Here is a 113,957-nt window from a genome sequence, read left to right as displayed (position 1 = left end):
CGCGGGCCCGGAAGTAGGCGAGCCCGTCCGGCGCGATCCAGGGGTAGTGGCGCTCGAACGCCTCGATGCGCAGGCGCATCAGGTCCGGAGCGGTCAGCTCGGTGAGCGAGGCGGCGACGGCCTCCAAGGTGGAGCGCAGACGGCAGAAGTTGACGTAACCCTCCACGGCCAGCCGGACGCCCGGCAGCACGGTCCCGCCCGACAGCAGGGTCTCGCGGTCGACGCCGGCCGCCTCGCCGAGCCGCAGCCAGCGCTCGATGCCGCCCTCGCCCTCGCCGCGTCCGTCGTGGTCCTCGATCCGCCGCAGCCACATGCGCCGCAGCCGCGACGAGTCCAGCTTCGCGATGATCAGCGCGTCCTTGACCGGGATGTGGCGCTGGTAGTGGAAGCGGTTGGTGATCCAGCAGCGCACCTCCTTGGGACTGAGGTCGCCCTCGTGCATACGGACGTTGAAGGGATGGCGGTCGTGGTAGCGGTCCTGGCCCACCGCGCGCAGGCGGTCCTCGAACTCGGCGCGGCTCCAGGGCTTCAGCGGCGGGGGGAGTGTCGTGGTCACAGCTCGATCACCATTCCGTCGTCGGCCACGTCGAGGCCCAGCCGGGCGAGCCGCTTGTGCTGCGGCGCGGCGGGGTCGACGAGGGGGTTCGTGTTGTTGAGGTGGGTGTAGAGACAGCGGGCGGACAGCCCGGCGAGGATGGCGGCGGTGCCGCCGGGTCCGTCGATGGGCAGGTGCCCCATGCCCGTGGCGGTACGGGGGGAGATACCGGTGCGGCGGGGCTCCTCGTCGTCCCAGAAGGTGCCGTCGACGATGACGCAGTCGGCCTCGGCGGCGGCGCGGTGCAGCGCGTCGGACCAGGCGGCCACGGCAGGGGCGTACAGGACGGTCCCGCCGGTGGCGGGGTCGTACAGGCGCAGCGCGACGACCCAGGCGTCGTCACCGGGTGCGTCGGCGGCGTAGCGCGGGCGCTTGCCGGAGACGGGTACGGCGCTGATCCGCACGCCGGATCCGGCCGGCACGGCCGCGTCGGCGTGCAGCGGCTGTGTCCCCCCGCACCGCAGCTCCCGCCAGGTCAGTTCGGTGTACGGGGCGAGGACCGCGCCGAGGCGCAGCCGGCCGTCGACCGCCTCGCGGACCGGGGCGGTGGCGAGGATCTCCACGCCGTCCGCCTCGCGCAGCCGCCCGATCCCCAGCGTGTGGTCGAGTTCGGCGTCGGTGAGCACGACCCCGGCGACCGGTGTCTGCCGGGGCCCGGGCCCGGGGTGGAGGACCGGGTGGGCCTCGATCTGGTCGCCGATGTCGGGAGTGGCGTTGACGAGGTACCAGCGGCCCTCGTCGGCACGGACGGCCAGCGAGGCGTGTCTGCGGCGCCGCCCGGGGTGGGCGCGTGCCCCGGAGCACCCGGGGCACGCGCAGTTCCACTGGGGGATGCCGCCGCCGGCCGCGGTACCGAGAACCTGCAGCAGCATGACGGCGGTTAGCGGACGCTGAGGGAGTAGGCGGTGACCTCCAGCGCGGTGTCGACGACCACGTATCCGGGGGCCTGCCAGGCGGTCCGGTCGATCTCCTCGGTCGTGCGGCTGGGCTGCTCGACCTGCTCGACGGCGTCGGTCATGGGCCGTACCTTCCTTTCTGCGAGGGGGTGTTGCCCTCCCCGGGCGGGAGGGAGCCTTCGGTCGACCGTCGTCACTTGATGGTCACCTTGAGGAGCAGGTCCTTGTCGATGCCGCGGTCACTCGTGCCCAGCCACAGCTGGTCCGCGCCGGGGACCTTGACCAGTGCCCGCAACCGGCCGTAGGCGCCGTTGTAGTAGGCCGTCGCCCGTCCGACGTCCTGGCCGGTGGAGTCGATCGGCACCCGCCACAGCCGGTGGCCGCTCAGCGTGGAGGCGTAGATCACGTCGTTGACGATCGCGATCTGGGCGGGCACGCCTCCCTCGTTCGGGTCCCAGACCATCTTCGGATCGGTCATCCCCCCGGTGCGGCAGGCACCCTCGCAGGTGGGCCAGCCGTAGTTCCGGCCCGGCTTGACGAGGTTGAGCTCGTCCCAGGTGTCCAGGCCGATCTCGGTCGACCACAGCCGTCCGGCGCGGTCCCAGGCCAGCCCCTGGGGATTGCGGTGGCCGTAGCTGTAGACGCGTGTCCCGAACGGGTTCCCGGGGGCCGCGGCACCGTTCTTGGTGATCCGCAGGATCTTTCCGTTGAGTGACTTCTTGTCCTGGGCCAGACGGCCCTTCTGGGCGTCACCGGTGGCGACGTACAGATATCCGTCGGGCCCGAAGGCGATCTGTCCGCCGTTGTGCTGGGTGTCCCGGACGATTCCGGTCAGGATGGGGGTGTAGTTGCTCAGCCTGGTCCCGTCGAACTTCATCTTGACCACACGGTTGTCCTTGGCCGTGGTCTCCATGAAGAACACGTCCTTGTCGGTGGTCCCGTTCCAGGTCGGTGACGTGGCGACACCCAGCAGACCGCCCTTGTCCTGCGTCTGCTCGCTCCACACCGCGTTCGGCACCGTGCCGACCTTCTTCTTGGCGCCGTCCAGGGCGACCTTCCAGACCACGGCGGTGTCGCGTTCCGTCACCAGCGCCGCGTTGCGGCCCCGGAGGAACGAGATCCCCCAGGGGGTCGTCAGACCGCCCGTGAGCTTGCTGATCCCTGACGGTGCGCCACCCGCGCGGAAGGGGGAGGTTCCGGCGGCCGTCGCGGGCTGCCCGGACACGCCGAGTGCGGTGACGGCGGCGACGGCGGTGAGCGCGGCCATGCCCGGACGGACCCGATGCAGCGCCGCATGCGCCAAGCGTGACATCCTGATGCCTTTCATGTCGTGGCGCGACCGCGTGATTCCGGACGGAACGACGCGGCCGACTGCGATACGAGGGGGGTGCTCACTGCTGCGCCGCACCGTGGCGAACCCGGTGAGAAGAGCGGGGTCCGGAGCGTGGCGATGACTCCTTTCCGGAGTGTCAGCGCCCCCTGAAGCAATGGCCACCGGGGTCGGTCCGTGTCGCTGACGGACCGTTTCCCGGCGTCGGGACTGCGGATATCAGTGAGCTTGCGCGCCGACGCGTCCGCCGCCGGTGATCGGCGCCGGGAAGTCCCTCCCACGGGTGACCCGCCGCTGCGCGGATGGGCGCGCGGGGAGTACACCGGATCAGGGGGGCTTCTGCTGCGCGGAGGAGCAGCCCGCCTGGCCGGTGTCGAGCGGCGTCGGGGTGTCCGGGGCGGCGGGAGTCGTCGCGGGGCTCGGCTCGGGGGGCGTCGCCGGCTGCGGCGCGGGGATCGTGGCGGGACTCGGTTCGGGTGCCGACGCCGGGCTCGGGCTCGGACTCGGACTCGGGCTCGGCGCGAGGCACGGGGGCGGGGCGGGCGGGGTGGACGGGGTGGACACGGGCGAGTCGGCCGGGCCGTAGGTGTCGACGCAGTTGACGAACCGCACGAAGGGCACCTGCCCCGTGCCCGCGGTGACCGCGAAGTCATGTGCCGTGTGGCTGCGGAGCAGGCACATGTCGTAGCGGGCGAGGACCGGGAGGGGGTCCGGCGCGGAGGCCGGCCGGTACTCGTGGCGGCCCACCAGCTGACAGGAGTCGTAGCGGATCAGCGGCCCGCGCGGGCCCACGTCGTAGCGGTGCGGGCGGACCTCGGCGGAGAAGTCCTTGAAGGCGAGGCCGGTGTCGTCGCAGTCGCTGAAGTGGACCGTGCCGCCGTTCCACACGCAGTCGATGACGACCACGTCGGGGTTGCGCACCTCGAACCGGATGTCCTGGGCGTGGAACCGCTGCACCGAGTCGTGGTGCCGGGCCCCGGGGAAGCGGAAGAACGTGCTGGTGGTGCCGTACTCCGGGGTGCTCTGCGGACGTCTGCCCGTGATGATGTACGAGCCGCCCCGGCAGGCGATGGAGCCGCCGTAGGGGAACTCAAGGAAGTTGCCCCACTCGTATTCGACCTTCATGTCGGTGAACCAGTAGTTGAGGAACTGGTCCTGGTCGTTCGGCTCCTGCTGCCCGTCCCGCGTCAGCCCGGAGTACAGGAACGCCCGCCGGTAGCGGCCACCGACCCGGCACGCCTCCCACCGCATCTCCGAGTTGGTGTCGGTGCCGCTCAGGACGAGCCCGTACTCCCATTCCCCCATCCACTCGCACTCGGAGAACCGGTAGTCCTGCGCCTGTCCGGTCGAGTACGAGTCGAAGAAGGAGGCGCCCGGTGTGGCCGAGCGGAACTGCATGCGTTCGAAGGAGAGGTTGGACCAGACGTCCTCGTTGCGGCAGAGGAAGGAGCCGGGGCCGGTGCCGGGACGGAAGACGAGACTGGTCATGCGCCTGCCCGCACCGGAGAACCGGAGCCCGCTCGCGGGCCGCGGCGGAGCGACACCGTTCAGCAGTGCGTGCGGACGGGTGATCAGGAACTCACCGGCGGGGATCTCGACCACCACGCGGCCGACTCCCCCGGAGACCCGTGCGGCGGCGAACGTGTAGGCGATCTCGAAGGCTTCGGTGTCGTCGGTGCGCCCGTCACCCACCGCCCCCAGATCGGCCACGTTGACCACGGTGTCCGGATCGGTGGAGGGGCGCGGAACGGCGGACGCGTCGCGGGTCGACAGGGCCGTCGCGGCCAGCGCCGAGACGCCGCCACGCAGAACCCGCCGACGGCTGAGACGGGAGCTGGATACATCCCGTTCTGTCATAATCCCCTTCTTTCCAGCCGATAGGGAGCCAAATGACCGGGTTCATCGAGATGCTCAGGCACATGTCGGCCGCACAGAAGCCGGCGAAGGGCGTGTCGGTCTACACCCTGTTCGTCAACCGTCCGGCCGGCCGCGTCCTGGCGGCCCTGGCCTACCGCGTCGGTGCGACCCCCAATCAGCTCACGGTGCTCGGCGCCCTGTTCACCTTTCCCGCCCTGGCCGCCGTGGCCCTGGTGCGGCCCGGTCCGGGGCTGTCGGTGGGCGTCTGCGCGGCCCTGGCCGTGGGGTTCGCCCTCGACGCGGCGGACGGACAGCTCGCCCGCACGCAGCGCTCGGGAAGTCCGTCCGGCGAGTGGCTGGACCATGTGCTGGACTGCGTCAAACTGGTCACGGTGCACCTGGTCGTCCTGGTGTCGTTCTACCGGTTCTTCTCCCTGCCCGACCCGCTCTTCCTGCTGGCTCCGTTGCTGTTCGAGCTGGCGGCCGTGGTGATCTTCTTCGCCGGCATCCTGACCGAACAGCTCAAGCGGCGGACGCAGGCCCCGGCGCCGGCGGCGCCCGCACCCGCGCTGCGGTCCCTGCTGCTCCTGCCGGTGGACTACGGAGTCACCTGCCTCAGCTTCCTATTCCTGGGCAGCCAGCACGTCTTCCTTTCCGTGTACTGCGCATTGCTGCTGGCCCACCTCCTGTTCATGGCGGCCTTCCTGGTCAAGTGGTTCCGCGAGCTGCGCTGACAGCTTCTCCCGCGACGTGGGCTGGGCGAGCAGCTCCAGGGAACCGCGCAGCAGTGTGCTGGAGGTGTGCACGGTGTAGGGGAAGTAGACGACCTCGACACCGACCTGCGCGAAACGCCGTTCCAGAGCCTGCCACTTGGGCGTGCCCCGCCAGTCGTCCCCCTTGAAGATGACGTGGAAACCGATGCTCCTCCACGTCGCCAGCTTGTCCTCCTCCGACTCGACGACGGCCACGTCGACGCAGCGCAGGTTGCTGACGATCTCCAGGCGCTCGGCCAGCGGGACGACCGGCGACCGGCCCTTGAGGCGCACGACCAGGTCGTCGCTGGCGACTCCCGCGATGAGGCGGTCACAGTGCAGGCGTGCCCTGCGCAGGATGTTGAGGTGGCCGATGTGGAACAGGTCGTAGACGCCGGGCGCGAATCCCACTCGGGTCAGTTCCATGGGGCACCCGCCGCTCCGGCCGTCGCCTGCGCGGGCACGGTCACGTGCAACGGTGGCGACTTCCGGGAGGTGTTCGTCCCGTCCGTCACCTCGATCCGGTACTGGTGACGGGTGCCGGCGCCCACGGAGTCGGTGTGGCTCATCGACGGGCGGTTCCAGTAGGTCGATGACCGCTGCTGCCGGGAGACCAGCCGGCCGTCCCGGTAGAGCCGGTAGGTGAGCTGCGCGTCGTCCCGGTCCCACGAGGCCTTCCAGTGCAGGGTGACCTGTCCGGGGCGCTCGGCGGAGAGCGAGAGGGCGGGAACCGCCGGTGCCCCGGTGTCGGGGCCGGCGCCGAAGCGGGTGAGGGTCTGCTGGGGCTCGCCGTTGACCCGGGTGAACTCACCGCCCACCCACAGGACGCCACGGGCGACCGTCAGCGCGCGGGGCCCGACCTGTTCCCCCGTCCCTTCGTCGGTGTCGGGGAACCAGTGCATGATCCTGCTGTCCCGGGGCGACTGGGCCAGCAGGTGCTGCCGGTCCTGCCGCTCCGGGAACCCGCCCGGCGTCTCATGGCAGTCGTGGGCGTGCGAGGCGCTGTAGAGGACGCCCCGGTAGGGCAGGACGGCCTGGGTGGCGCCGCGGCAGGTGTCCTTCCAGACCATGCGGTCGTTGTCGAGGCGGCCCGCGATACGGCCGTCGAAGACGCCCTCGCCGTGGCCCTCGGCACCCACGTAGAACCGGGAGCCGTCCTGCGCGATCGACTTCACCGACGACCGGGGCGGCAGCCAGTGGGGGAAGGTGTGCTCGGTCGCCCCGCTGGTGGAGTTCAGGGCGACCAGCGAGTGGGCCGACCGGCCGTTGACCCGCTCGAAGTCACCGCCGGCGTAGATCTTGTCGTGCGAGGGCACCACCGACAGCGCGCGCACCGGAGCGTCGACGTCGGCCCGGAACGGCCGCAGCTCACCCTTGGGGGTGAAAGCGGCGATGTGCTGTCGGGTCCGGCCGTCGACCTGGCGGAAGTCACCGCCGAGGTAGACCGTCCGGTCAGTGGCGTCGATCGCCCGGACGGTCGCGGACACCGCCGGCCGGAACTCCCTGCGCACGGAGCAGTCGGCCGTGTCCAGGGCGACGGCGCTCGCCACGCCGGTGGACCCGACACGGCTGAAGGAGCCGCCCACGTACAGCACCCGGCCGTCCGGTGAGGTCTTGAGCGCGCGGACCGTTCCCTCGCCCCCGGTGAACGACGGCGCGCACGGCAGCAGGGCGCCGGTCACCGCGTCGAACGCGGCGAAGTTGCGGCGCGGGACCTCCCGGTCGCCCGGCCTGGCGCCCGGCGGCCGCACCGAGTCGAAGGTCCCCCCGACATAGACGACACCGTGCGCGGCGGCCAGTGACCAGACGATGCCGTTCGTCTGCCACGTGGTCAGCGGGTCGGCGGTGAACGATGTCCTGGGTTCGCCGGCGGCCGTGGCGGGAGCGGGTTGGAGCAGGGCGGCGGAGCACAGGAGCGTGGCGGCGACAGCACTGGTGGCCGCCCTCGACGGGAGATTTCTCAGGCGCAAAGGACACCCCGGATGGCAGTGGTGTGGGCGACACGCGGGGAATGACACGGGGCCCGCCGCACCCGGACCGCACACCCTTGCCCGGGCTCATGCGGCGCGACGGCGCAGGACTCCGACCAGCTCACTCACTCCCAGCGGCCTGCGATACCACCACAAAGTAGTACCAAACGCACACAATCCCAACGTCATCCCGGCGGCGAGTCCTGACGTGGTGTCACCTCCCAGTGAGCGCACGGCGGCCAGCACCACCGAGACGGCAAGTCCGGTACCGAGGGCGGTGGTGTAGCCCCGGTCCACGGTCGTGAAGCCGAGGCGGCGCCGGATGAGCAGGGCGGCCGAGAGGTTCTCCACCACGATGGCCGCGCCCCAGGACACGGCGGCCCCGACGACGCCCCACCGCGGCACGGCGAGCAGGCCCACCGTCAACTGCACCGTGAACGCCAGCGCGGTGACGGCCAGGTGCCAGGAACTCCTGCCGGACATCAGCAGCACGGTCTGGGCGTTGCCGACCGCCACGTTGACCATCGAGGCCAGGCACAGCACGACCAGGGCGGGCGCTCCGCGGACGAACTCCGGGCCGAAGAGCGACAGCACGGTCCGCGGGAAGGCGGCCACGAGGACGAACAGCGGCCAGGAGAAGAGCACGATCCAGCAGGTCGAGACCCGGTGCAGGTGGCGCGCCTCGGCGACCTGGTCGACGGCGAGCAGCCTGCTGATCTGGGGTGCCACGGCGAGCCGCACGGCCAGTTGCAGCAGGGTGCCCGCGGTGACGACGCGGCCGATGGCGGTGTAGACGCCCGCCTCGGCGCCGGTGGCCAGCGCGGACAGCAGGATGACGCCGACCCAGACCGCGCTGATGTCGAAGACGGACGAGATCGCGCGGGGTGCCGCGAAGCTCCAGAAGGCGCGCCAGGGAACGGCTCCGCGCACGGCCGGCCGCGTGGTGCCGCGCAGGGCGCGGCAGCGGCGCAGGGCCGGCCAGGCGGCCAGGGTGCCGGCCAGCGCGGGCAGCAACCAGGCCGCGGCCAGAGGGAGCAGGCCCGGCACACAGGCGGCCACCGGTACGGCGATCAGCACGCGCAGCACCGGCTTGCCGACCTGCTCCACGCCGACGAACGGCAGCACGGTGCCGTGGCCCTGGGTGGCGCCGAGCAGGACCAGTCCGACGGTGGCGAGGGGCAGGAACAGCCCGAAGAGCCGGACCAGGGCGACCGCGTCGGCCGGCGGCAGGTGCGGCAGGAGCGTGGTGGCCACCGCCGGGCACAGCAGGAGGACCAGGGCGGCCGCCGTACTGGCCACGGCCGCGGGTACGAGGGCCGCGCGCAGCAGACCGCCCACCGAGCGGCCGCCGCCCACCGCGATGTCCCGCGAGACCAGACGGACGAGCCCGCTGTCGGCGCCGAGCTTGCAGGTGTTGCCGAGGATGGTGAACAGGGCCACGCCCGTGAAGACCGAACCCGCGCCCTGCGCTCCGAGGGCGCGGGTGATCAGGCCGACGAAGACGAAGGCGAAGACGGCGTTCGTCGCGGAACCCGCCACACCCCACCACCCGCCCCGCGCGGCGGCGGCGACGCTGGTGGCGGCGGGGGCGGCCGCGGTCGCTTCCGGGGCGGTCATCCGCGGGAGACCGAGAGCGTGTCGTCCTGCGCCGGGAGCTCCACGACCGGCGTGGCGGTCTCCGCCTCCGGGCGGCGCGCGGGGCGGCGGCGCAGAACGGCGCGGAGGCGTCCGCGCCGGCGGCCGGCGTCGAGCACGATGCCGAGGAGGGTTCCGCCGGAGCAGCCGACCAGCTCGTGCACCCGCCTGAGGTCGTCCCGCCGGGTGGTGCCGAGGCCGGCGACCAGCAGGACGCCGTCGACACGGTGGGCGAGGGCCAGGGCGTCGGCGTGCTCCAGAAGCGGCCGGGTGACGACGACCGTGGTGCGGGAGTCGGACCCGGCCGGCAACCGGTGGACGGCGGCGGACCCGCCCGCCCGGTCGGGCGAACCGGAGCCGCCGCCGGCGCAGCAGGCGAACCGCCCGGCGGTCCCGGCGTCGACGAGGCGGCTCCCGGCGGGCAGGGAGGAGGCGTCCTCGGCCGTGCGGGCGTCGTCCGGCAGCAGCGGCAGCCGGGCCGTGAGGGCGGCCGTGCCGGGGTCGGCGTCCACGAGCAGCACCTCGTCGCCGCACTCCGCGAGGGCCGCGGCCAGATTCACCGCGACCTCCTCGGTGGCGGCGCCGCGCCGGGGGGAGACGACGAGGAGCCGGCCGGTGCCGGCGGGCAGACCGGTCCCGCGCAGGCGGTAGGCGAGGGCGCGCAGGATCTCGGCCCGGTCACCGCCCTGGCGACCCACCGCCGGCAGGTCGCCGTTCTCGTCGTGCCCGGTGGGCAGCAGGCCGAGCACCGGGGTGCGCAGCGCGGCCCGGGCCTCGTCGGCCGACCGGACCCGGGTGTCGAGGGCGGAGCGCAGCCAGGCCAGCAGGATGCCGAGGGCCAGCCCGCCCGCCAGTCCGAGTGCGAGCAGGGCCGGCAGGCCGGGCACCGAGGGACGGGCGGGCGCCTCGCCGCGGCGGACGATGTCGCCTCCCTCGGTGTCCCGGGAGTTGATGTCGACGACGCGCTTGTGCAGCGTGTCGAGCTGGCTCTGCAGGGCCTTGGCGGCGTCGTCGTCCTCCGTCTCCTTCTTCTGAGCCGCCTCCACCGTCTTGATCTGCTGCTCCACGCCGCGGGTGGCCCGCAGGGCGGCGGCTTCGTTGCGCGCCTTGCGGTCGGCCAGATACGCCTCGGCGAAGGCGTTGGCGCCGCGCGCCGCGCGCTTCGGGGTGCGGGCGGTGAACTCGAAGCGCAGCACCTGGGACTTCGCCTGGTTGGTGATCCGCAGATCGTCCTCCAGTGCGGCCGCCGTGCCGTCGGCCTGTCCCATGAGGCGTGCCGCGCGGACTGCGACCGCGGTGCTGGCGGCGATCTGCTGCTCGGTGCCCATGCTGACCTGGCTGTCGGCGGCCACACTGACCGTGCCGAAGGGATCGGCGGTGGAGCGTACGAGGACTTCGCTGGTGGAGGTGTAGGTGTGGGCGCCGGAGAGGGCCAGGGCGGCGCCGCCGAGCAGTCCCAGGACGATACCGAGGGCGATGACGACGCGGTGGCGCAGGAGCCGGCGGAGCTGGTCGCGTAGCTGGTCCGGCTCGTCGTACCGGTCGTAGAGGTGGATGGGGCCGGTCACGGGTGCCCTCCTGTTCCGGGCAGCGGTGCGGGGCGGGTGGGTGCGGTCGGCGGCGCCGACGGGACGAGCCGGGCTGCGCGCGCGCCGGGGGTGGTGACGAGCAGCGGAACGGTCACCAGCAGCGTCAGCGGCCCGACGATCCCCAGCAGGCTGCCGCGCAGGAAGACGATCTGGTAGAAGGCGAAGGCCGGGACCAGGAACGTCGCGAGGGCGCCCGCCCGGTCGCGGAGCCGGTGGCGCACGTCGTCCATGCGCCGGCCGGCCGCGCCGAGCAGGAAGAACACGGCGGCCACGGCGGGCGGGCCGGCCCACAGGTAACTCTCGATCCACAGCGGGGCGGAGAGGTTGAGGAAGTCGTAGCCGGCGTACTGGGCCAGGGTGATGCCGGTGTCCCCCGGCTTGTCCGGCCACAGCGAGCGGGGGACCGGGAACAGCACCGGACCCAGGACGCCCTGCGGTGAGAATCCCTGGTCCCGCGCCATGTCGATGCCGGTCTGCACCTGCTGGAAGGCGTCGTAGTCGCCGTTGGCGGTGAACTGCGCGGACAGCGAGACGACGGTGAACTGCTCACGGTCGCTGTAGCGGAAGTAGTCGCTGTACGGGAAGAGCAGCAGCACGGTCGCCATGAGGGTGGCCGCGATGACGCGGAAGGCGCGGGGCCGGCTCAGCCGGGGAACGGCGAACAGCAGGGTCAGCAGGACCGTGCCGAACCAGAACCGCGGTTTGCTGACGGGGTTGTTGACGACGACGTTCAGTGCGAGGAGCAGCGGCAGCAGCAGCCGGCGGATGCCGCGCAGCAGACGGTCGCCGCCGGGCACGCGCGGTACGTACAGCAGGCCCAGCAGCGCCCAGAACGCGGGCACGGACAGGGACCAGCTGCGCAGGGCCGACAGGAAGGCGTCGTCCGCACCGTCGGTGAAGCCCGCCTCGCGCAGCGCCTGACGGCTCGTGAAGTAGGCGCCGACGCCGCCCGGTTGACCCGGGATGAGCAGCGCCGCCAGGGCCAGGGCGAGCCCGCACAGCGACAGCAGGCGCCAGGGCGCGAGACGGCGGGACAACAGCCGTTCCACCGGCCCCGGCGAGCAGGTGGCGGACCCGGCCGCCGTACGGGCGCGCTCCCGGCGGGCGGCGACGGCGGCTCCCGCACTGTGGGCGAGGAGCCCGAGTTCGACGACGGCCACGGCCGTGAGCGCGGTGCCCTGGCCGGTCCGGTAGGCCCAGGGGTAGGTGTCGGTGGCGAGCTGCGCCAGGGGCGCGAGGCCGAGCCAGATGTAGGCGAAGACCCAGAAACCGAGGGCGGTGAGCCGCACCGTCGTCCCGGTGAGCACACGGATGAGGGCCACACCGCTGTGTCCCAGCACCACCCCCTGCACGGCGAGCGGGACCGACAGGTGCGCGCCGTCCGACTGGAGGATCAGCCCCGGCAGCAGGACCAGCAGCGCCACGGCCCAGAGGGAGACCGCGGCCACGCTGCGGACGGGAGCCTCGCGCCACCGAAGGTCGTGACCAGTCGGGTATTTCGCCTGAAAGCTCATCAACAGGGTTATAGCGCCCGTCCACCATGAAGCCGTACAGGCGCGCGCGAATCCGGGAGCCGCGCGCGGCCGTCCGCTCAGCACCGTCATCGGGTGACGCGGGGAGGCCGATCGGCGTGCCATTTGCCGAAAATCAGGACAAATGTGCATTGCTTTATCGTGCCAGGTCATCCGATCTTCGGACAGAGGAGTTGCCCATGGGCAAGCAGGTCGACGTCGTCGTTGCCGGTGGCGGGGGATTCATCGGAGGCCATCTCGTGGGCTCCCTCCTGGCCCAGGGGCTCACCGTCCGCTCCATCGACATCAAGCCCCGGGACCAGTGGTACCAGGTGCACGACGCCGCGGAGAACGTGATCGCCGACCTGTCGCTGCTGGAGAACGCGCGCGCGGGCGTCCGGGGCGCACGGCAGGTGTACATGCTGGCCGCCGACATGGGCGGCATGGGCTTCATCGAGAACAACAAGGCCGCCTGCATGATGTCGGTCCTGACCAGCACCCACATGCTGCAGGCCGCCCACGAGGCCGGGGTGGAGCGCTACTTCTACTCCTCCTCCGCCTGCGTCTACGCCGCCGCCAGGCAGACCGACCCGAACGTCACCGCGCTCCGCGAGGAGGACGCCTACCCGGCACAGCCCGAGGACGGCTACGGCTGGGAGAAGCTCTTCTCCGAGCGCATGTGCCGCCACTACACGGAGGACTACGGGTTCACCACCCGCGTCGCCCGCTACCACAACGTCTACGGCCCGCACGGCACTTGGGCCGGCGGCCGGGAGAAGGCCCCCGCCGCGGTGTGCCGGAAGGTGGCCGAGGCGGTGCTCTCCGGCGACCACCGGATCGAGATCTGGGGCGACGGCCTGCAGACCCGTTCCTTCATGTACATCGACGACTGTCTGCACGGCAGCCAGATGATCATGGAGGGAGACAGCGGCGAACCGGTCAACCTCGGCTCCTCGGAGCTGGTGACCATCAACCAGCTCGTCGACATCGTCGAGAAGATCGCCGGCATCCACTGCGAGCGCAGCCACCGGCTGGACGCCCCCCAGGGCGTACGCGGCCGCAACTCCGACAACACCCTGATCCGCGAGATCTACGGCTGGGAACCGTCGGTCTCCCTGGCCGACGGACTGGAACGGACCTACGCGTGGGTCTACGACCAGGTCAAGCGCTCCCACCAGTGACGCCCGACGCGTCGCGAGGACACGAGACGATGAGGATCCTCGTCCACGACTACAGCGGCCACCCGTTCCAGGCCCAGCTGAGCCGGGAGCTGGCACGCCGCGGTCACCAGGTCGTCCACTCGACGTGCACGGCCTACGTCTCCGGCAAGGGCGACCTCGCCGCACCCGCCGCGGGCCTGCGCTTCGCCACCATCGGCGACGGTGTCAGACTGCGCAAGGACGCCTACGTCCGCCGGCTCGGCCAGGAGACCCGGCTGGGTCTCGAACTGGCCCGGCAGGTGCGCCGCGAGAAACCCGACGTGGCGCTGCTGTCCAACATGCCGATCCCGGTCCTGGTGGTGACCGCGGCCGTCCTGAAGAGGCTGCGCATCCCCTGGGTGCTGTGGCACCAGGACGTCACCGCGGTCGCGCTGAAGAGCTTCGCCGCCGCCGATGTCGCCAAGTCGATGGGCCTGGCGGCCAAGGTGTTCGAGGCGGGCGAGAAGTGGTCGGCGCGACAGGCCGCGGCCGTCGTGGTGATCGCCGACTCGTTCGTACGGGTCCACGAGCAGTGGGGCACCGCAGGCAAGGTCACCGTCATTCCCAACTGGGCGCCGCTGGACGAGATCGTCCCGGTGGCACGGACCAACGGCTGGTCTGCGGAGCACGGTCTGCACGACGTGCGGACGGTGCTGTACTCCGGCACGCTCGGACTGAAACACAACCCCGAGCTGCTGGTGCGACTGGCCGAGCGACTGCGCGAGCAGGGAAGCCCGGTACGTCTCGTCGTCGTCAACGACGGCCCCGCCGTACCCGTCCTCAGGGACGCCGCCGCGGCGCGGGGCGTCGACCTGACCCTGCTGCCCTTCCAGCCCTACGAGCGGCTGCCCGAGGTACTGGGCACCGGTGACGTCCTCGTCGTCCTGCTGGACCCGGGGGCGGGGCAGTTCTCGGTCCCGTCCAAGACGCTGTCCTATCTGTGCGCCGGGCGGCCGGTGCTCGGCCTGATGCCCGCCGACAACCTCGCCGCGCGGCTGCTCAGGCAGGCGGGGTCGGCGGTCTTCCCTCCGCAGGAGTCGGCACTCGACGGTGCGGCCACCTGGGTCCGGGAGGTCCTGTCCGACCCGGCCCGCGCCGAGCGGCTCGGCAAGGAGAGCCGCGCCCTGGCCGAGCGGGAGTTCGCCCTGGAGGGCTGCGCCTCCCGCTTCGAGGACATCCTCCACAGCGTGAGCGCCGGCGGGAACCGCCGCCGGCCCTGAACGAACGCCTCCCGCCACGGGTGCGTTCACGGCCCGGCGCCGGGGCCTGTCCGCGAGCACGGCCCCGGAGCGCGGATCCGGTCCGGCGGGGGACCGGCTCCGACGTAAGTGGTCGTTCTGTCTCTTTGGTCAGCGCCGTGCCCGGATGAGGATGGCGGCGAGGTGGAGGGCGGCCTGGTAGGCGATGGCGAGTCTGTCGGTTCGTGTGGCCAGGCCGCGCCACTGCTTGAGGCGGTTGATGCACCGCTCGACGGAGTTGCGCTGCTTGTAGGCGTCCGCGTCGGAGCCGGGCGGATGTACGGCCGCCAGGTCCGGCCGGGACAGCGCCCGCCACGGCTGCCCGGGCCGCCAACCCTCACCACGGGGCCGCTCACGGAGCCTTCCGATACCGCCCTTTACGGTCGCTTTGATCGCTGAGACGACGATCGCGAGGTCCGGGTCGCGGTCCTGGTAGCCGTCCATGGCGGCCAGGAAGTCGGCCGGCTCCATGTCTGCGTGGACACCGAGGTCAGCCATCGTGGCGAGGTGGGCGTCGCGCAGCCGGGTGTACCAGCCGTCCAGGTAGCGGCTGGGCAACAGGTCGCCGTCCAGCTCCACCCATTTGTCCTTGCCGACCTTCACCCGCGACAGGTCGACGTGGGACAGGTCCGCCAGCCAGGACCCGGGCAGCTTCGCATCGAACACCGGCGCTGTGACGCGGGTGGGCGCGCCACATCTGAAGTCGACCGTCAGGCCATGGCCGTGGCCCACAGCGCCATGCGAAGGCGTCTACCAGGGTGTGCCTTCAGAGCGCATTTCCGCGTCCGGCTCGAAGCCCCCGCAGACTGTCAATCCCCAGTCGCCGTCTCCCGAGTATCGGATGACCATGTGCCGGACCGCTCTCAGGGACGCCCCGTGGGCCTACGAGTCGACCGCTCGTAAGCCCTCAGCTTGTCGGGTGCCAGGACCCAGTACAGCCGGTCCACACCGTCCGGTCCCACGGTGACGCTCACCAGAGCGACCGTGACCCCGTTCTGGACGAGCAGCAGACTGGGCAGGCCGTTCGCCTCGGCCACGCTGTACTCGGCGCCGGGGAAGAACTTCTTGGCGAAGGCAGTGACCCTGGCCACGTGCTCGGCTCCCACGATCGCCACCCGTGCCACACCGCGCATGCCGTTGCCGTCCGCGTAGGCGACCACGTCCGCCGAGAGCACGCTCTCGAGCGCGGCGACGTCACCGTGCTGCGCGGCGGCGACGAAGGCCTCGACCAGCCGTCGGTGCTGGGCCGCCTCGACGGGTTCCCGGCGCTCGGCGGACAGGCGTTTGCGGGCCCGGCTCAGGATCTGCCGCGTATTGGCCTGGCTCAGCTGGAGCATGCCCGCGATGTCGTCGTACGCGTAGCCGAACGCCTCCCGCAGCACGTAGGCCGCCCGTTCCACGGGGTTCAGCTTCTGGAGTACCAGCAGCACGGCCAGCTCCAGCGCCTCGCCGCGCTCCGCGCCGACCTGCGGATCCACACTGGTGTCCACGGGCTCCGGCAGCCACGGCCCCACGTACGCCTCGCGGCGAACCCGCGCCGACTGAGCCACGTTGATCGCCAGACGTGTGGTGATCTTCGCCAGGAACGCCCCGGGATTCCGCACCGCGCTCCGGTCGGCGCCCTGCCAGCGCGGCCACACGTCCTGCACCACGTCCTCAGCCTCGGACACGCTGCCCAGGATGCGGTAGGCGATACCGAACAGCTGTGGACGCAGTCGCTCGAACGCGTTCGCTGCTTCGTCGAGGGAGCCTTCGGTGAGCTGCTGATGCTCGTCCATGGTGCCGATGCCTCCGCGGTTCAGCCGTCGTGCCCCCAGGAGGGCGTACCTCCGGCGCGAGGACGGCCCACCCGCTGCGATTCTACGGCGGTCGCATTCGCGGCTTCGCCGCGTGGGCTGTCACAGACAGGGAGGCCGTCCTGTCCTTCCCCTGGACAGTCCCTGCTAGGAGGAGAACATGAGCGCTGAGCCCGCACACCTGCCCCCGGGCGTCGAGGTCATCGCGGCCCTGCCGGAAGCGGCCGCCCGGATCCCGGCCGGCGCCGAGGCCAGGACCATCCGGGTCACCCTGCCGCCCGGTGACCCCGGTGCGCCGCCGCACCGGCACCCCGGGCCGGTCTTCGGCTACGTCACCCAGGGCGAGATCCTCTTCGAGCTGGAGGGGCAGCCGCCCCGGGTGCTCAAAGCCGGTGACGCCCTCTTCGAGCCTGGGGGCGACGTGATCCACTATCAGGGCGCCAACAACCTTCCGGACGCGCAGTCACAACTCGTGGTGACCATGTTCGCGCCGCCTGGTACCCCGGTTCTGACCGTGGTCGGCGCGGAGGAACTGGCCGAACGACAGCACCTACGGGTCGCCCGGCCCTGATGACCACGCCTCAGCGTCGGGTCCAGATGAGGATGCCGGCGAGGTGGAGTGCGGCCTGGTAGGCGATGGCGAGTTTGTCGGTTCGTGTGGCCAGGCCGCGCCACTGCCAAAGAGACACGCGCTAGGCGTACGCGGTGTGCGCTAACGGACGTGGCCTACGCCTGTCGGTTCCCCGCCGGGCGGTCTCCCGTCGGTCGCGAGCCCCCGCGCCCGGACCCACAGGGTCAGGCGACCCCGGCGTGCGCGGAGCGCGGGCGCGGACTTGGCCGGGCCTCTGCCCGGTACCCGCCCGTTGCCCGCCCCCCCCGAGCCTGGCCTGGGCCGGCGGATGGGCTCGGGGGTCAGCCGACCGGGTTCGGTGTGACCGGCTGCTGCCGGGGGTGGCTGTCGAGCGGGCGCAGCTCGTCGTGCGTGCCGCCTCGGCCGGCGGGCTCGTTCCGGCGGCTCCCCAGGTAGATCTCCTCCAGCCGGTCCACCACGGCGCCGATGGAGTAGACGTCCTCGACCACGCGGCGGCCGGCTTCCGCCATCCGGGCGCACAGCTCCGGGTCGCCGAGCAGTCGGCGGACCGCTGCCGCCATGGACTCGGGACTGCCGTCGGTGACGAGGGCGGCGCCACGGCGGGCCAGTTCGTCGGCGATGCCACAGGTGTCGGTGCAGACCACGGGCGTGCCGGCGGCCAGCGCCTCGATGACCGTCATGCCGAACGGCTCGTTCACGCTCGCCAGCACATGGACGGCCGCCGTCCGGTAGGCCTCGCGCGCCTCGGCGGGGTCGAGCGCCCCGCCGTAGCGGACGACGCCCGCGGGTCCCTGCTCGATGAGCCGGCGCACGGCGGGCAGCGATCCGTCGTCCGGGCCGTACAGCGTGAAGCGGGCCTCGGGCACCTCCTTGTGGACCAGCGCGGCCATCTCCACGAACGCCTCCGGGCGCTTACGGGGATGCAGCCGGGCCAGGAACAGCACATGCGGCTCGCGCGGCCGCCGCGGCGCCGGTTCGGGCGGGCCCGGCTCGATGCCGTTGGGCAGGACGCGCAGCGGCGGACCGTCCGGCCCCAGCACCCGCGCCACCAGTCCGCGCTCCTGCTCGGTCAGGACGCAGCAGGCGCGCGCCCGGCGCAGCAGCGGCAGGTACAGCAGGTCGAACAGCCGGACGGGGAGCGCGGTGCGCGGCTCGACCATGCCGTGCGTCTGCGCCACACACGGCACCCGGCGCAGGGCGGCGACGGCGAGGGCGGAGAGGGAGACCAGGTCGCGCCCCGCGTGGACGTGCACGACGTCGGCGCCGCGCATCGCCCGCCACAGATCGCGTACGAGGAGGGGGTGCAGCAGGCCGATGAAACCCCGCCCCGGCAGCAGCGTACGGGCGGGACGCGAGCGCAGCCGGACGGCGCCGACGCGCTCCGGTGCCGGGCCGCTGCCCCGCCACAGCGACATCAGCGCGACGTCGTGACCGCGTGCGGCCAGCTCCCGCGACTGGGCGACCGCGACGCTCGGCGGACCGCCGAAGGCTCCGTCGTCGCTGATGAGCGTGACGACGTGGAGCAGTCTCATGCCGTACGTCCCTTCGTCGTCAGGACCTCGCCGGGCGCGAGGTCCCGGTGGGCGACGGCGCCGGCGCCCACCACGCCGCCCCGGCCTACCGTGACACCGCGCAGGACGACGGCACGGGCCGCGACCCAGCTGCCCGGCTCCAGCCGAACAGGGCCGTTGTCGAACTCGAACGTGACGGAACCGGCGCGATGGCTGCCGGTGCACAGCAACGCGCCCTGGGAGACGCAGCAGTCGCTGCCGATCGTGACGGGTTCGAGGTTGAGGATCCAGGCTTCCTCGCCGATCCACACGTCGTCGCCGATCTCCAGCTTCCACGGCCAGTGCACCCGCACCCCGTGCCGGATCAGCACCCGCTGCCCGACCCGGGCGCCGAAGGCGCGCAGCAGCACCGGCCGCCAGCGGTCCGGGCACCACCATTTGACGAAGACCAGGTGGAGGACGGCGAACCAGGCGGCCTGCACGAGCAGGGGGCGCCCCTTGTCGTATCCGGCGCCGGTGAAGCCGCGCAGGGATCGCTCGACGACGGGCCGGTGCGGGACGGCTGCGGTCTGCGCCATGACGGTGTTCCTTCCGGTTCCTTCCCGGCATCCCCCGGAGGGCCGAGGCGTTCGGCTCGGTGGTCCTGCGCGTGATCCTTCATGCCCCGGCAGGCGAACCCGCCGCGATCGGCGCGTGTTGGCGGCAGGCTTGCCCGGATGGCGGAACTTCAGTAGGCGCCCTGGCCGTTCAGCACCGCGCGTACGGTGCGGGCCATCACGTTCATGTCCATGGAGGGGGACCAGTTGTCGACGTAGCGCAGGTCGAGCGAGACCGTCTCGTGCCAGGACAGGTCCGACCGCCCGCTCACCTGCCACAGCCCGGTCAGCCCCGGCTTGACGTGCAGCCGGCGCATCTCCACCGGGTTGTACCTGACGACCTCGTCCGGCACCGGGGGCCGCGGGCCGACGAGGGACATGTGGCCGAGGAGGACGTTGAACAGCTGGGGCAGCTCGTCCAGCGAGTAGCGGCGCAGGACGCGTCCCACGGGCGTGACCCGGGGGTCGTGGCGCATCTTGAACATGTGGCCGTCGTTCTCGTTCGCCGCCTCCAGCTCGTCCCTGAGACGGTCCGCGTCGACCACCATCGTGCGGAACTTCCACATCGGGAACGGCGTGTTGTACTGCCCGACCCGGATCTGGCGGTAGAGGGCGGGGCCGGGGGAGCCGAGCCGCACGGCCAGCGCCAGCAGGAGCAGCAGCGGCGAGAGCAGCACGATGAGCAGCAGCGCGCCCATGCGGTCCACGGCCGCCTTCAGCAGGGCCGGCATGCCACGGCGCAGCGGCGGCGAGATGTGCAGCAGGGTGAGCCCGGACGCCGAGGTGAGCCGGACCCGCCGACGGGCGACCTCGACGATGCCGGGCAGCACGACCATCGGGCAGCCCCGGTCGTGCACCGACCAGGACAGCCGGCGCAGCCGCTCGCCCGACAGGTGCGGGCCCGGCGCCACGAAGACCAGGTCGGCGGAGAGTTCGTCGGCCGCCCCGAGCACCGTGGTGGCGTCCTGCCCGGGGGTCCCGGGCTCCTCGCGGGGCAGTCGCGCGTACACGGGGACACCGGAGAGCACCTCGTCCTCCCCGACCGGGCAGCAGCCGACGATCACGTACTCGTGGTCGGTGCGCTGGGCCAGCTGACCGACCACCGCGTCGATCGTCGGGCCCTCTGCGACCACCACGACATGGCGCAGCGCGCGGCCACGCCGGCGTGCGGCGAGGAGATGACGGTGGATCACCTTGTGGCAGGCCGCGGTGAGGACCAGCGCGGGGATCAGCGCCGTGAAGGCTTCGGCCGGCACGCTCCCCAGCCCGCACAGCACACGGAGCGTCGCCAGCGCGCCGACCAGCAGCAGCCAGTCCCTCAGAACGGCTCCCAGGCCGCCGCCGTCACCCCAGGCGGAGGCCGTGTACCGCTTGCCGACCACTCTGATCAGCGGCCACGCCAGGGCGGCCACGGCCGCCAGACGCAGGGGGTGGGGCTCGTGGACCTCCACGATCGCCGCCGTGACCGGCAGTGCCGCGCCGGCCAGGTCCACACAGACGGACAGGGGGCCGTACCAGTGTGCGTGGGTGCCTTCCGGATGGGCCGGCCGACGCGACACGGGGACCGGGGCCTGTCGGGTCGCCGCGATTCTGAAGGGCCGCATGCCTCTCCTTAGAAGCTCCAATCCCAGACAACCGGCGCGGCCGCAGCGCCCCCTCCGGAACGGTCACGCCTTCACGTGATCTTTATATCAAGCAATAGTCATCTATGTCCGATTTGCCTACCGCCTCAGGTCTACTACGTCCTGCTCGTTCCGCCGGCCTGCCGGCGCCGGAACCGGATCGCCGGGCCGACGGGGCGACGAGGGCGGTCAGCGTAGGTGGCGGCCGGTGCGCCGACCAGGTGGATGCGCGCGGCGCGCTGCACGAAACGCCACCGGCCGTCCTGACGTACGAAGCGGTCATGGCAGCGCGCCGCCGCGAGGGGCTGAAGTGGCGGATCGTCCAGCGCCGCGGGACGGTGACGTCTGCTCCACGGCCGCGCGTCCCCCCGAGCGCGTGCCTCGGCCGCCGATGAAGACTCCCTCCGCGAAGAGCCGGCCGAGTCCCGGCAGGTCAGAGTGATCTCCCAGGGGACAGGGGGACGGTCAGGGGGAGTTCAGGAGTGCAGCGGCGGAGGCGCGAAGGGGGGCACGTTCTTTCCCGGGCAGACATCTGTCTCTTCCGCCCCTGCGGGGACCGGTGGACCGTGAAGGCGTGCCCGGCACGGACGGTGCGGGCACCGGGCCCGCCTCCCTGGCGCGGCGCCGCACCCCACCGTTCCAGAGGAGTGCCCCATGACCAGGAGTGATGTCGGCTTCGACAGCGCCGGTGTCCGGATCGCCGCGCACCTGTACACCCCGGACCCCTCCGGCACCCCGGCACCGGGTCCGTGGCCGGCGCTGGTGGTCGGTCACCCCGGGACCGGCGTGAAGGAGCAGACGGCCGGCACCTACGCGCGGCGGATGGCCGAGCGAGGCTTCGTCACGCTCGCCTTCGACGCCGCTCACCAGGGCGAGTCCGGCGGTCTGCCCCGCGGACTGGAGGACCCCGCCCAGCGCGTGGAGGACTTCAAGGCCGCCGTCTCCTACCTCACCACCCGCGCCGAGGCCGACCCCGACCGGATCGGCCTGCTGGGCATCTGCGCCTCCGGCGGCTACGCGCTGACCGCGGCCGGCAGCGACCACCGGGTCAAGGCGCTGGCCACGGTCAGCCCCGCCGACGTCGCCCGCCAGTTCCGCCTGGGCGCCGACGGCACCCAGGACCCGGCCGTCTTCCGGAGTCTGCTCGACGCCGCCGCCCGCGCCCGCACCGCCGCCGCCCGCGGGGAGGACCCCGGCGTGATGACGGTGTTCCCCGAGACCGCGGAAGAGGCCGGTGCCCTGGGCGGCGAGCATGGCATCGAGGGCTTCGAGTACTACCGCACGCCCCGCGGCCGGCACGAGCGGTCCGCAAGGTTCCTCGCCTGGGAGAGCATCGACAGGCTCGCCGCCTTCGACGCCTTCCACGCCGTCCCGCTGATCGGCGACCGCCCCCTGCTCCAGATCGTCGGCGAACGCGCCGTGACCTCCTGGATGGCCGTCGAGGCCCATCAGCGCGCCACCGGGCCCAGGGAACTGCACTGGATCGAAGGCGCCAGCCATGTCGACCTGTACGACAAGAAGCAGTACATCGACCCCGCCGTCGACAAGCTCACCACCTTCTTCACCGCCCACCTCGCCGCCAACGCCTGAGTCCGGCGAGCGTTGGTGGAACCCTGGGAGCCGGCGGCGGCCGGGTCTTCCGGGTGGCCCCCAGGGCGACGGCACCTGGGCTGACCCGGACTGACGCGGCAGCCGAGTACGTTCGGGGGCAAGATGCTCGCCGCACTCCTCCAGGCCCGCTCGCTCGTCCTGGCCGCAGGAGACGACACCGACCACGGCGTGGAGATGGGCATGGTCGTCGTCATGGCGAGCCGCCACCGGAATCGGCGCCGCCTTCCGCAGCGCGTACGGACAACCCGCCGGGGCCCTCCTCGCGAGCCAGGGGGCCCGTGCGGCGACGACGACCCGCGTCGACCCGGCGACCCCGCCGCCTGACGCCTGTCGAGTAGGCGCGTCGAGGGAAGCGGCGGGATAGGCTTGCCCGCATGGGAGACATACGTACGGCGGGGCCGACGGGCTTCAGGTAGCCCGCCAGGAGATGCCTGGCGGTCGCTGCGAACGGAGTCCCGTGACACGCACCGCCCACCACCTTCCCCCCGCGCACAGCCGGAGCGCGCACGACCGCTCGCCGGGGAAACCCTGGCGTTCCGTTGTTCTCCACGACCTCAGGTACAGCGTGCAGAGCCTCACCGATGCGGCACGAGAGTCCCGAAGGCCCCAGCCTCGCCCGGTCCGCCGTGCGGTGGATGTCCACTCGTTCGCCCGACACCAGCGGGACCGCTCTGTCGCCCAGTGGTCCGCGGTGGAGGAACGCCGGGCGCGACAGCGGCTGCGAGCCCAAGTGGGGACTCTTCTGCGGCTGGTGAACGGCACCGCCGACGAACTCGCACCCGATGCCGCGGACATGGTGGACATACCCCCGGCGCCACGTGCCGCACGGGGCGGCGCCGGCCGGCCGGGCTGACGTGTGTGAACACGGGTCGAACCGTCACCACATACGTCACCGGTTAAATCGGTGACGATGCTGTCATGTGCCCCAGGGGCTGTCAACGGCCCGGCCGGCCAGGACTCGGGAGCTGTTACGCTGTCAGCGACGTAGACCGTGTAACGAGGAGTCGCAGACGTGGTGGGTGACGACGACATCTCCGGGTGAGATCCGGATCTGACGGCCACCGGACGCGCCGAGGAGCGCAGCCGAGGTGGTCCGTTTCGTCGTACCCCCTTCCCATACGTCTGCCCAGGGCAGAGGTCTCTTCCCTGCCCGTGATCCGTCCGAGGTCACCCCCATGTCCGACGTCGCCGTCGTCTGCTCGAACCTGTCCTTCGCCTGGCCCGACGACACCCCCGTCTTCCACGACCTGTCCTTCACCGTGACCGCCGGCCGCACGGGCCTGGTCGCCCCCAACGGCTCCGGCAAGAGCACCCTGCTCAAGCTGATCGCCGGTGAACTGAAGCCCGCCACCGGCTCCGTGTCGGTCAGCGGAACGCTGGGCTACCTGCCGCAGAGCCTGCCCCTGACCGGCGACCTGACCGTCGCCGAGGTCCTCGGCATCGCCGGCGTGATCCGCGCCCTGGACGCCGTCGAGTCGGGGGACGTCAGCGAGGAGCACTTCACCACCATCGGCGACGACTGGGACATCGAGGAGCGCACCCGCGCCCAGCTCGACCGCCTGGGTCTCGCCGACCTCACCCTGGACCGCGGCCTGAGCACACTCAGCGGCGGTCAGGTCGTCTCCCTGGGCCTCGCCGCCCAGTTGCTGAAGCGCCCGGACGTGCTGCTGCTCGACGAGCCCACCAACAACCTCGACCTCCGGGCACGGCACAGGCTCTACGACGCGCTCTCCGACTTCACCGGCTGCCTGCTGCTGGTCAGCCACGACCGCGCGCTGCTCGACCGCATGGAACGCATCGCCGAACTCGGCAGCGACGAACTGCGCTTGTACGGCGGCAACTTCACCGCGTACGAGGAGGCCGTGCGCGCCGAGCAGGAGGTCGCCGAGAAGAACGTCCGCAACGCGGAACAGGAGCTGAAGCGGGAGAAGCGGGAGATGCAGCAGGCCCGCGAACGCGCCGAGCGCCGCGCGAGCAACGCCGCGCGCAACCTGAAGAACGCCGGTCTGCCCCGCATCTTCGCCGGCAACATGAAGCGCGGCGCCCAGGAGTCCGCGGGCCGGGCCGGCCAGACGCACGCGGCCCGGGTCAGCGAGGCCAGGGCCCGCCTCGACGAGGCCGGACGCGCGCTGCGCGAGGAGCAGCGCCTCACCCTGGAGCTGCCCGACACCCAGGTGCCCGCCGGACGCAACGTGTTCACCGGCGCGGGGATGCAGGTCCGCCATGGCGACCGGCCCGTGTTCGCCGACGGCGGGGTCGACCTGGCCGTCCGCGGCCCCGAGCGCATCGCGCTCACCGGGCCCAACGGCGCCGGCAAGACCACCCTGCTGCGGCTGGTCACCGGCGAGATCACCCCGGACAGCGGGGAGATCAGGCGCAACGACGGCCGTGTCGCCTACCTTTCGCAACGCCTGGACCTGCTGGACCTGGACCGCACCGTGGCGCAGAACTTCGCCGCGTTCGCCCCGGAGCGGCCCGAGGCCGAGCGGATGAACCTGCTCGCCCGCTTCCTCTTCCGGGGCGCCCGGGCCCACCTGCCGGTCGGCGTCCTGTCCGGCGGCGAACGGCTGCGCGCCACCCTGGCCTGCGTGCTGTGCGCCGAGCCCGCCCCGCACCTGCTGCTGCTCGACGAGCCGACCAACAACCTCGACCTGGTCAGCGCGGGCCAGCTGGAGAGCGCGCTCCACTCCTACCAGGGCGCCTTCATCGTGGTCAGCCACGACGAGCGGTTCCTCGCCGAGATCGGGGTGAACCGCTGGCTGCGGCTGGCCGACGGCAAGCTGCTGGAGACCGGAGCGCCCGCGGTGTGACCCGCCGGCGTGTGAAGGAGCCCGCGACCGAGGCCGTGCGCCCGGCGGGCCGACCACCGATCACGTTGGACGGATCCCCATGCCCCGACCCGCTCTGCTCGCCTACGACCTCGTCCGCGTCCTGGGAGGCCGGCGCGTCCTCGACGGTGTCTCCCTGACCGCCTCCCCAGGCCATCGCATCGGTCTGATCGGGGAGAACGGCGCCGGCAAGTCCACCCTGCTGAGGGTGCTGGCCGGCATGGACGAACCCGACGCGGGGAGCGTCACGCGCCCCGCCGATCTCGGCTTCCTGCACCAGGAGATGCCCTTCGACGGCGGCTCGACCATCGCCGCGGTGCTCGACGAGGCGCTCCGCGAGGCCCGCGAGGACCTGGCGGAACTCGAACGGCTCGGCGAGGAGCTGGCCCGCGTCCCGGAGGGCGACCCCGGCCATGCGGAACTCCTCGACACCTACGGCAGGCGGCTTGAGCGGGCCGAGGACCGTCAGGCCTGGGACGCCGACCGCCGCGCGGCGCTGGTGCTGGACGGACTGGGTCTCGGTGCCCTCCGGCACGACCGCACACTCGGCTCGCTGTCCGGCGGGCAGCGCGGCCGGCTCGCGGTGGCCGCGCTGCTCGTGCGCAGGCCGTCGGCGCTGCTGCTGGACGAGCCGACCAACCACCTCGACGACGGCGCCGCCGCCTTCCTTGAGGAGCAGGTCCGCGGCCTGCCCGGGGCCGTGGTCGTCGCCAGCCACGACCGGGCGTTCCTGGACGCCGTCTGCACCGATCTGATCGACCTCGACCCCGCGGTGGACGGCCCGGTCCGCTACGGCGGCACCTACAGCGCCTATCTGGGGGAGAAGCGCGCCGAGCGGGAACGCTGGGAGCGGCGGTACGCCGAGGAGCGGCAGGAGCTGGAGGAACTGCGGTACCAGGCGGGCGTGACCGCGCACCGCCTCGCGCCGGACCGGGAGCGGCGCGACAACGAGAAGATGGGCTACGGCCACCGGGCGGGCCGGGTGCAGAACCAGATCTCCCGCCGGGTGCGCAACGCCGTCCGGCGGCTGGACGAGCTGGAGCGCACCCGCGTCGCCGAGCCGCCCCGGCCGCTCAGGTTCGCGGCCGGGGAACTGTCCGCGCCCGCCCCGGAGGGCCCCCGGCCCCTGGTGTCCCTGCGGGACGTCCGGGTGCCGGGCCGGCTGGCGCTCGATGGTCTGGAGGTGACGGCGACGGACCGGCTGCTGGTCACCGGCGGCAACGGGGCCGGCAAGTCGACGCTGCTCGCCGTGCTCGCCGGACGTCTCGCGGCCGAGGGCGAGGTGCGCAGGCGGCGCCGTCTCACGGTCGGGCTGCTCACCCAGGACACCGCGTTCGACCGGCCCGACCGCACGGTCCGCGACACCTACGAGCAGGCGCTGGGCGCCGAACGGGCCGAGAAGGTGCCGCTGACCTCGCTCGGTCTGCTGCACGAGGCGGACCTGGACAGACCCGTCGGGCAGCTGTCCGTGGGGCAGCGCCGGCGGCTCGCGCTGGCCCTGCTGGTGGCCCGCCCGCCCGAGCTGCTGCTGCTCGACGAGCCCACCAACCATCTGTCCCCCACCCTGTGCGACGAACTGGAGACCGCGCTCGGCCCCGGCCCCGGCGCGATCGTCGTCGCGAGCCACGACCGCTGGCTGCGGAGGCGCTGGCAGGGCCGCGAACTACGGCTGGAGCAGGGGGCGCGCGCGGCGCGAGGAGGGGACGACGGCCCGTAGCCGCTGCTGACCCCGCCCGCCGGGCACCGTTCGGGTCCTGGTCCCCTGGTCCCCTGGTCCGCGCCCGGTGCGCAAGGTGCCGTAGGGGAGCGGGCGCACCGCCCGGGTTGACCGGGCCGATGGTGGCGACGCCGGGCGGGTCCCGTGCGGGAAGGGCACGGGACCCGCGGTCGGGCAGGGGCGCGTCAGGCGGCGGTGGCGTTGATGGTGACGGGGATGTTGTCGCGCGTCGCCTTGGAGTACGGGCAGATCTGGTGGGCGGCGTGCGCGAGTTCCTCGGCGGTGGCCTGGTCCACGCCGCCGAGGACCGGGGCGAGGACCGCGGAGAGGGAGAACTCCCCCTCGTCGCCGTGGGTGAGGGTGATCTCGGCCGTGATCGTGGTGCTGGTCAGCCGGATCTTCCGCAGGGTGGCGGCGCGGCGGAGGGCGCCGAGGAAGCAGGCGGCCCAGCCGGCGGCGAAGAGCTGCTCGGGGTTGGTCGCGGTACCGGCGCCGCCCAGCTCCTTCGGCAGGGCGAGGCTGGTCTCCAGCAGGCCGTCGGAGGACTGGACGCGGCCGCCGTTGCGGCCCTCTCCGTCGACGTCGACAACGGCGGTGTAGCTGACTGCCATGGCTGGGACTTCCGATCTGGATCGATGGGTCTTCGGCGTGCACCTCCTGACCAGGACGCCAATGCATCACCGGTCTAGGAGGTGACGCAAGCATGGCAGTCCCGCCCGTCACCGGTCAAGGTGGTGACGGACCACACCTCCGCCCGGACCGCCGTGGATGCCGACAACCTCAGAACACCAGTTCGACCACCTCTTCACAGCCTTGACAGGTGACTGAGTGAATGACAGGCTCATCACCAGTCAAGACGGTGACGCATGTCGACACCACCCCGATCCCCGCCGACACACCTTCCAGGTGTGCGCCACGAAAGCGGATGGCATGGCCTCACACGTGGACCCCCGCGCACTCGGCACCTTCCTCAGAGCCCGTCGGGCACAGCTCACGCCACAGCAGTGCGGCCTGCCCGAGGCGGGCTCCGCCCGCCGCGTCGCGGGACTGCGCCGGGAGGAGGCCGCCCGGCTCGCCGCGATCAGCGTCGACTACTACACCCGGCTCGAACAGGGGCGGGTACGCGCCTCCGCCCCCGTGCTCGCCACCCTCGCCCGAGCCCTGCGCCTCGATGACGACCAGCAGCGATACCTGTACGAGGTGGCCGGCCGCAGCGACGCACGGGCCGCTCGCCCCCGGCCCGCCCAGCAGGTACGGCCCGCCATGCGACGCCTGCTCGGCCAACTCCGCGACACCCCCGCGCTGATCCTCGGCAGGCGCCTGGACATCCTCGCCTGGAACCAGGCAGCCACGGCCCTCTACACCGACTTCGCCGCCGTCCCGGCCGACCGGCGCAACTACCTGCGCCTGCTGTTCACCGACCCCACGATCCGCGGCATGCACCAGGACTGGGAGCACGACGCCCGTGACGCCGTCGCCGCCCTGCGCATGGAGGCCGCGGCCGGCCCGGACGACACCGACCTCGCCACTCTCGTCGGCGAACTGACCGCCCAGGACCCCGACTTCCGCACCTGGTGGGCGGAGCACCGCGTCAGCAGCGCCAGTCATGGCACCAAGCGCTACCGTCACCCCCTCGTCGGTGACCTCACCCTCGACTGCGACACCTGGACCGACCCCGACGGCTCCGGACAGCGCCTCATGGTCCTGACCGCCGAAACCGGCAGCCCCTCCCACGCCGCGCTGCGCATCCTCGCCTCCTGGACCCACGACCCACAGCCGCACGACACCCGGGCGGGCGACGGGAGTGCGCCGCCGCGGTGAGGGGGGCGACGACGTGTGTTGCCCTTGGACCTGGCGTGATCCGCACCCCACGGGCGCGGCGGCGTCCGGGCCCGGCTGGTTCAGGGCCCGACCGTGTGCGCCGGGGCACTCCGCACCGTCTCACAGACCCGTGGCCGACAACCGGTCCAGTTCCGCCTGTGCGGCCAGCGTGTCCGGGTGGCTCTCGCCGAGCACCCGGGCGCGGTCGTCGCGGACCTCCCGCAGCAGCGCCGCGGCGCCCTGGACGTCCCCCTGCCGCGCGACGACCTGGGCCCGCCCGAACCGGGTCCTGATGACCTCGGGATGGAGCGGGTTGCCGTAGCGGGCCAGCCGCTCCTCCAGCAGAGCGTCCAGTTCGGCGAGCGCGACGGCCGGGTCGCCCAGCTCGGACTTGAGCATGGCCATGTTGAAACGGGTGATGAGCACGGCGGGATGGGTGTCACCGAGCGCCTTCCGCTGGTCCTCCAACAGTGCCTCGTGCAGCGCCAGGGAGCCCGCCGGGTCGCCCAGTTCCCAGGTGTAACGGGCGATGTTGAGCCGCGCGAGCAGCGTGTTGGGGTGGTCCTCGCCGCGGATGCGCCGCACGTCCGGCAGCAGCGCGCGGAAGCCGTCGAGTGCTTCCTGCCGCCGCCCGGACTCACCGAGGAACTTGTAGATGTTGAAGCGGCTGAAGAGCACCTGTGCGTGGTCCTCGCCGAACACGGCGATCCGGTCCCGCAGCAGCTCCTCGTGCAGCGCCAGCGCCGTGTCGTACTGGCCCAGCATTCCGTGCCAGTACGCGATGTAGTGGCGGCTCTCCAGTACTGCCTGGTCCGTCGGCGCGAGCACGCGGCGCTGGTCCTCCAGCAGTTCCTCGTGCAGTCCCAGGCCCCGCGCCATGTCCCCGCCCCGGCCCGTCCAGTACGCGATGTCGTGGCGGTTCTTCAGGGTGCGGGGGTCGTCGGCGCCGAACACCCGGATCTGGTCGTCGAGTACGTCCTGGTGCAGTCGTACCGCGTCGGCGAAGTCCCCGATCTCGCCGGTCGCGTACGCGATGCGGTACCGGACCTCGAGCACCCGGGGATCGTCATCGCCGAGCACGCGGCGCTGGTCCTCCAGCAGATCGCGGTACAGCTCGCGGCTGCGGCCGTAGGCCCCCGCCTTGCCCGTCCAGTAGGCGGCCCGCTCCCGCGCATGCAGGGTGACCGGTGAGTCGGGGCCGGGGCGCTCCGCCAGCCGGTCCGCCCAGGCCGCCCACCGGGCCCGGTTGACCGTCGCCTCGGCCGCCGGACGCTGCTCCAGACATTCCAGCAGCCGGTCGTACAACGCCGGTTCGTTCACGGCCGCCTGCCACAGGTGTTCCGGCTCCGCCTGCTCGGCGTAGGCGTGCAGGGGGTCCTCGGGCGCATGATGATCCATGGGGGCCATGATCTCAAGCACCCGGCACAGGGCCGCATGGCCGGCCACCAGATCCTCCTCCTCCCGCACGTACTCGATCAGGGAAGGGTGGTGCACGCCGAACAACTCGGTTCCTGTCGGGTGCGGTGAGCGCACCACCAGCCCCGGCACCAGGTCCAGTACCTGATCCAGTGCCGCCTCGTCCACGGGACCGCCCAGCTCAGCGGAGGCCCGCGCGAGCAGGGGACGGGGCAGCGTGGGGCTCGGCCCGGCGGCGGCAGCCACGACCAGGACGGTGTCGAGCCAGCCGCCGCGCCCGCCCTGGACCTGCGCCCTCTTGGTGAGCAGCGTCTCCCGGTACATCTCGGTGAAGGACACCCGGCCGGTCCGGGCCAGGGGGCCGCTCTCGCCCAGCACCCGGGTGACCTGCCAGTTCCCGTCCGCCTGCTGGAGGATGGCGTTCTGTGTCCGCCCGGACGCGTGCTGGGCCGTGCGCAGGTAGGCCCGCAGCTGCTCCTCCCGGGGCGCGGGGACCGGCGCCCGGTGCCAGTCATCGGGCAGCGGCACCCCGTCCCGGACCGTCGCGACCACGCCGAACCACTCCGGCGCCGCATCGGCCAAAGCGGCCAGTTCACGGACGAGCCCAGGGCGGTGCGGAGCGTCGACCTGATCGAGTCCGTCCACGATCACGCGCACCGGATCGCACGGCTCCATCTGCCCGAGCGGCCCGCCGATCTCGGCCACCGCGCGCGGCAGCAGCGTCCGCCGGCTCTCCGGCACACGGGAGTCGTACGCCTTCTTCGCATCGGCGAACCCGGGGAGGTACTTCTTCAGCTGGTCGGACAAGAGCGACCACACCGAGCCGGCGGTCCAGCGGGTGGTGTCCAGGCGGACGAGCCCGCAGATGGCCGGGGCACGGTCCGCCTCCTCCGGCGGCAACAGCTCCGCGCGGCACAGCGCCGAGGCGAGCGTGGACTTCCCGGTGCCCATGGTGCCCAGCACGGCGACCAGCCGGTTCCGGCGGACCGCCCGGACGAACTCCCCCAGTTCCACGGGCGGCTGGAAATACCGCAGCGGCGGCATGAGCACCCCTGCGTCGACCGACCCCGCCAGCACACTCAGCTCCCGCTGGTACGCCACGTTGCGGGCGAGCCAGGCGTCGTGGGGGGACTCCGGAGCGCCCCCGCCGCCGTCGTACGAGGTGGCCTGCGGCACCTGCCGCGTCAGGCGGGCCTCCACCGCCTGCCGTACCGACCGGGTGCGCAGGATCTGTTCGAGACGGATGTCCCCCTGCCGGACGAGCCGGTTCAGAGCCCCCGAGAACTGAAGTCCGTAGGAAACCCGGCCGTCCGAGGACGTCAGCAGTTCGATCCTCCGCCCGGTCTGCATGGCGGGTTTGAACCACCTCTGCGTGGCGAAGAGCCCCGCATACCCCGACAGACACGCGTCGATGACGACTGTCAGCTCACGGACGCCACCGTGGCGACGCACCAGCTCGCCCAGCCCGGAGGGGAGGTCGAAGGCGGTCTCGGGACCGGGCGCGTCAGGGGTGGAGCGGACCGGAAAGAGGAACTCGCCCTCACGGACGACGTGGCCGTGCCCGAGGAAGCCCAGCACCAGGGGCACTCCGGCGGCCGACGCCTCCTCGAACGCCTCGGCCAGCACCGAGGTCACCTCGTCCACCGTCTGCGGGTTCATCAACAGGCCGTCGCCGGACGCCGGTTCGCAGTCACCGCGCAGCGGATCCAGCAAGAGCTCCCTCAACTCCGCCGCGTACGCCTCCAGCAGATCCAGCCGACTCTGCGGCTTCTCCTCTCGGGCGTCCCAGTGGGAGGCGATCACCAACGCTCTGCGCTCATCCGTCACGCGGGCATTATCGGGCAGGGGCCGGTCAACTCACCATGGAATGCCGAGGTGTTGGGAAGGGACTCCACCGACGAGGAACTTTCTGCCCGCCGCCGCGCGTCTTGGCGACGGACGGACGGACGGACGGACGGACGGACGGAACGGACGCGCACGTGCACGGCACGGCGCCGGTCGAACGGAGACACATGGCTGAGCTGGTCATGGTGCACGGCATCGGTCCCGAGGAGGAGACCGAGGTACAACTGCACGGCGACTGGATGCGCGCGCTGGCACGGACCCTGCGGGACAACGGCCGTGCCGAGCAGGCCGCCCGCCTGGAGGACGGTTCCGTCACAGCGGCCATGGCGCACTACCGCCACCTGTACGCGCCGTACGTGCCGCGGGACGACTGGGACGTGCCGCTGTCCGCCCCGATGGCGGCGACGGGCGAGGACGTCGCCGCAGACATCATCGACAACATCCAGCAACACGCCTCCGATCCGGCGGCCCGTGCCGAAGCCGCCCGCGCCCTGGACGAACTGCGCGCCGATGTCGGCGCCGAGCAGGGTCCCACCGAGCCGCTGCGGATGTTCGTCGCGATGCTCGGGCGGCTCGGCCCCGTCGCCCGCTCCGGGTTCGCCGCGCTCAGCAGCACCGGCGTGTTCCACCTCGGACAGGTGGCGGCGTACCTGAACGACGAGACCGTCCGCGAGGGCGCGATCGAGGCCGTGCTGTCCCGGGTGACCCCGGACACCAAGGCGGTGCTCGCCCATTCCCTGGGCACCGTCGTCGCCTACGAGGCCCTGCACCGGCTGGAACAGCCGCTGCCGCTGCTGATCACTTTCGGCTCCCCGCTCGGCCTGCGCTCCATCATCCGCCGGCGGCTGCGCCCACAGCCACTGCGCTCGCCAGGCCATGTCAAGCGCTGGGTGAACGTCGCCGACCGCGATGACTTCATCGTCGCCACGCTGCGGCTGCGGACCCTGTTCCCGGACGACGACGCCGTGCTGGAGCGCACCCGGCTGGTGAAGAACCGGAACACGAACCCGCACGCGGCCGTCGAGTACCTCAAGCACTGGCAGACCGTCGAACCGCTCGCCGAGCTCCTGTGACGCGCGCCGAGGCGTTGATTCGCCGGCGCGTCCTGGCAGTCCGCAGCGCTGGGAAATTGGGCGGGAGCACAAGGCCCACGGGTGCATGAGGCACGGGCTCGCCGCATGCGTTGTCAGAGGCGGCGGTCAGGATGACGGTCATGACAGACGGAATGACCTGGCTCGCTGACCGGCAGTCCATCGCGTTCGGGGGATACCACGTGGTACTCGCCCGCGGACTCTCCCCGGACGAACTCGCCGAGCGTCTCGCGGCGACCCTGCTGTACGACACGGAGCACATCGTGGTGCCGGTCGGGGAGCACACGGGTTCCTCGCTGCTGGAGCTCATGGACGACCAGTACGACGTCGGGCTGCGGCTGGGCTCCGCGGGGGTCTGGACGTACGCGGTCGCGTACGGCGGCTGGCAGGGCGAGTTCGGGCCCATGACACCGGTCTCGCGCGACGGCGCGCACGTCTGCCTCCTGGAGTACGAGGAGGAGAACGGCAAACCGGTGCCTCCCCAGTTCGCCTGTTTCCACGACGGTCGTCTGCTGGCCGCCTTCAACCTGCACCTGGACGGATCATGGGGGTACGAGAAGGTGGAAGGGGAGCCCGCTACGGCCGCTCGACTGCAGGAGCGGCTCACGGCCGCCGGTCTGCCGGACCCGGAGCGGGACCGGAGGGAGGTCCACCGGGCCGCGCTGGGCGTCGTCTCGGAGTTCTTCGGGCTCTCGCTGCCGAGGGCGCCGATCGTGAGCGGGACGCTGCGGGCCGTTCTGCTGGAACCGGCGTGACCCGCACTCGGACGGACCCGTCCGTCGAAGACCGCCGCGTGACGGGTGCGGGACGGTTGCGGGACGGTTCACGGCGGTCCTTCCCGACCGTGCCGGCCCGCACGGGACATCTCCTGCCGCACCGGGAATGCTCGCCGGGCCGGTGTGGTTGAGGGAGACGTGATGGTGAAGGGGACAGTGTCCCCGGGCCTCATCCATTGCCTGCGGGGACGATCGTTCGGCTGAAGCCCCGCAGAGCGTCTCGCCGTGTAGGCGACCGCCCTTCACGATCACACCCTTCGGAGGGTTCAGCCCCGGCCGGCACCCCGGCCGGGGCTTCCTCGTCTCGGTCGCGGCTGCCGAGGGGCCGGGCCGGCAGTGAATGCAGGCCGGTACCTGCCGGGGCGGGGCATCGCTCGCGGCAGCGCGAGAGCGGAGGAGGCCGAGACGAGGCCGCCCAGGAGCAGGTGGTCGGCACCAGTTCCGGTCCGCCCACCCCGGTGTCGACCACATCGCCTCATCGACGGTGACCGCCCGGTTGTTGCGGTCCCGGGTACGCCCCGGGGAGGGGCGCGCCTCCACCGAGGCCGGTCCGCCGCCGACCGACGGACCGGTGGGCGGTCGGGGCCCGGTCCGGCCGGCGCGGGGTGCCGCCGCCCAGGTGGCCGGCCGCACCGCCGGCCCGGTCTCCGCCATGGACCAGCCGGCGTCCCGCGCCCACACCCGTGATGCGCTCGGGCTCGTGCGCGGGTCCCCGCGGGTCGGACGCCGGGTCATCGCGGTGATGCGTGCCCGGTTCAGGTGAGTTTCGCAAACCTCGCGTCGGTCGCGGACGACGTGGGGACCCGCCGGCCGCGAAGACCAGCGGCGCCGGTCGGCTTCCCCAGGCGGGTCCGTCCTCACCGGGAGTGCGTGAGCAGGTGGTCGACGGCCTCGATGACGTCGTCGACGGTGTGGTGGGGGGTGTCGAGTCCGTCGGGCCAGGTGCGACCGCGGACCCATATGGTGCGCAGGCCGGCGTTGTAGCCACCGGTGATGTCGGTTTCGGGGTCGTCGCCGGTCATCCAGTCGCCGGGGGTGAGCTGGGTGCCGCACCGGGCGGCCGCGAGCTCGAACAGCCTCGGGTCCGGTTTGCGTACGTCGATGTCGCCGGAGGCGGCGATGCCGTCGATCAGGTCGGCGAGCCCGGTGGCCCGTACCTTGGCACGTTGGATGTCGCTGGCCCCGTTGGTGGCGACCCCGATGCTCCAGCCGGCGTCCTTGAGGCGGGTGAGCGCGTCGAGCACGGCGGGACGGCACGTGACGGCGGACGCCATGCGGTCGATGTAGACACGCCAGAGGTGATCGCTGCTCTCGGCGATGGGAAAGGCGGCGCGCAGGCGGTCGAAGTCGGCCCGCTCGGCGCGGTCGGCGAGTTCGGTCAGCAGCCAGCTCTCGATCTCCGGGCCGTAGCCGTGGTCGTGGCTGAGGGTGGCTATGGCGTCGGCGACGGCACTGGTGCGGTCGACCAGCGTGCCGTCCAAGTCGAAGATCGCGAGTCTCACGGGCGGACCCTACCCGGCCGGGTCCGCCGGCAGCCAGAGACGACCCGGATGGCGAGACGGTGCTGCCTCGGCGCGTCGTGGACCCCTGGAACGTACGCCTGCCCAGCCGTGGGAACCGCAGCCCCCGAAGAGCAGGTGCGGCCTCCGGGCCGAGTGCTCCCGGAGGCCGCGTGCTCGCGTGGCGGGTTCGCTCGGTGAGCGTCGTCCGTCAGGTCGCGCTGGGCCGGTCGTGCGCCTCTTCCGGCAGTTCGACGTGCTCGATGTCCCGGACGATGACGAGGTAGCTGACCACGGCCATGGCGGCACAGGCGCTGACGAAGGCGGGCGCCCCGGTCACAGGAGCCGCAACAGCGCATGCAGCGCGGGGTTGTCATTGCTTTTGCGCCACACGTAGTCCAGTTCGACCGGCCGCGGATGACCGGGCAGGTGCAGCGGCCGGTACACCACTCCGGCGGGCCGCATCCCGGCCGCCGCCTCCGGAACCAGGGCGATGCCCCAGCCGATGTTGACCAGGGCCAGGATGCTGTGGACCTGGCTGAGGTACTGGGTGAACACCGGCCGCACCTGCGCACCGCGGAAGGTGGTGAGCAGCAGCTCGTGGAAGTAACGGGCCTCTGTCGGGGAGTACATCAGGAAGTCCTGCCCGTCGAAGGCCGACAGCTCGATGGGCCCCTCGCCGGCGGCGAGGACGTGGTCGGCGGGCAGCGCGGCCACCAGCCCTTCCCGGACCGCGGTGCGCGCGGCCAGGTCGGGGCCGACCGCGGACGGGCGGATGAGCCCGAGGTCGAGCGAGCCCTCGCTGAGCGCTTCCAACTGGTCGCGGGTGACCAGTTCGTGCAGCAGTATCTCCACCCGCGGCAGACCGCGGCGGGCGCTTTCCAGCAGCTCACCGAGCGCGGAGTAGGCACTGGCGGCCGTGAACCCGATGGCGATCGAGCCCGCCTCTCCCGTGGAGACCCGCCGCACCGCCAGGGCGGCGTGCTCGGCCTGGCGCACGATACGGCGCGCTTCGGCGAGGAAGGAGCGGCCGGCCGGAGTCAGCCGCACGGTCCGGTTCGTGCGGTCCAGCAGCTTCACCCCCAACTCGCCCTCCAGGAGCTGGATCTGCCGGCTCAGCGGGGGCTGGGTCATGCTCAGACGCTCCGCGGCCCGTGTGAAGTGCAGTTCCTCCGCCACGGCCACGAAACACGTCAGCTGCGTCAATGTGAACAACGATGCTCTCCTTGTATCGCCACATCCAAAACTTATGTTGGACGTGAATCGATCGCGACCGTAGCGTCGGACCTGTCCGACACAGGCGCTCCTCGCCCCCTACGCCCGTCCGCGGCGGCGCGGAGAGGCCACAGGAGAGACGCACCATGGCACAGCACCGCCGCGACCGCCCGATCGACGGCCCGATCGATCGCCGCAGACAGCACCCCTGCGGACGCTGCCCGTAGCAGCCCCGGACTCTCCGGGCCGCACGCGGGCGGACCAGCCCTCCCCCCGCCCGGCCGACCGTCCCCCTCACACGTCCGCACGCCGGGCCGCCGCGCATCCTCATCCGACCCCGCACCTGTCCAACCCGCGCCAACCCAGGGACACGAAGTGGTGACCACGACGAACACGACAGCGCACGCCAGGCCCACCGCAGGCGAAGCCACCCTCGACCGCATCGCCTGGCTGCGCCTGTCCTCCATCACGCTGCCGCTGGCCACACCGATCAGCGACGCCAAGGTCTTCACCGGCCGTCAGAAGCCGATGACGGAAGTGGCCTTCCTCTTCGTCGAGATCGTCACCGAGCAGGGACACGAGGGCATCGGCTTCAGCTACTCCAAGCGCGCCGGCGGCCCCGGCCAGTTCGCGCACGCCCGCGAGATCGCCGACAACCTGATCGGCGAGGATCCCAGCGACATCGGGAAGATCTGGACCAAGCTCGTGTGGGCGGGCGCCTCCGTGGGTCGCAGCGGCCTCGCCACCCAGGCCGTAGCGGCCTTCGACGTCGCCCTGTGGGACCTCAAGGCCAAGCGCGCCGGCCTGCCCCTGGCCAAGCTGCTCGGCGCCCACCGCGACTCGGTGCGCTGCTACAACACCTCCGGCGGCTTCCTGCACACCCCCACCGAACAGGTCCTGGACAATGCCGGCGCGTCCCTGAGCAACGGCATCGGCGGCATCAAGATCAAGGTCGGACACCCGGACGGCACGTACGACCTGGCCCGCCTCACCGCCGTACGCGAACACATCGGCGACGACGTGCCGCTCATGGTCGACGCCAACCAGCAGTGGGACCGGCCCACCGCCCAGCGCATGGGCCGCGCCATGGAACAGTTCAACCTGGTCTGGATCGAGGAACCCCTCGACGCCTACGACGCGGCCGGCCACGCCGCGCTCGCCTCGTCCCTGGACACCCCCGTCGCCACCGGCGAAATGCTGGCCAGCGTCGCCGAACACGTCGAGCTGATCCGCCACAACGCCTGCGACGTCATCCAGCCCGACGCCCCCCGCATCGGCGGCATCACCCAGTTCCTCAAGCTCGCCGCCCTCGCCGAGCACCACCAGCTCCAGCTCGCCCCCCACTTCGCCATGGAGATCCACCTCCACCTGGCCGCCGCCTACCCCATCGAACCGTGGGTGGAGCACTTCGACTGGCTGGAGCCGCTGTTCAACGAGCGCCTGGAGATCCGCGACGGACGCATGTACGTCTCCTCCCGGCCCGGCCTCGGCTTCACCCTCAGCGACCAGGCCCGCGCCTGGACGATCGACTCGCACGAAGTGGGCTCCCGCCCCTGACGGACGGGTTCCCTGTCGGCCGCAGAGTTCCGGCTGCGGCGGACGCCCAGTCCCGGCGCGGGCAGCACGCGTCACGGACAGCCGCGCTGTCCGCGCCGGCACCACCCGGTCCCCGGCCGGCCGGTTCACCTCCGGCCGGCACCCCCGCGGCCCACCCCACCCGACCCCGTGTCCCTCAGGAGCAGCACACCCATGACGTCCTACACCCCGGCAGAACTGCGCAGCCGCCTCGGCTCCGGACTGCTGTCCTTCCCCGTGACCCACTTCAGGGACGACCTGTCCTTCGACGAGGACGCCTACCGCGAGAACATCGTCCGGCTCGCCAAGTACGACGTCGGCGGCCTGTTCGCGGCCGGAGGCACCGGAGAGTTCTTCTCCCTCACCCCCACCGAGGTCGAGCGCGTCGTCGCCGCCGCCGCGGACAGCGCCCCCGACGACACCCCCATCCTCGCCCCGGCCGGCTACGGCACCACCACCGCCACCGAGTTCGCCGCCGCGGCCCAACGGGCCGGCGCCGACGGCATCCTCCTCTTCCCGCCCTACCTCACGGAGGCGGGCCAGGAGGGCCTGGCCCGCCACGTCGAAGCCGTCTGCCGCTCCACGTCCCTCGGTGTCGTCGTCTACAGCCGCGCCAACGCCGTCTACTCGGCCGACACCATCGCCCGCCTCGCCGAGACCTGCCCCAATCTCATCGGCTACAAGGACGGCGTCGGCGACATCGACACCATGACCCGCATCTACACCCGCCTCGGCGAACGCCTCACCTACATCGGCGGCCTGCCCACCGCCGAGACGTTCGCCCTGCCCTACCTGGAACTCGGCGTCACCACCTACTCCTCGGCGATCTTCAACTTCCTGCCCGACTTCGCGCTCGACTTCTACACCGCCGTCCGCGAACGCCGCCACGACGCCGTCACCCGCATGCTGACCGGCTTCGTGCTCCCCTACACCGAGATCCGCAACCGGCAGCCCGGCTACGCGGTGAGCATCGTCAAGGCCGGCATGACCGCCACCGGTCACAGCGCGGGCCCCGTCCGCCCGCCCCTGACCGACCTGAGCGCACCGGAGCTCGACGAGCTCACCCGGCTGATCGCCGAACTGCCCGCCGCCACCGCCTGACCCCCGCCCGGTGCGGGCGCCGGAACACGCTCCCCCGACGCCCGCACCGGCCGGCCCCTCGACCGACCCCACGGCCCCGCACGGGATGCCGGCGCCGAGGCCGACTGCCGGGCCGCCGGGAACGCCTCCCCACTCCTCGCCGCCGACAGCCCCGGACCGGCGGGGCACCCGGCAGGAATACTGAGGCATGACATTCCTCGTCTTCATGACCCTGCCAGGACTGGTCATCCTGCTGACCGCGCTGGCCTTCGTCGATCAGCTCCTGTTGCGCGCGGGCAGGGCCGGGGTCCTTCCGTGGCGGAACGCAGGACGTCAGGGCCAGATATCGGCGACCGGCTTCGAGCAACTCCACGCGAGTCTTTCGCCGGGCAAGCAGAACGAGCTGAAGGAGCGTCAGTCGGCACTGTTGCTGCGCGACGACGAGGAGGACGGGGCGCCACCGCACCGGACCACGGTGGATCTGGACGGAGGAACCGCGGTGGTCCGGATGCCACCGGCCGCTCAGTAGGGGCGTACCCGCCGGACCAGGGCCGCCTTCAACACGCCGCCGTCGAACTCCTCGGCACCCACCGGGCCTGTGCCACTCCCAGCGAACGTGTCCGCATCGCCCGACTGCTCTCTCCTCAGGCCCCTTGGAATCGATCCTCTAGGCTGGCGCGGTGACTGATGAGCAGCAGCGGGTGCGGCCGTCGGGAGTGTGGGCCACGGCGGTGGGGGTGGCCAGGGTGCGGGCGCTGGAGACCGAGCGGGAGAACGCGCTGTTTTGCGACCCACTGGCACGGGCCTTCGCCACCGCCGGCGGCCTGTGGCCCTCCTCGCCGCCGCTGCCCGATGACGCGGCCGCCCGACGCCGCCGGCCGGCCGTGTCGTTCTCCATCGTCATCAGGACGAAGTTCCTCGACGACCTGCTGCGACAGGCCTCCGCGTCCGGCGTCCGGCAGGTCGTACTGCTCGGCGCCGGCATGGACAGCCGGGCCTACCGGATGGACTGGCCCGAGGGCACCCGGCTGTTCGAGGTCGACACCGCCGCGCCACTGGACTTCAAGGCTTCGGTGCTGCGCCAGGAGCGGGCCGTCGCGCGCTGCGAGCGGATCACCGTCGCCGTGGATCTGCGGGAGGACTGGCCGGGCGCGCTGGCCGCCGCAGGGCACGACCCGGCCGTGCCGACCGTGTGGATCGCCGAAGGACTCCTGATCTATCTCCCCGAGGACGCGGTGGAGCTGCTGATGGCCCGGATCAGCGCGCGGTCGGCGCCAGGCAGTCGGCTGGGCCTGACATTGGGCTCGCGCGGCGTGATCGAGCGGTTCGGCGCGGACGCCGCGCCGGGATCGGCGGCGTCCATGTGGGTCTCGGAGATGCCCGACGACCCGGTGGGCTGGCTGGCCGGCCACGGCTGGGAGGCCGACTGCCACACCCTGCGCGAGCGCGCCGCCGCCTACGGCCGCCCGATCAGCTCCCCGCCACGGCCCGAGGAGCGACCCGGCGGACTGATCTCGGCGGCCCGCCGGTAGAGCGCCTCCCGGTAGGCCGGAGGCCGGCCCCGCCACGATGGACAGGACCGGCTTCCGAGTGGGCGTGTTCACCTAGTGCCGGGTGCCGGGTGCCGGGTGCCGGGTGCCGGGTGCCCGGTGTTGAGCGTCGAGTGTCGAGTGCCGGCGTCAGCCGCTCACACCGCGGCCCAGCTCCCACAGCTGGAGCACCGAGGAGGAGTTGAGGGCGTAGGCCACGCCGGTGACGTCGTCCCGGGCGGCGACGTACTGCTTGCCCTGCCACAGCGGCAGGACCGGGACGTCGTCGGCGAGGATGTCCTGGATCTGGTTCAGGCTCTTGGACGCGGCGAGCCGGTCGGCCTCGCGGCGGGACTGCGGGATCAGCGTGCGCTGGATGGTGGTGTTGTTGTACGGCGAGCCGAGGATGTTGTCCTTGTCGAGGAAGGGCGCCAGGAAGTTGTCCGGGTCCGCGAAGTCCGGGAACCAGCCCATGCCGTAGACGTCGTACTTGCCCTTCAGCTCGTCGGGCAGGAAGGTCTTCCAGGGGTGGCCCTCGATGGACGCGTCGAACAGGCCGCTGTCGTTGAGCTGCTTCTGCAGCACCTCGAACTCCTGCTTGGTGGCCGAGCCGTAGTGGTCGGTGGTGTAGTGCAGGGTCAGCTTCACCGGCGTGGTGACGCCGGCCTTGGTGAGCAGCGACTTGGCCTTGTCGACGCTGGGGTTGCCGTACTTGTTGAAGAACGCGTTGGAGTGGCCCGTGATGGTGGCCGGGACCAGCGAGTACAGCGGCTCGGCCTGGGTGCCGTAGACCTTGGAGACCAGCTCGTCCCGGTCGATGACCTGGGCCATGGCCTGGCGCACGGCCTTGGACTTGACGGTGGGCGCGTCGGTGTCGAAGCCCAGGTAGCGGATCTCCAGGCCGGGCATGTCGACCAGGTCGACGTTCTCGTCGGTGCCGGCGTCCAGCTTCTGGATCTGCGCGGGCGACATGGTGCGGATCATGACATCGATGTCCCCCTTGTCGATCGCGGCGCCCATGGCGTCGGAGTCGGGGAAGGCCCGGATCTCGACCTTGTCGTTGTTCACCTCCAGACTGCCCTTGTAGGAGGGGTTCTTGGCGTAGGTGACCTTGGTGATCGTGTTGTCCTTGACGGCGGCCTTGAGGGTGTACGGGCCGGACCCGTCGACCTCGAAGCCGTCACGCAGCTTGTCCTCGGCGTAGTTCTTGGGGTCGAGGATGCCGGCGACCGGGGTGGACAGCTTGTACGGGAAGGTGGCGTCGGCCGTCTTGAGGTGGAAGACGACCTCGCGGTCGCCCTGCGTCTCGATGGTGTCGATGGTGTTCAGCAGCGTGGAGACGCCCGTGTCGGCCTTGATGCGCAGGACCCGCTCGATGGAGTACTTGACGTCCGCGGCGGTGACCGCGTCACCGTTGGCGAACTTCAGCCCCTTCCGCAGCGTGCACACGTAACGCTCACTGCCGCTGTCGGTGAAGGAGCAGTTCTCGGCGGCCTCCGGCACCGGGCTGCCCTCGCCCTTGGGCACGATCATGAGGGTCTGCACCGTCGGACGCAGGAGGTTCCAGGTGCTGGTGTCGTAGGTGTAGGCGGGGTCCAGGGGCGCCGGGGCTTCCTTGGTGGCCGTGAACTGGTCCGTGGTACCGACGACGATGGCGTCACCGCTCTTGCTCCCGCTGACGGATCCGCCGCACGCGGCGAGAACCGGGGTGAGCAGGCCGGCCACCGCCGGCAGCACCAAAGTCTTGCGGTTCATGCGGGAGTTTCTCCAGAGCTGTTCGGGTCCGTGTATCCGGCATGCAGGGGTGACGCCGCGGATCACGGGGTTCTCGGCGATGTTGTCGCGATGAGATTAGTCGGCGCCCGCAGCCGCCTTCGCTCTTAGGTGAGTTGACTGTCCGTCACGCAGTGGAACCAGTCGCGGACACACTGAAAACCCGTCAGCGGCGGGATTAGTGCAGCTTCCCATCAATCGGGACGCAAGGTCACGTGGAAACACCCCGGCCCGGGGGTGGCCAGCACACCCGGACGACGGTGTCGAGCCTCCGCGGTGTGGGGAACGTCACGTATCCAACCGTGAGGCCAGGTAGCGGAATTCGGCCACACCGCTCCCGTCGAATTGCCTTCGGATCCACTTCCCCGAAAATGTGTTCAGTGCCAACAATGGCCTTATTGCGCTGGGTGAGCGGCTTGTGCATTTCCGTCATCTGACCTCGCGGAAATGCCAGGTCGGCCTCAGCTGGTCGTCGCTGCGGACCGGCATGGAGTTCAACGGCCGACCGCACGTCTCCGGCCCCTGGTCGGTCCCCGAGTCGCGGAGGCCGCGCTCCGGGTCTCACGGCCGCTCCGCGGTGTCCGGTTCAGGTGCCGTGCCGGCGGTGGCCGACGGTGACCCCGTTCAGTCGGCCACCCGCAGCAGCAATTTGCCCGTCGACCCGCGCCCGCCCATCAGCCGGTGGGCCTCCGCCGCCTCCGCCAGCGGGAACTCCGCGGTGACCGGAAGGCTCACGGTGCCGTCGGCGACCGTACGGAAAGCCCGTTCGGCGAGCGTCCGCAGCGCCTCGGGTGCCGTCCGCGCGAGGGTCAGGATGGAGAAGCCCCCGACCGAACGACCCTGCGCGTAGAGCTCGGGCTGTCCGACCTGCCACGGCTCCTCTCCGCTCGCATTGCCGAAGGAGACCAGGCGTCCGAAGACGGCGAGGCTGTCGAGACCGCGGCGGAGTGTGTCGCCGCCGACCGGGTCGAGGACCAGATCGACGCCTCTGCCGTCGGTGGCGCGGCGGACGTCGTCGGGGAAGGTGTCGGGGGTGAACACCTCGTCGTAGCCGTGCTTGAGGGCGTGGGCTGCCTTGGCCGTCGACGAGACCACGCCGTACACCGCGCCGGCGCCCGCCGCCCGGGCCAGTTGCCCGGCGACCGTGCCGATGCCGCCCGCGGCGCCGTGCACGAGAACGCTCTCCCCGGCACGCAGTCGCCCCACCTCGTGGAGAAGGGCGTGCGCGGTCGGCACCACGGTGGGGAGCGTGGCCGCGGTGCGCAGATCCAGGCCCTGGGGGAGGGGGAAGACGGTGGCGGTCTCGGCGACGACGACCTCCGCGTAGGCGCCGCTGTCGACGAGGGCGGCTACCTCCTGCCCTGGGCGCAGCCCCTCGACGCCGGGGCCGACCGCCCGGATCCGTCCGGAGACCTCCAGGCCCGGGCGGAAGGGCAGCGACCGCACCCGGTAGCCCTCGGCGCGGGCCTTGAGGTCGGCGAAGTTCACGCCCGCATAAGCGGCGTCGATGCTCACCTGGCCCGGTCCCGGCTCGGGGAGGTCCGTCTGCACCATCTTCAGCACCTCGGGGGCGCCGTACTCCTGGAACTCGATTGCACGCATGGGCGGAACGCACCCTTCGACGACTGTTCGGATGGCCGGCGGAAGACTGTTCGATGAAAAGCGAACACTGGGACTGTAAGATATCCATCGAACACTCGGCAAGCGGCCGGGACACCCCGCGGGGTGTGTCACGGTGTTGTGCAGGACGGAAAGAGGGCCATGGCCAACCAGGTCGCGGGCGGCGGTCATCGTGCGGCGCCGGTCCACACGGATCCCGAGGACGTGTCCGTCCTCACCGCGCTGTCCGCGCTCGCCGACCCGGTGCGCATCCGGCTCATCCGTGAGCTGGCGGGTTCTCCCGACTGGACACGCAGCTGCGGCAGCTTCGACGTGCCCGTCGGCAAGGCCGCCAAGAGTCACCACTTCTCGGTGCTGCGCGGCGCCGGCCTGGTCGAGCAGCGCGACGAGGGGGCCAAGCGGGTCAACAGGCTCCGCCGCGAGGAGTTCGACGCGCGCTTCCCGGGGCTGCTCGAACTGGTCCTCCGCCCGGAGGGCGTTGAATGACGGCCTGCGCCGCTGATCGACGCCTGCGCCGCCGGTTGCCGCACCCGGTGCTCTGATCGCGAGGAACGGCCGGTCCGGGGTGCGGGCTCCGGACCGGCTGGGCGGGGTGGTGGTGGGTGGGTCCGCGGCCGTGGGCACCGGGGCACGGTCCGGTCCGGCCGGTGCCTTCGCGCCGGACCCGTCGGCTCCCGCGGATCCCTCGGCCTTCCGGGTCCTCACCCCCGCCGCCCAGACGTTCGCGGGCTTCCTGCGCGACAGCGCCGCCGCGGGCACGGCGTCCTGACCTTCCCGCCGTTCACCCGTGCAGCGTCTGAGCGCCCCCGAAATGCCGTCAGCTGGAGCTGTGGGGGTCCCGCCAGAGGTATGCCGGGACCCCCCGCCGCGCACCGCCCTCGGGGGTATGGACGGTGCGTCACTCGTTCAACGGGCACACGGGCTGATCGGTTCGACGCGAGGGCGGGTGTCCCGCGGGGGGAGGGTCAGCCGGCCTGTGCCGGGGTCTGCTTGATGTCGTTGACGATGGCTCGCTGGGTGATGGCGCTGGTGAAGAGGACGGTTCCGGGCTTGATGAGGGCGTCGGGGCCGGTGGCCTCGCTCACCTGCACGGTTCGCTGGCCGAGGAAGACGTGGGTGTTCTTGTCGAAGATCCATTCGTCCCGCTGGCCGCTCTTCTCGTCGAGCCGGGCGATCGCGGTGCCGTGGCGGCCGGCCGCGTCGACGGCGTCGTTGACGGTGACGACGCCGGGGATCTTCGCCGCGGCCTTGAACAGGGCCTTGGTGAGGGTGGCCGGGGGGTAGCTCTCGCCGAGCAGGTCGCCGATGGTGGTGAACGCTTCCTGGTCCGGTGAGTTTCCTTGTCCCTTGGTCTCCTTGTAGATCTTGGAGAGAAGGGTGTCGGGGTCGGTGGGCAGCTTGGTGAGGTAGTCGTAGGAGGGGTGGTTCAGGCCGGCGACGGGGGTGTTGCCCTGCTCGTCGGGGAGGCTGAGGGTTTCTCCTTCGGGGCTGTCGTTGACGGCGGGGTCGATCAGCCATCCCTTGGTGCCATCGGGGGAGTACCACACCTGGCGCTCGTGGAGGGCGTGGCTGGCGAGGCTGCTCTTGCCGTTGACGGTCTTCACGAAGGTGTCGGCCGTCTTGGACTCGATGTAGACGTACTGGCCGGGCTTGAGTGCGGGGTGCTGGTCCTGTGCCGTGGTCAGGGAGGCCTGGTCGAGCAGTCGGGTGACTCCGTCGGGGCTGGCGGTGCCGATCCGGGTGGTGAGGGCGGGTCCGGTGGCGAGCCGGGCTGGTCGGTTCCCGCTTCCGTCTCCGTCGGTCATCGCCGTCCCGGTGATGACGGCCGCGGCCACGGCGGCGGCCAGGGCGGGCAGTGCGATCGCGGGGCGGGGCAGCCGGAGACGTCGCGTCCCGGCGGTGCTCGGGGTGGTTTCCCCGGTGCGCTGTGCCTGCTCGATGTGTGCCATCAGGCGCTCCTTGTGATGCTCGTGGCGGCCCGTCGGCAGGTCACGCGCAGTGCGGGACAGGAGCTGTGCGGCGTCCTCCCGGGCGCCCGGGCTCTGCCGGGGCGTGTTCGCGCTCATCGGTTTCCTTCCTGTGCGGGCCGGGCGGTGGTGATGCGGTCACCTGGTATCTGTCGGCCGGCCACCCCGGCTTCCCGTCTGCTCCGCACTTTTTCGTCTCTCCCCGCACTTCTCGTCTCCGCCGCGTCCCGAAGGGGGTCACTCTTCACGCGCGAGCCGTCCACCGCGGCGATGCCGTGCTGTTCCAGCTCGGCTTCCGCCAGAGTGCGCAGTTTCCTGCGGGCCCGTGACAGCCGGGAGGCGACCGTCCCGACGGGGATCCCGAGCGCTTTCGCCGCCGCCTCGTAGTCCAGCCCTTCCCCCACGCACAACGCGATGACCTCGCGTTCGGGTCTGCGCAGGGTGGCGAGCGCCCGGAGGACCACGGCCAGCTCGTGCTGCTCGTCGATCTGCTCGGACACCCCGTCCGCATGATCCGGCACGTTCGTTTCGGCGGCCGCGGTCGCGAGGGCCGCTCGCCGGTAACGCCGGTTGCTGCGGATCTGGTTGCGTGCGGTGTTGGTGGCGATGCCGAGCAGCCACGGCCGCAGCGAGTCACCCTCGGCATCGATCCTGTCGCGCAGCCGCCACGCCTCCATGAAGGTGGTGGCCATGACGTCCTCGGCCGTCGACCAGTCCGCGGTCAGACGGAAGGCGTGGTTGTACACGCCGCGGGCGTAACGGTCGAACAACTCGGCGAACGCGGCCGGCTCCCCAGCCCGTAGTCGGGCACGCATGTCAATGCTCACCTCTATGAGCTGTCTGCTCCTCGGTCCGACTTCCAGTGACGTGCCTCACATACGGGATTGCCGCGTCCGCCGTCTGCCGTCCGCAACGCCGAGCGGACGCCCAGCAGTTGTGGTGGACGCGCGAAAGGGAAGCCTCAGCCTCCCCGACGATCAGACACCTCACCGGCATCTTCGCGGTGAGCACCAGTGAGCACCAGTGAGCACTGGTCCAGGCTGGGCGGCACGTGCACCGAACCACATCATGGAACCAGCCAAGGCGAACGCGGCTCAGTGCGGCGCCGGACGCCGCGGTCTTCCGATGTCCCAGCCGGACACACCTCCGCCAGCGCTGCGCAGTGACGTCCCAGCGGTCCACCGCAACGGGTCGAGAAGAGAAGGAACCCCCATGATGAAGCCGTATCTTTCGGGGCACTACACCCCGCACGTGGATGAGATCACCGCACACGACCTCGTCGTGGAAGGGCAGCTGCCGCCTGAGCTGTCCGGGCGGCTGATACGCAACGGCCACACCCCGAAGCCCGGAGTCACTCCCACCCACTGGTTCAAGGGCAGCGGCATGGTGCACGGCATCCGCCTGCGGGACGGCCGGGCGGAGTGGTACCGCAACCGCTGGGTGCGGACGCCGGCGCTGGAGGGCGCGCCGTACCTGACCGAGAACGGCCCCGACCTGACGGCGAGCACCGCGGGCACGCACGTCATCGAGCACGCCGGGAGGCTGCTGGCCCTGTGCGAGTCCAACCTCCCGTTCGAGCTGACCGGCGAGCTGGCACCGTGGGGGCCTACGACTTCGACGGCAAGCTCACCGACGTCATGACGGCACACCCCGAGCACGACCCGGTCTCGGGGGAACGGCACTTCTTCAGCTCGTCCCGTTCCCGCCCTACCTGACCTACCACGTCTCCTCGGAGAAGGGCGAGCTGTTCCACAGCGAGGAGGTGCCGGGTGCCACGGCGTCCCTCAAGCACGACTTCGCCATCACCGAGCGGTACGTCGTCTTCGTCGAGGGAACGGTGACCTTCGACCACACGGAGACGTCCGGCATCCCCTACGCGAGCCCGGGTCGATGCTGCACGCCGCCAACGCGTACGAGGACGCTCAGTGCAGGATCGTCCTTGAGGGGCCGAGCGTGGACCGGGAGGGCTTCCGCACCTCCTGGTACTGGTGGCTCGGGTCTCCGGACAGAGGTGCCGTCCCCGACTCGCGTTCGTTCAACCGCGGGGCGTCGTGGAGTCGATGCGCGGCGACCTCACCACGATCAAGTACCACCAGGCCCTCACCGCCACCTACTTCGGGCGAGCCACCACGCAACGGGGGGTCGCCGCGCGTCTCGGTACGCCCTTCAGCACGTACCGGCGCCACCTGGACAACGGAATCGCGGAAGCGGCCACACGTCTGCGTGACCTCCTCGGCCCCGGCGGCGACACCGCGGACGCTTGACTTCCCCGTGAGTGAGTGATTGAGTACTCACATGAAGACGGAACGCCGCCAACTGTCCACAGCGGAAGAGCGCCGGGAGACCGTGCTGCGCACGGCCATCGGGGCGTTCGCGGCCCGGGGGTACTTCGGCACCACGACCACGGAGGTGGCCAAGGCCGCCGGCATCTCGCAGGCGTACGTCTACCGGCTCTTCCCGAACAAGGAGGTGCTGTTCATCGCGGTCGTGGAGCACTGCTTCGTCCGCGTCCGCGCCGCTCTCGAAGACGGCGCGGCGAGCGCGCGGAGCGGTGCTCCCGAAGCGGTCCTCGCCTCGATGGGAGACGCCTACGCCCGCTTGATCAGCGACAACGACCTGATGCTGGTCCAGTTGCACGCCCAGGCGGCCGCCGTCTCGGAGCCCGCGATCAGGGAGGCGGTGCGGGCGGGGTACGCCCGCACCGTCGAGTACGTCCGAAGCGCCTCGGGGGGCAGCGACGAGCAGGTCCAGCAGTTCTTCGCCGTCGGCATGCTCTGCCACCTGCTGGTCTCCATCGACGCCGAGGCCGTCTCGGCGCCCTGGACCCGTACGCTGACCGCAGGGATCACGCACTACTGACGTCTGTCGACGGGCGGCCCCGCATGAATCCATCCGGCGGCCGCCTTTTCTGGCCCTTCGTAGTGAGTGTTCAACCACTCATTCAGTGGCATCGACTCACACGTGACAAGGAGTACTTCCATGAACGACCCCCGCACCAGCGTCCCCACCGCCACCGCCACCGCCACCGTCACGGAAGCGGTGCTGCCCGGCATCGTCGACCCGGACGGCATCCAGGTCCGCACCCGGCCCGCCCGCCCGGCCGGCCCCGGACAGGTCGTGCTGGCGATGGAGGCCGCCGGGATCTCCTTCGCCGAGCAACAGATGCGCCGCGGCAAGTACTACGACCAGCCGCCGTTCCCCTTCGTTCCCGGCTACGACCTCGTCGGACGGGCCGTCGACGTCGGCGAGGGCGTCCCCGGCGAGGTGCTGGGCCGGCGCTTCGCGGTCCTGACCAAGACCGGGGCCTGGGCCAGCCACGTCACCGTCGACGCGGGCGATCTGAGCGCGGTGCCCGAGTCCGTCGACTCCGCCGAGGCGGAGACGTTCGTGGTCAACGGCATCACCGCCTGGCAGATGCTCCACCGCCTCGCGAAGGTCCGTCCCGGGCAGACGGTCCTCGTGCACGGCGCGAACGGCGGCGTCGGATCCACGCTCGTCCAGCTCGCCCGCATCGCCGGCGCCCGGGTCGTCGGGACCGCCTCCGCCAAGCACCACGAAGCCGTCCGGGCGCTGGGCGCGGTTCCGGTCGACTACCGCGACCCCGACCTGGAGAACCGGCTGCGGGTACATGCTCCGCAGGGTTACGACGCGGTGTTCGACCACGTCGGCGGTGAGGGCATCGTCGCCTCCTACCGCCTGCTCGCCGCCAAGGGCACCCTCGTCTCCTACGGCACCGCGTCGACCCGCGACGTCCAGGGCTCGTCGAAGGCGCCGGTCCTCAGGCTGTTCGCCCGCCTGATGCTCTGGAACGCGCTGCCCAACGGCAAGGGCGCCCACTTCTACAACATCTGGGCCGGGCGGCGCCGGCTCGGCACCTTCCGGGCCAAGCTGCACGCCGATCTGGCCCAGGTCTTCGCCCTTCTCGCCGACGGCCGGCTGGTCCCCCAGGTCGCCGCGCGCGTCCCGCTCGCCGAGGTCGGGGAAGCGGTGCGGCTGGCGGAATCCGGCACCGTGGTCGGCAAGGTCGTCCTCGTGCCGTAGACACACGAGGCCGCAAGGCCGCTGCCCCCGACTCCACGACGCCCGTGGGGAAGGGGGCCGGGCCTTTCAGCCGAGGACACCGCGCGCGACCAGGGCACGCTTGAGCGCACGCATCGCGTTGTAGGTGCGCGACTTCACCGTGCCCGGCGGGACGCCCAGGAGGTTCGACGCGTGGTTCACGTCGAGACCGCGGAAGTACACGATGTGCAGGATCTCGCGCTGCTGTTCGGTCAGGTCCGCCAGCGCCTCCCGCACCAACTGGACGGTCAGCACACGGTCCGTGCCGTCGGCGACCGGGATGACCACGTCGTCCAGCTGATGAGGGGCCCTGGGGCGCACGGCTCGCGCCCGGTGGTCGTCGATCACCAGGTTCTGCAGCACCCGGAACAGCCACGGCCGGATCCCGTCCGCGGAGAGGGTGAGCGACGGGCCGTGGCGCCAGGCCCTGACGGCGGTCTCCTGCACCAGGTCCTGGGCGCGGTGCCAGTCGTTGTCCAGGCGGCGGGCCGCGTAGGTCAGCAGATCCGTTCCGTGCTCGGCGTACAGTTCGCGGACGAATCGCTCGGCGTCCGCGACCGCGTACGGCGTGCCGGACCGCGGGAGCGGGGAACCGGTGCGCTCGGCGGTCAGGACAGTCGTCTGCTGGGTGCTCATGATCTCTCCCCGTGGTGGTGGACGTCCGCTCACCGGCGCCGTCGACGCCCGTCGGCGGATGCCCGCGGCGGTCATCGCCGGCTGAGTCGGAAGTGGATGCCGGAGGCCGGCCGTCCGCCGTGAAGCGTGAAGTCGGCGGCGCTGCGGCTGCGATGTGACCAAGCCTGGGGCATCTGTTGTCCCACCTGTGCCGCCCACCGCGCATCTGGGACGGCTGGAACGCCGAAATGGCCTCCCACCTGCGGGAACACAAAGAACGTGGAACGCCGGAACGGGATGCGGAAGCGGTCGTTCGGCGCCGGTCGGCCCGTTGCGCGGGTAGGCAGGGCGCAGGACATGACGACGGGCGGCTGTGTCGTGGCGGGGCACCGCAACCGCCCGTGGGGCACCGGCATCGGGGGACCGGTGCCGTTACAGGAGGATCAGCCAGCAGGTGAGGACCAGGAACAGACAGACCGTGAGGTGGATCCACCGGTGATGCAGGATGACGGCGGCGAACTCCCGCATGGTCGCGCTGAGCCGGAAGTAGGAGGCCGTGGGGGAGCCCACGACATGGGCGCCGATGCCCAGGCTCCGGGCGATCATCGCGGCCCGGAAGGCATGGAAGTCGTTGGTCACGATCGCGCAGCGGTAGCCGCCGCCGCGCTCGTCCATGAGTGCCTTGCTGTTGCGGAGGTTCTCCTCGGTGGTGGCGGACTTCGCCTCACGCAGCAGGCTCTCGGCCGGTACGCCACGTGCGGCCAGATAGTCCGCCATCGCATGCGCCTCGGGGACGGCCTCGTCCGGCCCCTGCCCGCCGGACGCGATCAGAACGGGCCTACTGCCCCGGGCCAGCTCGTCCTCGAACAGCGCGTGCGCACGGTTCAGTCTGCCGGCGAGCAACGGCGGCACCCGGTCACCGCCGGTCAGACCGGACCCGAGGACCACGATGTAGTCCAGGCCGGATGGTCCGGCCAGGCGGCTGTAGGCATAGCCGTAGACACCGAAACAGACGAAGAGGGAGACGAAGTAGTAGGTGACGAGCGCCGCGATGACGACGGCGGCGGCCAGAGAACGCAGCTCGGCCACGTACGCGACCACCGTCAGCAGCAGGAGCGACAGGAGCCCGAGACCCGCGACGAGTGTCAACAGGTTGCCCGGGCGGCTGCCCTCCTTGCGTACCATCCGCACCCCGTTGCCGAGCAGGAGGCAGCAGACCAGCAGCACGGCCAGCCCTTCCAGGACGGGGCCGGCCAACCAGGTGCCGTCCAGAGCGTGGTGAAGGACCAGAAGCTCCCGCCCGTGGCCCACCGCCATCAGCGTCAGGAAGATGCCGAGCAGCACGGCGTTCGCGAAGCGTCTGGCGTCGGCGATGACACTGATGATGAACAGCAGCAGACTGAGGGCCGCGAATATGTCGATCAGCACCCTGGACTTCCTCGGTGGGCCGGGGCCGTACCGGCCCCGGAAGGTGGGAGACGGAACTGTCGGATGGTCGCCCAGAGCTGCTTGTCGCCCTATCTGTCGAAATGAAACCGACAGACCCGGTGTTCCAGCCGGCGACACCGCTGTTCCCCGTGCGCAGGCGTCGCCACCGGCACAGTGGAGAAGGCGGCGCCGGCCAGAGCGGTTCCCAGCAGCGCGCTGAGCTTCTTCTGCACGGTGACCGACTCCCTGTCCCGGGTTTCCTCACCGCTTTCAACGCCAGGCCGGCCCGGGCGGTTCACCCAGCGAGTGCCTTCCGTCCGGACCGCCGCTTCGGTGAACCACATGCCCCGAGTCACCGTTGTCCCGGATGACACAGGCACCGCCTCACGCCCACGACTGGAGAACCTCGTGTAGGCCCTGCGCCACACCTGGTGAGCGCCGTCGACGAGGTGCGGCGGGACGCCAGGTCGGACAGGCAGCACCGGGCGCTGGCGATCACCTACCTACGTCAGGCGGCCACCACCCAGGAAGCGGCCGCGGCGCGGCTCGGGCTGCCGTACAGCACGTACCGCCGGCATCTGACCGAAGGGCACAAGCGGCTCTGCGAGGTGCTGTGGCACTGGGAACTCGGGGGAGGGGCCGGTCAGGCGACGGTCACCGTGCCGGAGCGGGGGCCCGCCGGACGCCGGCCCCCGCTGTCCCGGCAGGCCGCAGCGGCCCACCTGGCGGCATACCCGGACGGTCAGTGGGCGGCCTGCCGCCGCTTGCGGTAGTTGGCCACCTTGTGCCGGTTGCCGCACTCGGCCATGCCGCACCAGCGGCGGTTGGCGGAGCGCGAAATGTCCACGAAGAGGCGGGTGCAGTCCTCGTTCGAACATTCCCGTACGCGGCTGAAGTCGGCGCCGCCCAGCAGGTCGACCGCGTCCCGGGCCACCGCGCCGAGCACCTCGTCGACGTCCCCGGTGCGGACGAGGTGACCGTCCTCGTCGAGCTGGTGCCTGGGGAGCGGAAGCCGGGCCGCTTCGTTCACCTCGGCGAGCGCTTCGCGTACCCCGCTGTCCGCGGCCGGTGTCAGCGGCCACGCGCGTACCAGCGTGTACACGGCTTCCCTGAGACGGCAGGTTCTCGACAGGGCGCGCGCGTCGAGCGGAGCCGGCGCGTCGAGCAGTGCGGCCTGGTGGATCCAGCGTCGCAGGTCTTCGGGGGAGCGCAGCAGGTCGATGCGCCGTGTGCGTCGCCACAGCAGGGTGCCCGCGAGGTCCAGGGACAGCCGCCCGCTGACGAAGACGAAGTCATCCACGCCCTCATGGTGCCAGGTGGTCTCCGCTGCCGTCGTCACCGCTCCTGCCCGCCCAGCGCTTCGGTGACGCGACCGAGGATCTCCTCCAGTACCTGCTGCGAGGTGGCGAAGTTCAGCCGCAGGAACCTCCCGGCCTGCGGACCGAAGGGGTCGCCGCCGTCGAGCAGCACCCGGCCGTCCCTGAGCACCTTCTCCACCGGCGGCTCGTCCAGTCCGAGCGGCCGGGTGTCCAGCCACGCCAGGTACGTGGCCTCGGGCAGGTGGTGGCGGACCCGCGGGAGCCGGCCGCGCAGCACGTCGTGGACGCGCCGGCGGTTGCGGTCCAGCACGGTGAGCAGATCGCGCTGCCAGGCGTCACCGTGTTCCCACGCGGCCAGGGTGGCGATCACACCGAGCGGTGAGACGGTGCCGTACAGGTCGGGCGGTTGTGCGTCACGCAGCGCGAGGAGGCGGTCCGGGCCGTAGTGCGTCACGGCGCAGCGTAGGGCGGCCAGGTTGAACGCCTTGGTCGCCGAGGTCAGGGTCACGGTACGGCGCGCCGCGTCGTCGGACAGGCTCGCGAAGGGGATGTGCCGGTGCGGGGCGTAGGCCAGCTCGGCGTGGATCTCGTCGCTGATGACGAGCAGATCGTGCCGGCGGGCGATGGCGGCCACCTCGGTGAGTTCGTCGTACGTCAGCACCCGGCCGGTGGGGTTGTGCGGGTTGACCAGGACGAGCGCTCTGCAGGCGGACTGCTTCACCGCGGTGTCCAGAGCGGCGAAGTCCATGCGCCAGCCGTCGTCGGTGTCTTCCATCGGGACGGGCACGATCCGCCGGTTCATCGTCCGCAAGGTCGCCAGGAACGGAGGGTAGTTGGGGACCTGCACGGCCACCGCGTCCCCGGCCGACGTGGCGAGGTGGAGGACGAGTTGCAGACACTGGATGAGGTCGGTCTGCTCGCGCACCCGGTGCGCCGCCGCGGCCCATCCATGGCGCTCGGCCATCCGTTCGGCGAAGGCGGTACGCAACGGACTGCCGTCCGGCCAGTCCGGATAACCGAGATCACGCCGGTCGACGGCCTCGTGCAGTGCGGCCACCACCGGCGGCGGGGTGGGGAAGTCCATGTCGGCGACCCACGCCGGCAGGACGTCCCGTTCCGGGCGGTGCCACTTCACGCTGCCGCGAGCGCGCAGCCAGTCGAGGCCGAGATCGTCGAAGCCGGGAACGTCCCTGGCCGGTGCGGTCTTCATGCCGGGTCCCACGCGCGCAGCAGATCACGGGTGATCTGCACCTGCCCATGATGCTGGGCCAGTTCCTCCAGCACGTGCAGCTGTACGCCCAGCACGCTCAGGGGGCGGTCCGGCCCCTCGAACTCGGCAGGCGGTGCGTTGCGCGGCGACTCGGACGGCAGCGCCTCGCGCAGGTCCGCCTCCAGACGCGCGAAGAGCGCTTCGACCTCCCTCCGCAGGCGCCGCACATCCCCCTTCGCCACGAACTCGGAGGGACGGTCGCGGTCGACGCGGCGCCCCGCGACGACGTGCCCCAGCCAGTAGTCCGCGACGCTGACGCAGTGGTACGCGATGGCGTAGGGGGAGTTGGCGCCGGGCAGGGCCGGCGCGGTGTTGCCGAGGTCGTCACCCAGTTCCTCCAGCGCGCCGAGCATCCCGTCGAAGGCGCGCCGAAGGAAGTACAGGTACTCGTCGTGCTCGTGCACGGTGCCTCCCTGTCGGTCGGAGACATCAGCATCATCAACGATTCAACACCTGTCAAGAAGGTGTCTCGCGAGGGGCGCGAGGTCATCTTTGTGGCGGATGGACCTGGGCGAATGAATATCGACGGTCTCGGCTGTAACTCACTTAGACGGTGTCTCTGGGTGGGTGATCGGCCAGATGGCCGACGACGAGCGCGCAGACGGACGTGTTCTGTAACAGCCGTGTGCCGGAGCCGTCGCGAAGCCGCCACCGCACCGAACTGATCCGGGGAAGCCCCCGTCGTGCTGAGCGAAGAGGCAATCACGCAAGGGCGCGGTCACGCGCTCGCCGACCGAGGAGACATCTCATGAACCACCGCCTCCGTACCGCCTTCGCCGTTTCGGCCGCGCTCGGCGCCGGACTGCTCATGACGGCCTGCCAGGGGAATTCCAGCGCCACCGACACCGCCTCGGCGAAGACCGTCGCCGATTCGGCGGCAACGTCCTCCCCCGCGCCGGCGCCCAGCGCGACCAAGGCCGGCGGTCCGGGCGGCCAGGAGAGCCGGACGAGCGGGACCACGGCGGGCTCTTCCAGCAACGGTGGCACCACCGGGGGCGCCACCGGCGGCACGGGCACCGGTCGGGACTCCGACGACGGCGCTGCCGCCGACAAGACGGGGTACGGCCAGAGCTGCGGGTCCAATGACCTGCGCTGGTCGGCCAAGTCCATGACCCAGGCCGGCGGTTACATCCGTATCAGCGTCAGCGCGAAGCCCGGTATCACCTGTGTGCTGCCGGCGGGGCTGCCCGTTGTCGCCTTCGGCTCCGGGGGCACGCAGGCCCACCCCGCCGAGCAGTCGGCGGGTCCCGAGATCACCCTGAGCGGTGGCACGACGGTCTACGCCGGTGTCAACCCGAAGACGACGAACGACGACTACGGCACCGAGTACAGCACGGTCATCGTGTCGGTCAGTGAAGGTGACCCCCACCCCGTCTCGCTGCCGGTGGGGAACACCCTCGTCGACAAGCCCGTCGTCACCAACTGGCACACGAACCCGGCGGACGCGGTTCCCGCGGGCTGAGCGGACCCTGAAGCGCCACCACCCCGCCCTTCGGGTGGTTGACGAGGGGTGGCCCGGTCGGGCCTGGGCCCCCTCGCAACCGCCCGTGGCGCGCGGCTCTGTGCTGCGGCACACCGGCCGTACCGGCGTGCGCTCACCTCAGCGGCCTGCCCACACACCGCCGACACGCGCACGTCCTGCCCGGTCCGCCGTATGGACGTTTGCCGACACCTTCGTGGTGACGGGCATCGATGAGTACGAGTGAGCACCGGTCCGGGCACGTCTCAAGCGGACCGGACCACACCATGGAATCAGGGCGCTCGCCCAGCACCTTCCGTCTCCCTCGGGCCCACGCCCTGTTGCCCACCCGACACCGGTTCCTCGAACCCTTCTCAAAGGTCAGTACCATGCGCGTCACCACCGCGGCCAAGTTCGCCGCCCTGACCACTGCCCTCGTCCTCGCCGCCAGCGGCACCGCCGCCGCTCTCACCGACGAGGGTCCCGCCAGGACCAGCGCCACCGCCCCGCACACCGCCGACGTGCACATCGACGAGAGCGCTCCGGTGATCACCCGCGACAGCGTCCTGATCCACGCGCCACTCCACACCGTCTGGAAGGTGCAGACCGACGTCGCCAACTGGCCGTCGTGGCAGCCGAAGGTGGACGTCGTGGTCAAGGAGACTCCCGGCCGCCTGCGTCCCGGCTCGGTGTTCCGCTGGAGCACCGAGGGCCTGGACATCACCTCCACCGTCAAGCAGGTCGACTACGGCAAGCGCCTGGCCTGGGGCGGTCCGGCCCAGGGCATCACCGCCGTCCACGTGTGGACCTTCACCCCGACCAGTGACGGCGTCCTCGTCCACACCGAGGAGTCCTGGGCGGGCGCCCCCGTCCTCGCCAACCAGGCAGCGCTGCAGTCCGCGCTCGACGACTCCCTGCACAACTGGGTCAACAACCTCAAGCACGAAGCGGAGACCCGGGCGGCCCAGTAGCCGCGAACCGAACCAGGGACGCAGCGTACTTCCCCCCACCCCTTCGAGCAGTCCGCAGGGGCCATTCGGGTGAACAGCGGGCTCCTCCTGGTACGGGCGGGTGGCACCTCGGTACAGATCCCTGGGGGCGCTGTGTCACGCGCCCCGTTCCGATCGCCGGTGCGGTGCACATGTGCCGAGCCGGCGCGAAGGGAGCGAAACCCATGCGTAAACGACCGGTGGCCGCCGCGGTCGCGGCGGTGGCGCTGTGCGGTGCGGCCGCACCCCAGGCATTCGCCCGACAAGCCGCTGGCCAGGACGAAACGTTCCTGATACAGGTGCACCAGGGCAACCTCGCCGAGATCGCAGCCGGCCAAGACGCCCAGAGGCACGCCACGACCGAGTGCGTGAAGCAGGTCGGCGCCGTACTGGTACGCGACCACACCAAGCTGGACACGGACGTGAAGTCGCTGGCCGGCAAGCTGAAGGTGCAGCTGCCCACCTCCCCGTCCGCGGAACAGAAGAGGCAGCTGGCCGCCGTGCAGGCGAAAGCCGGAACATCGGCTTACGACACGGCATGGCTCAGAGCTCAGGAAGCCGGACACAGCCAGACGCTCGCGCTGATCGACCAAGAGATCAAGACGGGGAAGAACACCCAGGTCGTGGCCGCTGCGCGCAGTGCCCGTCCGGTGGTGGCGATGCACCTGGACATGGTCCGCGGGGGCACCTGCCACATGACCAAGCACGCGGGTATGGCCGGGGCCGGCACCTGAGGCGCCCCGGCCACGGCTGAGGACGGCGCCACGGCGGCGAGCACCGCGGGCCTGGCCGGTGGCGGCCTGCTCGCCGTCGGTGGGGCCGCCTGGCTCCCGCGCACGCGGCTCCGCTCGGCCACGAAGCCGTGGACACCGCGGAACGCCACCGGCCGGCCGCCGTTCGCATCGCACGGGGGAGCTGAGCGCGGCGGCCGCCGGCCGGCTCGTCTGCGGTTACGTCGGCCTGAATCAGAGCCAGTTCCACGCCATAAGCTGTCGGACATGACCCGTTCCTTGGACGACACCACTGCACGAGCACCTCGACGTGCCAAGGACGTCGCAGCGATGACCGACACCGGCGGCAACCTCCTCCTCAACCTCCTCGGATGACCCGGTTCGACCTCGGCCCGCAGCTGTGAACCCACCGCCCCCGCGCCGGCCCGCCGCCCGCCCCACCCAGATGAAAAGAGCAAATCTCTCCGTGTTCCACGAGACCCCCATCTACAACCGCCTCGTCGCCGAACGGGGCGACATCCCCGCCCAGGTGCGCGGAGAAGCCGACCGCATACACCGCCACCTGGCGCAGGTGATGCCCCTGCACGCACCGCAGAACCCCCCAGGCCCGGGATTTCGCCACATCGTCCGGCAAGCTCCGGGACACGGAAGGCCGTACACCGCGTCGTGACGCCAGGGCGCCGACACCGACAAAGCTCAGCCGTCACCGGCGCGCTCTGACCAAGGCAACATCGAAACGGCTGGCCGGCACCAGGCACCGCGTGCGCGATGGTGTCGGCCGGACCGCGCCACCACCGTGAGGGTGCGCTCACGGTCGCGGTGACCGAGGGCTATGACGGGTCCACCTCCGAGCCGTCGTGTGACAGCACCGGCGCCCAACGCCTCGACAGAGGACAGAAGCTGACCTGGGTCCCCCCTAACGTCACGGCTGGCAATCAGCATTGGTGGAAGGGCCGTGATGTCTGAGCAGACCAACTCCGCGCCGGCGGGCTACACCACCGTTGCCCCCTGGGTCGTCACCGACGACACGGGGGCTTTCCTCGACTTCGTCTCCTGGGCGTTCGGGGGTGAGGAGCTGGCGCGAGTGCACACCGAGGATGGTTCGATCGGTCACGGCGAGATTCGAGTCGGCGACACCGTCGTGCTGGCCTTCGACCGGCACACGAACTGGCCCGCCGTGCCAAGCCTGCTGCGCGTGTTCGTCACCGATGCCGACCAAGCCTTTTCACGAGCCGTCGAAGCCGGCAGCCATGTCGTCACGCCTTTGGCCCACGACGCCTTCGGACAGCGCGGCGGCCGTATCAAGGACCCGTTCGGCAACATCTGGTGGGTGATCAGCCGCGTCGAGGACGTCTCTGATGAGGAGATGTGGAAGCGGCTGCAGGACCCCGTGTACGCCGAAGTCATGCGTGTGGCTCAGGAGACACTCGACACCGAGCTCAGCGGTCGGGACCACGGACGCAGCAGTCCTCCTGTCAGGACAACCAACTGATCAGTGCCCAACTCGGCTGCACATCGAGGTGGCTCGCGGCGCGGTGGGCGCGCCCCCCCCGCGGATCTTGGCCCGTGCCGACGTAACAGGCCCTTTCGGTGATCAGCCTGCGAGCGCGGCCACGTCGCCGGGTCCAAGAGGGCCCGCCCGCAGTCCACGGCGAGATGGACTTCCGACACCCGGGCGCACCCGGCAGGCCGATCGGCGCCGACGTCGCCGCGGTGTTTCCGGCCGCGGCGAACGGACGTGATCCCCATGACGGGCCTGCCGCCTCCGCCTGATCGGCGTCGAGATCTCGAACGCAAGAGAGCCGGTCACCCGACACCCTCGTCGGCGGCGAACCGCGCCCCCCGCCCCATGCCGGGACGGCCGACCGGCCGCGGACCCGGGAGCGAGTCGAGCAGTGGCAGCAGCGGGCTGTGCAGGACAGGATCAGTGTGAGACCGGCGTGGAAGGAGTGATGTCCGTGTCGGACCCACTGCGCGAGCCCTCCACTCACGGCCCGGCCGTCGAGGAGAGCCTGCTGGAACAGCTGATCGCGGAGGCGCAAACGGCCCTGCCGGTCGAACTGCCCGCCCTGGCCGATCGATGCGCCTCGGCCCTCGGTCTGGGTACGGCGCTGATCTACCTCGCCGATCTGCAACAACGGCTGCTCCTCCCACTCGACGAAGCGCTGGAGTCGCTCCCGGTGGACCGCTCGTCGGCCGGCTGGGCCTACCGCACGGTCTCCCCGCGGGTGGACGACGCCGATGACGGCTTGATCGTCTGGATGCCGCTGGTCGACGGTGCGGAGCGCCTGGGCGTGCTCGCGGTGCGTGCCACCTCGCTCGACGGACCGCTGATGCGCCGCATCCGGATGCTGGCCCATCTGTTCGCCATGCTGCTCACCTCCAAGCGTGCTTACAGCGACTGGCTCGCGGCCCGCACACGCACCGCATCCATGCGGTTGCCTACTGAGATGCTGCGAGCCTTCCTGCCGCCGCGCACCATCGGCAGCAGCAGGTGTGTCTCGACCGCGGTCCTGGAACCGGCGTACGACATCGCAGGTGACGCCTTCGACCACTCGGTGGTCAAGAACGTGCTGCACACCATGATCCTCGACGGCATGGGCCACGATCTGATCGCCGGCCTGACCACGTCGGTCGCCATGGCGGCGGCGCGCAACGCCCGCCGCAGCGGTGGCGCACTGGCCGACATCGTCTGCTCCGTCGACCAGGCGCTCGCCCAGTGGCTGCCCGACCACTTCTCCACCGGTGTGCTGTGCCGGCTCGACGCCGAGACCGGGGTGCTGCAATGGGTCAACTGCGGTCATCCCCCACCGCTGCTGATCCGTGACGAGCGGGTGCTCTCCGGGGCGCTCGACAGCCCCCCGCAGCCGCCGCTCGGCCTCGCCGGCCCACTCGCCCCGGCAGCCCGGCAGATCCACGAGACGAAACTGGAACCGGGTGACTGCGTTCTGCTCTACACCGACGGTGTCGTGGAGGCGAGGGACGCGGACGGTGCGGAGTTCGGCCTCGACCGGTTCACCGAATTCATCATCCACTCCAACGCCGCCGGCCAGCGCCCGGCCGAGGTACTACGGCTGCTCATCCACGCCATCCTCGACTACCAGCGCAACCAGCTGCGGGACGACGCGACCATCCTGCTCTTCGAATGGCGGCCGCGGTCACAGTGACGCGGTACCGTGGCGAGCCCCACCGTGTCCGGCACCATGGCACCCGTCCCGCGGTGCCGACGCCGCCTGGCCCGACGGGCGCCCACGACTGCCCCGAGGCCATCGGTGGCACGCACGCTCGACGCCGAGGACGCACCCGGTCCCGACCTGACCTCGATGCCCGCGGCGTTGCCCGAACCCGAGGTCCCGGCCCCGCGGGTGGTCGGTGTCGACGAGTACGCCACACCAAGAGGACGGGTCTACGGCGGCGCGGTGCTCGTCGACGTCGAGATCCGTCGGCGGTGGATCTGCTGCCCGACCGAGAGGCGTCCAGCCTGGCCGCATGGCTGGCGAAGTGACCCGGGATCGAGATCTTCTGCCGGGACCGCGCCGTTCTTCGCGGAAGGCGCCACAGCCGGGGCGCCACAGGCCACGCAGGTCGCCGACCGCCGGCATCTGTGGCACAACCTCGGCGAGGGCCGCTGAGCGAGCTGTCGCCCGCCACCGCCCGTGCCTTCGCGACCTTCGCCAACATGCTCACTGAGCACCAAGGCGAGCGACTCCCGCAGTGACTCGACGGCGTCCGCCAGGACGACCTTCCCAGCCTCCACACTCTCGCCGCCGGCATCGACCGAGACTGCGGCGCGGTCATCGCCGGCCTGACCCTGCCCTGGAAGTCCGGCGTCGTCGAAGGACGCGTCAACCGGATCAAGATGCTCAAGCGCCAGATGCTCGGACGCGCCGGCTTCGCACTGCTGCGCGAGCGAGTCTTCCTCGCCCCGTGACCGATGTCAGTGGCTCCTGGAACCATGCCTTCGTCCGAGAAGCCGTATCAGGAGCCATGCATGGGAACGTGGGGAACCGGCCCGTTCGACAGCGACCTCGCCGCAGACTTCGTCGATGAACTTGAGGGACTCACCCACCAGCAGGTCATCGACGTGCTGGAGCGGGCGTTCCAGCGAGTCACCGACTCCGGTGAGTGCGTCGATGGCGGAGACGGGGCCGAAGCCGTGGCCGCAGGCGCGCTCGTCGCCAGCGCCCTCCCGGACAGCCCCCTCGTGATCGACCCCGATGACGGCCCCAGGGAAGCACTGCCCGAACTGCCGGGCTCACTTCGCGTGTCGGCGGGACTCGCACTGAACCGGGTTCTCCAGGACGGATCAGAGATGGCAACCGGCTGGGTGGACAGCGCCGACGCCGATCAGTGGCGCCAGGAAGTGCGACAGATCCTCCAAGCACTCGAAGCACCCGCTGATCACTGATCGTGACCGCTTCGCGGAAGTCGTGGGTCTTCGCACCGCGAACCTTCCAGTGCAGGATGCGCGTGCCGCGGCGCGCGGTGACCTGACGGAAGCCGGCGCGGTGCTCCTGGCCGGCAGTGAACGCGATGCCGAAGCCGATGCAGACAGTCCAGTCCGGGCGCACACCGACCGCGTCGGGTGCGGTGCGGTCTGCGCGCGGTGGGCTACTCCGGCATGGTGATCACTGCTTTCGCCGGATCCCGATTGCGGGTGCACGCTTGAAGAGGCCTCGCCCACATGCGGAGCGGGACTCGGCCCTCGGTCGGAATCGCTCGTCCCTGCGCACTTCCGAGCCGGGCACAAAGGCGCCCGAGGCACAGGTGACAGCAGCGCTTGAGGGGCCCGGTCGCGATCGCGTTCCCATGGCGCCGCCCCTCATATCAACCGGAAGGTGTCATCACATGACCACCGAGACCCCAGCCACGTCCCCCGCCAGGCGGCCCCTGGACGGCCGGGTGGCCGTCATCACCGGCGCGTCCAGCGGCATCGGCGAGGCGTCCGCCGAGCACCTGGCGTCACTGGGTGCGAAGGTCGCCGTGCTGGCACGGCGCGCGGAGCGGCTGGACGACCTGGTCGCGCGCATCGGCAAGAACGGCGGCACCGCCGTGGCCATCGCCGTCGACGTGACCGACCCCGCCGCGGTGCAGGCCGCGGCCGACCGCGTCGAGGCGGAGCTGGGCGACACGGACCTGCTCTTCAACAACGCCGGCGTCATGCTGCCCGGCCCCGTCGAGGAGCTGCGCACCGACCAGTGGCAGCAGCAGATCGACCTGAACATCTCCGGGCTGATGAACGTCATCGGCGCGTTCACCCCGCAACTGGTGCGGGCCGCCGGCGAGCGCGGCGTGGCCGACCTGATCAACACCTCGTCGAGCGCCGCGCGGAACCTCTACCCGACCTTCGCCGTCTACGCCGGCACCAAGGCGTTCGTCTCGCACCTGTCGAAACACCTCCGCATCGAGTTGGGCCCGAAGAGCGTGCGGGTCTCCGCGATCGAGCCCGGCATCGTGGGCACGGAGCTCCAGGACCACGTCACGGACCCCGGCGCCAACGAGTGGCTGGAGGGGTCGAAGGAGACCATCGACTGGCTCGTCCCGGACGACATCGCGCGCACGGTCGGCTTCATCGCCTCCCTGCCGCTGCGGGTCAACCTCCCGCAGGTCTTCATCATGCCGACGGCCCAGCCCAGCTGACACCGGGGCCGGCGTAGGGGGTCGGGTGCCGCCGCGACCGACCGGTCACGATCGTCGCCCTGCTCGCCGCTCAGGAAGCCGCCCGTCCCACGATCGCCAACCGCGTCACCGACACATCACCCCGCTCAGACCCTGCCAGTGAGCACCGGCTGACCGTCTCCGATCACCGGGCCCGCCGACACGACGGTCGGCGAGCCCACCACCTGGCTTCGTCCATGAGCTCAAGCGGGCGGCGTGACCGGGGACCGCAAGCCGAGCCACTGCTCGGCATCCCAGGCTCGGAACCGCTCCACCTCGGTGAACCCCAGCTTCGCCGCGAGGCGCATCGAGCCGACGTTGGCGGTCTGGGTGGTGAGCACCACCGGCTCGCCGGGAAGGACGTCGTCGAACCAGTCGAGCGCCGCCGCGCACGCCTCAGTGGCATACCCGAATCCCCATGCCCGTGGCAGGAGCAGGTAGCCGAGATCGGCCTTGCCCACGGCAGCCGGGCGACGGTGCTCCGTCGCTCTCCTCAGCATGATCTGGCCGATCATCGCCCCATCGAGCTCGACGACGAAACTCCCGGGCCGCCGCCCGGGCACCTCGGGCATCTCGCGCTCAAGCTCGTCACGCGGCCGGGGGCCGCCAAGATAGGTGTGCACCTCCGGCGAGGCGTACAGTTCGATGAACGCCGCACGGTCCCGGGCCTCGGGCTCTCGGAGCACGAGCCGGTCGGTCTTGATCGGGACAGGCGGCCAGGCGACGGGTCCGAGTTCAGTCATGCCGGCCAACCAATCAGCCGGCTCGGCAACGATCAAGCCTCGCGGACCGATCAAGCCATACCGGGCCCCCGCCTGCTGCGCGCTCACCTCCCGGCCGGCGCCTGCGCCGACCCGGCCGCGTTGTGCAGGGCCCAGCCGAACACCAAGAGGGTCCGACGTGCCGACGGACTGAACGATGTCGTGGGGAGCATGTGCTCCGTACCCTACGACGCCACCGTGCACCGGCTCGGCCTCGTCGACAGTTCCGCTCCTACGCCTGGAAGCGACCTCAAGCACCCAGCTCTTCAAGCCGCTGGAGCTCGTCGCGGACCGACTCCCGCTCCTGGTCGGTGAGCCGGAGGGCGGTGGCTCGGGTGAGCGCGGACCTCACGGTGTCTTCGTCGCCGAGGCGCCCGGCGACATCCGCACGCAGTACCAGGAGCCGGAGCAACTGCACGGGCGTGGGCGGCTCCTTGTCGCGTAGCGCCCGGTCGATGATCTTCGCGGCGCCTGCGGGATCGTTCTTCGAGTCCGCGAACAAAGAGGCGTGGTGGAGGGCTCGGGCAATGGGTTCAGTCGGTGCGGGCCGGTGGCGTTGGTTCTGGCTCGTCAGCTGTCCGACCCGTAGGCAGTTGCCGCCCGGGTCGGTCACGAGGAACTGCCGTGTGCCGTACGACGTGTCCTTCAGCGACCCGATGCGCGGCAGACCCCGGGTCGGGATCCTGCCGTACGCCGCCTTGAGCCTGGCGCGGAAGGCCGAGTGCAGCCCATCGACATCGTCGGTACGGATGTAGCAGGTGCTGTACGACTCGGCCGGCTCGTACTGCCTCAACGCGAAGAAGTGGAGCTGGATGCCGCCCAGCTCCACGACCGCGTACGGGTTGGGGCTCTTCTGCTGGAAGGTCACCGTGAACCCGAGGGCGGTGTAGAAGTCGAGAACGGGCTGGATGGTCCTGCAGGGCAGGATCGGGATGGTTGTCTCCCTCATACTGGGAGTCTAGTCAAACTTGAACAGTGGGTGGGTCTCGCCGCGGAAATCACCGGCAGAGTCCCGGACCCCCTTGGTACGGTGCACCGATGTCAGAGATCAGGAAGTTCCAAGTCACCTTTGACTGCGCGGAACCTGAGCGCCTCGCTCGTTTCTGGTGCGAGGTGTTGGGGTACGTCATACCGCCGCCGCCCGCGGGGTTCACCACGTGGGACGACTACCAGCGTTCGCAGCCACCTGAGCAGCGGGGTTCATGGTGCGCTTGCGTCGACCCCTCAGGCGTGGGCCCGCGGCTGTACTTCCAGCGCGTCCCCGAAGGGAAGGTCGTCAAGAACCGGGTGCACCTTGATGTGCGGGTCGGCACCGGACTCGTCGGCGCGGAACGCCTCGCCGCACTTGAGGCCGAATGCGCACGACTGATTCCGCTCGGCGCGGTACACGTGCAGACGTTGTACGACGGCAATGACTCCTGCATCCCGATGCTGGACATCGAGGGCAACGAGTTCTGTATCGACTGAGTACATGGGGCGGGAATCACGGCGGGCCGGACCGCCGTGGTGGGGGCGACCGCAGGGGCGGCGTGCCGGCGTCCCGAATCAGCCGTTGCGGCCTGTCACCTCGTGGATCCAGCCCGCGTAGGCGGGCGCGCTGGTGTAGAGCCCCGGGCCCTCGCTGCAGCGCACGCCTGGGGCGCCGGGGCCAGAGGTGACGCCGATGAGTTCCCAACGGCCCTTCCGGTCCTCCTGAAGCTGGGGGCCGCCCGAATCGCCGTTGCATGCCATGGCCTTGGGCGTCTGGCTGATCGTGCACAGACGGGTGCTGTTCGCGTAGCCCGGTGCGCACTCGGAGACCGCGCCCCTGCGTGTGTCGAGTTCCTGGAGCCGGTCGGGAAAGACCCATTCGGTGGGATCGGGTGCGTCGTCGATGGTGCCGAAGCCCAGGATTCGGGTCGGGGTGCCGGGCCGCCCCGGCTTGTCCGCGATGCGGATGGGCTCCTCGGCGACCGGGCGGTTCAGGCGGATCAGAGCGACGTCGTTGCGGTTGGGGCCGGTGCCCTCGCCGTTCCTGTAGCCCGGGTGGGACACGGTCTTCGCGACGGACCGGACCGTGCCCCCGGACTCCTTCCACTCGCTGCCGATCCGGACGGTGCCATCCAGGGTGACGATCGTCGGGTCCACGCAGTGGGCGGCTGTGAGCACCCACTTCGAGTCGATCAACGATCCCCCGCAGACACCCTTGAACGTAGGGTCGTCCACACCTGTGACCGGGATGGACACCATGAACGGGTAACCCTGCGTGGAATCCTTCCCGTTGACGATGGCTTCGGCGCTGCCGGTCAGCATGGCGGCGCACGCCGCTCCGGCCAGGACCACCGCGGCGGTGCGCGCCGTGCGGCGCGAGGACTTCAAGCTGAACACTGGTTCTCCGATCGGACGGGCAGGTGCGATGCGCCCAGCCTCCGCGATCAAGAGGAACTGATCCATCCGGTCAGTGGGCCTGTCCGAGGTCCGGCCAGCGGGCCCACGCGGGGTAGGGAGGGCCCCCGGGCGGCACGTTCCGCATCCGTTCGGCGGCCGGCGCAAGTTCCCCGAAAGACCGTCACGCGAGTTCTTGGACCTGCGGCTTCAGGTCGGCGGAGACTCCCCACACCGGTGTGCATCCACCCGCACCCGTGCGCATCCACCCGCGCGACGGAAGCAGTCCGGTGAGGAGAGCGCCACCGTCACCGGTGGGCCGGGCTTCCGCGGCCCCGGAGAGGCCGGCGCCCCGCTCACCTGTCCGCTCACGGTCAGCGCCCCGAAGCGACTCCTTCGCACGCCACACGGGCCACGCCCACGGCCCCGGTGCCCGCCGCGCGGTCGGCCGTCGCGCTCCAGCAATCACGCCTCCCCGGCCGCCGCGTCGGCCGCTCGGTGCCCGGCGTCCCCGTCCCCGGCCTGGGCGAGGTGCCGGACGAGGGTGCGGGCGACCTGTCGAACGGCGGGCGCCGCCCAGCGCCGACGGTGCCGGGCCAGCCGTACGGGTACGTCGGCGAGGGGCGGGCCGTCGAGGACGATCCGGCGCAGCCGTCCGTCGCGCAGGTGCTCGGCGACGGTCGTCGCCGGCAGCAGGGTCAGGCCCAGGCCCGCCGCGGCGCAGGAGCGGGCCGCGTCCACGCTGCCGAACCGGGTGACTCGCGGGCCCGCGCCGGGCGCGGCGCGCAGCCGCCGTTCGAAGGCGTCGCTGTACGCGCAGCCCTCCTCCAGGAGGAAGAAGTGCTCGGCCGCCAGATCACCCCAGGCCGCCGGGCGGTCACGGCCGGCCAGCGGGTGGCCGGGGGAGGCGACGAGGGCGAGGGCCTCGCGGGCGACCGGCTCGGTGGCGATCTCGGGGGGCTCGGCGTCCTCGGCCATCAGCAGCGCCAGGTCCAGGTGGCCGGAGCGCAGCCCTTGTACGCACTCCTCGGTGCCGGCCGCGCGCAGGTCGACGTCCACGTCGGGGTGTTCGGTGCGCAGGGCGGCGATCACGGCCGGCAGCCGGGTGGCGCACAGCGATTCGGGCGTGCCGACCACCACCCGGCCCGCGACGGGCCCGTCCTCGCCGGCCGCGGAGCGCAGCCGGGCCACGGCGTCGAGCACCTCCTCGGCCTCCACGAGGAGCCGTCGGCCCGCGTCGGTGAGCGGGGCGCCGGTGGGCAGCCGGTCGAACAACGGCACGCCGAGGTCGCGTTCGAGGGTGCGGATGTGCACGGTGACCGTGGACTGCGCGAGGTGGAGTTCGGCCGCGGCGGCGGTGAAGCTGCCGGTGCGGGCGAGCGTGGTGAAGGTCGTCAGCAGTCGCGTGTCCACCCGCGCACCCTATGCGGAAACCCGATGGGATGCATCACGATCCATCGTTGGACGCGATGGTGGCAAGGGTGCCAGGGTTTCCCCATGACCGACACGACCGCCGCCACCGACACCGCGACCACCGCCCCGGCCCCCGAGATCCTGCGCTACTCCGCGTTCACACGTACCCCCGAGGGCGGCAACCCCGCCGGGGTCGTGCTCGACGCCTCCGGGCTGGACGCGGCGGCCATGCTCGCCGTCGCCGCCGAGGTGGGCTACTCGGAGACCGCCTTCGTCACCGCCGCCGATCCGGACGCCCGGCGCTTCACGGTGCGCTACTTCAGCCCGCTGGCGGAGGTGGCCTTCTGCGGGCACGCGACGGTGGCCCTGGCCGTCGCCCTCGCCGATCGGCTGGGCCCCGGTGACCTCACCCTGGACACCCCGGCGGGCGCCATCGCGGTGACGACCGCCACCGACGGCGCTGGGCCGGCGCGGGCGACGCTCACCAGCGTGCCGACCCGGTCCCGCCAGGCGCTCGCCGGCGAGCTGGAGGACACCCTCGCGGCCCTCGGCTGGAGCGCGTCGGACCTCGACCCCGCGCTGCCGCCGCACGTCGCCTTCGGCGGCAACGACCACCTGGTGCTGGCCGCGGCCTCCCGCGAGCGGCTGGCCGCGCTCGACTACGACTTCGACGCGCTCGCCGACGTCATGCGCCGGTACGGCTGGACCACCGTCGACCTGGTGTGGCGCGAGTCGCCGCGCCGCTTCCACGCCCGCAACCCGTTCCCCGTCGGCGGTGTCGTGGAGGACCCGGCGACGGGCGCGGCGGCGGCCGCCTTCGGCGGCTACCTCCGCGCCCTGGGGCTGGTCACCGAGCCTGCGGACATCGCGGTGCGGCAGGGCGAGGACATGGGCCGCCCGAGCGACCTCGTCGTCGGCGTGACGCCCGAGGACGCCCGGGTCCGGGTCACCGGCACGGCCGTGCTCCTTCCCCACTGACGGCCCGCCGACGGCGCGGATCCCAACGGCGCGGCTTCCTCCCGGCCCACCCGCTCAACCGAGCCCCCTGCCCCCACGGCGCTCCCGGCGCCTCGGCCTGTTCGCCGGCATCGACGCTCAAGCCCCAGCGGGTGCCTGGACCACTGCTGCGGCGGGGTGATGAAATTCCCCGCCGCGTCGCCCCGGCGTCCCGTCACGGCGGAAGTGCCGGCCCCGGCCCGTGCCCCACAGGCTGTGCGGCGCCGGTCCCCGGACAGTCACGGCTCCCCTCGATCACCGGATGACCCCTCGCAACGTCCAGCTCCCGCCGAGTGACAGCAGTAGTGCGCCCTCATGGAGCCGCCCCTACCGCCCGGCTGGTTGCGGGGGCCTGCCGCGCACGACTCGCTGTGCCGTTGCGTCGAGGAGAAGGATCCCGGCTCCCCGGAGTCCGGCACGTGAGCGAGCCGGTGGGGCGGGAGCCGTTCGCCCCACCCCACCGGCTACTAGGGACTCACGGCCCCCGGGGGATCGCCGCGTCACTCCCAGGAGTTCTGGTTCGTGGACACCAACTGGCCTGGAATCACCTGCCCCTTGGTCCGGAACTCGGTGTAGGCCCAGTACTCGACGTCAGGCTTCAGCGGAGCGCCCGGCCGCAGTTTGTACGGCGGTGTCGTGCCGCGCTCCACTGTCGTCGGCAGTTCCAGCGTCGCCGGCTCGTAGTGGCCGTCACGGCTGAGGACGACGTGGCCGAGCCGGTAGTCGACGACCGGGCTACCGGAGTCCTGGGCGAAGACATACGCCGTGTACGTGCCCGCTTCCGGCATGAAGACCCAGGCCCGCTCGGAGCTGCTCCAGCTGGCGGCGCTCCGGTAGACCAGCTTGTCGCCCTTGTACAGCCAGAGGTCGAGGTTGGTGTCCGGGTCGTCGGTCGAGGTGTCCACGACGATTCCGGCGCTGCCCGCCGGCACCTTGAAGGAGTGCGCCTGCACCCCGAGGCCCTTCCGGTCGAAGACCCCGCCGCTGACTCCCGTCCGCATCGAGTACGACCGCCGCTGCATGGGGGCGTAGCCGGTCGACCGGCCGGAGACCGGGCCGGTGAAGCCCGGCTCGAACATGCCGTAGGTGCCGTCGGCGAGCCGGCCGAACTCCTCCAGGCTGTCGTCGTACGACCGGGGCGAGATGCCCCACGGCCGCGCGGCGACCGGAATCCGCACCTGGTGGGCGGCGCCGCGCCAGGTGATCGCGCCGGTGACGTAGCGGTCCCACGGTGCGCTGCCGCGCCGCAGGGTGATGGTGACCGAGGCGGTCTCGCCCGGTGCCACCGTCACCGTTGCCGGTGCGACGCTCACCCGCATGCCCTCCAGCCCGCTCGTCGAGGCGTGGTACGTCTCCCGCTTGCTGCCGACGTTGGTCAGCTTGCGGGTCAACACCACCGGCTTGGTGCCGTCGTACTCGCGCAGCCCGATCGACGGCAGGTTCAGCTCGCGGCCGTCGGGGTGAGCCGCTTCGCTGAAGGCGGTCAGGCTCTTGACGTCCGGCTCGATGACCAGCCCGGGATCGGCGGCCCGCGCCAGCGACGGCAGCCCGCTGCCCTGCGCCAGCGGGCCGGCGTCGCCCACGGTGCCGGCTGTGGTGTGCAACGCCGAGGCGACCGCGCCGGGCGACCAGTCGGGGTGCTCGGCCCGCAGGATCGCGGCCTCGCCGGCCACGTGCGGGGCCGCCATCGAGGTCCCCGAGTACGCGTCGTACTGCCGGCCGAAGTTCCCCGGCGGGGAGACGGCCGCGATGATGTCGCTGCCGGGGGCGACCAGGTCGGGCTTCATGAGCCCGGGATGCGTCTTGTCCGGCCCTGTCGCAGAGTAGTCCGCGATGGTCGGCACCCCTGGGGCACCGGAGCCGTGGCTGCTCGAAGTGAGCTGTGCGGTGCCGTCGGCCGGGTGCCTCATCAGGTAGTTGAAGATCTTGCCGGCCTGGTCCCTGGTGTTCAGATAGAGCACCGGGAAGTCGTAGATGCTGTTGACCCGGAAGTTGCCGTTGGGGTCGAAGAGGACCATTGCCGCCGCGCCCTTGGCTTTGAGCTCCTCCACCGCGCCGTAGGGGTTGTCCAGGGCGCAGGCGACCACCTTGCCCTTCACCTTCGCCGGGTCCACACTGCCGGGCTCGCAGTACGCCGACCCCTCCTCCAGCGTGCCGGCCTGCTCGCCGAAGACCAGCGGCAGGGACCGGCCACCGGGGAGCACGTCCAGCGAGGCGCCGGTGATCGAGGTGCCGTCGCCGAGCCGCACGGTTCCCTCGTTCACGTGGGTCACCGCCGCGCCGACCGTGGTGACCCACGGCTGGGTGTTGCTGACCGCGCCGCTGAAGCCGCTGTTGCCGGCCGCGGCCGTGACGAAGACTCCGGCCAGCGTGGCGTTGAGGAAGGCCTTGCCGATCGGCGTGTTGGGCTCGCTGTCTCCCAACTGCGTCCCGATCGAGTAGTTGAGCACCTGTACGCCGTCGGCGACCGCCGCGTCGATGCCCGCGATGATGTCGGCGTCGTATCCCGAGCCGCCCCAGAGGACCTTGTAGACGGCGATCTGCGCGTCCGGGGCCACACCGGAGATGGAACCGAAGTTCCGCCCCGAGATGGTGACGTTGTCGACGGGCAGGCCGGCCGCGGTGGACGCCGTGTGCGTACCGTGCCCGACCATGTCCCGGGGGGAGAGCACCTCACCCTCGGGCAGCGTGCCGCCCGACGCCGCGAGGAGCGTGTCGGCGAAGTACCGGGCGCCGACGATCTTGCCGTTGCAGTGCTGGGCAGCGAATGTGTAGCCGGTCTGGCAGGTGCCGTGCCAGCCCGCGGGGGCCGTCGGCATCCGCTTGGCGAACGACGGGCTTTCCGGCCAGATCCCGGTGTCCAGGACGCCGATCACGACCCCGGCGCCGGTGCCTTTGCCCGGCTTCCGCGCGGCGGACTTCTGCGCGCTGGTCGCCGGCGAGCCGGTTGCCCGGGCGCCGGTGTCCGATGCCCCAGTCCCGGCTGTTCCGGCTGTGCCCGTTGCCGTGGCGGTCGTCGGCTGCGGCGTGGTGTCACCAAGGGACGCCTCGCTGGTACCGACCACCTGGGACCTGGTGACCGAACGGACCCGCTTGTCCGCCTTCAGTTCCTCGACCTGAGCGGCAGTCAGCGTGGCGGAGAATCCGTTGAAGGCCGTGGTGTAGACCTCATTGACCGTGACGCCGGCCGCCTCGGCCACGGCCGTCCGCTGGGTACCCAGGTGCTTCCGGTACGCCTTCGCCGCCCCCGACTGCGGTTCCAGCTGCTCACCCGGTGCCGGGCGGGTCCGGGCCAGCCCCGAGAGCCGGCCCGCGTACGTCGCCACCGGTTCCTCGGCGAGTTCCACGATGTACGGAGTACGAGCGGAGGGCACTTGCTCGCGTGTCGCATCGGACTTACCGGTCTGGTGCTGTCTGAACCGGCCGGCGCCCCCGGTCAGGTCGACCCGATCTCCTCCGGGCCGCAATCCAGAGCTGACACCGCTGCCCCCCGAGCTGTCCGGCTCGGCGCGTGCCGCCGTTGCCGTACCCCCGGTGGCGACCGTGCCGCCGCCGGCCAGGACGAGGGCCAGCAGGGGTATGGCCAGCCTCCGTCGCCGGGTTCGTGTGCTCGTAGCCAAGAGACTCCTTCCAGCAGCTCCCTGATGGGAGCGATCCCATGAACGTCGACGCTCCCTCCCGGGACGTGAGGGGGAGCGTCACTACCTGACTGGACGTCAGTTGTCGAGGTGTTACGGGTTGTCCCGGATGCTCACGTGGCCACAGCAGCCGTACTCCTGCGGGAAGAGGGGGACCCCGTGATCAAGGGCGCTCCGGCTCACGCGATCGCACGGACCAGACGCACGCCGCAGGGACAGCGACGCCCTTGACGTCCGCCGGCAGGCGCCGCACCCTCGTAGAACCTTCGCGCGCTCTACCTGGCGGGCGAGCCGGCCGCGACCGAGGGGCCGCCTGAGAAGTCCAGACTCCAGCGCTGGAGATGACCCGGGTCCAGGTCGTAGAAGCCCGGGGTGCCGTCGGTCACGCGCAGCTTCCAGGTGCCGACCGTGGTGACCGCCGAGACGTCGACCGTGTAGGTCTCGTGCAGCTCGGGCGTGAGCACCCAGGGTCCCCAGGATTTGACGTGGATCACGGTGCCGTCGGGGGCGATCAGATCGATCACCATGGCGTTGCTGAACCCGTGGTCGAGGTCGACCCTGACCTTGAGGTCACTCGGTGCGTTGCCCGGCTTCCCCCGGACGATCAACGGCGACTCGACGGTGCCCCACTTGGGGATCACGTATGTGGTGGGGTTGACGAAGAAGTGTCCGCCGGATTCCAGGGCGGTCCAAGTGAACGAGAGGTTCCGGGTGTCCCCGGCCGCGTCCGCGATGACGATGGCCGACCTGTAGTCGCCGGCCTTGTCGGGCGTACCGGTGATGAGACCGGTGGCGTGGTCGATCGACAACCCCCGGGGCAGCGACTTGGCGGAGTAGGTCAGCGCGCCGGGACGGCTGCTGGTCGCTGTGATCTGGCGGCTGACGGGCTGGCCGACCGCCACCGGCTCGGTCGGCGGCGGCTCGACGGCGATGTGATGGACGAAGCCGGTCCCCACGTTGACGGCCGCCCAGGCGTTGGCGACGGCCTCGTAGGCGTCGCTGCCCGAACCGTAGAGGTCGGCGGCGGCCTGGAGCGTCGCGGTGCGGGCACCGGCGTAGTCGGTGGTGCTGGTCATGTAGACGGTGAGCGCGCGGTACACCACGTCGGCGGCGTCGGCCAGCCCGATGCCCGCCACCGGCAGCCCGTCATAGGTGGGGCTGTCGTAGGCCACGCCGTTGATGGTCTTCTTCCCGCTGCCCTCGGCCAGCAGGTAGAAGAAGTGGTCTCCCACCCCGGCCGCCATATGTGGTTCGTCCGACTTCGCCTGCGGCGTCCAGTAGTCCAGGGGCGCGTAGCCGACGGCGCTGATGCCGGCCTTGGAGGGGAGGTCCATGTACCGGATGGGCTTGCCGTCACCGTGCAGATCGTCCAGCTCGGCCATCGTGTAGTCCGGCACGTCGTTCGGGTTGTCGGCGTAGAACTCCACGGCGGCGGCCATCATGTCGCTGATCGCCTCGTTGAGCGCCGGTGATTCGCCGTAGTCGCCCAGTCCGGCCGTGGAGGAGGTGACTCCGTGCGTCATCTCGTGTGCGGCTATGTCCAGGGACGTCACGGGGTGGTGCCCGTCCGCGCCGTCGCCGTAGCTCATGCAGAAGCAGCCGTCCTGCCAGTTGGCGTTGGCGAGGGGGACTCCTGGCTGCTGCTCGTAGTGGACTCGGGAGGAGCTGCCGCGGCCGTCGTCGGCTATGCCGTTGCGGCCGAAGCGGTCGAGGTAGAAGTCCCACGTCGTCCGTGCGCCGTACGCTGCGTCCACCGCCGCGGTCTGGGGGTTCGCCGCCGTTCCGTCGCCCCACACGTCGACATCGCTGGTGAACAGGACACCGTTGGACGTGGCACGTGAGTCGAGCGTCCGGTGGCCACCGCGCTGGGGGTCGATCAGGGCGTACGTGCCGTCGTCCTGGCGGGTGGAGCCGATCGTGACCTGCCCGCTGTAGAGGCTGTTGCCCTGGGCGGACTCCACGTGTTCGGCGTTCCCCAGGACGTCCTCGCTCACGGCGTCCGTCACGACGTGGCGCTCGCTGGGGGAGCCGTCCTGCTGCACGCCGGTGACGACCGTCTCCCAAGCCAGTTTCGGTTCGTCACCCATCATCCAGACGACCTTGCGCGGGGCCGTGTGCGTGGCCGCCTTGCGGGTGCCCCTCGCCACAGCCTTGCCCAGGGCCGCCTTCTTCGCCGTCGCGGCCGGGACCTTGGCCGTGGTCGTCGGCAGGGTCAGCTTCATCTTGGAGGCATAGGTGACGGAGCGGGCTCCTTGCCGCTGGTGGACGACCAGATCGCCACCGATGACGGGCAGTCCGGCGTAGGTGCGCTCGTAGCGGGTGTGGACCGTGCCGTCGGCGTCCTGGATCACGTCCTTCGGGATCAGTTTCTCCTGACGGCCGAGACCCAGTGAACGGGCGGTGCCCGGCGCCGCCTTGACCGCCTGGTCGAGGAGCCGCCGACGCTGCCCGGACGACAGGTGCACGGTCCCGGACCCCGGCCTGGCCGCCGTCTTGACCTGTCGGAGCGCTCCCATGGTGCCGGCGCCATCGGGGGCGTCGGACATGGAGGCGGCGCCGGCCGAGCCGGGCAGCGCGGAGAAGGCGAGTGCCGCGGCCGTGATCACCACGGTCGCGGCCAGGTGCCGTCGGGACCTGCGCGCACCCTGCGGGGACGCGGCCCTGTTGCGGGAGTGATTCAACCCAAGAGTCCTTCCGTTCGGCCGTCTGTCGGTGCGGACGGCCGCTGTTACGGGGAGGCCGGAGGCCACGGCCTCGGTGACGGGACGTCAGACATGTGACACACCAGCGGGCCACATTCACACCTGCAACATCCCAGGGGACGTGCATCGAGCGTCATCTCACGGCCAACGCCGCCTCACCGCAGTGAAGATGCCAATGCATGCGGAAGCGGCGCTAGGGTGTCGAGGTGGCTGGTTTGCGCCAGACGGCACCGATCGGCCAGCAACTGCCGGAGTCGAAACAGAAGATGACGTCGTCGGTAACCGAGAGCCTGTACACGGCTCGGATCGAGCCGCCGCGCCATCGTGGCGTCGAGGTCACGGCAGTCCTCCTCCCGCCCTTGTCGGCGGGCAGGAAGCAGTGCGGCGCACGGGCCGAGCCCTCGGCAGGGCGGGCGTGGCACTTACGCGTCGGCGCGCTGGAGCGTACGGGCCGAGCCCTCGGCAGGGCGGGCGTGGCACTTACGCGTCGGCGCGCCAGTAGCGCCGAACGGCGGCGGAGCGGCTTGTCCAGTCCGCGCTCCTGGTCCTGGGCCGAGGTCCGTGGTGCTCCGCCGACCGCCGCCCAGGGCCGGCATGGCGGTAACAGCGGCGAGAACGGAACAAGACACCGCCGGTATCCGTTCAGCACGGCGGTCGGGCCGCGGGACTGGCGCCCGTGCGCACAGATGCGACAAGGACGGCGGCCCTACGGTCGACTGCCGGACTACGGAGGGGAAATGGAACTTGACGTCGTCGGACTCGGCGATGAAGCACAACGTGTCTACACGGCGCTGATCGGTCTGCCCCACAGCACCGCCTCCGAGGTGGCAAGCGCATCCGGGACGAGTACGAGCGCGGCGGGACGGCTGCTGTCCATCCTGGTGAAAGCGGGTCTCGCGACCAGATCGGCCGGCCGCCCCCCACGCTTCGCCGCCACCGCCCCCGACATCGCGGTCACCGAACTGATCAAGGAACGCGAACGGCAGCTCGACACGGCTCGCGCGGTGGTGCGCCAGCTGGCCGACAGACACCGCGAGGCGCAACGGATCGCCGACCCGGACGTCGCGGTGGAAGTGCTCCGTGGCCGTGACGACATCAGCGCCGCCGTCCGCAGGCTCACCGCCGGCGCCCGCCGTCAGATCCGCACCTTCGACCGGCCGCCCTACGTGGACCGCCCCGGCAGCAATCTGGACGACCAGCGCCGCAGACAGCGTTCGGGCGTCACCCACCGCGTACTCTACGACCGGGGCGCGGTCGCCTGGCCGGGCCGCCTCCGGGACGACATCCTGCCGAGCATACGCACCGGCGAACAGGCCCGCGTACGACCGCAATTGCCGATCAAACTCGTGATCGCCGACGACGCGCAGGCGGTCATCCCCTTCAGCCTCGCCCCGGGCGGACACCTCGTCGCGTACCTGATCAACCGCTCACCGATGCTGACCGCGTTGGAAGCACTCTTCGAAGCGGAGTGGGACCGCGGATCGCCCCTCCAGGCCCCCGCACCGCCCACGGCCCCACCCGCCACCTCCGGCCATCCCGACCACCTCGCCCTCGTCAAGCTGCTCGCCACCGGCTGCTCGGACGCGGCGATCGCCCGCGCCCAGGGCTGGAGCCAGCGCACCACCCAGCGCCGCATCCGCCATCTGATGACCGAACTGGGCGCCAGCACCCGCTTCCAGGCCGCGGTCCAGGCCGCTCGCCGGGGGTGGCTGGAGGAGCCTTCGGAGTTCACCCAGCCCACGAACGCGGGAGAGGGGGAGAGATGATCGTCGAGCGCGAGCGAGCTTCTTGTCGTAGTGGGCCCGGGGCGAGACCCGCGTAGGCAGCGAGGTGGCCGGCGGTCGGAGGGGTGCTGCCGTCGCCGGCCTCGATCAGCTTGCGGGCTCCGGTCCTGACGCCGGCTCCCGGCATCGACGTCAGGACCTTCGAAAGAGGGTGAGCCTCCAGCAGTTCCTCGATCCGCCGGGCCGGCAATTTGCGCTGGTCCAGGGCCGCCGTCAGTGAGCCGGCCAGGCTCGGTCCACGGCGCTCGGACTTGTGCGTTCGCTCCCTTTTCAGCCCTCATGTGAGCGGTGTCGAGAACGACGCGGGTGACGTCGACGAGGCCGGCGTCGTCCAGCCGGTGCGGTACGGCCTCGTGCCGCCGGTCCCGGACACCGGCCTTGGACCAGTTCGGGAACCGGCGGTGAGCGGTCGACTTCGAGACCCTGAAGCAGGGCGGCAGGGCCCGCCAGGCGCAGCCGCTGACCAGCACGTGGATGATGGCCGCGAACAGCGTCTCATCGGGCGTGTCCCGCGTCCCGCCGCCCTGCGGCCGCACCTTCGACGGTGGGATCAGCGGCTTCGCGATCTCGCGCAACCGGTAGGAGCACGGTGCTAGGTGCGGGTCCAGCGCTGGTTGCTGCCGTTGGAGCAGGAGTAGAGCTGGATCAGGGTGCCGTTGGCGGTGCCGGCTCCGACGGCGTCGAGGCAGAGGCCGGACTGGACGCCGACGATGGATCCGTCGGAGTTGAGGCGCCATTTCTGGTTGTCGCCGCCCCAGCAGCTGTAGATCTGGACCTTGGAGCCGTTGCCTGTGCCGGCGGCGTCCAGGCACTTGTTGCCGTAGACCCTCAACTCGCCGGCATCGGTGTACGTCCACTGCTGGTTGGTGGCGCTGTTGCAGTCCCACAGCTGGAGCTGGGTGCCGTCGGTGGTGCTGGCGTTGGGCACGTCCAGGCAGCGGCCAGAGCCGACGCCCTTGATCTGTCCGCCGCCCGTGGGGGGCGGCGTGGTGGTGCCGCCGTTGAGTGCGTTGAGGACGGCGGTGTAAGCGGGCTTCTTGCTGCCGTCGCCGTTGAACAGCAGCGGCGTGTCCCCCGATCGCCAGGAGTCGGTGTCGCGCACGCCCCAGACGGTGATGCCGAGGCAGCGCGAGACTGCCAGGCAGTCATTGGTCACGTTGGCGTAGGTCGTCGACGAGGCGCCCTGGATGTCGAGTTCGGTGATGGCCACGTCGACACCAAGGGCGGCGAAGTTCTGCAGGGTGGTGCGGAAGTTGCTGTTGTAGGGGCTGCCGCTGTTGAAGTGCGACTGGAAGCCGACACAGTCGATCGGAACACCGCGCTGCTTGAAGTCGCGGACCATGTTGTACACGCCCTGGGTCTTCGCCCAGGTCCAGTTCTCGATGTTGTAGTCGTTGTAGCAGAGCTTGGCCGCCGGGTCGGCGGCGCGCGCGGTGCGGAAGGCGACCTCGATCCAGTCGTTGCCCGTGCGCTGCAGGTTGGAGTCGCGCCGGCCGCCCGAACCGTCGTCGGCGAAGGCCTCGTTCACGACGTCCCACTGGGCGATCTTGCCCTTGTAGTGGCCCATCACGCCGTTGATGTGGTCGATCATCGCCTGGCGCAGCGTGCTGCCGCTGAGGCTCTGCATCCAGCCGGGCTGCTGGGAGTGCCAGGCCAGGGTGTGACCGCGCACCTGCTTGCCGTTCTGCACCGCCCAGTTGTAGACGCGGTCACCGGCGGTGAAGTTGAACTGGCCCCGCTGCGGTTCGGTGGCGTCGATCTTCATCTCGTTCTCGGCCGTCACCATGTTGAACTCACGGCCCGCGATCGTCGTGTACGTCGAGTCGCCCAGCTTGCCCGAGGCGATCGCGGTGCCGAAGTAGCGGCCGCTCTGCGCCGCCGCGGCGCCGAGCGTGCTCTCGGCGGCGTGTGCGGTCGGCGGCGTGACCAGTGCGGTGACCGCACCGAGGACGCCGACGACCAGCGCCGGCAACAGGCCGCGGATCTTCCGGCGGACGACGGGTCTGGGAAGGGCGTAAGAGCCCATGACTGTGCCTCCGAGGTAGTGATCACGGATGGACTGAAGGGCAGGGCATCGCATCGTCCGCTCCCATCGGCGGACGGACGGGGCAGGCCGGAGCCGGGGCAGCACGGAATCACCGGACACCGCGGTCACGGGATCGGCACGATCCCGACCGGGACGGGCCGCACCCGGTTCGGCCGTCGGGTGACGTCGGGTCGGCGGCGGCGTCTCGACACGGGCACGGGGTACTCCATCGCGGCTCAGCCGGGGGACCGTCACACTGCGTCGCGAATCTCTCCAACTGTGCGAAGAGCCACGATGCGCTGGTGCGAACCTCACCGGATACGAAACAAGGTGGCGCAGGTGCTGTGGAGCGCGGATCTGTCGTGCGGCTGGTCCTGGATCTGCCGTGCGGCACGGATTGCCCAGGCCGACACGGCTCGGAATCTCGAACCAAGGACGGTCTCTCAGACAGGGATATTGAGGTGGCGACCATGGATCGTCAATACTCCCCGCAGGAGAAATTTCCGATCGGTAAACGAAAGTTTCGGAACGGCGGTAAGCCGGACGTCGAACCATCCGTACCGCCGTCGGCGGATAGTTGAGTGCTCACCTTCTCTTCTCCCCGCGAACCCTTGGACTCGCGAGCCGGGTCGCAGTGCCGTCCGTTGGCGCGACGGCCTTCACGATCACGAGAAGAGAGGGGTTGGGTACGAAGGATTTCGGTCTTGGTGGCGATACATGCGAGAGGTGTTGACGCCGTTCACCGATTCCCTATCATTCGGGTTGCTCGACACTTCGACTCTTGTTCGATATCGCGAACATGTCGAGTCGCTCCATCACACACCGGGGCAATTCCGGTAGCGCCGCCCGAAGCCAGAGTCGCAAGGAGCCGTAACGCGTGCGAATGTCATGGCCCCGCCAATTGCCGCATACCGCCGTCTTCGGCCGTGTCGACCGGGTGCTCGTCGGTTCGGTACGTGCTCGCAGACGGCTGCACACCGCACCACCCGACAGTCCGGCCGGCCTCTGACGAGGCCGACCGGAACCGCCTACTCAAGGTTGAGGAAGTAATCCATGCCCAGAGGAAGTTTCAGCCGCAGGCATCCGTCTGCGGTGCTCGCCGCCGTGGTCGCGGCCCTGGCCGCGCTGGCGGCGATGCTCGTCGCCTCCCCGGCTCAGGCGGCTTCCAGCGGCGCCTTGCGCGGCGTCGGTTCCGGCAGGTGTCTAGACGTGCCGGGCGCCAGCCAGACCGACGGCACGTACCTGCAGATTTACGACTGCTGGAGCGGGACCAACCAGCAGTGGACGTCGACGGACAGCAACCAGCTCACCGTCTACGGCAACAAGTGCCTGGACGTTCCCGGCCACGCCACCGCGGCCGGTACCCGGGTGCAGATCTGGACCTGTTCCGGCGGGGCGAACCAGCAGTGGCGGGTGAACTCCGACGGCACGGTCGTCGGCGTGGAGTCCGGGCTGTGCCTGGAGGCCGCGGGCGCCGGCACGGCCAACGGCACAGCGGTGCAGATCTGGACGTGCAACGGCGGCAGCAACCAGAAGTGGACCGGCCTGTCCGGGACCTCGACCCCGCCGGACGGCACGTGTTCCCTTCCGTCGACGTACCGATGGACGTCGACCGGTGTGCTGGCGCAGCCGGCGAACGGGTGGACCGCGGTGAAGGACTTCACCACGGTGACGTACAACGGCAAGCACCTGGTCTACGCGTCGAACGTCTCGGGGTCGTCGTACGGCTCGATGATGTTCGGCCCCTTCACGAACTGGTCGGACATGGCGTCGACCGGCCAGACCGGCATGAGCCAGGCCGCGGTGGCGCCCACGCTGTTCTACTTCGCGCCCAAGAACATCTGGGTGCTGGCGTACCAGTGGGGTGCCTGGCCCTTCATCTACCGCACGTCGAGCGACCCCACCAACCCCAACGGCTGGTCCGCTCCGCAGCCGCTGTTCACCGGGAGCATCTCCGGCTCCGACACCGGCCCGATCGACCAGACCCTGATCGCCGACGGCCAGAACATGTACCTGTTCTTCGCCGGTGACAACGGCAAGATCTACCGGGCGAGCATGCCGATCGGGAACTTCCCGGGCAACTTCGGCTCGTCGTACACGACCGTCATGAGCGACACGAAGGCCAACCTGTTCGAGGCCGTACAGGTCTACAAGGTCCAGGGCCAGAACCAGTACCTCATGATCGTCGAGGCCATGGGGGCGAACGGGCGCTACTTCCGCTCCTTCACCGCCTCCAGCCTGAGCGGCACGTGGACCCCGCAGGCCACGAGCGAGAGCAACCCCTTCGCGGGCAAGGCCAACAGCGGTGCCAGCTGGACCAACGACATCAGCCACGGTGACCTGGTCCGCAACAACCCCGACCAGACCATGACCATCGACCCCTGCAACCTGCAGTTCCTCTACCAGGGCAAGTCCCCCAACGCGAGCGGCGACTACAACCAGCTGCCGTGGCGGCCGGGCGTCCTCACCCTGCAGCGCTGAACCGGCCCGTACAACCCGTCGGCGGCCGGCCCCACCCTGATGGGGCCCGGCCGTCGCCTTCCGTCACAACCATCCGGGCGTCAACTCGGCGATCATCGGACCGCGCACCATGAAGCAGACGGGGGTTGCGGACCAACCAGCGGCGACGATGACGCAAGCCGGATCGGCGGGTCACGGCCGGTCGATTCGCATCCCGGGACGACGCCGGCGCCGACGCCGCCGACCGTGCCCTCGCCGGCCTGCGCGGTGCGCTCGGAGAAATCCGACCTTGGACGCGCAATCGCCGCCCTGGCCCGTGTCCAACAGGACTCACTGTGAAACCGGCAGCAGCTTGCCAACCAGCTGGTTCCCTCCTGCGGGAGTATTGCCCGGCCGCCCTGGCGGCCTTCGAACCTTGGCGCACCGGCTTGTGCCGGCCAGAGGCCCGGGAGCTCCTCAGAGCCACCCCGACGCCAACCTCCGCGGCGAACTTGACGCGCACACAGCTGACGGTCGTACCCCCAAGGGCCGGCCGCAAGCGGGGCATCAAGGAGAGGGCCGACCGACTCCAGGACGCTTTGCGTGCCGACTGGGCCCATCGGCCGCCGCTGGTCGAGGAGGCGCTGGGCGAGCAGATGCGCGCCCTCCTCGTCCAGTTGGAGGCCGTGCACCGCCGCCGACGACTCGCCGAGGCGGTGGAAGGGGCTAAGAGGCTTTCCCTCAGCACCCGGACGCTGAGGTGATTTTGAGCTTCCCGGGACTCGGCGTCCCGCTCTGCACCCGGGTGCCGGCCGAGATCGGAGACGACAAGGCTCGCTTCACGGATGCCGGCGGCCTGAAGGCGTACGCCGGAGCCTCACCCATCACCCGGGCCTTCGGCAAGGAGTCGAGCATCACGCTCGGCCGGCTCTACCACTACCTCCAGGACCACACGCTGTTCGAGGAACAGACGGCCTTTCCGACTGCTCTTGCCGCTGCAGCCTGACGGCGCTTCCGTCTGCCATGCTGTTCCTCTCGCAGGGACGGAGGACGCGTGACCGAGCCGGTCACCGGATGGATCTGGGGCCGCAACCTGCGTGCCCTTCTTGAGTCGCTGTCCCGCTACACCGGATACGATCGATCGACACCCCGCGGTTTCACGATCGGCAACGAGACTGGATGGCCACCCCTCTCGGGTGATGTCGAGCCCCGGTCTGGCTGAAGTCGCGAGTGTCCGAGCTGGGGTAGCCGCTGACGGCGAAAGCGTGTGTGTCACCGGGCCCTGTCGGCCCGCGTTCCTGACAGGCGCGGTTCGGAAAGGCCCGGCTCCGTGTCAGTCCCTCGCTTCCGTGAAACCCATCTTCTGGTTCATGGAGATGGCGCTCTCGTTCAGTGGGTGATGGAACGTGCGAACTTTGCTCGCACCACACTCACGGACGAAGCCCATCCCGAACGTCTTCATGGCAATTGAGATCCCCCGGCCCCGATGACTGGCCCGCACGCCGGTCATTTCGTTGAACACGAAGTCCCCGTGGGCCGACGTTGCCGCCATCCCGACCCAGATATCGCCGTCCAAAGCAACCACGACACCGCGCGGGTCGTAGGAGGCGACTGAGAACCGTCGCTCGGCATACTCCTCATACGAGTAGAACGCCCCGCGTTCGGGGATGTCGGCCGAGCACTCCTTGTTGAGTTCATATAGCGCGCGACGATGTTCTGGTGTGTCCCCCAACTCGGCCAGAGTCGCCAGACGAATGCCGTCAGCCCGGCATCTAGTCACGTACTTCTCGAAGTGATGCTCATCAAAGCTGGCCACATCAAGTTCGAGCCTCACCCACTGATCAGCCATGCCTCTCCTCCGTCGAACTGCCCGATCTCATCCTGTTGGCAGAGGAGGGGTGGTGACAAGATAACGGGCAGGCGGGAATTGCTACGAGGTAGCACTCGACTTCTTTGATACTCTCCTCGCGCTCAGTCAGAGCCTTGACATCAGCTCGGCCGGCGGAACTGACACGCACGCGCCGTGCTGAAGGCGGCGACCCCGCTGTAGCACGCGTGGGCCGTGCCGCGACCGGCGGCACGGCCCATGCTCCGTGGCTGTTCGGTGACTACAGGTCGAACTCGTGGCCGGCGGCGAGCTGCGGGTGCGGCCGATATCAAGCTCCTGACGATCACGGGATCGCCGGACCCTGCCTCGCCAGGCCAACTGCCGTGCGGACACCGGTGGCGTACTCCGACGGGCGCTCCCAGGCGGCGAAGTGACCGCCGGCGGGTGCCTCTGTCCAGGAGCGGACGTCGAAGAAGCGTGCCGCGAACTCGCGGGGCGCGTTGACGAGGTCCTTCGGGAAGATCGTGAACGCCGTGGGGACGTCGATGCGTCCGGCCGGCTTCGCCGCGCTCTCGGCGTAGGGGGTGAAGGAGGTGCCGATGGCGCCGCTCACCCAGTACGCGGTGATCCACGTCAGCAACTCCTCCCGGGTGAACACCGTTTCCACGTCGCCGCCGCAGTCGGTCCACGCCCGCAGTTTCTCCAGGATCCAGGCGGCCAAGCCCGCGGGCGAGTCACCGAGTGCCACCGCCAGCGTGTGCGGCTTGGTGGCCTGCTCGTGCATGTAACCGCCCTCCGTGGCCTGCCAGTGACGACCGTGTCGGATGTACACCCGCTCCGCGTCGGACAGGTCCCGCGGCGCGTCCACCAGGAAGCGGTACTGCGACACGTCGGTCAGGTGCAGGGCGGCGACGCGGTCGGGGTGAGCGGCGGCCAGCGCCTCGGCGACATCGCAGCCCACATCGCCCGCGGACACGACGTACCGTTCGTAGCCGAGCTCGGTCATCGCGTTCGTGATCGCTTCGGCCATGTCCCGGGACGACATGCCGCGGCGGGCGACAGGGGCGGCGAACGGGAAGCCAGGCAGGGCCGGGATGACCACATGGAGGTCGCACAGCAGCGGCCGGACCTTCTCGAACCGCAGGACGGAGTCGGGCCACCCGTGGAGGAGCACCACCGCCACCGCGTCGGTGCGCGCCGCTCGCAGATGGATCGCCCGCACCGGTGCGTCGGCCAGGCCGGCCAGGGCCCAGGGCAGGGTTCGGATCCGGGCTTCGTGCTGACGCCAGTCGTAGGAGCGGGCCCAGTAGGAGATGAGGTCCGCGAGGTAGTCGCCGTCGACACCCCGCGCCCATCCGAACCCGGTGGGGACGTCGACTCGGCGGTAGCCGCGCAGGCGCAGGCGCAGGTCGTCGAGCACCGACTGCTCAACGACGGGGGCAGCGGCGGGGTCCCTTCTGATCATGATCGGTCGTCCTCTCGTTCGCTCGCAACGTGTCTCATGTCCGCGTCCTGGCGATGCCCAGAACGCCCTCTGAGGGATGTCTGCCCCGGAGGGGGTAACGGCGACGACTGACCACCCGGGCGTGGACCGGGGCGTTGTGACGCGCCGCACCGCGCGGGCGATCTCTCCCGCGACTGGTCCATCTCCGCATTCCCCCAGCGCCCGCGGTCCAGACAATCGGGCAGGTCCCGCCGTTCACAACCGCCGCTGCCGTGTCATCACCGCCGGGCGGCTACGGCCTACGGCGCCGGCAACACTGGCCGGTCCGGGACCTGGCACAGCCGCATCGGACCGGCGTCGAGTATCGGATCTGGCCGGCACAACCTCAGCTGTGGCCGTCCTGGTCGACCCGCCCATCACACCGGCCTGCGGCAGGGACGGGAGGCATGACCAGCCCACCGATCGCCGCGAATCTGCCCTCCCTCCCGGGGGCGGAGGATCACCGTGCACAGCGGCGGCCGGGACGAGATGCTTGGCGCCGCCGCCAACGACCACTGATCTGCTGTGTATCACCACCGACTGCTGCAGAACCGGATGAGGCTCACTGAGGTGGCGGGGCGGTCCACTCCGGTTCAGCGGACGTCCGACGCAGGATCAGGCAGACGAAGCCGAAGACGTCCCGGTAGACGCGCAGCCATTGGTCGCGGTGCGTGGTGGCCGCTGCGAGCGCTTGGGAACTGCCAGGGTCGTCGGGGTGGTTCAGGGCCCATGAGGCCAGTGCCCCCGTCCAGGCCCATTCGTAGTCGTCAAGCTCGTCGCGTGTGCTGATGTGCCCGTAGACGGGTGTCCACCCATCGGCGATGACGCGGTCCACAGTGGTCGGGAGGTCAGCGAGGTCGCCGAGCATCTCGACGGCCTCGGGGGAGGGCTCACCGGCCCAGAATCCGTCACCGATCAGGACGCGGCCCCCGGGAGCCAGGTGCTTTCGCGCCGCCGTCAGGGTGGCGAGCAGGCCACCGAAGGCGTGCGTGGCCCCGACGCTGAGCACCAGGTCGAACGCGTGGACGGCGGCGAAGTCCACGGCGTCCTCGTGATGGAGGACGAGGCGCTCGTGGACGCCGAGGGTGCGCGCGGTCGTACGAGCATGCGTCAGCGAGCTCACGGAGACATCGACGCCCTCGGCCCGCAGTTGCGGATACGTGGTCAGGGCACGCACGAGCCACTCCCCGCCACCGCAGCCGAGGTCGAGTACGCGCTCGTCGCCGCATGGGATGCCGCGTTCCAGCAGTCGGCGCACCGAGTCGTCGTCGAGCGGAGCCGCAATCGGATGATCCGCATGGGCGAGCCTGGAGATCTGTTCACGGTTCACCGGTGGAGCCTGACATGAGGTGAGGTGGCGCGCACCTGGTTTCCCTTCAGAGCCGGAACGCCGCACCGGCAACCACCAGCCACGGGATGTGACACACACTCCCCTTGACCCTCAGTCCAGCCGTCCGACACCAGCCACGGCTGCACACCCACGATGTCCGGCGCCCACTCCCTCTTGAGGCTGCATTGGGTTGTCACGCTGCGGAACACCCTCACGACCGAGATGAAAGGGGCTGCCGAAGACGCCGGATCACGGGCGGTGTTGGCCGACCCGCGTGACGAGTTCGCGAGCAAGGGCATTTGCGCCGCGAGGTCGACGAAGGCCACGAAGGGATCGGACGGCCCTCGGCGCGCCGTGCGGCAGCACAGGGTCGCCGCCGACCCGGGCCACGAGGGGGCTGTCACCGCCCTCCGCCAAGTCCACCGCCGGGCGGGCGACACGTATCCATTCCTCCACCTCCTCTGTCGGCAGCCCCCGGGATGCCCCCTCGGCCCGGAAGCGGTTCATTCTGTCCACGCTCGCGTCGGTCACCGGGCCACCCTGTCGTCGCCGCGCACGCCGGGGACTCCGTATGGCGGGCGGGCGAAGCGATCGCCCTGCCTCCCGGGGCGAAGGGTCACCATCGCCTGCCTGACCTCGGGCGAGCGCGGCGAGTCCGCCAAGGCGTGGCGCGAGAGATCAAGGCGGTACGCCGCGAGGAGGCCGAGCAGGCCGCCGCCACCCTCGGCCCCCCGGTCCGCTTCTTCGGCGCCGACGACTACCCGCTACCGCCCCTGCCGTACTCCGGCCGCCCGCCGCCTGCCGTACTCGGGCGGTCCCCGCCAACGGCTCGGCGGGCGGACCGTTGCCCGCCCCCGGGCAGGGGATCAGCCCTCGTCCGGATCCTGCACGTCCAAGCCGGTGCACGCCAGTTGTTCGCCCACCTCCCCGCAGGCCTCAACGCCACGGGGGGAGCGTACGGAGAGCATCGGGCTCATGTAGCCGGTGGTGTCGTCGGCCGGGTAGGTCGTGGAGAGGACGTCCCGGCCCGCGCGTACCGAGACCTCGCGGGCGTGCGGGGAGCGCACCCGCACCTCCGACCAGGCGGTACCGCAGGCCGGGGAGTAGCGCAGCCGGACGGTGTAGGCGGGGTCGGTGACGGTGCTGGTGGTCCGCGCGTCGCGTGCGCAGGCCGTCGCGTCGGGCAACTCGCCCCGGCAGGAGAGCCTGTGGCAGTGCGGGACCGCCATCACGACCGGCGTACCGGTCGAACCGCTCTGGTCGTGCGCGGCGACGGCGGCGCCCACCACGGCCGTCACCCCCGCCAGCGCGAGCACGCACAACGGCAGCCACCGTCGCCCGCCCGAGCGCCGGGGTCCGATCCCGTCCGGGGTGCTCGCGGGCGATGGCCCGTCGGCGGTGTGCTCGGTGGCTTCCCACAGGGCCAGTACCGCGTCGGGATCGACGCGGGCCAGCCGGATGAGCGCCTCCACGGCCGGCCGCGGTGGCCGCTGTGCACCGGTCAGGTAGCGGTGCCAGGCGGACTTGCTGTACGGGGTGCGCGCTGCCAGCGCCGCCAGGCTCAGCCCCGTACCGTCCTTCAGTTCCCGCAGTCTGACCAGCAACGGTTCGTCGGGCGCGGTCGGTTTTTCGGGCTGGGGCATGGTGCGTCCCTCGACTCCCTTTCCACTATGGGCGCTTCGCCCTTGATGCCGGAATGGCTTCCCGAGGGGGAGGCGGTTGCAACACTCAGTGAGGTGTGAGGAGGGTGAGGCACATGAGCACGTCGAAGGCCTGTTCGGGGATGTGTGGTCCTCGAACAGGCCGCGACGGTCGGGCTGGGCGGTGGTTCAGGGGGTACGGCGGTGGGGGACCGTCAGCACCACGGGAGCGTGGCGTTGACCCTGACGTAACGGGCGGAGACATAGCCCCTGTGGTGGGACAGCCGGTACCACGTGTGGTTGCCGAACACCCCGGTGCCGTAGCGCTTGCAGGTGAGGGCCACAAGCCGGTGGGGGTGCCGGTGGCCGACCACCCGGTAACCGGTGCCCGGGCCGGAGCGGACGTTCAGCGTGAGGCGGTGCGTGACCACGCGGCCCACGGCGGGGATGCCACGCCGGTACGACGCGGTCCGCACGATGACGCGGCCGAGCCGGTGGGTGCGGTGCGCCGAGTGGAGGCGGCGCCCGGCGTGGTGCACGCGGTGCCCGCGCTGGACGCTGCGGTCGTGGCGGGCGGTGCGGTGCTTCGCCGACTGGTGCCGGGTCGGAGCGGGCAGCAGCGAGGGGAGGGTGTGCCGCACGCCGGCGGCGGGCGTGGGGTACGGGGTGGTGCCGCCCGCCTGGGCGGCACCGGCCGCCGTGGGCAGGAGGGCGAGCACCGCGACCGCGGCCAGCAGGCCGCTCTGCAGGGTCCGTCGGATCATGGAAACCTCCGGGCTGTCGTTCTCGTGACCACGCACCGTGATCACGACAGCCAGCGTTTCCGTGACGAGCTGTCAGAATGCCGTTCCCACGTCCCGTGGGACACCGGGGACGTCCCCCGGAACGGGCGGGGCGCGGGGGACGGGGCGCCGGCGGTACCGAGCCGCCCCGGCGCGCCGACGTGGCGACGCGGCGACGGCGTCTCCTGACCGCGTCGTCCGTACGGATCGACGAACCGACATCGGGCCGAGCGCGGCGAAGGTCGTGTTGTCGTAGCCGGCCACCGAGAGATCACCCGGTCCCGACAGCCCTGCATCGGCCACCGCCTCCAGTACACCCGTGGCGACGACGTCCGCTCCAGCGAAGACAGCTGTGCGCCTGATCGGGTGGGTGAGCAACTGCTTCGCGCCCTCGTATCCGCCCTGCTGCGTGTAGCTGGTCGAGACGACGTCGATCTCGGCTTCCAGGCCGAGGTCGCGCATGGCCTGCCGGTAGCCGTCGGTGCGCTGGGCGTTGGGCATCTCGATGCTGCGGGTGGGGTCGGGCTCGTGGTGTTCGATGTGGGCGATCCGGCGGTGGCCGGGTTCGGCGAGGTGGCCGACGACCAGGGCGGCGCCCGCCACGTCATCGTCCGCGACGGTGTCATGGACGGGGGAGTGCCCGTGACGGCCGACCACCACGGCCGTATCCGCGGGGGGCGTTCAACGACTTGGAGGCGCCCGGGTCACCCCACCCGCGTGGCGGTGTCGGCAGACGGTTGGCGTGGCCCGGGTCTGAGTTCCGGTACAGGAAGTAGCGCTGACATTGATCATGGTCGTCACCACAGCGAACGGTGCCGGCGTGGAGGTTCAAGAGAAGGATCGTTGAGCGGGTGCGGTCCGCAGGCTGAGCGCTGTGCAGCGGCCACCTGACGCCATGAGCGGGCTCGGCGGGAGCGGGAGCTCGGCACTTCTTCGACGCCTTCCCGGACAACCCCGCCGATCCGGAGGCCGACGGGGTGGCGGCGCTGAAAGCTTCGCTGCACAGGGTCTGTCCAGCGGCCAGAGCGATCACATGGCGGTGCAGAAGTACGACATCCCGGTCGCCGGCAGCCCCGAGGTGTTCAAGGAACGCTGGTGGTCCGCGATCAACGCGCCCGTCCTGGGGGCGGACGGGCAGGTCGCCTGGATCATCCACCGGGTCGAGGACATCACCGACGTCGTCCGCGCCCGCCGCGCGGCGTACCTGCCGTCGCTCAGCCCCGGCCGGGAGGCCGCCATGGAGGCCGAGCTGTACGCCCGGGCGCGGCAGTTGCAGCGGCTGAACGAGGAACTGCGGCGGGCCCACGCCCGTGAACGACGGATCGCCGTCGCCCTGCAGGAGGCCATGCTGCACGTCCCGGACCTGGCCAGACACCCGGACGTCACGGTGCGCTACCTGCCCGCCGTGGGAGCGCTGAACGTGTGCGGTGACTGGTACGACACGGTCGACCTGCCCGGGGACCGCTTCGCCGTGGCGGTGGGTGACGTGGTCGGCCACGGGCTGATGGCCGCCGCCGTCATGGGCATGCTCCGCAGCGCGCGGAGCGCCGCCACCCGCGCCGTCCACGGCCCCGCCCAGGCCCTGGAGGTCCTCGGGCTGTACGCCCGCTCGGTCGAAGGAGCCCTGGTCGCCACCGCCGTCCAGGTCCTCGTCGACTGCCACAGCCACCTGCTCATCTACAGCAGCGCAGGCCCCCCCGCCCGTCCTGCTGCACCCCAACGGCACCTGCGACCTGCTCGACCAGGCCACCCACCCACCGCTGGGCGCCCGCCCCGAACACGTCCCCCGCCCCCAGGCCAACGCGACGTACCGCCCCGGCGACACCCTCATCCTCTGCACCGACGGCTTGATCGAACGCCGCGATGAGGACATCGACACCGGCCTGACCGGCCTGATCTCCACCCTCACCACCTGCACCGACTTCAGCCCGGAACACCTCGCCGACGCCCTCCTCGCCCGCCTCCACCTCACTGGCGGGGCAGGCGACGACATCGCCCTGGTCGTCGTCCGCCTGAACGGCATGACCCGGCCGTGCTGACCGGGGCCCCGCCTCGAATCCTCCCCGCCGGCGGGGCCGCGCCGGCGCTCGTGGGCGGAGGCCGCCCGTTTCTCGTCAGGCTCGCGCCGACGGCCGAACGACCCGACCCGGCCAGGGCCCCAAGCTCCGAGTACGCCGGGACCCCTTCCTGCGGGCGCGACATGGATCACGAGTCCGCGCCTGATGTGACGGTTCGCGTGTGAACGAGCGAAGCACGTCTGGGCACGGGCGAGGCGGACCGGTATGGAACAAATCGCAGGCGGCGAGGACGGACAATCGCTGCTGGGGGACGCCATTACGGTGTCCGGCGCCTTCGAGGGCAGCGAGGACATCGCGTCGCCCGCGACCTGGCCCGCACCTTCCTCACCGACGTGCAGGCCGTGCACGGGCTGCCGGTGTCCGGGCGCGCGACGGGCATGGTGCAGCTCGTGGTCGGCGAGCTGGTCACCAACGCCCGCAAGTACGCACCCGGCCCCTGCCCGCTCACCCTGGAGATCAACGGCGGCGCCATCGAGATGACCGTCTGGGACAGCAACCCCACCCCGGCCGCGATCCCTCGCGCCCGACCCGAACCACATCGGTCAGCGCGGGCTGGAGATCGTGATGGCCGTCGGCCAGCTTCGCCATCCACCGAGAACCGGTGGGCAAGCGGATCACCACGGCGATCGTGCTGGCCGACGACCCCGGCGGGGACGCTGCCGGCCGTCAGCTGTGACCGGGTGAGATTTGAAGCCGGCGGTCACGCACCGGCCGCCCGCCCGCCAGCACCACGATGCCGAGCCCGTCCGGCGTCTCCACCACCGTGTGCCCGCACTGGACCAGCAGGCCCGCCACCGCGCGGCCTGCACCACCACCCGCATCCCGTCGCTGGACGCCCCACGCTGATCTGCCGCCAGCGCGGTGAACCCCTGCGACGTCGTCCAGCTCACCAGCACTCCCAAGGGCACCTCGCTCACTCTCAGCCCCGGCGCGGCGTCGTCCGCCTCATCGACGACAAGGAAGCCGGCCAGCTGCAGGGCACGACGAACCCGTCCAACGAGCTGGGGACGAACAGATGACACCGGCCTCGCCTGCTCCTGCTCGTCCAGGAGCGCAGGAGCTGGAGAACCTTCTGATGCAGCCGTCCCCATACTCCGGCGCGAGACCAGATGGTGAAGCGGCGATGCACGGTCGACTTCGACGCTCCGAAGCACGGTGGCAACGCTCACCAGGCGCAGCCGCTGACCAGCACGTCGATGATCGCGGCGGACACCGCCTCATCGTCGATTCGCGACCCCGCCGCCCTCCGGACGCACCCGCGCCGACGCGGCAACGGCCTCGCCAACTCCCACAAGCCGTCCGGAACGATCCAACCCCACCGTCCACTCCCCACGCCCAGCACGCCGGCAACTGGCCATGTAGGAAAGGGTCCGGTGATGCGGCGCGGGAGGCCTCCGCCGAGTGCGATGCGCTCAGCGAACGCCGTGGCGGCGCTTCACCTGCTCCCAGACACCTGTGTCGCACGGCCCGGCGATCCGCCGGAACGCCTCGTAGGGCAGTTCGCGCAGCGAGGCCGACTCGAGCCAGCTGTCCTGTACGGCGGTCGGGTCCCAGGAGGCCACCGGCATCCGGACATAGTCGGGGCGGCCGCTCTTGTCCGCACTGGTGACCTTGAGCACCTGGGCGTGATGGCGGAAGGTGCGCACCACCAGACATGGCCTGTCCTTCGAGCCGGTGCCGTCGTCGAAAGGAAGCTCGGCGAACCAGACGTCGCCCGGCGCGGGAGGACGCCCGCGGAACATGCCGGGATCCGGTGGCACCGACTCCGGACCCTGGCGCGGCGTGGACGCGGGCCCACTTGGCTGACGTACGGATCGGAAACCCGCGCCCCTTCGTGGCGGGCGCACCGAACCCCATCCGGTGCCCCTGCGCGGCGGCGCCGCAGCGGGGCGGGGCAGGGCGCGGATCCAGGTGCCGAGGAGCAATCCCGTGACCAGCAGCGACACGCCGGCACCGGTCAGTGCGCTGGAGATGAGGTCGGCGTCGGTCGCCGCGGCGAGGAGAGCACCGCCCAGGCACTCGGCCACCACCAGGCATGCCTGGATGCGCACCGAGCTGCCCTTCCCCGCTCGTACCGGCGCGGGCCTCGTGGCCCCGGGCCTGACCGGTTCGGTGGGTTGCGGAGTACGAGAGCGGGCGCGGGCGTAGGCGATGAGCAGCGCGATCAGCAGGACGCCGACCAGGTCCAGCACATCGGAGAACCCGTAGTCGCCGTCGTCCTGGTAGCCCTTGTCGTAACCAAGGACGAACAGGGCCATCGCGGTCAGGCTGGTGAGGGGAAGCCACGCGCCGAGCAGGGCGACAGCCAGGACGGCGTACGCCGCGCTGCCGTGCCGCCCGATGGTCTCCCGCACAGACACCTCCCCCCGCCCGGCGCCGACAGTACTGCCCTGACCTGCGGCCGGGGAAACCCGCATATGGAAGGGAGCAGTTGACCGGACGCGTGCGGACCCTCGGCCCGCCGGCAACGACGACCCCATCCGCCTGCGCGCCCATGCCAGCCCTGAAGGACACGACCACGACGGACGGATCGCACCACTGCGCCAGGCCCGGAGCGCCAGGCCTGGACAGCGCGGGCCTTTCCCTCGGGAGGCTGTTCCCCAAGCGTCCGGCCGGCCATCGTGACGGAGGATCGTCTGGTCCTCCTGGCGTGCGACGGCCGCATCGACCCAGGCCCTCCACATCGACCACTACGTCATCTGCCGCGCCCACCGCATCACCGAACGCCACCTCGGGCACCTCATGGCCCTGCGCGAACGCACCCGCCTGAGCCTCGTCGTCAGTGGCCCACCACCGGCCGCCCTGACCACCATCCTCAGCGCCGTCCGCCACCACGAGATCGATACCCTCGAAGCCGCCCGCCGGCACCGCAACACCGGCGCGCCGCCCCGTTCACACGCCTCCAACCACCCCTGGTGGTACCGCGCCCCCTTTCGCGCCCCTGACAACCAACCCTGGTACGCGCTGCCCTCACGCCCCCGGCGCCCCGCCAGGAGACCCGCTGCCACCACCCCACCTCCGGCGGCACGGCCTGCCGGCTGTCCGGCCCCAGCACGGCGCCGCCCCCCATCGGCTGCCGGCACTCTTGTGTCTCTGTCTCAAGGGGAGTTCACGGAGGTAGGACGTGGGGCGTGGAAGCGTCGTGTCCGTTCGTTGTCCGGCGCCGGCGGGGGAGAAGCACAGGTCATGCCTCGTTGTAGTCCGGGGGGCATGGTTGTCCGCCTTGCTACGGGCGGGCTGTGGGTGTGCAGTTCGACTTCGTCTGCGGTGATGGTGCGGCGGGACCAGTTGCTGGGTACGGGAAGCCCGGCGTTGACCAGGACCACGGCTCCCAGCGCTGGGGCCGGTGGGTTCGCGGACGCATGCGGGGCGCATCAGCCATAGGTGGTTCTCCTGCGCGCCGACCGGCTGCCGCTTCTTGGTGATGTCGAGGACCAGCAGGGTGGACAGCTGCTGCTGGACGGCGGCGGCGTACCGGGTGGGCTGCCCCAGATACCAGTGGGAGCGGTCGACGTCGAAGGCCTTGCGGTGTTCGACTGTCATTGCGCAGGTCACGCCGTCGTGGACGACATCGGTGATGCCTGGACCTTGCCGGGTGGCGCGGTCCACGCGGCCGCTGCAGCGGATCCTGCTTCAGGCGTCGGTCGGCCTGGTCGTGGAAGCGGGCTTCGGGCACGTGCTGGCCGCGCCGGAAGACCTGGTCGCAGGTGAGCTCGGCGACCACGGCGGTGACGGCGGCCAGGAGCCGACCGAACGCCGGCCGGGTCGCCTCGTGGTCGGGGAACTCCCGGACTCTCTCGCGCAGGGCGAGCAGTCGGAGATCGACCTGGGGGAGTGCGATCAGTGCGTCGAAGGGGCGCGGCCTCAGCTCGGGGTAGCCGGCCAGGTCCGCCGTGACCACGCGGCCGTGCGCCGACCTGGAGCGCGCCACTACGCGCACCGCCTGCGGCGGCTGGCGGGCACCGAGAGTGAATCGTTCGACTGACGTGCCTTCACCGACGGATACCCCGCGGTTCGGCTCGCTCGAGTCCGTAGGGCGTGCCAGCTAGAAGAAGGATGGAACGACGAGTTCGTCGGGGTTGAGCACCGACAGGAGCTCGACCTCCAGGCGGTCGGCCCACTCCGGCCAGGCGTCCATGCGGAACTCGACGCGCAGGGTGTAGGGGCGGGAGGGATGGACGTGCGGTTCCGACGCGATGCGCATCGACGGACGGAACCGGCTGGCCTGCAAGACCTTGATCGAGGACGTCAACCCACGACCCGCAGTGGGTGGAGTGGCGCGGCGGCCCAGCTCACGCGTTCAGCCCTGCCTGATGTGGCAGACAGACGCTGGTGCCTACCGCCTGTTCTGGTTTGCGGCTGGCCGTCGGGTGAGGGCGGCCCACGCTGGTCATCGATGCTGAGGTAGCGGATCGCCGGTCCATGGAGACGGCTCTTGTGCCGGGCGAGGAGTTCCGTGAAGAAGTCCCCCACCAGCTGTCCGGTATGCGGCTAGTGCTCCAGTCGTAGATCGTTATGTCCCTTGGTCTTGGGGCTGTCTGCCACTGGCGGAAACTCAGGTGTCCTCAGCGCACGATCTGCGTAGAGTCGGGCGATGCCCGAGCTGAAGCGGCTGCATGCCGACCACGCCCCGGCGGTCCTGGCCTTCGAGCTGGCGAACCGCACCTACTTCGCTGCCTCGATCTCCGACCGCGGCGACGACTTCTTCGACCAGTTCACCGACCGGTACAACGCCTCGCTGGCCGAGCAGGAGGCCGGCATCTGCGCCTTCTACGTGCTCGTGGCCGAGGACGGCTCGGTACTCGGCAGGTTCAACCTGTACGACTTGGTGGACAGCACTGCGAGACTCGGCTACCGGGTCGCGCAGCAGGTCGCCGGCCGCGGCGTGGCGACCGCGACCGTCCAGGAGCTTTGCCGGCTGGCGGCGGCGCGGCACGGGCTGCGCACACTACGGGCGGCCACCTCCCACGACAATGTCGCGTCCCAGAAGGTGTTGACCAAGGCCGGGTTCGTCCCGGTCGGCACGGCTGCCCCGGCCGATCTCGGCGGCAAGTCGGGCACCTGGTACCAGCGCGACCTTCAGCCGTAGACCGTGATCTTGCTGGTGGACCGGCCGCAGGTCACAGCGTAGACCTTGCCCGCTGGCAGCAAGCGTTCGAGGTCCTGATGAGCCGGATAACGATCCGGTGCGCACGGGTCGAACCCCGGTGCCGCGTGCAGGACTTGGTGCTGGGGGTCCTGTCGGATCTGCCGCGAACCGCACACCGTTGGCGTCCAGCGCCAGTACACCGCCACCGCCGGGAGGATCGGAAACTCCCAGGTCGCCGTCTACCTCGTCTATGCGGACCTGCGCGGGCACGTGGCGGTGGACCGGGAGCTGTACGTCCCGCGCTCGTGGACGTGCGATCCGCACCGCTGCCGGGCCGCGGGACTGGGCGAGGACACCGTCTTCGCAACCAAGGCGGATCTGGCCGCCCGCATGATCTGCCGGTTTTTTCGACGCCGGGCACCGCGTGGGCTGAGTTGCAGGCGACGAGGTCTACGGCGGCGACCCGAAGCTGCGAACCGCGTTGGAAGAGCGCCAGGTCGGCTACGTCCTCGCTGTCGCCTGCTCACATGAAGTCACCGCCAGCGCACGGAAGTTCCGCCGCGGATGCCCTGGCCGCGAAGGTGGCCAAGCGGGCCTGGCAGCAGTTGTCGGCCGGGTCCGCTGCCAAGGGGAACCGATTCTACGACTGGGCCGTCATCGACCTGGCCGAACCACGCCCCGGCAGTCGTCAGCTGCTGAACCGATGTCAGCAGAGTTGCCGTCGCCACCGGTACGTTCGCCTCACTGCCCGAGGCCCGGCGGCTGACGTGCGGGATCTGCCATGCGGCGGAGCAGGCGGCTGCCCAGTCCGCCGCTGCTTCGGCACAAACCGTCAGTGCGACGCTGTAGGCCGCCCGCAGCTCCGATCGGGCGGGCGCTGCTGGGGGGCGTACGGTTCGTTATTTCGTCGTGCCCCAGAGCTGGCCGTCGGGGACGTGGGACGGGTTGCCCATCAGCCTGGCGACCCGGATCTGCGCGGGAACGGCGCTGTGGTGGGCGTGACGCCCCGTGCGGGCGTGATACCCGGCTGCTCCGGTCCTGGATGCCTCGTGCCCCTGCGCGTCACGGGTGAAGGTCATCGCGTAGGGGTGGGTGAAGTTCGTCGTCGAGCCGTTGACGAGGGGGAAGTGTCCCTGCGCGGCGGTCGTGGGGGAGTCCTGGGTGTCGATGATCCACACGGTCTTGGCGGACACACCGCACTTCTGGAGGGTGAGCCCCTCGTACTGGTACGCGGTGTCGGCGAGACCGGCACACAGCCCCGTGCGTGTGCCGTGCGGCGCGAACTCGACCTCCACGGCGCGCAGGCTGCCGTAGTGCCGGTTCACCTCGGCGGACACGAGGCCGTCCTTGTAGAAGTCGGACACCGGGCCCGCGCGGTGCCCGACGATGTCTCCGGCCGGATCGGAGGTGCTGACGGGGCGCATCACGGTCGGTTGGCCCGCCCTCGCCTCACCCCCGTACACCGTCTCCACCAGGTTCGGCTGCTGCGCGGTGCCGGACCGGACGCTGTAGATCTGAATACAGCTGTCGCCGCACTCCGGCGTGGCCGCATCGGCGGAGACTGCTCCCGCGGCGGCAAAACCGCCGACCAGGGCCGTCACCGCCGCAGCGGCCAGCGCCTTCTTCCTGACAGACGTGATCATGAAGACTCCTGTGTTCTCGGGAAGGCTCGTAGTCGCGTCGGTGGACACGGAGGGTCGCCGGGCCGCAGCGCGGAGCGTGTCGCCTTCGCGTGGCAGGAGGCATCCCTCCTCCACAGGTAGGAGCATATGCTCCTAATTATCGGGTGGCAATGGCAAGACCGCTGCGGTAGCTGACGGCACACCCCGCCACTATCGTGGCTGTATTGGTCGGCCACGGTCCCCGTAGGCGTAGGCGTAGGCGCCAACCACGACCGAAGCGGCCCGCTCACCCATGATGGCGGTGGGAGTGAACTGCCCACACCGGCCCGGGCAGTCGTTCCTCCCCGATCGGAGACATCTCGTGGACCTCAAACTCGAAGCCATCGTGCTGCCCGTGTCCGACGTCGACCGGGCCAAGGATTTCTATGACAGGCTCGGGTTCCGCCTCGACGTCGACCAGACGTTCAGCGACGACTACCGGCTGGTGCACTTCACACCCCCCGGCTCCGGATGCTCGATCCTCTTCGGCAACGGAATGACCTCCGCGGAACCCGGCTCGGCCCAGGGTCTTTACCTGATCGTTCCCGACATCGAGCAGGCTCGCGCCGAGATCGGCGGTCGGGGTGTCGAGGTGAGCGAGGCGTTCCACGATGAGGGGGGCGTGCTGTTCCACGGTCACGAGGGCGGAACCGTCACCCACCGGGGTACGGGACAGAAGCGCCTGGACGGCCCGCACCCCGAGCGCGCCACCTACTGCTCCTACGCCTCGTTCACCGACCCGGACGGCAACGGGTGGGTGCTCCAGGAGATCACGGAGCGGTTCCCCGGACGCTGACGGGAACACGTTGCGCGAGTGGAACGGATCAATGTGTCGCCGGGTTACAGGCGGTGCGGTGTGAGATCGGTGCCGGCGAGCGCGGCGGCCGCGGCCTGGTTCGCACCGATGGTGGCGTAGACGGCCGCCGTCCGGCCGTAGGTCTGCGCGCATGCCTCCAGGGCCGCCCGCAGTTCGCCGGTCGGCGGCAGGACGTACTTTGTAAGTGGGTCGGTTCCTGGCGGGCGACGTCGACCCTGCAGGTTTGCCAGCACCGAGGCGGTCCCCGACGACCTCGCCGAAGCGCCCCTGCACCATCGAACCTTTGGACGAATGGAAGGGCGACCACCGCAGTCCGTTCGGTCCCCACGGCACTGGTGTGTGGGTATGCCTGGCCCGGCACGACTTCGGCCTGGCGGATGGCTCAATGTGCTCGCTGTGGAGGTCGGCGACGGCTGGTGAGACTACGGTGCGGACGTCACTGCCGAGGTCATCAACGCCGGTCCCGCCGCGCACCTCGGACTACCGTGAGTTCGACGGAATCATGGTCCCGACCCGGCGGCGGGTCCACCGGGTGAGCGAGGACGGGACGGTGTTGCGAGACACGGAACTCGTCACCATCGATGTCGAAAGCGTCCTGTTCATCTGAGCTTGCCGGGGCCCTGGGTCGTCGGGCGTCAGGCGGGCGCGCGGCCTGGCCGTGGCACCCGTCGGCATGCCGATGGGGCCGTCGGCCAAATGCTTGTGCAGCTCAACTGACCGCGTCGGACCGAGGCCCTGGAAGCAGGTGATGCGGACCGATGCCGACATTGACCGTGACCTGCTCCTGACCGCGGCGCGTCAAGTCGTCGCTGATCAGGTGCACAGTACGCCACCGGCCGGCCTCGCCCGGCGCGCGGGACTCGATGCCGGGACGCACGTGTCAGCAGCGCTCCGCGCGGTCGGCCTCAATCTGGGCTGAGTTCGCTGATGATCAGGTCGTCGGTCGACGCAGCCTCCGGCCCCAGGCCGTGCGCCGTTGGCGGACGGCCGTGCAGGCGATCGGTGCGGCTTCCGGGCCTGTCGGCAGGCTGCAGGTCATCACCCGCCCGCCGGGCAGCATCTTGGTGCGGGCGAGCAGCAGCAGGGTCTCGCCCGCGCGGCCATGCCGCATCTCACCGCGTTCGACGCTGTCGCGCACGCCGGACAGGGGGCTGTCGCGGGCGTCGTCCAGGAGGGGACGCGGTGACCTGTGGGCGCTACGCCTCCTGGGCAAGGGCGGCAGCATCCATCTCGAGCCCGCTTCCCTCGGGCAGTGAGGTCGTCGTCGCGGGAAAGGGGGCGGTGTCCATTGGCGGCCAGCGGCGGGCCTGGAGGGACGGGGAGGGTGGATGAGGTGCCGTCGGGGAGGATCACCACGGGTTTCGGGTAGGCCGGCACGGGCGATGGTGCAGGTGAGTTCGACCGGGTCGTGGACCGCGAGGGCGCGGACGGCGATGAGCGGCTCCTGGGGCAGGGGGCCCATGGGGGCGGCGCGGCGTGCAGTGAGGAGGCGGGGCGTGGTGTCGCTGAGCCGGGTCGAGGAGGCGGCCTGTCTGTGCGGACGGGCTGGCGAACCTCGATTACGAGTATATGCTCATATTGTGGAGCGGCATCCCGCAGCGCGCCCCCGCCGGCCTGCCATCGGCAGGGGGCACTGGACCTCCCCGGCACCCCCAGCACTCCGGAAGTTTCATGTGCCACCGGAAATCCGGCCGCCGTACCCCACGAGTCCCCCCGTAAGTCACTGGAAGAGGCCGACCCACCATGACTCCACCCCTAACGCGTTCCCAGACCGCTGTCCGCGCCGGCGCGGCACCGGCCGCCCACACCATCCGCTGGGAGCGCCGTGACTGGTGGCGCGCCGGGGGGCTTCTGGCTGTGATCGCGGTACTGCACCTGGTGGCGTTCGGGATCCTGGCCGCACTGGTGGTTCCACACCACTACAAAGCGGGTACGGAGGTCTTCGGCCTCGGGCTCGGCGTGACCGCGTACACGCTCGGCATGCGGCACGCCTTCGACGCCGACCACATCGCCGCCATTGACAACACCACCCGCAAACTCATGGCGGACGGCGAGCGCCCGCTCTCCGTTGGCTTCTGGTTCGCGTTGGGCCACTCCACCGTCGTGGTGCTGTTGGCGGTGGGGATCGCCGCGGGCGCGCGGCTCACGACGACCCTCGCCAGCGACGACTTCAGCACGCGTCACCACCTGGGTCTCATCAGCACGGTGGCATCCGGCAGCTTCCTCTATCTGATCGCCGCGCTCAACCTGGTGGCGCTGGCCGGCATATGGCGGGTATTCAGGGCGATGCGCGCAGGGCAGTTCGACGAGCACGAGCTGGCCAAGCACCTGGACAGCCGTGGCCTCATGAACCGCATTCTGAGCCGGCTCACCCGGTCCGTCTCCCGGGCTGGGCAGATGTTTCCGATAGGGCTGCTGTTCGGGATCGGATTCGACACGGCCACCGAGGTCACGCTCATGGTGATGGCCGGATCCGGTGCCGCAGCTGGACTGCCGTGGTACGCGATCGTCTGCCTGCCGTTGTTGTTCGCCGCCGGCATGAGCCTGTTCGACACCCTTGACGGCACGTTCATGAACTTCGCATACCACTGGGCATTCTCCAACCCGGTCCGCAAGGTCTACTACAACCTCACCATCACCGGCCTGTCCATCACGGTTGCCTTCCTGATCGGCACGATCGAACTGGTCGGCTGCCTGCACGACCAGCTTGGCCTGACCGACCCGGCAACCGGCTGGATCTCCGGGATCGACCTGAACAATGCCGGGTTCATCATGGTCGGCGTCTTCGTGGCCGTGTGGGCTTGCGCTTTGGGCTACTGGCACTTGGCCAAGGTCGAACGCCGCTGGAACCCCGCAGGCAGCCGGAGCAGCGCGAGCTGATACCGCCCAGGGGCCCCACACCGATTGGCTGCCATGACCCAGGTGGCCGCCATCACCTTCCTTTTCCGCCCCGGACAACGACTGAGCCGAACGGAACAAGCAACGCAGACCTCCATGTCAGCCGGCACGGACGCCGACCGCGAGCAGCGGCGGTCACGACGGTGGACCGGTAACGAAAGGGACGGCGTCGGTCGCGGCGCTGACGACGAGCAGATCGGCCCGGGTGCCGTGGGGCACCGTGTCCTTCGTGCCGGAGGGGATCCATGTGCCGTCGTGCTCACGGGCCCGGACCTGGAGGGCCCGGGTCTCCCGGCGGCTGCCTGGTTCGGTGTGCGCGAAGGCGGCGATGAGGGATCCGTCCGCCAGGCCGCTCAGCAGCTCGCCCTTCCACCGGCCGGTGCCTGCTGCGGTGATGAGGCCGCCCGCCAGTACGGTGCGGTCGGTGAACGGCTCGGGGGCGAGACGCGGCCCATCTCCTCGGCCACCAGGCCGACTTCGACGGGGCCGGCGCCCATGTCGCCGCGCTCCTCGGGGAAGGGCAGCCCGAGGATGCCCATGTCGGCCAGTCGCGACCAGACGTGCTCGGCGAAGCCGGTGGCGGCATCCGTGGTCTTGCGCCGGTCTTCCGTGGTCGGGTACGCCCCCGGTCAACAGGGCGCGGACCGCGTCGCGCGGGTCCCGCTGCTCGGGGGTGAGGGTGAAGTCCATGAGCACCTCGTTCGAGGACCGCGGTCTTCTCTCACTCGCGGCAGGCAGGGACAGCGTGCAGCCTTCCGCCGAGCGCGGCTTGTGCTGCGCTCCGGCCGTGCCCGTAGGAGACCGGAGGCCTGCTCCGCGGTCGGCGTTCCGTCCCAGGGCCGGGTGCTGTTCGAACCTGAAGACAGCCCCATGAGCCCATCCTCTTGGCACATGAAGCCTCACGAGCCGGGATGACCGTCCGGCCAACGAATCGGCTGCGCGACGCTTGACGATTAGGAGCATGTGCTCCTATCTTCGTGGTGAGGCACAGGTCGGACCGTCGGTCGACCGGCCTGGCGGCTGACAGCCGCACCGACCGGACCTCGGAGGTCTGTCCCCATCGTCGCCCACGAGGAAAGCCCGCGAAGGATCGTGGAGCGCTCCACCCTGACCCCCTTGCGGTGCGGGCCGTGATCTCGATGGTGTCGTACACCCAGAATGAGTATATTTTTCCGTTTTGCGGACTGTGAAAGGTTGTCGTCATGGACGGTCTTGCCGATATGGGGGGCACCCCGGGATGGGGGCCCCTTCATCCACCGAAGCGTGACGAGCCGGTGTTCGCGGAACCCTGGCAGGGCCGCGCGTTCGCCCTGGCTCTCCTCTCCAGCCGCATTGCGTGCGGCGGCTACAACGCGGACGCCTTCCGGCACGCGCTCGAGCGCCTGGACCGCACCGCCTACCTGGACGAGGGTTACTACGGGCGCTGGCTCAACGGCGCGGAGCTGATGCTCACCGAAAGCGCCACCCTGGCTCCGGACGCGATCGACGCCCGCGCCCGCAACCTGGGCGGCGGCCAGGTGGACGAACCCCCAGTGCCCGAGCCCCGGCCGGACTACGCGCCGACCGCGGCGCCGATCGGCGCCGGCTCGCTGCGCACCGTGGACACCCCGCCGGTGTTCGCCGTGGGCGAGCGGGTATGGACACGGTCCGTGTCGGTGCCTGGCCACACCCGGCTGCCCGCCTACGCGCGCGGACACGTGGGTGTCGTCGAACGCATCCAGCCGGGCCACGTACTGCCGGACACCAACGCCCATTTCCAGGGCGAGAACCCGCAGCACGTCTACTCCGTGCGGTTCGACTCGCGCGAGCTGTGGGGCGCCGACGCCGCACCCTTCGCCCTCACCATCGAGATGTTCGAAAGCTACCTGGAGACCAACTCATGACCACCGACAGCGGTACGGGCAAGCGCCCACCCGTCTCCCTGCGCACGGAGGCGCTGGAGCAGCTGCTCACGGAGCGGGGTCTGATCGACCCGAAGGTGATGGACGGGATCATCACCACGTACGAGACCCAGGTGGGTCCGCTCAACGGCGCCAAGGTCGTCGCGAAGGCGTGGACGGACCCGGAGTACCGGCGCCGGCTGCTCAAGGACGGCACGGCGGCCATCAAGGAGCTGGGCTTCTCCGGGGCGCAGGGTGAGCACATCGTGGTGGTGGAGAACACGGCGACCACCCACCACGTGGTGGTGTGCACGCTGTGCTCGTGCTACCCGTGGCCGGTGCTGGGCCTGCCGCCGAGCTGGTACAAGGACCCCGCCTACCGTTCGCGCGTGGTCAAGGAACCGCGCACCGTGCTGTCCGAGATGGGGCTCGACCTGGACGACGACGTCCGGATCACCGTCCACGACTCCACCGCCGAGGTGCGCTGGCTCGTGCTGCCCGAGCGTCCGGCCGGAACCGAGCACCTGTCCGAGGAGGAGCTCGTGCCTCTGGTGACGCGGGACGCGATGGTCGGCGTGGCGAAGGTGGCGGCACCATGAGCGCGCCGCTGGAGATCGAGGGGCCGGCCGCACCGCCGCGCTCCAACGGCGAGCTGGTGTTCGCCGAGCCGTGGGAGAGCCGCGCCTTCGGCATGGCTGTCAGCCTGTACGAGGCGGGCGCGTTCACCTGGCCCGAGTTCCAGGCCGCGCTGGTCGCCCGGATCACCGCCTGGGAGTCCACGGCGGGCCCGGACGAGCCCTACGAGTACTACCGGCTCTGGCTCGCCGCCCTGGAGGACGTCCTCACCGGCCTGTGCGCCGTGACACCGGAGGAGGTCACCGCGCGCACCGAGACCCTGGCCCAGCGCCCTCCCGGCCACGACCACTCCGACGACCACGACCACGACCACCCTCACCCTCACTGACCTGCGGAGCTCTGAGCGGGACGGCCCTGATCCGCGCCCTTCCCGCAAGGGAACCGGTTGCACGACAGGGCCGTCGCCGGAACGACCCGACCAGGGACACAGAAGGCGTCACGAGCGCCGTCAGCCCGGCGACGGTGGCCACCAGCGCACCGACCTGGATGGCGCCGAGCTGCTCAGGGCGTTCCGACGGCATCGTGACCCCCGATCGGACCGCCGTCAGTGTCGTCAGCGTGAGGACCGATCCCCTCCTCATCCACCGGGTACCGGGCCGTGTCCTCCCCGCGACGCCGGCCTGGTCGCCCATCGCCGGCTGTGACGTCGTAGCCGCCCATCGCACAGCATCCCGTACCTCTCCCTCACCAGCGCCCCACTGGCCGGCTTCGAACGAGTTCTGGCGGGATCGCCTGAAGCCCGAACCGGCGGCTGTCCCGGCCGCAGACGTCCCCCGAGAGCAGGGTCTGCGCCGCCCGGCCGTCCGACCTGCCGCCGCGGTTCCGGCCGCCTTCCGGTGCTGCGGAGTTCGACGCCACCACCCCCGTCACGTCTGCCGGAGAAACACCCGTGTACCGATCACTCCTTGTTCTGACCGCCGCGCTGTTCGCCATCGGAACCGACAGTTTCGTCATCGCCGGAATCCTGCCGGACGCGGCGCATTCCCTCGGCGTCGGCATCGGTTCCGCGGGATGGCTCATCACCGCTTACGCCTTCGCCTACGCCGTTCTCGGTCCCGTCATGGCGGCGTTCACCGCGCGTTGGCCGCGCCGCACGCTCTTCCTCACCGGCCTCGGCATATTCGTCGTGGGTAACCTCCTGACGGCTTTCGTCCCCGTCTTCGGTGTGGCCCTGGTCGCACGGGCCGTCGCCGGACTCGGTGGTGCCATGGTCAGCCCCACCGCCGTCGCGGCGGCCGCCGCACTCGCACGGCCGGAGCGCAGAGGCCGCGCCATCTCGACGGTTCTGGCCGGTCTCAGCGCGGCGACCGCGCTCGGTGCCCCCATAGGCACGGCCATCGGAAGCGTGACCGGCAACTGGCGGGCCACGATGCTGTTCGTGTCCGCCCTGGGTGTGCTCGCCGCCGCCGGAATCGCCCTGCTGCTGCCCAAGATCGCCAACCCACCGCTGGTGCCGCTCAGGGCCCGTGTCGCCCCGCTGGGCGATCGCCGTATCGGGATGACCCTGCTGACCACGCTCCTCGTCTTCACCGGCCTGTACGTCGTCTACTCCTACATCGCGGAGAGTCTGGACCGCACCACCGGTGGCAGCGGCACCACCCTCGCGGCCCTGCTGTTCGTATGGGGTGTGGCGGCCACCATCGGAACGCTCGGATCGGGCGCCCTGGTCGACCGGCTCGGCGCACGACGCGTCATCAACACCGCGATCGTCGTACTCACCATCGACTTCGCCCTGCTCCCCTGGTCGAGCGCGCACCTGGGCACCTCCATCGTGGCGCTGGTCGTCTGGGGCGTCTGCGCATGGGGTCTGCTGACCCCCCAGACCCACCGCCTGATCGAGGCCATGCCTACGGCGGCGCCCATGCTCACCGGCCTCAACACCGCGACGGTCTACGTCGGTGTCTCCATCGCACCACCCCTCGGCCAGGTCGGCATCGCATGGCTCGACGCACACTGGCTCGGCCCCCTGGGCGCCGCGCTGATCGCCCTCGGCCTCGCCACGGCGGAGACGGCACACTTCATCATCCGCCGCCACCAGGACCACGCAGCCGCGGCGCACGCGGAGTCGCTCCCTGCGGCGACAGCACCCGAAGTCAGCAGAGCTTCCTGATCGCGGCACCCGCTTCCACCGGCGGACCCGGTCGGGCGAGCGGTGACGGAAGTCCTGATCAGTGCACCGACTCCCCTTCCGGCCGGCGGCGGTGCCGCAGTCGGGGCGAAGGGACGAGACGCTTTCAGCCACCGCCATCGGACGCCAGGTCAGGCACCGTCCCTGGCCGCGGGGGAGCAGCAAGCAGACCGTCGCACTTACGAGCAAGCCCTCGTATCATGGTTGGGGAAAGACAGTGGAGGAGACCATGACAACCGCGCGGAGAGACTCCAGCGACTCGTGCAACAGCCTGGCCCTGCGCAAGGCCGCCCGCTATCTGGGCGCGACCTACGACAGGGCCCTGGCACCCGTCGGTCTTCGCGCGACGCAGTTCAGCATCCTGCAGAAGCTCAGCACCCAGGGCGAGATGACGATCACCAGTCTGGCCGAGGCGATCGCCATGGACCGCACGACGATGGCCTCCAACCTCAAGCCCCTCGCCCGCGAGGGTCTGGTGACCGTCGAGACGTCTGCGGCGGATCGCCGGGCACGGATCGCCGCCATCACACCGGACGGCCGTGACCGGATGAAGGTGGCGATACCACTCTGGCGAGAGGTGCAGGCCCAGTTCGAGGAGAGCTTCGGAGCCGACGAGGCCGCCCGACTGCGCACCTCGCTCGGCGCCGTCCTGCACACCGGCTTCGAGCCCTGGGCGGAGTAGGCGACGTACGGCGAGTGGTCTGCCACCACCGTGGGAGCCCGCGACCGCAATCGACGCTGATGCATGGGTCAACGACGAGGGTCGAGTCGTGCGCGTATGCGAGAAGATCCACTTCGCGTCCGCTCCCGACATCGAAGCGACGCTTATGCTCGCCGACTTCAAGAGCGCCATGCCGGTGAACGCAACCGTTGCAGGCTGAGTATCAGCCCGCGTCCACTGGTAGGCAGGCCGTTCGAAGAGCGAGCTGGCCGCGTCGCTGGGGGTGGACCTCAAGACGGTCAGGACGTACGTGGCCCCGGCGGAGATGTCCGGGATCAGCCCGGGCGGCCCCTCGATGAGCTCAAATGGCCCCGATCAATCCCACCAGTTGAACATCAACTCGCCGACCGTGCTGGGGCGCCGGTAACGGACCTGTTCCAGCTCTGCTTCGGCGAGCTCGCTGGTGTCGGCCGCGGCCAACGGCGTGCTCAGTTCTCCGAGGTCCAGCAGCCGGAAGCCGCCCGGCCACTACTTCAGCGAGGAGTTCGCCGCCCACCAGCGGCCCGGCGTCTCCACCATCGCCCTGATCCCCGACAAGGGCGCCGAGACCGGTGCGATCGTCGCCGCGGCGAAGGAGGTCGTCGGCGAGCACGGCAGCGTGGTCTCCGGTGACGGGCGGGCCGAGCTGCAGCCCGAGTACATCGAGCACAAGCGCTTCCTCGGCGTCCAGCTGATCAGCGCCATGGCCATCCTGGGCCTGTTCACCACGGTGTTCGTGGTGGCCTCGATGCTGGTCCTGTCGACAGGGATGCGCCGCCGTGAGATCGGCCTCCTGCGCACCATCGGCGCCTCGCCGAAGCAGGTCCGCCGCATGATCCTCGGTGAGGCCGCCATGGTCGGCCTGGCCGGCTCGATCGTGGGCTGCGTGGCCGGTGTGGTCGCGTCGCCGATGCTGCTCTCGATCCTCAAGGGCCTGGACGTCACCCCGCCCGGCATGCGGATCGACGTCGCCGCCTGGCCGCTGCTGGTGGCCTGCGTGATCGGTATCGGCGTCAGCGTGATCGGCGCCTGGGCCGCGGGCCGCAAGGCCGCCAAGGTCGCCCCGATCGAGGCGCTGCTCGACAGCCGCTCCGCCAACCAGGGTATGGGCCGCGGCCGCTGGATCGCGGGTCTGTCCGTCCTCGGTCTCGGCGTCGTGCTCGCCGTCGGCACCGCCACCAGCACCGCCGACAACCGCATCAACATGGCGATCTTCGCCAGCATGACGCTGATCGTGGCGGCGGCCCTGCTGGCCCCCGTGTTCGTCGGACCCGTCGGACGGATCCTGACCGCCCCCTTCCAGCGCGGCGGCAAGGCCGCTCCGGTCCTGGTCCGGGCCGAACTGGTCGCCAACCCGCGCCGCGCCGCCTCCCTGGTGGCCCGGTGATCGCCGCCGTGGGCTTCGCGGTGCTGCTCAGCGGCATGGTCGAGACGATGCGGGTCGCCTACCCGGCCGGTGAGGCACTGAAGGTCGCGGGCCAGACGATCGTCACGCCGGACGGCACCCCCGGCAACACCGACGAGGTCGTCGCCGCCAACCCGTTCGGCAAGGCCGCCCTGCCGACCCGCGCGTTCGTCGAGCCCGAAGGAGGCGAGCGGCGGTACGGCCACCGTCCTGGACGTCCTGGGCAGCCGGGACCCGAAGTGGAACAAGCAGGGACAGGCCGTCCTCGGCAAGAAGACCGCCGGTCAGCTGGGCCTGAAGCAGGACCAGGACGTCCCGGTCCGGTTCGTGGACGGCGCGACCGTCACGCTCACCGTGGCCAAGGTGCTACCCGACGACCCTGCCCGCGGTGACTTCGTGGTCGCCCGCGACCTGGTCCGCGCCCACGACCCGGCCGCGCTCACCGACGACATCTTCGTCCCCGCCGGCGCCAAGGCCTCGGCGGCGGTGCCCGGAGTGGCCCTCCACGACGCCGCCGAGTCCGCCCTGGCCGACTGCAACACCGACGCCAAGCTCACCGACTCCCTCGCCATGATGCTGATCGTCATCGCCGTCGGCTACAGCGTGATCGCCGTCGCCAACAGCATGGCCATGGCCGCCCACGGCCGGCGCCGCGACTTCGGGGTGATGAAGTCGGCCGGCGGCACCGTCCGCCAGCTGCTGTTCACTTCGGTCGGCGAGACCACCCTGGTCGTCGCCATCGGCGCCGCCCTCGGTGTGCTGGTCACGCTGCCCCCGCTGGCCGGCATGGCGGCGGGCCTGTCCGAGGCCATCTCCTCGGACGTGAGCCTGCACCTGAACTCCGGCACCATCGTCACCGCCGTCTTCGGCACGCCGGCGGCGGCGGTGCTCGCGGGGGTCGCGGTCACGGCGAGGACACTCAAGCGGCAGACGGGGTAAGCCGCACGGGGCGACAGGCGAGAGGCCGGAAGGAGGACGTTCACGCCGGCGGCGGCCCCGGGAGCTGCCGGGGCCGCCGCCGGCGCGTGCCCGGCCGCGCCCCGCCACCTCCCCCCTCCCGCCCCCGGTTACGACGAGCGGTGGAGGGCGGTCGAGCGCGTCGGCTGGAGCGCCACCCCAGAGCCCCGGCCGTTGCTGTGCGGGGACTGCGACCGGCAGGCCGTCACCGACCTAGAGCAGGCATGGCCAAGCGCCCATCGGCGACAAGAGCAGGGCCAAGCCGTGCCCGCGCAGAAGGGCGGCGGCACCCGGCTCTCCCGCTTCCGCAGATGACGCGACCGGCCCGGCTGTCAGGGGCGGCTGCCAAGCTGAACGGATGGACCGTGATGACGAGCAGCTGCTACGCCAACGGGTCTACGGCGCCGATGACGACCAGCCGGGCCCGCGACCCGACCGGCGCCACGCCGAACTGGTCGGCGGCCCGATGGACGGCCTGCTGCTCGGCATCACCGGCTGGACGCCCGACGAGGCCGGCACCGGTGTCGCGCTGGTAACGGAGCTGGGGCAGGTCGGCGCCGGCGCCGGGCCCTGTACGACCCGCGCCCCGGTGACCCGGGCCGCTGGGACTGGACCGGCGACACTCCCTGGTGCTGACCGACCGCGGCTACGACCACGACAGGTACCGCCGCGTGGTCTGGGACCTCGGCGTGAAGCCGCAGATCGCCCGCCGCGGCACCGAGCACGGCCCCGGCCTGGGCACCCAACGCTGGGTCGTCGAGCGAGCGTTCGCCCACCTGCACTGGTTCCGCCGCCAGCGCATCCGCCGGGAGATACGCGATGACATCCACGAAGCCTTCCTCAGCGTCGCTCGCAGCATCATCTGCCGGCGACGGCTGAAGAAGCTCCGGCCGCGTCAACTTTCGTCGTCCCGAGCAGCCATGAAGCCGCGATCTTGGACCACCGGGAAGACTCGCTGTGTGGTGGCGATCCAGGTGTCGATGTCGGCATGGGACGACCTGATGGCGCTGATCAACGCCTCGATCACGTCCAGTTTCGGCTTGCCGACGTTCAGGCTGAGCTCGTCCATCGACACCTCTTGGTACGACATGACCAGCTGCCACCAGAATCGCATGAGGAAGCGGCATTCCTGCGGGTCACGGTCGTCTGCGAGGCGATCATGAATGACCCTCTGGACGCGCTGCCGCTGCTCATCGTCACGAAAGCCGCGGTTGAGGTCAGTCAGGGTCACGTCGGGACAGTAGCAACCGCGTTCGTTCACGACCCCCGAGTTAGCTCTCAAGCCCGCGTAGAGCTTCCCGTAGGGATTCTTGGTGGTCGGCTCCGGAAGTCCTCCGGGGGTTGCGCCCGGGGCCGGGTGACGCGTGTCGCATCGTTGGACGTCCAGGGCAGCGGGGTGACGGCTGTCTCGGCTGCCTGTAGAAGGGGGCTCTGGGAGACCCAGGTTGTTCTGGGCCTGGTAGGCCTGAAGCCTGGTGGCGAGGCTGTGGTCATGACCGACAGCAACAGCGATGTGACCGGCTTCCACAACCGTGTCGTTCTGATCACTGGCGGAACCAGCGGGATCGGCCTGGCCACCGCGCGTCTGCTCCTGGAAGCCGGCGCCGAAATCGTCATCACCGGACGCGACGATGCCCGCCTCGACCGCGCGGCCGAACAACTGGACAAGGTGTCCGACCAGGGTGCCCGGCTGTTCACGGTCCGGGCCGACTCCGCCAGCCTCACCGATCTCGACCGCTTGGCTGCCCTGATCCGTGAACGCCACGGACGACTGGACGGGGTGTTCGCCAATGCCGGGGTCGGAGTGTTCCAGCGCAGTGGCGAGGTCACTGAGCAGGACTTCGACCTCAGCGTCGACGTCAACTTCAAGGGGGTGTTCTTCACGGTCCAGAAGGTCCTGCCGCTGTTCAGGGCGGCGGGTGGCGGTTCCATCGTGATCAATGCCTCGTGGACACTGCACCGGGGCCTGGCCGCCGCACCGGTGTACGCGGCCACCAAGGCCGCCGTCCACAATCTGGCCCGCACGCTGGGCAGTGATCTCGCCGGGCGCGGTATCCGGGTCAACTCGATCAGCCCGGGCTACATCGTGACCGAGATGTTCGATGCCGCCAACCCGGACCCTGCCTCGCACGATGCCATCCGCTCCCAGGTGCCGCTGGGGCGGCTGGGCCAGGCCCAGGACATCGCCGAGACCGTGGCCTTCCTGCTCTCCCCGCGGTCGTCGTACATCACCGCCCAGGACATCGTCGTCGACGGGGGCTTGGTGACCGCCGTCCCCGCCCCCTGACGCGGGTGGCGGCTGCCTGGCCCCGACAGGGCCAGGCAGCCGCCCGTCACGACCGGCCACAATCGTCGTATGAGCACAGCGATCAACCTGGGCGAGTTCCTCCGCACCCGCCGCTCCCTCCTGCACCCCGAGGACGTTGCCCTGCCGGACTTCGGAGGCCAGCGCCGGGTGGCGGGCCTGCGCCGCGAGGAGATCGCGCAGCTCGCCGGAGTGAGCGTCGACTACTACACCCGGATGGAACAGGGCCGCGTGCCCAACCCCTCAGGCGCGGTACTCGACGCCCTCGCGCGCGCACTGCGGCTGGACGGGGATGCCACGCGGCACCTGCACCGCCTTGCCCGACCGCAGTCCGCCGCCCGGCACGTTCCCCGGCGCCAGGCCCGGCCGCAACGCGTGCGCCCCATGCTCCAGAGGTTGCTGGACGATCTGGTGGACATGCCGGCGATGGTGATGGGCCGGCGCATGGACATACTGGCCTGGAACACGGCAGCGGTCGCCCTCTTCGGCGACTACGCGGCCCTGGACCGAGCCGAGCGCAACATCGCCCGGATCACTTTCCTCGACGAGACGTCCCGGGAACTGTATGCGGACTGGACCTCCTGCGCCCGCGAGAACGTGGCCTACCTCCACCTGGAAGCGGGACGGCACCCCGGGGACCCTCAGTTGGCGAGCCTGATCGGCGAACTGTCGATGAAGAGCGAGGACTTCCGTCGCTGGTGGGCTGAGCACCCGGTGCAGGACAAGACCTCGGGGACCAAGCGATTCCGCCATCCGGTGGTCGGCGATCTGGAACTGGCCTACGAGACTCTGCGCGCAGCGGACGACCCTGATCAGGCCTTGATCACGTATGCCGCTGAGCCGGGCAGCCCATCGCACGACGGCCTGCGGATGCTGCTGGCCTGGGCCACTGAGGCACCCTCCCCGATGCCGGACGGCGACCGCACGCGCTGAGCTTCTGGGCAGTGCGGGCCTCACCGTCGGCGACCCACAGCCGCGTCAGACGCGCCCCGCCGGGCTGCAAGGTGGGCATCTGGCTGAAGAACGCGCGGGCCGCCGCCCGGAAGGCCGCCGAGACCGAGCAGCGGCGTGCCGAGCGGTTTCAGCAGTCTGAGCAGTACGGACCGTCGGGCGGTTTCGGGAAGTCCGAGCGTCCGTCCAGCCACCCGAAGAGCCGTTCCGCGAGTGTGAGGTCTTCGAGGAACAGAGCGTGTCCGTGTTCAGGGCATCGGGCGTTGGGATCCCAACCCCACATGCGGCCTTCTGGGGGTGCTGTAGTCGACGAGGGACCAGATCGCGCAGCCCCACGTCAGGAGCGGTACGACGGACGGCGGGTGGTTGGGGAGTCCGCGCCGGCCCAAGTACTCCTCCAACAGCCGAGGTCGGGGCAAATGGCGCGCTGGACACTCGGGTCCTGGCCTCCTACCAGCTCCACGCCGGGGGCATGCAGAGTTTCGTCGGCGACGACAGCCTCATCCGCGGGAGCGCCGTACGCGGATGGGCCGATGATGAGGAGATCACGCTCGGTGCACGCGGACGTCTTCCTCGGCACACCTGGCTCGACTTCGCGGCTTCTGTACTGGCCCAGCTCGCGAATGCTCCGGACGAGAACATATGAGACAAGGGGAGGACCTGAACCGGCCGTCGCCTCAGTTGCGGTAGCCCCCTACTCCACGTCCTACCTGACCACGCCCCAGCCGAGTTGCGTTCCTCTATCGTGAGGATCATGACCGTGGAGGTAACCGAGCTGGCTGAGGAGCACGAGAGCAGCCTGCGCGCCTTGCTCGTCGCGGAGGGCATGGGCCTTCACGCCGGAACTCTGCTCGATCACCGCCATCGACCCTATGAGCGTCTCTATGTCGCTCTGGCGGGTTCTGTGGTCGTAGGGTTCGTTGAGGGTACGTTTACGGATCGTGAGATCTTCGGATCCGGTGAATTTCCGCCGCCCCGGGCGCGCATCGTGCAACTGGTCGTCGCCGTGCACTCTCGACGCACCGGCATCGGCAGCGCGCTCGTGGGACGCTTCGCCATCGACGCCGAGGCAGCCCGACTGGACAGCCTCGTCCTGTACCCCGAACCCGACCATGCCGATGTGCGCAGGGCGTTCTTCCACCACTGCGGAATGCGCCCCGTTCTCGGTACTCCCCTCCTCGGCGCCCGTCTGGACATCATTCGCACAGCACTCGTCTCACGGTCCTGAGTGGCCGTTGAACCCTCGGCCGCGCATGCACTGTGGTCCGCCGAGCGGGCAGTCACCCGACGGACCGTCTGCGCGTGGGCGGGGTCAGCTTCCCGTTTCGGCACGACGCCGCGCGCGTCAATGCACTCGCCCCGCGATCGAAGACCACGGACATCGTCGTAGGCCGCTGCGTCTACATTCGGCAAGGTGCTGGTCCGCAACGTTCGGTCCTACAGCAGATCCGCCTCCGCGTCGACGCTCGCGGACGAGTCGCTGCAAGGCTTGCCGGGCTATGACGACTTCTCCCGTGCGGTGCGGGCCGTGGACGAACGGTTCCGCGAGATCGCAACCGTGGGGATCCGGCTTGCCGACCCAGAGGCACTCGCCTGGTGGCATCACGTGATTCCCCCTCGGGGAAGCCAGGAGTTCGCCGACGACGTGCGGCGTCAGTTCGGTGTCACGATCGAGGTCGTCGACTG

Annotated in this window: 100 protein-coding genes and 12 pseudogenes (1 of these 112 running past the window's edge); 59 read left to right on the top strand and 53 right to left on the bottom strand. The window is 70.9% G+C overall.

Going from position 1 to position 113,957, the window contains the following annotated elements:
* The 5 genes from pqqC to C3492_RS27325 all read right to left on the bottom strand — a co-directional run.
* Positions 1–556, bottom strand: the 5' portion of a protein-coding gene (pqqC, locus tag C3492_RS27345; RefSeq protein WP_103814999.1) for a pyrroloquinoline-quinone synthase PqqC. Its footprint begins 218 nt before the window's first position; only the first 556 of its 774 coding nucleotides appear in the window; its start codon is at positions 554–556; its stop codon lies beyond the left edge, outside the window.
* On the bottom strand, positions 553–1,467 hold the full coding sequence (pqqB, locus tag C3492_RS27340; protein WP_103814997.1) for a pyrroloquinoline quinone biosynthesis protein PqqB: 915 nt from the start codon (positions 1,465–1,467) through the stop codon (positions 553–555). Before pqqB ends, pqqC begins: the two co-directional genes overlap by 4 nt.
* Positions 1,468–1,475: 8 nt before the next feature.
* Complete coding sequence (pqqA, locus tag C3492_RS27335) at positions 1,476–1,613, bottom strand: pyrroloquinoline quinone precursor peptide PqqA (protein WP_103814995.1); 138 nt, start codon at positions 1,611–1,613, stop codon at positions 1,476–1,478.
* Positions 1,614–1,684: 71 nt separating this feature from the next.
* Complete coding sequence (locus C3492_RS27330) at positions 1,685–2,758, bottom strand: sorbosone dehydrogenase family protein (RefSeq protein ID WP_103815086.1); 1,074 nt, start codon at positions 2,756–2,758, stop codon at positions 1,685–1,687.
* A 390-nt stretch (positions 2,759–3,148) separates the two neighbouring features.
* On the bottom strand, positions 3,149–4,678 hold the full coding sequence (locus tag C3492_RS27325) for a glycosyl hydrolase family 28-related protein (RefSeq protein WP_103814993.1): 1,530 nt from the start codon (positions 4,676–4,678) through the stop codon (positions 3,149–3,151).
* A 32-nt stretch (positions 4,679–4,710) separates the two neighbouring features.
* Between C3492_RS27325 and C3492_RS27320 the strand changes: the two genes are divergently transcribed.
* On the top strand, positions 4,711–5,412 hold the full coding sequence (locus C3492_RS27320; RefSeq protein ID WP_103814991.1) for a CDP-alcohol phosphatidyltransferase family protein: 702 nt from the start codon (positions 4,711–4,713) through the stop codon (positions 5,410–5,412).
* Between the two features lie 27 nt (positions 5,413–5,439).
* Here C3492_RS27320 and C3492_RS27315 read toward each other — a convergent pair.
* The 5 genes and pseudogenes from C3492_RS27315 to C3492_RS27295 all read right to left on the bottom strand — a co-directional run.
* Positions 5,440–5,856, bottom strand: a pseudogene (locus C3492_RS27315) (adenylyltransferase/cytidyltransferase family protein); the annotation flags it as partial.
* Positions 5,847–7,400, bottom strand: a complete 1,554-nt coding sequence (locus C3492_RS27310) for a hypothetical protein (RefSeq protein ID WP_103814987.1) — start codon at positions 7,398–7,400, stop codon at positions 5,847–5,849. The pseudogene C3492_RS27315 and the gene C3492_RS27310, both read right to left, overlap by 10 nt.
* Positions 7,401–7,487: 87 nt before the next feature.
* Positions 7,488–9,017 carry an oligosaccharide flippase family protein gene (locus tag C3492_RS27305; RefSeq protein ID WP_103814985.1) on the bottom strand — a complete coding sequence of 510 codons (1,530 nt, stop codon included), beginning with the start codon at positions 9,015–9,017 and terminating at the stop codon, positions 7,488–7,490.
* Entirely contained in the window at positions 9,014–10,603 is a 1,590-nt protein-coding gene (locus C3492_RS27300) for a hypothetical protein (RefSeq protein ID WP_103814983.1), read from the bottom strand. Before C3492_RS27300 ends, C3492_RS27305 begins: the two co-directional genes overlap by 4 nt.
* Positions 10,600–12,072 carry a hypothetical protein gene (locus C3492_RS27295; protein ID WP_103814981.1) on the bottom strand — a complete coding sequence of 491 codons (1,473 nt, stop codon included), beginning with the start codon at positions 12,070–12,072 and terminating at the stop codon, positions 10,600–10,602. Before C3492_RS27295 ends, C3492_RS27300 begins: the two co-directional genes overlap by 4 nt.
* 263 nt (positions 12,073–12,335) lie before the next feature.
* Between C3492_RS27295 and C3492_RS27290 the strand changes: the two genes are divergently transcribed.
* Positions 12,336–13,316 carry an NAD-dependent epimerase/dehydratase family protein gene (locus C3492_RS27290; RefSeq protein ID WP_103814980.1) on the top strand — a complete coding sequence of 327 codons (981 nt, stop codon included), beginning with the start codon at positions 12,336–12,338 and terminating at the stop codon, positions 13,314–13,316.
* A 29-nt stretch (positions 13,317–13,345) separates the two neighbouring features.
* Positions 13,346–14,554, top strand: coding sequence for a glycosyltransferase family 4 protein (locus tag C3492_RS27285; RefSeq protein WP_103814978.1), 1,209 nt, complete (start codon positions 13,346–13,348; stop codon positions 14,552–14,554).
* Positions 14,555–14,838: 284 nt separating this feature from the next.
* Here the strand turns inward: C3492_RS27285 and C3492_RS27280 are convergent.
* Positions 14,839–15,292 (bottom strand): annotated as a pseudogene (locus C3492_RS27280) (transcriptional regulator); the annotation flags it as partial.
* 143 nt (positions 15,293–15,435) lie between these two features.
* Positions 15,436–16,350, bottom strand: coding sequence for an RNA polymerase sigma factor SigJ (sigJ, locus tag C3492_RS27275; protein ID WP_103814975.1), 915 nt, complete (start codon positions 16,348–16,350; stop codon positions 15,436–15,438).
* A gap of 178 nt (positions 16,351–16,528) precedes the next feature.
* Between sigJ and C3492_RS27270 the strand changes: the two genes are divergently transcribed.
* Positions 16,529–16,939, top strand: coding sequence for a cupin domain-containing protein (locus C3492_RS27270; RefSeq protein ID WP_103814973.1), 411 nt, complete (start codon positions 16,529–16,531; stop codon positions 16,937–16,939).
* 10 nt (positions 16,940–16,949) lie between these two features.
* Here the strand turns inward: C3492_RS27270 and C3492_RS27265 are convergent.
* The 4 genes and pseudogenes from C3492_RS27265 to C3492_RS27250 all read right to left on the bottom strand — a co-directional run.
* Positions 16,950–17,045, bottom strand: a pseudogene (locus tag C3492_RS27265) (IS5/IS1182 family transposase); the annotation flags it as partial.
* 235 nt (positions 17,046–17,280) lie between these two features.
* Positions 17,281–18,492 (bottom strand): glycosyltransferase family 4 protein, encoded by a 1,212-nt coding sequence (locus C3492_RS27260; protein ID WP_258055911.1) that lies wholly within the window; start codon positions 18,490–18,492, stop codon positions 17,281–17,283.
* Positions 18,489–19,049 (bottom strand): DapH/DapD/GlmU-related protein, encoded by a 561-nt coding sequence (locus tag C3492_RS27255; protein ID WP_103814971.1) that lies wholly within the window; start codon positions 19,047–19,049, stop codon positions 18,489–18,491. Before C3492_RS27255 ends, C3492_RS27260 begins: the two co-directional genes overlap by 4 nt.
* Positions 19,050–19,198: 149 nt before the next feature.
* The gene (locus C3492_RS27250; protein WP_103815085.1) at positions 19,199–20,560 is read right to left on the bottom strand and encodes a sugar transferase; all 1,362 of its coding nucleotides are present in this window, start codon (positions 20,558–20,560) and stop codon (positions 19,199–19,201) included.
* 783 nt (positions 20,561–21,343) lie between these two features.
* Between C3492_RS27250 and C3492_RS27240 the strand changes: the two genes are divergently transcribed.
* The 4 genes from C3492_RS27240 (at position 21,344) to C3492_RS27225 (ending at position 26,845) form a co-directional block, all read left to right on the top strand.
* Positions 21,344–22,279 (top strand): alpha/beta hydrolase, encoded by a 936-nt coding sequence (locus C3492_RS27240; protein ID WP_103814969.1) that lies wholly within the window; start codon positions 21,344–21,346, stop codon positions 22,277–22,279.
* A gap of 123 nt (positions 22,280–22,402) precedes the next feature.
* Positions 22,403–22,624, top strand: a complete 222-nt coding sequence (locus tag C3492_RS44255; protein ID WP_146075727.1) for a hypothetical protein — start codon at positions 22,403–22,405, stop codon at positions 22,622–22,624.
* Between the two features lie 851 nt (positions 22,625–23,475).
* Entirely contained in the window at positions 23,476–25,110 is a 1,635-nt protein-coding gene (abc-f, locus tag C3492_RS27230) for a ribosomal protection-like ABC-F family protein (RefSeq protein ID WP_103814967.1), read from the top strand.
* A 79-nt stretch (positions 25,111–25,189) separates the two neighbouring features.
* On the top strand, positions 25,190–26,845 hold the full coding sequence (locus C3492_RS27225; protein ID WP_103814965.1) for an ABC-F family ATP-binding cassette domain-containing protein: 1,656 nt from the start codon (positions 25,190–25,192) through the stop codon (positions 26,843–26,845).
* 185 nt (positions 26,846–27,030) lie between these two features.
* On the opposite strand, the gene C3492_RS27220 is transcribed toward C3492_RS27225, so the two are convergent.
* Complete coding sequence (locus C3492_RS27220; RefSeq protein ID WP_103814963.1) at positions 27,031–27,456, bottom strand: organic hydroperoxide resistance protein; 426 nt, start codon at positions 27,454–27,456, stop codon at positions 27,031–27,033.
* 319 nt (positions 27,457–27,775) lie between these two features.
* On the opposite strand from C3492_RS27220, the gene C3492_RS27215 reads away from it, so the two are divergent.
* Positions 27,776–28,666 carry a helix-turn-helix domain-containing protein gene (locus tag C3492_RS27215; RefSeq protein WP_103814961.1) on the top strand — a complete coding sequence of 297 codons (891 nt, stop codon included), beginning with the start codon at positions 27,776–27,778 and terminating at the stop codon, positions 28,664–28,666.
* Between the two features lie 120 nt (positions 28,667–28,786).
* On the opposite strand, the gene C3492_RS27210 is transcribed toward C3492_RS27215, so the two are convergent.
* Positions 28,787–31,909, bottom strand: coding sequence for a tetratricopeptide repeat protein (locus C3492_RS27210; RefSeq protein WP_146075726.1), 3,123 nt, complete (start codon positions 31,907–31,909; stop codon positions 28,787–28,789).
* A gap of 185 nt (positions 31,910–32,094) precedes the next feature.
* On the opposite strand from C3492_RS27210, the gene C3492_RS27205 reads away from it, so the two are divergent.
* Together C3492_RS27205 and C3492_RS27200 are read left to right on the top strand one after the other, a co-directional pair.
* Positions 32,095–33,000, top strand: a complete 906-nt coding sequence (locus C3492_RS27205; RefSeq protein WP_146075725.1) for a hypothetical protein — start codon at positions 32,095–32,097, stop codon at positions 32,998–33,000.
* A 140-nt stretch (positions 33,001–33,140) separates the two neighbouring features.
* Positions 33,141–33,773 carry a DUF6461 domain-containing protein gene (locus C3492_RS27200; RefSeq protein WP_146075724.1) on the top strand — a complete coding sequence of 211 codons (633 nt, stop codon included), beginning with the start codon at positions 33,141–33,143 and terminating at the stop codon, positions 33,771–33,773.
* A gap of 878 nt (positions 33,774–34,651) precedes the next feature.
* Here C3492_RS27200 and C3492_RS27190 read toward each other — a convergent pair.
* The 3 genes from C3492_RS27190 to C3492_RS27185 all read right to left on the bottom strand — a co-directional run bounded on the left by C3492_RS27190 (position 34,652) and on the right by C3492_RS27185 (position 36,508).
* The gene (locus C3492_RS27190; RefSeq protein WP_103814953.1) at positions 34,652–35,296 is read right to left on the bottom strand and encodes an HAD family hydrolase; all 645 of its coding nucleotides are present in this window, start codon (positions 35,294–35,296) and stop codon (positions 34,652–34,654) included.
* A 208-nt stretch (positions 35,297–35,504) separates the two neighbouring features.
* Positions 35,505–35,633 carry a hypothetical protein gene (locus tag C3492_RS46075; protein ID WP_258055910.1) on the bottom strand — a complete coding sequence of 43 codons (129 nt, stop codon included), beginning with the start codon at positions 35,631–35,633 and terminating at the stop codon, positions 35,505–35,507.
* The gene (locus C3492_RS27185) at positions 35,630–36,508 is read right to left on the bottom strand and encodes a LysR substrate-binding domain-containing protein (RefSeq protein ID WP_103814951.1); all 879 of its coding nucleotides are present in this window, start codon (positions 36,506–36,508) and stop codon (positions 35,630–35,632) included. Before C3492_RS27185 ends, C3492_RS46075 begins: the two co-directional genes overlap by 4 nt.
* Positions 36,509–36,883: 375 nt before the next feature.
* Between C3492_RS27185 and C3492_RS27180 the strand changes: the two genes are divergently transcribed.
* From C3492_RS27180 to C3492_RS27165, 4 genes are all read left to right on the top strand, one after another.
* Complete coding sequence (locus C3492_RS27180) at positions 36,884–38,065, top strand: mandelate racemase/muconate lactonizing enzyme family protein (RefSeq protein ID WP_103814949.1); 1,182 nt, start codon at positions 36,884–36,886, stop codon at positions 38,063–38,065.
* 192 nt (positions 38,066–38,257) lie between these two features.
* Positions 38,258–39,184: a 5-dehydro-4-deoxyglucarate dehydratase gene (gene kdgD / locus C3492_RS27175; RefSeq protein WP_103814948.1), complete on the top strand. Its 927-nt coding sequence runs from the start codon at positions 38,258–38,260 to the stop codon at positions 39,182–39,184.
* 187 nt (positions 39,185–39,371) lie between these two features.
* Positions 39,372–39,692 (top strand): DUF6191 domain-containing protein, encoded by a 321-nt coding sequence (locus C3492_RS27170; RefSeq protein ID WP_103814946.1) that lies wholly within the window; start codon positions 39,372–39,374, stop codon positions 39,690–39,692.
* A 151-nt stretch (positions 39,693–39,843) separates the two neighbouring features.
* Positions 39,844–40,695 carry a class I SAM-dependent methyltransferase gene (locus tag C3492_RS27165; RefSeq protein ID WP_103814944.1) on the top strand — a complete coding sequence of 284 codons (852 nt, stop codon included), beginning with the start codon at positions 39,844–39,846 and terminating at the stop codon, positions 40,693–40,695.
* A 147-nt stretch (positions 40,696–40,842) separates the two neighbouring features.
* Here the strand turns inward: C3492_RS27165 and C3492_RS27160 are convergent, their stop codons facing one another.
* Both C3492_RS27160 and C3492_RS27155 read right to left on the bottom strand, forming a co-directional pair.
* Entirely contained in the window at positions 40,843–42,447 is a 1,605-nt protein-coding gene (locus C3492_RS27160) for an ABC transporter substrate-binding protein (RefSeq protein WP_103814942.1), read from the bottom strand.
* Between the two features lie 642 nt (positions 42,448–43,089).
* Positions 43,090–44,067, bottom strand: a complete 978-nt coding sequence (locus tag C3492_RS27155) for a zinc-binding dehydrogenase (RefSeq protein WP_103814940.1) — start codon at positions 44,065–44,067, stop codon at positions 43,090–43,092.
* Between the two features lie 159 nt (positions 44,068–44,226).
* Between C3492_RS27155 and C3492_RS27150 the strand changes: the two genes are divergently transcribed.
* A complete protein-coding gene (locus C3492_RS27150) occupies positions 44,227–44,571 on the top strand; it encodes a helix-turn-helix transcriptional regulator (protein WP_103814939.1) in 345 nt (114 codons plus the stop codon).
* Positions 44,572–44,650: 79 nt separating this feature from the next.
* Positions 44,651–44,854: a hypothetical protein gene (locus C3492_RS27145; protein WP_103814938.1), complete on the top strand. Its 204-nt coding sequence runs from the start codon at positions 44,651–44,653 to the stop codon at positions 44,852–44,854.
* Between the two features lie 196 nt (positions 44,855–45,050).
* Here the strand turns inward: C3492_RS27145 and C3492_RS27140 are convergent, their stop codons facing one another.
* Complete coding sequence (locus tag C3492_RS27140; protein ID WP_103814937.1) at positions 45,051–46,151, bottom strand: CU044_5270 family protein; 1,101 nt, start codon at positions 46,149–46,151, stop codon at positions 45,051–45,053.
* Positions 46,148–46,867 carry an RNA polymerase sigma factor gene (locus C3492_RS27135; protein ID WP_103814936.1) on the bottom strand — a complete coding sequence of 240 codons (720 nt, stop codon included), beginning with the start codon at positions 46,865–46,867 and terminating at the stop codon, positions 46,148–46,150. Before C3492_RS27135 ends, C3492_RS27140 begins: the two co-directional genes overlap by 4 nt.
* A gap of 397 nt (positions 46,868–47,264) precedes the next feature.
* On the opposite strand from C3492_RS27135, the gene C3492_RS46070 reads away from it, so the two are divergent.
* From C3492_RS46070 to C3492_RS27120, 4 genes are all read left to right on the top strand, one after another.
* Positions 47,265–47,693, top strand: a complete 429-nt coding sequence (locus C3492_RS46070; protein WP_258055909.1) for a carotenoid oxygenase family protein — start codon at positions 47,265–47,267, stop codon at positions 47,691–47,693.
* 419 nt (positions 47,694–48,112) lie between these two features.
* On the top strand, positions 48,113–48,316 hold the full coding sequence (locus tag C3492_RS46065) for a hypothetical protein (RefSeq protein WP_181140580.1): 204 nt from the start codon (positions 48,113–48,115) through the stop codon (positions 48,314–48,316).
* Between the two features lie 31 nt (positions 48,317–48,347).
* Positions 48,348–48,911, top strand: a complete 564-nt coding sequence (locus C3492_RS27125; protein ID WP_103814934.1) for a TetR/AcrR family transcriptional regulator — start codon at positions 48,348–48,350, stop codon at positions 48,909–48,911.
* Between the two features lie 120 nt (positions 48,912–49,031).
* Positions 49,032–50,093 (top strand): medium chain dehydrogenase/reductase family protein, encoded by a 1,062-nt coding sequence (locus tag C3492_RS27120; RefSeq protein ID WP_103814932.1) that lies wholly within the window; start codon positions 49,032–49,034, stop codon positions 50,091–50,093.
* 66 nt (positions 50,094–50,159) lie between these two features.
* Here C3492_RS27120 and C3492_RS27115 read toward each other — a convergent pair whose 3' ends face one another.
* Together C3492_RS27115 and C3492_RS27110 are read right to left on the bottom strand one after the other, a co-directional pair.
* Positions 50,160–50,747: a sigma-70 family RNA polymerase sigma factor gene (locus C3492_RS27115; RefSeq protein ID WP_181140572.1), complete on the bottom strand. Its 588-nt coding sequence runs from the start codon at positions 50,745–50,747 to the stop codon at positions 50,160–50,162.
* A 411-nt stretch (positions 50,748–51,158) separates the two neighbouring features.
* A complete protein-coding gene (locus tag C3492_RS27110) occupies positions 51,159–52,154 on the bottom strand; it encodes a YdcF family protein (RefSeq protein ID WP_103814928.1) in 996 nt (331 codons plus the stop codon).
* A 431-nt stretch (positions 52,155–52,585) separates the two neighbouring features.
* Here C3492_RS27110 and C3492_RS27105 point away from each other — a divergent pair, with 431 nt between their 5' ends.
* Entirely contained in the window at positions 52,586–52,927 is a 342-nt protein-coding gene (locus C3492_RS27105) for a hypothetical protein (protein WP_103814926.1), read from the top strand.
* Here C3492_RS27105 and C3492_RS27100 read toward each other — a convergent pair.
* The 3 genes from C3492_RS27100 to C3492_RS27090 are packed head-to-tail and all read right to left on the bottom strand — an operon-like array spanning position 52,897 to position 55,147.
* A complete protein-coding gene (locus tag C3492_RS27100; RefSeq protein ID WP_219822096.1) occupies positions 52,897–53,493 on the bottom strand; it encodes an ABATE domain-containing protein in 597 nt (198 codons plus the stop codon). The two genes, C3492_RS27105 and C3492_RS27100, sit on opposite strands and share 31 nt — an antisense overlap.
* Complete coding sequence (locus tag C3492_RS27095) at positions 53,490–54,683, bottom strand: MalY/PatB family protein (RefSeq protein WP_103815080.1); 1,194 nt, start codon at positions 54,681–54,683, stop codon at positions 53,490–53,492. Before C3492_RS27095 ends, C3492_RS27100 begins: the two co-directional genes overlap by 4 nt.
* Positions 54,680–55,147 (bottom strand): DinB family protein, encoded by a 468-nt coding sequence (locus C3492_RS27090; protein WP_103814924.1) that lies wholly within the window; start codon positions 55,145–55,147, stop codon positions 54,680–54,682. Before C3492_RS27090 ends, C3492_RS27095 begins: the two co-directional genes overlap by 4 nt.
* A 344-nt stretch (positions 55,148–55,491) precedes the next feature.
* Here C3492_RS27090 and C3492_RS27085 point away from each other — a divergent pair, with 344 nt between their 5' ends.
* The 9 genes from C3492_RS27085 to C3492_RS27045 all read left to right on the top strand — a co-directional run bounded on the left by C3492_RS27085 (position 55,492) and on the right by C3492_RS27045 (position 63,562).
* Complete coding sequence (locus C3492_RS27085; protein ID WP_103814922.1) at positions 55,492–56,205, top strand: DUF4232 domain-containing protein; 714 nt, start codon at positions 55,492–55,494, stop codon at positions 56,203–56,205.
* Positions 56,206–56,591: 386 nt separating this feature from the next.
* Positions 56,592–57,173 carry an SRPBCC family protein gene (locus tag C3492_RS27080; protein ID WP_103814920.1) on the top strand — a complete coding sequence of 194 codons (582 nt, stop codon included), beginning with the start codon at positions 56,592–56,594 and terminating at the stop codon, positions 57,171–57,173.
* 203 nt (positions 57,174–57,376) lie between these two features.
* Positions 57,377–57,925 (top strand): DUF4142 domain-containing protein, encoded by a 549-nt coding sequence (locus C3492_RS27075; RefSeq protein ID WP_103814918.1) that lies wholly within the window; start codon positions 57,377–57,379, stop codon positions 57,923–57,925.
* A gap of 463 nt (positions 57,926–58,388) precedes the next feature.
* Complete coding sequence (locus tag C3492_RS46060; protein WP_103814916.1) at positions 58,389–58,592, top strand: hypothetical protein; 204 nt, start codon at positions 58,389–58,391, stop codon at positions 58,590–58,592.
* Between the two features lie 288 nt (positions 58,593–58,880).
* Positions 58,881–59,414 (top strand): VOC family protein, encoded by a 534-nt coding sequence (locus C3492_RS27065; protein WP_103815078.1) that lies wholly within the window; start codon positions 58,881–58,883, stop codon positions 59,412–59,414.
* A 460-nt stretch (positions 59,415–59,874) separates the two neighbouring features.
* A complete protein-coding gene (locus C3492_RS27060; RefSeq protein WP_181140571.1) occupies positions 59,875–61,089 on the top strand; it encodes a PP2C family protein-serine/threonine phosphatase in 1,215 nt (404 codons plus the stop codon).
* Positions 61,090–61,194: 105 nt separating this feature from the next.
* The gene (locus C3492_RS44780) at positions 61,195–61,554 is read left to right on the top strand and encodes a hypothetical protein (protein WP_181140570.1); all 360 of its coding nucleotides are present in this window, start codon (positions 61,195–61,197) and stop codon (positions 61,552–61,554) included.
* Positions 61,555–61,877: 323 nt separating this feature from the next.
* Positions 61,878–62,330: a DUF4259 domain-containing protein gene (locus tag C3492_RS27050; RefSeq protein WP_181140569.1), complete on the top strand. Its 453-nt coding sequence runs from the start codon at positions 61,878–61,880 to the stop codon at positions 62,328–62,330.
* Positions 62,331–62,770: 440 nt separating this feature from the next.
* Positions 62,771–63,562 (top strand): SDR family oxidoreductase, encoded by a 792-nt coding sequence (locus C3492_RS27045; RefSeq protein ID WP_103814910.1) that lies wholly within the window; start codon positions 62,771–62,773, stop codon positions 63,560–63,562.
* Between the two features lie 221 nt (positions 63,563–63,783).
* Here the strand turns inward: C3492_RS27045 and C3492_RS27040 are convergent, their stop codons facing one another.
* Both C3492_RS27040 and C3492_RS27035 read right to left on the bottom strand, forming a co-directional pair.
* Positions 63,784–64,323, bottom strand: a complete 540-nt coding sequence (locus C3492_RS27040; RefSeq protein WP_103815076.1) for a GNAT family N-acetyltransferase — start codon at positions 64,321–64,323, stop codon at positions 63,784–63,786.
* Positions 64,324–64,591: 268 nt separating this feature from the next.
* Entirely contained in the window at positions 64,592–65,290 is a 699-nt protein-coding gene (locus tag C3492_RS27035; protein WP_103814908.1) for a VOC family protein, read from the bottom strand.
* An 89-nt stretch (positions 65,291–65,379) separates the two neighbouring features.
* Between C3492_RS27035 and C3492_RS27030 the strand changes: the two genes are divergently transcribed.
* On the top strand, positions 65,380–65,808 hold the full coding sequence (locus C3492_RS27030; RefSeq protein ID WP_103814906.1) for a VOC family protein: 429 nt from the start codon (positions 65,380–65,382) through the stop codon (positions 65,806–65,808).
* A 78-nt stretch (positions 65,809–65,886) separates the two neighbouring features.
* On the opposite strand, the gene C3492_RS27025 is transcribed toward C3492_RS27030, so the two are convergent.
* Both C3492_RS27025 and C3492_RS27020 read right to left on the bottom strand, forming a co-directional pair.
* Positions 65,887–66,708, bottom strand: a complete 822-nt coding sequence (locus C3492_RS27025) for a trypsin-like serine protease (RefSeq protein WP_258055908.1) — start codon at positions 66,706–66,708, stop codon at positions 65,887–65,889.
* A 462-nt stretch (positions 66,709–67,170) separates the two neighbouring features.
* Positions 67,171–68,118: a LysR family transcriptional regulator gene (locus C3492_RS27020; RefSeq protein WP_103814902.1), complete on the bottom strand. Its 948-nt coding sequence runs from the start codon at positions 68,116–68,118 to the stop codon at positions 67,171–67,173.
* 84 nt (positions 68,119–68,202) lie between these two features.
* On the opposite strand from C3492_RS27020, the gene C3492_RS27015 reads away from it, so the two are divergent.
* A complete protein-coding gene (locus C3492_RS27015) occupies positions 68,203–69,096 on the top strand; it encodes a PhzF family phenazine biosynthesis isomerase (protein WP_103814900.1) in 894 nt (297 codons plus the stop codon).
* A gap of 518 nt (positions 69,097–69,614) precedes the next feature.
* Here C3492_RS27015 and C3492_RS27010 read toward each other — a convergent pair.
* The gene (locus C3492_RS27010) at positions 69,615–72,488 is read right to left on the bottom strand and encodes a S8 family serine peptidase (protein WP_258055906.1); all 2,874 of its coding nucleotides are present in this window, start codon (positions 72,486–72,488) and stop codon (positions 69,615–69,617) included.
* Between the two features lie 539 nt (positions 72,489–73,027).
* The gene (locus C3492_RS27005; protein WP_103815075.1) at positions 73,028–75,361 is read right to left on the bottom strand and encodes a M4 family metallopeptidase; all 2,334 of its coding nucleotides are present in this window, start codon (positions 75,359–75,361) and stop codon (positions 73,028–73,030) included.
* An 830-nt stretch (positions 75,362–76,191) separates the two neighbouring features.
* Here C3492_RS27005 and C3492_RS27000 point away from each other — a divergent pair.
* A complete protein-coding gene (locus C3492_RS27000) occupies positions 76,192–77,220 on the top strand; it encodes a helix-turn-helix domain-containing protein (RefSeq protein ID WP_103814896.1) in 1,029 nt (342 codons plus the stop codon).
* A gap of 37 nt (positions 77,221–77,257) precedes the next feature.
* Here C3492_RS27000 and C3492_RS26995 read toward each other — a convergent pair.
* The 3 genes and pseudogenes from C3492_RS26995 to C3492_RS26985 all read right to left on the bottom strand — a co-directional run.
* Positions 77,258–77,473, bottom strand: a pseudogene (locus C3492_RS26995) (transposase); the annotation flags it as partial.
* Positions 77,461–77,846: pseudogene (locus C3492_RS26990) on the bottom strand (transposase); the annotation flags it as partial. The pseudogenes C3492_RS26990 and C3492_RS26995, both read right to left, overlap by 13 nt.
* Positions 77,831–79,264 carry an endo-1,4-beta-xylanase gene (locus C3492_RS26985; RefSeq protein WP_103814894.1) on the bottom strand — a complete coding sequence of 478 codons (1,434 nt, stop codon included), beginning with the start codon at positions 79,262–79,264 and terminating at the stop codon, positions 77,831–77,833. The gene C3492_RS26985 and the pseudogene C3492_RS26990, both read right to left, overlap by 16 nt.
* Before the next feature lie 1,053 nt (positions 79,265–80,317).
* Between C3492_RS26985 and C3492_RS26975 the strand changes: the two genes are divergently transcribed.
* The 3 genes from C3492_RS26975 (at position 80,318) to C3492_RS26970 (ending at position 82,709) form a co-directional block, all read left to right on the top strand.
* Positions 80,318–81,745, top strand: a complete 1,428-nt coding sequence (locus tag C3492_RS26975; protein WP_103814892.1) for a non-reducing end alpha-L-arabinofuranosidase family hydrolase — start codon at positions 80,318–80,320, stop codon at positions 81,743–81,745.
* A 470-nt stretch (positions 81,746–82,215) separates the two neighbouring features.
* On the top strand, positions 82,216–82,467 hold the full coding sequence (locus tag C3492_RS44250) for a hypothetical protein (RefSeq protein ID WP_146075723.1): 252 nt from the start codon (positions 82,216–82,218) through the stop codon (positions 82,465–82,467).
* Positions 82,464–82,709 carry a transposase gene (locus C3492_RS26970; protein ID WP_107500678.1) on the top strand — a complete coding sequence of 82 codons (246 nt, stop codon included), beginning with the start codon at positions 82,464–82,466 and terminating at the stop codon, positions 82,707–82,709. The genes C3492_RS44250 and C3492_RS26970 overlap by 4 nt, the downstream gene beginning before the upstream one ends.
* 327 nt (positions 82,710–83,036) lie before the next feature.
* On the opposite strand, the gene C3492_RS26965 is transcribed toward C3492_RS26970, so the two are convergent.
* From C3492_RS26965 to C3492_RS26955, 3 genes are all read right to left on the bottom strand, one after another.
* Positions 83,037–83,552 carry a GNAT family N-acetyltransferase gene (locus C3492_RS26965; protein ID WP_103814888.1) on the bottom strand — a complete coding sequence of 172 codons (516 nt, stop codon included), beginning with the start codon at positions 83,550–83,552 and terminating at the stop codon, positions 83,037–83,039.
* Between the two features lie 322 nt (positions 83,553–83,874).
* Positions 83,875–84,996, bottom strand: a complete 1,122-nt coding sequence (locus tag C3492_RS26960) for an epoxide hydrolase family protein (RefSeq protein ID WP_181140568.1) — start codon at positions 84,994–84,996, stop codon at positions 83,875–83,877.
* Between the two features lie 580 nt (positions 84,997–85,576).
* Positions 85,577–86,344: a cyclopropane-fatty-acyl-phospholipid synthase family protein gene (locus C3492_RS26955; RefSeq protein ID WP_103814872.1), complete on the bottom strand. Its 768-nt coding sequence runs from the start codon at positions 86,342–86,344 to the stop codon at positions 85,577–85,579.
* A gap of 479 nt (positions 86,345–86,823) precedes the next feature.
* Between C3492_RS26955 and C3492_RS46055 the strand changes: the two are divergent.
* Positions 86,824–87,111, top strand: a pseudogene (locus C3492_RS46055) (PIG-L deacetylase family protein); the annotation flags it as partial.
* A 99-nt stretch (positions 87,112–87,210) separates the two neighbouring features.
* On the opposite strand, the gene C3492_RS26940 reads toward C3492_RS46055, so the two are convergent.
* From C3492_RS26940 to C3492_RS26930, 3 genes are all read right to left on the bottom strand, one after another.
* Positions 87,211–87,987: an XRE family transcriptional regulator gene (locus tag C3492_RS26940; RefSeq protein WP_103814870.1), complete on the bottom strand. Its 777-nt coding sequence runs from the start codon at positions 87,985–87,987 to the stop codon at positions 87,211–87,213.
* Positions 87,988–88,199: 212 nt separating this feature from the next.
* Positions 88,200–88,748 (bottom strand): hypothetical protein, encoded by a 549-nt coding sequence (locus tag C3492_RS26935; protein WP_146075722.1) that lies wholly within the window; start codon positions 88,746–88,748, stop codon positions 88,200–88,202.
* 72 nt (positions 88,749–88,820) lie between these two features.
* A complete protein-coding gene (locus tag C3492_RS26930) occupies positions 88,821–89,426 on the bottom strand; it encodes a substrate-binding domain-containing protein (protein WP_103814866.1) in 606 nt (201 codons plus the stop codon).
* 263 nt (positions 89,427–89,689) lie between these two features.
* Here C3492_RS26930 and C3492_RS26925 point away from each other — a divergent pair.
* Positions 89,690–90,805, top strand: a pseudogene (locus C3492_RS26925) (PP2C family protein-serine/threonine phosphatase); the annotation flags it as partial.
* A gap of 1,093 nt (positions 90,806–91,898) precedes the next feature.
* Here C3492_RS26925 and C3492_RS26915 read toward each other — a convergent pair.
* Positions 91,899–92,177 (bottom strand): annotated as a pseudogene (locus C3492_RS26915) (transposase); the annotation flags it as partial.
* A 79-nt stretch (positions 92,178–92,256) separates the two neighbouring features.
* Entirely contained in the window at positions 92,257–93,198 is a 942-nt protein-coding gene (locus C3492_RS26910) for a type II toxin-antitoxin system PemK/MazF family toxin (protein WP_103814864.1), read from the bottom strand.
* A gap of 1,241 nt (positions 93,199–94,439) precedes the next feature.
* Here C3492_RS26910 and C3492_RS26905 point away from each other — a divergent pair.
* Positions 94,440–94,829 (top strand): hypothetical protein, encoded by a 390-nt coding sequence (locus C3492_RS26905; RefSeq protein WP_103814862.1) that lies wholly within the window; start codon positions 94,440–94,442, stop codon positions 94,827–94,829.
* Positions 94,830–94,889: 60 nt separating this feature from the next.
* Here C3492_RS26905 and C3492_RS44775 read toward each other — a convergent pair whose 3' ends face one another.
* Positions 94,890–95,048, bottom strand: coding sequence for a hypothetical protein (locus C3492_RS44775; protein WP_181140567.1), 159 nt, complete (start codon positions 95,046–95,048; stop codon positions 94,890–94,892).
* Here C3492_RS44775 and C3492_RS26900 point away from each other — a divergent pair.
* From C3492_RS26900 to C3492_RS26890, 3 genes and pseudogenes are all read left to right on the top strand, one after another.
* A pseudogene (locus C3492_RS26900) lies at positions 95,026–95,112 on the top strand (2Fe-2S iron-sulfur cluster-binding protein); the annotation flags it as partial. The gene C3492_RS44775 and the pseudogene C3492_RS26900 overlap by 23 nt on opposite strands.
* A gap of 326 nt (positions 95,113–95,438) precedes the next feature.
* Positions 95,439–95,933, top strand: coding sequence for a GNAT family N-acetyltransferase (locus C3492_RS26895; protein ID WP_103814860.1), 495 nt, complete (start codon positions 95,439–95,441; stop codon positions 95,931–95,933).
* Between the two features lie 174 nt (positions 95,934–96,107).
* Positions 96,108–96,673: pseudogene (locus C3492_RS26890) on the top strand (transposase); the annotation flags it as partial.
* Positions 96,674–96,832: 159 nt separating this feature from the next.
* Here the strand turns inward: C3492_RS26890 and C3492_RS44770 are convergent.
* A complete protein-coding gene (locus C3492_RS44770) occupies positions 96,833–97,576 on the bottom strand; it encodes a hypothetical protein (protein ID WP_181140579.1) in 744 nt (247 codons plus the stop codon).
* A 340-nt stretch (positions 97,577–97,916) separates the two neighbouring features.
* On the opposite strand from C3492_RS44770, the gene C3492_RS26885 reads away from it, so the two are divergent.
* A complete protein-coding gene (locus C3492_RS26885) occupies positions 97,917–98,390 on the top strand; it encodes a VOC family protein (protein WP_103814858.1) in 474 nt (157 codons plus the stop codon).
* Positions 98,391–98,434: 44 nt separating this feature from the next.
* Here C3492_RS26885 and C3492_RS26880 read toward each other — a convergent pair whose 3' ends face one another.
* A complete protein-coding gene (locus tag C3492_RS26880; RefSeq protein ID WP_103814856.1) occupies positions 98,435–98,644 on the bottom strand; it encodes a hypothetical protein in 210 nt (69 codons plus the stop codon).
* A gap of 50 nt (positions 98,645–98,694) precedes the next feature.
* Here C3492_RS26880 and C3492_RS26875 point away from each other — a divergent pair, with 50 nt between their 5' ends.
* A complete protein-coding gene (locus tag C3492_RS26875; protein WP_146075721.1) occupies positions 98,695–99,018 on the top strand; it encodes a hypothetical protein in 324 nt (107 codons plus the stop codon).
* 324 nt (positions 99,019–99,342) lie between these two features.
* Here C3492_RS26875 and C3492_RS26870 read toward each other — a convergent pair whose 3' ends face one another.
* Positions 99,343–99,624, bottom strand: a complete 282-nt coding sequence (locus tag C3492_RS26870) for a hypothetical protein (protein ID WP_146075720.1) — start codon at positions 99,622–99,624, stop codon at positions 99,343–99,345.
* Positions 99,625–100,154: 530 nt separating this feature from the next.
* On the opposite strand from C3492_RS26870, the gene C3492_RS26865 reads away from it, so the two are divergent.
* Positions 100,155–101,291 (top strand): HoxN/HupN/NixA family nickel/cobalt transporter, encoded by a 1,137-nt coding sequence (locus C3492_RS26865; protein WP_103814850.1) that lies wholly within the window; start codon positions 100,155–100,157, stop codon positions 101,289–101,291.
* 371 nt (positions 101,292–101,662) lie between these two features.
* On the opposite strand, the pseudogene C3492_RS26860 reads toward C3492_RS26865, so the two are convergent.
* A pseudogene (locus tag C3492_RS26860) lies at positions 101,663–101,893 on the bottom strand (acyl-CoA dehydrogenase family protein); the annotation flags it as partial.
* A 618-nt stretch (positions 101,894–102,511) separates the two neighbouring features.
* Here C3492_RS26860 and nthB point away from each other — a divergent pair.
* The 8 genes and pseudogenes from nthB (at position 102,512) to C3492_RS46045 (ending at position 109,651) form a co-directional block, all read left to right on the top strand.
* Positions 102,512–103,192, top strand: a complete 681-nt coding sequence (gene nthB / locus C3492_RS26855; RefSeq protein ID WP_103814847.1) for a nitrile hydratase subunit beta — start codon at positions 102,512–102,514, stop codon at positions 103,190–103,192.
* On the top strand, positions 103,189–103,788 hold the full coding sequence (gene nthA / locus C3492_RS26850; protein ID WP_103814845.1) for a nitrile hydratase subunit alpha: 600 nt from the start codon (positions 103,189–103,191) through the stop codon (positions 103,786–103,788). The genes nthB and nthA overlap by 4 nt, the downstream gene beginning before the upstream one ends.
* Complete coding sequence (locus tag C3492_RS26845; RefSeq protein WP_103814843.1) at positions 103,785–104,153, top strand: nitrile hydratase accessory protein; 369 nt, start codon at positions 103,785–103,787, stop codon at positions 104,151–104,153. The genes nthA and C3492_RS26845 overlap by 4 nt, the downstream gene beginning before the upstream one ends.
* A gap of 561 nt (positions 104,154–104,714) precedes the next feature.
* The gene (locus C3492_RS26840) at positions 104,715–105,935 is read left to right on the top strand and encodes an MFS transporter (protein ID WP_103814842.1); all 1,221 of its coding nucleotides are present in this window, start codon (positions 104,715–104,717) and stop codon (positions 105,933–105,935) included.
* A 247-nt stretch (positions 105,936–106,182) separates the two neighbouring features.
* Complete coding sequence (locus C3492_RS26835) at positions 106,183–106,635, top strand: MarR family winged helix-turn-helix transcriptional regulator (RefSeq protein ID WP_103815073.1); 453 nt, start codon at positions 106,183–106,185, stop codon at positions 106,633–106,635.
* A 463-nt stretch (positions 106,636–107,098) separates the two neighbouring features.
* Positions 107,099–108,040 (top strand): ABC transporter permease, encoded by a 942-nt coding sequence (locus C3492_RS45165; protein WP_219822095.1) that lies wholly within the window; start codon positions 107,099–107,101, stop codon positions 108,038–108,040.
* A 345-nt stretch (positions 108,041–108,385) separates the two neighbouring features.
* Positions 108,386–108,997 (top strand): FtsX-like permease family protein, encoded by a 612-nt coding sequence (locus C3492_RS45160; protein ID WP_219822094.1) that lies wholly within the window; start codon positions 108,386–108,388, stop codon positions 108,995–108,997.
* Positions 108,998–109,373: 376 nt separating this feature from the next.
* Positions 109,374–109,651: pseudogene (locus C3492_RS46045) on the top strand (hypothetical protein).
* Positions 109,652–109,910: 259 nt separating this feature from the next.
* On the opposite strand, the gene C3492_RS44245 reads toward C3492_RS46045, so the two are convergent.
* Entirely contained in the window at positions 109,911–110,246 is a 336-nt protein-coding gene (locus tag C3492_RS44245; RefSeq protein WP_146075719.1) for a hypothetical protein, read from the bottom strand.
* Between the two features lie 165 nt (positions 110,247–110,411).
* On the opposite strand from C3492_RS44245, the gene C3492_RS26810 reads away from it, so the two are divergent.
* From C3492_RS26810 to C3492_RS26790, 5 genes are all read left to right on the top strand, one after another.
* The gene (locus C3492_RS26810) at positions 110,412–111,302 is read left to right on the top strand and encodes an SDR family NAD(P)-dependent oxidoreductase (RefSeq protein ID WP_258055902.1); all 891 of its coding nucleotides are present in this window, start codon (positions 110,412–110,414) and stop codon (positions 111,300–111,302) included.
* A 69-nt stretch (positions 111,303–111,371) separates the two neighbouring features.
* Complete coding sequence (locus C3492_RS26805) at positions 111,372–112,253, top strand: helix-turn-helix transcriptional regulator (protein WP_103814840.1); 882 nt, start codon at positions 111,372–111,374, stop codon at positions 112,251–112,253.
* A 490-nt stretch (positions 112,254–112,743) separates the two neighbouring features.
* Positions 112,744–112,917, top strand: a complete 174-nt coding sequence (locus C3492_RS44765; RefSeq protein WP_181140566.1) for a hypothetical protein — start codon at positions 112,744–112,746, stop codon at positions 112,915–112,917.
* A 108-nt stretch (positions 112,918–113,025) separates the two neighbouring features.
* Complete coding sequence (locus tag C3492_RS26795) at positions 113,026–113,499, top strand: GNAT family N-acetyltransferase (protein WP_146075718.1); 474 nt, start codon at positions 113,026–113,028, stop codon at positions 113,497–113,499.
* A gap of 186 nt (positions 113,500–113,685) precedes the next feature.
* A partial coding sequence (locus C3492_RS26790; protein WP_219822093.1) for a hypothetical protein occupies positions 113,686–113,957 on the top strand: 272 nt, incomplete at its 3' end.

Source organism: Streptomyces sp. Ru62, assembly GCF_002920615.1.
Classification (GTDB): Bacteria; Actinomycetota; Actinomycetes; order Streptomycetales; family Streptomycetaceae; genus Streptomyces.
This window is presented reverse-complemented; position numbering and strand designations above follow the sequence as displayed.

What these genes read in the sequence shown, in the direction of transcription:
- C3492_RS27305 (WP_103814985.1), bottom strand. Translation starts at nt 9,017, where the DNA reads ATGACCGCCCCGGAAGCGACCGCGGCCGCCCCCGCCGCCACCAGCGTC.
- C3492_RS27325 (WP_103814993.1), bottom strand. Translation starts at nt 4,678, where the DNA reads ATGACAGAACGGGATGTATCCAGCTCCCGTCTCAGCCGTCGGCGGGTT.
- C3492_RS27255 (WP_103814971.1), bottom strand. Translation starts at nt 19,049, where the DNA reads ATGGCGCAGACCGCAGCCGTCCCGCACCGGCCCGTCGTCGAGCGATCC.
- C3492_RS44775 (WP_181140567.1), bottom strand. Translation starts at nt 95,048, where the DNA reads ATGCGCATCGCGTCGGAACCGCACGTCCATCCCTCCCGCCCCTACACC.
- C3492_RS27085 (WP_103814922.1), top strand. Translation starts at nt 55,492, where the DNA reads ATGAACCACCGCCTCCGTACCGCCTTCGCCGTTTCGGCCGCGCTCGGC.
- C3492_RS27075 (WP_103814918.1), top strand. Translation starts at nt 57,377, where the DNA reads ATGCGTAAACGACCGGTGGCCGCCGCGGTCGCGGCGGTGGCGCTGTGC.
- C3492_RS27115 (WP_181140572.1), bottom strand. Translation starts at nt 50,747, where the DNA reads ATGAGCACCCAGCAGACGACTGTCCTGACCGCCGAGCGCACCGGTTCC.
- C3492_RS27000 (WP_103814896.1), top strand. Translation starts at nt 76,192, where the DNA reads ATGGAACTTGACGTCGTCGGACTCGGCGATGAAGCACAACGTGTCTAC.
- C3492_RS26935 (WP_146075722.1), bottom strand. Translation starts at nt 88,748, where the DNA reads ATGATCCGACGGACCCTGCAGAGCGGCCTGCTGGCCGCGGTCGCGGTG.
- C3492_RS27170 (WP_103814946.1), top strand. Translation starts at nt 39,372, where the DNA reads ATGACATTCCTCGTCTTCATGACCCTGCCAGGACTGGTCATCCTGCTG.
- C3492_RS27030 (WP_103814906.1), top strand. Translation starts at nt 65,380, where the DNA reads ATGTCAGAGATCAGGAAGTTCCAAGTCACCTTTGACTGCGCGGAACCT.
- C3492_RS26845 (WP_103814843.1), top strand. Translation starts at nt 103,785, where the DNA reads ATGAGCGCGCCGCTGGAGATCGAGGGGCCGGCCGCACCGCCGCGCTCC.
- C3492_RS26960 (WP_181140568.1), bottom strand. Translation starts at nt 84,996, where the DNA reads ATGATCAGAAGGGACCCCGCCGCTGCCCCCGTCGTTGAGCAGTCGGTG.
- C3492_RS26795 (WP_146075718.1), top strand. Translation starts at nt 113,026, where the DNA reads ATGACCGTGGAGGTAACCGAGCTGGCTGAGGAGCACGAGAGCAGCCTG.
- C3492_RS26940 (WP_103814870.1), bottom strand. Translation starts at nt 87,987, where the DNA reads ATGCCCCAGCCCGAAAAACCGACCGCGCCCGACGAACCGTTGCTGGTC.
- C3492_RS27240 (WP_103814969.1), top strand. Translation starts at nt 21,344, where the DNA reads ATGACCAGGAGTGATGTCGGCTTCGACAGCGCCGGTGTCCGGATCGCC.
- C3492_RS27140 (WP_103814937.1), bottom strand. Translation starts at nt 46,151, where the DNA reads ATGAGCGCGAACACGCCCCGGCAGAGCCCGGGCGCCCGGGAGGACGCC.
- pqqA (WP_103814995.1), bottom strand. Translation starts at nt 1,613, where the DNA reads ATGACCGACGCCGTCGAGCAGGTCGAGCAGCCCAGCCGCACGACCGAG.
- C3492_RS26865 (WP_103814850.1), top strand. Translation starts at nt 100,155, where the DNA reads ATGACTCCACCCCTAACGCGTTCCCAGACCGCTGTCCGCGCCGGCGCG.
- C3492_RS27320 (WP_103814991.1), top strand. Translation starts at nt 4,711, where the DNA reads ATGACCGGGTTCATCGAGATGCTCAGGCACATGTCGGCCGCACAGAAG.
- C3492_RS27040 (WP_103815076.1), bottom strand. Translation starts at nt 64,323, where the DNA reads ATGACTGAACTCGGACCCGTCGCCTGGCCGCCTGTCCCGATCAAGACC.
- C3492_RS27160 (WP_103814942.1), bottom strand. Translation starts at nt 42,447, where the DNA reads ATGAACCGCAAGACTTTGGTGCTGCCGGCGGTGGCCGGCCTGCTCACC.
- pqqB (WP_103814997.1), bottom strand. Translation starts at nt 1,467, where the DNA reads ATGCTGCTGCAGGTTCTCGGTACCGCGGCCGGCGGCGGCATCCCCCAG.
- abc-f (WP_103814967.1), top strand. Translation starts at nt 23,476, where the DNA reads ATGTCCGACGTCGCCGTCGTCTGCTCGAACCTGTCCTTCGCCTGGCCC.
- C3492_RS27205 (WP_146075725.1), top strand. Translation starts at nt 32,095, where the DNA reads ATGGCTGAGCTGGTCATGGTGCACGGCATCGGTCCCGAGGAGGAGACC.
- C3492_RS27200 (WP_146075724.1), top strand. Translation starts at nt 33,141, where the DNA reads ATGACAGACGGAATGACCTGGCTCGCTGACCGGCAGTCCATCGCGTTC.
- C3492_RS27135 (WP_103814936.1), bottom strand. Translation starts at nt 46,867, where the DNA reads ATGCGTGCCCGACTACGGGCTGGGGAGCCGGCCGCGTTCGCCGAGTTG.
- C3492_RS27225 (WP_103814965.1), top strand. Translation starts at nt 25,190, where the DNA reads ATGCCCCGACCCGCTCTGCTCGCCTACGACCTCGTCCGCGTCCTGGGA.
- C3492_RS26895 (WP_103814860.1), top strand. Translation starts at nt 95,439, where the DNA reads ATGCCCGAGCTGAAGCGGCTGCATGCCGACCACGCCCCGGCGGTCCTG.
- C3492_RS27150 (WP_103814939.1), top strand. Translation starts at nt 44,227, where the DNA reads ATGGCCAACCAGGTCGCGGGCGGCGGTCATCGTGCGGCGCCGGTCCAC.
- C3492_RS27080 (WP_103814920.1), top strand. Translation starts at nt 56,592, where the DNA reads ATGCGCGTCACCACCGCGGCCAAGTTCGCCGCCCTGACCACTGCCCTC.
- C3492_RS27220 (WP_103814963.1), bottom strand. Translation starts at nt 27,456, where the DNA reads ATGGCAGTCAGCTACACCGCCGTTGTCGACGTCGACGGAGAGGGCCGC.
- C3492_RS27215 (WP_103814961.1), top strand. Translation starts at nt 27,776, where the DNA reads ATGGCCTCACACGTGGACCCCCGCGCACTCGGCACCTTCCTCAGAGCC.
- C3492_RS27060 (WP_181140571.1), top strand. Translation starts at nt 59,875, where the DNA reads ATGTCCGTGTCGGACCCACTGCGCGAGCCCTCCACTCACGGCCCGGCC.
- C3492_RS26805 (WP_103814840.1), top strand. Translation starts at nt 111,372, where the DNA reads ATGAGCACAGCGATCAACCTGGGCGAGTTCCTCCGCACCCGCCGCTCC.
- C3492_RS27270 (WP_103814973.1), top strand. Translation starts at nt 16,529, where the DNA reads ATGAGCGCTGAGCCCGCACACCTGCCCCCGGGCGTCGAGGTCATCGCG.
- C3492_RS44765 (WP_181140566.1), top strand. Translation starts at nt 112,744, where the DNA reads ATGCAGAGTTTCGTCGGCGACGACAGCCTCATCCGCGGGAGCGCCGTA.
- C3492_RS27015 (WP_103814900.1), top strand. Translation starts at nt 68,203, where the DNA reads ATGACCGACACGACCGCCGCCACCGACACCGCGACCACCGCCCCGGCC.
- C3492_RS44770 (WP_181140579.1), bottom strand. Translation starts at nt 97,576, where the DNA reads ATGATCACGTCTGTCAGGAAGAAGGCGCTGGCCGCTGCGGCGGTGACG.
- C3492_RS27290 (WP_103814980.1), top strand. Translation starts at nt 12,336, where the DNA reads ATGGGCAAGCAGGTCGACGTCGTCGTTGCCGGTGGCGGGGGATTCATC.
- C3492_RS27065 (WP_103815078.1), top strand. Translation starts at nt 58,881, where the DNA reads ATGTCTGAGCAGACCAACTCCGCGCCGGCGGGCTACACCACCGTTGCC.
- nthA (WP_103814845.1), top strand. Translation starts at nt 103,189, where the DNA reads ATGACCACCGACAGCGGTACGGGCAAGCGCCCACCCGTCTCCCTGCGC.
- nthB (WP_103814847.1), top strand. Translation starts at nt 102,512, where the DNA reads ATGGACGGTCTTGCCGATATGGGGGGCACCCCGGGATGGGGGCCCCTT.
- C3492_RS27050 (WP_181140569.1), top strand. Translation starts at nt 61,878, where the DNA reads ATGCCTTCGTCCGAGAAGCCGTATCAGGAGCCATGCATGGGAACGTGG.
- C3492_RS26975 (WP_103814892.1), top strand. Translation starts at nt 80,318, where the DNA reads ATGCCCAGAGGAAGTTTCAGCCGCAGGCATCCGTCTGCGGTGCTCGCC.
- C3492_RS46070 (WP_258055909.1), top strand. Translation starts at nt 47,265, where the DNA reads ATGATGAAGCCGTATCTTTCGGGGCACTACACCCCGCACGTGGATGAG.
- C3492_RS27155 (WP_103814940.1), bottom strand. Translation starts at nt 44,067, where the DNA reads ATGCGTGCAATCGAGTTCCAGGAGTACGGCGCCCCCGAGGTGCTGAAG.
- C3492_RS26965 (WP_103814888.1), bottom strand. Translation starts at nt 83,552, where the DNA reads ATGGCTGATCAGTGGGTGAGGCTCGAACTTGATGTGGCCAGCTTTGAT.
- C3492_RS27045 (WP_103814910.1), top strand. Translation starts at nt 62,771, where the DNA reads ATGACCACCGAGACCCCAGCCACGTCCCCCGCCAGGCGGCCCCTGGAC.
- C3492_RS27285 (WP_103814978.1), top strand. Translation starts at nt 13,346, where the DNA reads ATGAGGATCCTCGTCCACGACTACAGCGGCCACCCGTTCCAGGCCCAG.
- C3492_RS27125 (WP_103814934.1), top strand. Translation starts at nt 48,348, where the DNA reads ATGAAGACGGAACGCCGCCAACTGTCCACAGCGGAAGAGCGCCGGGAG.
- sigJ (WP_103814975.1), bottom strand. Translation starts at nt 16,350, where the DNA reads ATGGACGAGCATCAGCAGCTCACCGAAGGCTCCCTCGACGAAGCAGCG.
- C3492_RS26985 (WP_103814894.1), bottom strand. Translation starts at nt 79,264, where the DNA reads ATGGGCTCTTACGCCCTTCCCAGACCCGTCGTCCGCCGGAAGATCCGC.
- C3492_RS44255 (WP_146075727.1), top strand. Translation starts at nt 22,403, where the DNA reads ATGCTCGCCGCACTCCTCCAGGCCCGCTCGCTCGTCCTGGCCGCAGGA.
- C3492_RS46065 (WP_181140580.1), top strand. Translation starts at nt 48,113, where the DNA reads ATGCGCGGCGACCTCACCACGATCAAGTACCACCAGGCCCTCACCGCC.
- C3492_RS27260 (WP_258055911.1), bottom strand. Translation starts at nt 18,492, where the DNA reads ATGAGACTGCTCCACGTCGTCACGCTCATCAGCGACGACGGAGCCTTC.
- C3492_RS27095 (WP_103815080.1), bottom strand. Translation starts at nt 54,683, where the DNA reads ATGAAGACCGCACCGGCCAGGGACGTTCCCGGCTTCGACGATCTCGGC.
- C3492_RS27330 (WP_103815086.1), bottom strand. Translation starts at nt 2,758, where the DNA reads ATGGCCGCGCTCACCGCCGTCGCCGCCGTCACCGCACTCGGCGTGTCC.
- C3492_RS26835 (WP_103815073.1), top strand. Translation starts at nt 106,183, where the DNA reads ATGACAACCGCGCGGAGAGACTCCAGCGACTCGTGCAACAGCCTGGCC.
- C3492_RS27035 (WP_103814908.1), bottom strand. Translation starts at nt 65,290, where the DNA reads ATGAGGGAGACAACCATCCCGATCCTGCCCTGCAGGACCATCCAGCCC.
- C3492_RS27120 (WP_103814932.1), top strand. Translation starts at nt 49,032, where the DNA reads ATGAACGACCCCCGCACCAGCGTCCCCACCGCCACCGCCACCGCCACC.
- kdgD (WP_103814948.1), top strand. Translation starts at nt 38,258, where the DNA reads ATGACGTCCTACACCCCGGCAGAACTGCGCAGCCGCCTCGGCTCCGGA.